This window comes from Shewanella sp. cp20 (genome assembly GCF_000832025.1).
In the GTDB taxonomy this organism is placed as follows: domain Bacteria; phylum Pseudomonadota; class Gammaproteobacteria; order Enterobacterales; family Shewanellaceae; genus Shewanella.
This window is the reverse complement of sequence record NZ_JPII01000007.1, coordinates 57,672-173,014: the sequence shown is the minus strand read 5'-3', so window position 1 is coordinate 173,014 and position 115,343 is coordinate 57,672. Positions and strand designations below refer to the sequence as shown.

The following is a 115,343-nucleotide window of genomic DNA, read 5'->3' as shown; positions in this document are numbered from 1 at the left end:
GATAGCCCAGCCCATGGGGCCTGTCTAGAGATAAGCACGCTCACGAAAAAGCAGCTTATCTTTCATAAGACAAGCCGCTGAAAATGATGATTTATTATGATGCTGCTGTCAGAAACGGGCTGACTAATACGACGCTAAATCTTCTTGGAAATCCAGGCCAATAGCCTGTGAACCACCTCGCCATCTGCGGCGTTAGAGGTAGGCCTCGATTATCTCCTGAATCGCATCTGGCATTACAGGCTTGGTGATGTAGTCATCGACGCCGAGCTTGAGGGCAAAATCTTTGTCCGACTGCTCCGCCAGCGAGCTTATCACCACCAGGGGGATCTTGGCAGTCTCTTCGCTGCCCTTAAGATGCTGGATCACCTGATAACCGTTGACGTGGGGCATGGTGATATCCAGCAGGATCAGATCCGGTACCAGGGATTTCATCACCTCGATGCCACCACTGCCCGAGTTCACCGCGGTGACCTCATAATCGTCCCCCAGCATGGCGAGTAACACCCCGGTACAGACGGGATCGTCGTCGATGATCAAAATTTTCGCTCTGGACATTTATCTCTCGCTCTCGCTGTTGATTTGATTACATTGTATCCAAGTCTGGCGGGAATACCAGCCTGTGACAGGTGGTTAACCTTAGGGTTTAGACCCCTTTTTTTCGCTTAAGTTTCAGCAACAAAAAGCGCGCCCATAAAAAAGCCCCGTCCGGAGACGGGGCCTTGAAACACGGCGGCAACTCAAAGGTTAGCGGGCGATTTTCACCTCGGGCTCGTTGAGCAGCGCCAGCATAGGATTATCATGCATCACCTTGGCCTTGAGGCTAATCCCTAGGATAAGGCCCATCACAAAACCGCCTATGTGCGCCCAGTAGGCCACGCCCTGGCCCGCCATCACCAGGCCAAAGATGTTGAATCCCAGCCAGATGGCGAAGAAGGCCATGGGACTGAGCTTCTTCTGATACACCACGAACATGAAGGTCAGGCTGGCATGACGGAACCACATAAGGTACATGCCGAACAGCCCGGCGATGGCGCCGCTGGCGCCCACCATGTAAATGCCAGAACCTGGGTCGGCGGCGATCTGCGCGGCCGCCGCGGCCAGGCCACACAGGAGATAGAGTCCGAGAAACTTGGCGCGGCCCAACACATCTTCCAGGTTATCCCCCACCACGTAGAGGAAATACATGTTACCCGCCAGATGCATGATATCGCCATGGAGAAACATATGGCTCAGCAATGTCCAGGGGTGGTGGCCCGCCAGCAGCTCGTTGGAGCGCATGGCAAAGTTTTCGAACACTGTCTCTGTACTGCTCAGGTTAAAGCCGTAGGCGACGAAGATCAGTATATTGAGCGCCAGCAGCATGTAGGTCACTAAGGGCGTCGATTTCGGCTTAAGGTTAAATTCCACCGGCATCTTGCAGAGGAACTGAAACAGCCAGGTCTTGACGCTGATGCTAGCGTTTAACTCCTCCAGCAGTTGTCTCACCTTGGGCGACTGCACCACCTTGGTACGCTCATGCTCATCGACCCAGACACCGCTACAGCTATGGCAGACATCCACCTCGATCTCATAGCCAGTCATCAGATGGTAGCGATGCAGGCTCAGGTCGCACTGATGACAGCTGCGGCTGGAGATCCCCAGCAGCTCCCCCAGTGTCTCTTCGACCCTGACATCATCATCGCCATTGTCGGCCTTCGAAAGGGCGGCATTTAGCTCGCCGTTTTTAAACCAGAGGCCACCGCACTGACGGCAGCAATCCACATGCTCGCCGTGAAAATTGTAGGCTCTTAGTCGCCCCTCGTGGCAACCTGGACAGATATGGGTCATGGGGAGCTCCTTTACTAATCTACTATGATGTCGTTGCGTCTCAGCTCATCGGCCAACGCAGTATAATTGGCCTTCAGTGCCGGCAGAGTGTTGTCGCTCATCTCTTTGGTCAGCCCCTTAAGCAGGTCGCCGCCATACTTGGCGCCATAGACTCGCCCCTCAATCTTGCCAATGATATCGGTCACCTGCAGATAGAAGCGCCGGGTCTGTGACAATAGCTGAGGCGGCGTCTCCAGGGTATAGGGCGAATAACGCATATTCTCCCACACAAAGCTAGCCAGGGCTGGCTTGTGATTCTTGATGTCGAAGGGCGCCTTACCGGCGATAAAGTCGGCGTACTCGTTGATGATGGTGATATTGTCCTGCACCTCATCATACAGGGCATGACGCAGGTAATAGTTGTTCTGCTTGTTGGTCAGGTTATCGAAGGTGATCGCCTGCGACAATCCCTCCTGCGCCGCCAGATAGACGCCGGCGACCGTGGCGATGATCATGAAGATCTGGCTGATCCAGAAACTGGTCTTCACCAGCTCCCGATTGTCTAAACGGGGAAAACGCTTGCCATCCTCTACCGCTGTGGCTGTGGCTGGGGCTGGGAAAGAGGCTTGGTCATTAACATCCATATTCTGATTCCTGTGACTAAAAATGCACTGTGCATAAAGCAGGGGCGGATACTAACACAAGCCGATGACAAATTTGTACCACAAGGTTTTATTTTAATAACAAAAACAATAGCTACCGAACATTTTTGTGATACAAGCCTCCCGTAATCCAATGCAAGAGGCGACTCACCTTAGCGTTAAACATCCTATTTTTTAGAAGCTATTAAGCGGTATTTAGCAATATTCGTTCGATTAAACCAGTGATAGGCTGATCCCATTCCCGCCAGCTACACTTAAGCAGCACTAAAGCAGCGCTAGGCGGTTCCCAATCATGAGGTACTTAAGATGAAAGTGATCAGCCAATTTACCGCCCGTCCCGCAATGGATGGTGACGGCGTCAACATCCGCCGTGTGGCCGACTTTATGAACACCCGCTTCGATCCCTTCCTGATGCTGGATGAGATCAAGTCGGACGATGCCAGCGACTATATCGGCGGCTTCCCGCCCCATCCTCACCGCGGCATAGAAACCTTTACCTATATCCGCAAGGGGGGCTTCGAGCACAGAGACCAGCTGGGGAACGTCAAGGCAATCAAGGCCGGTGACGTGCAGTGGATGAGCACAGGCAGCGGCGTGGTGCACTCAGAGATGCCCCTGGCCGACGCCCAGGATGGCCTGCACGGCTTTCAGATCTGGCTCAACATGCCCGCCAAGGAGAAGATGCGCCCGGCCATCTACCGCGATAGCACAGATGAGCCGCTACCCGAGACACAAAACGACAGCGGTGCCCGTCTGCGTGCCTTGGCCGGCAGCTGGCAGCTAAAAGGTGGTGAGCCGCTGCAGGCGCCCATTCAGGAACTGGCGGGCGATGGCAAGATAGCCGACCTGATGCTGGCGCCCAATGGTTCGGCCCAGCTGGATCTAAAGTCGCGCGAATATGTGGGTCTCTATCTCTATCAGGGTGAGCTGGTTAGCCAGGCGGCGCCGGAAAAGCGCTACGGCGCGGGGCAATACCTTGTCGTCGATAGCCAACAGCTCATCGAGCTCGAGGCGGGCGAACTGGGCGCTGGGGCGCTGGTGTTTGCCGGTCAGCCCATTCGCGAGAAGATAGTGCACATGGGCCCCTTCGTGATGAACACCGAGCAGGAGATCCAGCAGGCGATCGCCGACTATCAGGCGGGACGATTCGGCAGCATCAAGGCCTAATGGCTTAAACCCAACAGATGAAGAGGGCCAATGGGCCCTCTTTTTTTATGTAAATTCAGCAGCATCCTACTGCGCCAAAATCGTGATCCTGTGCTAACTTTCTAACAATGAAAATCTCGAAATCGTCACAAAAATCATGATAAGTTTATTACCACTTTGTAGGTAAATGTTTATTTTTCAAACATAATTTGATCAAATTTATGTGACTTAGCCGTAACTAATACACATAAACTTGAGGCGCATCAAAATTTACAGCAGGAAAGCTGTGGTAATTTTTAAGCTATTCCTAACACAGAGAATACTTAATGAGAAACCTTAAGCCCCCCTTTGGCAACCTTGCCAGTAGCTTAGCAAGCTTAGTTGTATGTTTGGCCGCACTGTTTAGCCCAGCTGTTTTTGCCAGTAGTGGCGAGGCCGGTGGGCAGCTGTTAGATCTCACCGCCACAGGGGCTGGTTATCTCGCCGTGGTCATCTTCGTCCTGGCCTACCTGCTGGTGATGGGCGAAGAGGTGCTGCACCTGAGGAAATCCAAGCCGGTGCTGGTCGCCGCCGGATTGATCTGGGGCATCATAGGTTACATCTATGTACAGCACGGCATGTCGGAACTCTCTGAGACCGCCTTTAAGCACAATCTGTTAGAGTATGCCGAGCTGCTGCTCTTCCTGCTGGTTGCCATGACCTATATCAACGCCATGGAGGAGCGTAATCTGTTTGACGCCCTGCGGGCCTGGATGGTAGGTAAGGGCTTTAGTCAGCGTACCGTCTTCTGGCTCACCGGCTTCATGGCCTTCTTCATCTCCCCCATCGCTGATAACCTGACGACGGCCCTGTTGATGTGCGCCGTGGTGATGAAGGTAGGCGGCGACAACAAGAAGTTTGTCGCCCTGGCCTGTATCAACATAGTGGTGGCGGCCAACGCCGGTGGCGCCTTCAGCCCCTTCGGCGATATCACCACCCTGATGGTCTGGCAGAAGGGCGTGGTGCATTTCGAGCAGTTCATCGACCTCTTCATCCCTTCTCTGGTCAACTTCCTGGTACCGGCGGCCATCATGAGCGCCTTCATCGTCAACCAAGTCCAGGAGGCGGATGAGGAGAAGGTGCTAATGAAGCGCGGCGCCAAGCGTATCGTCGCCCTGTTCCTGCTCACCATTGCCACCGCCGTCTGCACCCACAGCCTGCTGGGCCTACCACCTGTACTGGGCATGATGACAGGCCTTGGCTTCCTGCAGTTCTTCGGCTTCTACCTGCGTAAGAGTTTCCCCAAGGCGGTGATCAAGGCGAAGGAGCAGGCGGAGCGCGATAACAATATCAAGCGCCTGGAGCAGCTGGGTAACGTGGTGCCCTTCGATGTGTTTAGCCGCATCGCCCGCGCCGAGTGGGATACCCTGCTCTTCTTCTACGGCGTGGTGCTCTGCGTCGGTGGTCTGGGCTTCATGGGCTACCTGAGCCTGGTCTCCGAGGCCATGTATACCCACTGGGACGTGACCTATGCCAACATCGCCGTGGGCGTACTCTCCTCTATCGTGGATAACATCCCAGTGATGTTTGCCGTGCTGACCATGAACCCTGACATGGGGCTGGGCCAATGGCTGCTGGTGACCCTGACAGCGGGTGTGGGTGGTAGCCTGCTCTCTATCGGCAGCGCCGCCGGGGTCGCCCTGATGGGTCAGGCTCGCGGCATCTACACCTTTGCCAGCCACCTCAAGTGGACTCCAGTGATAGCCCTCGGCTACGCCGCCAGCATCCTGGTACACCTCTGGTTGAACAGCTCGCTGTTCTAAGTCCGTGTGTCGTGTGTAGCGTGAAGGAATGAAAAGGTTAGATTACCTATAGTCACCCTATGGGTTAATCAAAAGGGGCGTTGACTAGACTAGTCAACGCCCCTTTCTCCTTTATGTCTGCTTCCGACTTATCTTAGGCCAAGACGAGGAAAGCACTTAGGCCAAGACAAGGAAACCGATAAAGGTCAGTCCGGCCGCCAGCAAGGCATAAGGCAGCTGGGTCACCGCATGGCTCACCAGGTTACAGTCTGAGCCCTGGGCCGCCAGCACGGTAGAGTCTGAATAGAAACAGGCCTGACTGCCGAAGGAGGAGGCCGACAACAGGGCGCCGATCACCAGCGGAATATCGGCGTTAACCGCCTGGGCCAGAGGCATCACTATGGGGATAGATACCGCGAAGATCCCCCAGCTTGAACCTGTGGCAAAGGCCAGTATCGACATGGTTAGGAAGACCACGGCTGGCAGCCACTGAGAGGTCATGAAGGGACTCAGGTTGCCAATCACATATTGCGGCAGCATCAGTTTGTCGCACACATCCTTAAACACGAAGGCGGCGATAACCGTGCCGATAGCCGGCAACATGGACTTAAAACCGTCGAGCATCTGCTCCATCATCTCAGACAGTGGCATCAGGCGCTGCACCCCATAATAGGGCAGGGTCACCGCCAGGGTCGCGATCAGCCCCTTGAGCACGTCGATATCGAAATAGACGGTAAAGCCCACCAGCAAGAGGATAGGCACCATGAAGTTATGTAGCTTGCCCAGGTTATCGGCATGCTTAAACTCCTCTTCGATCGCCTTGAGGCTGTAATCATCCGAGGTCTGCACCTCATCAAAGGCATCGACCGCCTTGGCAGGTTTACCCGCCATCGCCGCCTGCTGCGCCTTCTTCATCGGCCCGAATGCAGGCACTATGCCCAAGATCACCAGCAGCACCATGGCCACCGCTAACCAGGCGTAGAGCATATAAGGGATGGCCGACATATAGACGCTGATCCCCTGGCCCTCGCCTGCCACGCCGTTATCCACCAACAGGCCGCCGAAGAAGACGGCCCAGGTCGACAATGGCACCAGCACACAGATGGGCGCGGCGGTAGAGTCCACCACATAGGCCAGCATCTCCCGCGACACCTTAAACTTGTCGGTCACCGACTTCATGGTCGAGCCCACGGTCAGGGCGTTGAGATAGTCGTCGATAAAGATCACTACGCCCAGAATAAAGGTCATCAGCAGGGATGACTTTGGCCCCTTGGCATACTTGAGCGCGTGGCGACCGAAGGCCATAGAACCACCCGTCTTCACCAGGAGGGCGATCAGGGCGCCAAAACCCCCACAGACCAAGATCAACCAACCTATGGTTTCATCGGCCATGACAGAGAGCGAGATATCGGAGAAATTATTCAGTACCTGATCGGGTTGGTATAACACCAGGCCCACTAAGGCACCTATGATTAACGAAAGGATTGGACGGCGTAGCCAAACCGCTAACACCAAGACCACCAAAGGTGGGATAAGACTTAAGACTGTCGCGTCAGACATGGCTTAAGGTCCTTCTAAAATAGAGCCGATACGGCAAACTCATTTTACTCGGCGTAAAACCCCAAAGTTTATACGCTTAATTGCTGCTTTATTATGGACATAACGACGTTCGCCCCTGGCGAACCATGCCTTTATTTTTGTACCCCAGCTAAAACATCGGGCGCAAAATAATCTGCATTGGAGACTGAGTCAATCAGAAATAGTTATCCGGCGACAAAAAATTTTTAAGCCACAAACACAAAACAGGCAAGTGGTTGATAAATAATAATATAAGTAAAACATGATGCGCTAATCCCGCCTGCCTTCTCAAAACAGCTTATGCAGCCAAAGCGCGTAATTAATAAGAGCGCATATGCTTATTTCCGCTCTATGATGAAGACGGCTAAGCCTTGGCCACTCACTTGCCTGATTAGTGCTTTGTCTGCTCAATCACAAATTTTCATCTCAGAGATGACACGCACCTAAAGCGTGTTACTCTGCCACAGGTGTCAATCAAAGGAGCTGTACCATGACTCAATCAAACGCTGCCCCACATTCTCACGCAGCACACGCTTCTCCCAAAGCCATCCGTCCACTCGCCTCGGCGACCCCTATCATTCTCGACTGTGACCCGGGCCACGACGATGCGATCTCCCTCATTCTGGCGCTCAGTAGCGAGCGTCTCAATCCGCTGGCGGTCACCACTAGCGCGGGTAACCAGACACCCGACAAGACCCTCAATAACGCCCTGCGGATCCTGACCCTGCTCAATCGCCCAGACATGCCGGTGGCCGGCGGCGCGGTTAAGCCCCTGGCCAGGGAGCTGATTATCGCCGATAACGTCCATGGCGAGAGCGGCCTGGACGGCCCAAAACTGCCAGACCCCGCCTTCGCCCCGTTAGCACAAAACGCCGTCGAGCTGATGGCCGAAAAGGTGCGCCACAGCCAGGTCCCTGTGACCTTAGTACCGTCGGGGCCACTGACCAATATCGCCCTGTTTATCGCCAACTATCCCGAGCTGCACAGCAAGGTCGAGCGCATCGTATTGATGGGCGGCGCTGCCGGAGTGGGTAACTGGACCCCAGCCGCCGAGTTCAACATCTTCGTCGACCCAGAGGCGGCCGACATGGTGTTCAAGTCGGGCATCCCAATCACTATGTGCGGCCTGGACGTGACCCATGAGGCGCAGATCATGGATGAGGATATCGAGCGGATCCGCGCCATCCCCAACCCTGTAGCCCAATGCGTCGCCGAGTTGCTGGACTTCTTCATGATCTACCACAGAGATCCTAAGTGGGGCTTTACCGGGGCGCCGCTGCACGATCCCTGCACCATCGCCTGGCTGCTCAAGCCCGAGCTGTTCACCGCCCAGGATTGCTGGGTCGGCGTCGAAACCAAGGGGGAATATACCCAGGGGATGACGCTAGTGGATCGCTATCAGCTCACAGACAAGGCTCCCAACGCCACCGTACTGTTCGGCTTAGATCGTCAAGGCTTCGTCGACCTGATTGTCGACTGCCTCAGCGCCTATAATCAGTAGACAGCCCAGGGAGGGTTCGCCCTCCCCCTAGGCGAGAGGAAACTATGACCAGACTGTTAATTCTCGGCAGTGCCAATGCCGATCATGTGATGAACCTGGAGCACCTGCCCAGCCCTGGACAGACCCTGATGGGCCAAGGCTACCGGCTGGAGCACGGCGGTAAGGGCGCCAACCAGGCGGTGGCCGCGGCGCGCCTGAGTCGGGAAGACACCCGGGTCGACTTCATCTGTCATCTGGGCCAAGATGCCATGGGTCAGGCGATGGCCCAGGCCTGGCAGCAAGACGGCATCACGCCGGATGGCATCACCTACACGGACCAGCAGCCAACGGGCACGGCGATGATCTTCGTCGCCGATACAGGCGAGAACATCATAGGCGTCTCGGCTGGCGCCAACGCCACCCTGACGCCCGAGGCGCTCGAGCCCCACCTCGAGCTGATCGCCAAGGCCGATTACCTGCTGCTGCAGCTGGAGACGCCTGCGGTAACTGTGCTCAATGCCCTGGAACATGCCAAGGCCAACGGGGTAACCACCATACTCAACCCGGCGCCAGCCATGGTAATAGGCAAAGACCTGTTCCGTCTGGTGGATGTGATCACCCCCAACGAGACCGAGGCCGAGGCCATTACCGGCATAGAGGTGATCGATGAACAGAGCGCCAAGTTGGCGGCGCAGATGCTGCATCAATTCGGGCCGAAAATCGTGATCATCACCCTGGGCAAGCGAGGCGCCCTGCTCAGCACTAAGAGCAATGCGCCCTAATACCAGGCGTTGAGGTGAAGGCCTTAGATACTGTGGCCGCCGGCGACACCTTTAACGGTGCCCTGATGGTGGCCCTGGGTGAAGGCAAATCGATAGAGCAGGCGGTAGCCTTTGCCCATCGCGCCGCCGCCATCTCGGTCACCCGCGCCGGCGCCCAGCGTTCTATCCCCTATCGCCACGAGCTGGCTGACAGCTGATCCTCCATAGGCTTGCCCTGTGTTCTCAAGCCATGGGCAAGCCTATTTAACCGAGGGAATTCAAAGGTAAACCACTGAGTTAAAAGCTAAAACATTTTTTGCTAATTTATGGTAAAATACTGTTTGCTTTTTAAGCAGCCTGGGCGTAATCTTGCGCCGCCTGAAAATAACTACCAGGTTAAATACTGAAATAAGAGGAAAACCATGAGCAAGAAATCGCGCCGCAAAGCGCACGCTCCCCACGAGAGCGGCCGAGGCGTCATCAAGGACAACGCCTTAAAGGCAATCATCACCAGCGAACTGTTTAAGATGCGTGTCGAGAAACCCAAGAAGGGCAAAGGGTCATACAGACGCCAACAACAAAAGGGGCATATGCTAAAGGGCAATGCCCCTTTTGACTTATTAAGCCCCGCCATTGCACGCTAAGCCGCCTGCTCACAGCTCATTCCATCCACTGTTATCCCCCATCAGTAATTTTTCTCAACAGCACATTTGGCCGTAGCTTTCCCGCGCAAACTGGGTCAAAATCGCCTCTATCACTCTTTGCTTATTTTCGTACCAGGGCCTCGCTAGCATGTCTTCCCATTCTCAAACCGACCCAGCACAACTGCCTCGGCTGGTTCCCGTTTCGTTTCTGGCCGTGGTACTCATCTGGTCGACGACTCCGCTGGGGATCGTCTGGAGCAGCGAAACTGTGCATCCCACCATGGCGGTACTCTCGCGCATGGTGATCGCCCTGTTCATTGGCAGCCTAATCATACTGTTTAGCAGCATACGTCTGCCCTGGCACCGCACCGCCTTCAGGCTCTACGCCTATTCTGCCATAGGCATAGTCGGTGGCATGTTGCTGAGCTATTTCGCGTCGCGCTACCTGGCCTCTGGCACCATGTCGCTGCTGTTCGGCCTGTCTCCCCTGGTGTCTGGCCTGCTGGCCCAAAAGCTGCTGAACGAAACTAAATTCAGCCCCATGCGGATCCTCGCGCTTATCCTGGCGTTCTGCGGCCTGGGGGTGGTCTGCTCGGCCAAGCTCGCCCTGGGCAGTGATACCTGGATAGGCCTGGTGTTGATCCTCTGCGCCGTGTTCCTCTTCAGCCTCAGCGGCGTGCTGATCAAGACGGTAGACCTGGCGATTCATCCCATCGCCAGCACAGTCGGTGCCCTGCTGTTTTCGACCCCCTTGTTTGCACTGGCCTGGTTAATCTTCGATGCCAGCCTACCGGTGGAGACCTGGTCGATGCGCTCCATCGCCGCCATCTTCTACCTGGGGATCTTCGGATCCTTGATAGGTTTCATCGGCTACTTCTATATCCTGCAGCACCTCAATGCCAGCACTGTGGCCCTGGTCACTCTCATCACCCCTGTCTTTGCCATGGCACTTGGCGCCCTGGTGAATAACGAGCAGCTCTCCCAAACTTTGATGATAGGGGCAGGCCTGGTTCTGGCGGGACTCGGCCTGTTTCAGTGGGGAGATACCCTGCTGGCCCGCAGGCGCGCCGGGCTATCTACGCCGCGCTAGCCCACAGAACATGGATCAGCCTAGCGGCCTAGCGACTTAATGAGTTAGCGGCTTAGCGGCCAAGCAGGCTGGCCTGACGCTCTCGCCGGGTGTGACCAACCTCAGCCTTATCCGGCCGCGGATGAGCCTGATGCTGAGCGCCGCCCGCGAGGCTGATTAACTTGCAGATGTAATCGATGCGCTGGCGGTAGGCCTCGCTGCTGGCATACAGGGCTCGGTTGACCACGAATCCCAGCAGGGGAGATTGACTATTTAACCTCATTGCCGACTCCTTATCCTCATACTCGAGGTACCTGGTTCGATAACCTAGCTGAGCATAAGGCGTACCAATCCATGAGAAAGCCACTCAAGTGGTTCAATCGGCAGGGGTTGTTAATATGATTTAGCGGTGCTTAGCAGAGGGGAAAGCCCAAGCGGCGTCAAGAAAATGCGCTTTGCAATGCAAAACGCCTCCTAATCCTCGGCCTTCACCAGATGCAGGCGGCTAAGGTCTTTGTTCCATAGCTTGATGATCTTGCGAGTCTTGTCTTTGTTCCAGAAACATTTACCGAAGAGGATGATACCTGCGCCCTCAAGATCCTCACGATCTTGGATATCGAATCTTTTACACAGCGCCTCCTTAACCTCCTCGATAGGAATGCCCACATCATTACAGTCAGCGGGATTGAGCCAGAACATCGCCTTGTCGGCATGGGAGATGGTGCCCCAATACATGCGCGGCGCATGGCGCTCGTTGGGCTCGGCATCGGCAAAGTTGACGAACAGGTTCTTGGCCCGCCAGCGATACTTGTCATCGGTATAGATCCAGAGATCTGAGTAGGCCAGATCGCTGCCCCGCTGCAGGCTATGGAGGAGTTTCTGTAGCCCCTGGGTCGCAATCTTAGGCTCAGCTGGCGACTCGGCGCTTGAGTCATCCTCAGGCTCGCCATTTCCCTCTGTCTTAGCGAGATAATTACCCTTGGGGCTCTCCACGCTGCTATCTTTCTCGGCGTCAGTTGGCTTTAGCTTTGTCTCAGCCTCTGTCTGTGCCTTAGCTTTAGTCGGCGGCGTCTTACGCCGCGCCGGCATGCTGAAATCTATCTTCAGGGCGTCGCTCTCCAGCAACTGCTGGTTCACCTCCAGGGCATCCTGCTCCTCCTGCTTACGGCTGGCGGAGGGATTAAACTCGGGGCAATCTGGTTGATGATAGCGCGAGCCGAAACAGGCCGCCTTACCGTCGCGTGAGGCCTTGCGAAAATAGGCCTTACCGTCACATACGGGGCAATAGAGCTGCTGGCGCAGCGCCTCTATCTCTTGCTCGCCGAGGCGCTGAAAGTTAAACACTGAATAGGTTTTCTCGGCTTGCCCCTCGACCCGGCAGACGGCATCTAACATAGGCTTACTCCGCCTTAAGGTCAGTCGATGAACTCGTTTCTTCTGACTGCTGCGCCAACACTGCCTCGGGCTCACCGCCGTTTAGCCAGGCGATAAAGAGTTCATACCAGATGGCCAGCACCACGGCGCCCAGGAAGAGGCCTATGATGCCGGTAAACAACATGCCGCCGATGGCGCCTATCAGTATCACGGGCATGGGCACATCTACGCCCCGGCCCATCAAGATGGGCTTAAGAATATTGTCCGAGATGCCACCGAGGAAGACCCAGACGCTGAAGATCGTTGCCGAGGTGCCCTCCATGGATGAGTAGGCATAGCCTATCAGGGGTAACACTATGATCAGTGCCGGCAGCTGGGCGATCCCCAGAAACAGGGCCACCAGCGTTAGCAGACCCGCGGCGGGCAAGCCGAACACAAACAGGGCCGAGCCGATCAGCATGGCCTGGATAAAGGCCACGCCGACCACCCCGAGCAGCACGCTACGGATGGTGGCGGCGGTCAGGCTGGCCCAGGCGTGAGCATTAGGGCCTACGGCCCTCACCGCCAGCTTACTCATGGCGGCGGCGCACTGTTCTGAGTTAGCCATAAAGCCGGCGGCGATCAGTAGCGAGATGATGAACATCACCAGAGTGGCCAGGCTGCTGCCGATCACCCCTGCCAGCGCCGCGAAGCCCGCCTTGATCTCGGGTAGAAAATGCAGGATCGCCTTCTCCAAATTGCTGGCAATACTGTGCCACGCCTCAAACAGGCGCTCGCCTATGATGGGGATCTCGGCCACCCTCTGGGTCGGCTCGGGTAGGTTGATCTCGCCGCTCTGCAGCACCTTAAGGGTATTGGACACTCCCTCGAAGATGGAGCCGGAAACCACCACGAAAGGCGTCACCAGCAGGGCGATCCCCACCAGGGCGATTAGGGTTGCGGCCAGGCCACGACGCCCCTTTAACAGACGCTCCAGTCTATGGGTTAATGGCATCAGCGCGACGGCGATGATGGCCCCCCACAGGGCTGGTACTATGAAGGGCCTGACTATGTCGTAGGTCCAGATCACTAAGATAGCGAGCAGGCCTATGCGTATCGCCGCCTCTGTCATATTACCGATAAAGGCCTTGCGCTGCTGCACATTGGCTTCATTGTCCATAACTTTCCCTTCCCAGCATGTGTAAGTGTCCAACTAAAGCGCTAATCCAATTCGTCGGGCGTTAGCACTGAGCAAAATATAGCCGACAGTCTCGATGAATCCCACAAGTAAAACAAGACTATAGCCCACATTCAGGTTGAGGTGCCTGCCCTTGTTCCCCTGAGCTTATTCCCTAACCTTATTCCCTAATCTTAAGGCTAATCATCACAGGAGCGTGATCTGTGCTGTGGCTGTCGCGCTCATATTGAGGGTTGATCAAATGGCTATCATAGGTGTGATACTGGCTCACCTCCGCCAGACACTGATCGTTATGGGGATCGAACTCGTTGGAGAGCAGGATATAGTCGATCACCTCCCCCTGGTTAAGATGATAATGTGTCGCCGGACGCGCCACTGAACCGGGACTGTACTGCGAGCGCTCGTGAAGCTGGTAGCCGTCCTGCAGGCGATAGGCCTGAAACGCGCCCTCTCCCAGCTCCCCAAGCAAACGGCTATCCTGACTCACCAGGGCCGACAGTACTCCGCCGGCTAAACTATCGTTAAAGTCGCCCATCAGGATCACAGGGTTGCCGGTTTCGATCCGGCGCCTGGCGATGGCGAACCGCAGCAGACTCGCCTCTGTGCCGCGCACTAGAGAAGACGCCCACTTAGCCGCCGCCTCGATGGCAAACAGGGCAGCCTTTTCACCGCCCTGGCTATCAGGCTCAGCAAGCGCTGCGGGCTCGCTCTGGGCGTTCTGCGCCGACGCGGGTTTTGAGGTCGATGCCGACACCAGTGCCAACTCGGGCTCAAACTGAGCACGCTTAGACTTAAAATGCACCACGTAACAATCGCAGGGGCCGAGGTGCGGCAGGGCTATGGTCGCCCTCAGGGGCAAGCGACTGTATTGAAACCCAGGGGCTATTCCCATCAGGCTGGCGACCGTCTGATCGATAGTGCAGGCCTCACAACTCAATACGGGATACTTGCTGGCGAGGGCCAGCACTGGGTGGCGATAGATGAAGTCATCGCTGACCTGAGGCGTATCGACGGTGACAAAATGGGGATAGCCCGCCTCGGCCAATAAAGCCTTTAAGGCCGCTATCGAAAACACCTCCTGAAAACCTATGACGCAAGGGTCATGGCTCGCCAGGTAGCGCCTTATCCAGTCGCATTTCTGCCGCCACTGGGCCTGGGTATAGATGTTATTAAAATCATAATAGGCATCGGGCGGCGCAATAAAGTTGTATAGGTTGAAACTGGCGATCCGTATCTGGCTCGCCGCGGTTGAGCTTTGGCTCACGTCTCCTCCTTTAGCATGCCAGCCCTTATTGAGCTCTAGGCCTCAGACAAGTCCCGACTCACCCCCAAGGCATATCGAAATAGATCCTCACGAAGAGATCTTTGCTCCAGGGCAGAATCGGCAGATAGTCGGGTGAGTCCACTGGCCCCCTGGCATAGGGGTCCAGATTATACTCGTTATATTTCACGCTGAAGACGAGCCGACTCTCGGACGACCAACTGTCGGCATCATATCCAAGGCTTGCTTCCAACTGATTCTCCAGCCAGTCGCTACCGTCGTGCCACTGCTGCGCCGCCAGGCTGAGATCAAACGCTTTGCCCAGGGCAAACTGAGTCGCCGCCGCCAGGGTGTAGGCGCCTGTCTTATTTTGAAAATCTTCCCTGTCATAACCGCGCATGCGGGGGACATCGTCGTCGATCTCGAGGAAGTAATAACCGCCCCCCAGCTTAACATCGGCCTCGAAGCCCTCTCGCTGATAGCCATAGCCCAGCGCCGGAAACAGCCGCACCTGTTTCTCCACCGAGCTGACGGTATTACGCTTGCCCCCCAGGCTCACATCCCAGAAGAGGCGAGAGTGCTGTGTGAGTGAGACAAGATCGCCACCGGCGCTGTAATAGGAGCCAAACCAGACGGGAATATGGTCCGGGTCGAGTTCATCGACATCGTTGTCCACGAAGACATTCAGCTCACCCGTGAGTTTGATGTCACCCTGGGTGAGATGGCTCAGGCCAATGCTCACTCCTGCGCCTAAGGTGTGCGAGTTGGCTTCATCCACATAGTAGTCGTGACCGCCGATGCCAAGACGCCAGTCCAGGGCCATGGCTGGTGCACTCAGCAAGGCGCCCGCCAGGGACCAGGCGATGATGGATGAATCTATCTTAAAAGCCATGTTTTCTTCTCCGCGCAGGAAAGCCGAGTTAATCCCTCGACTCAAGATGACAGTTTTGAAAGTTAAGCATAAATTACCTTTTTTGTCAGTTAATTACCGCCACTTCTGCGACAACTGTTATCTAAGCAATCGCCAGGGCTGTCGCCTGGACTATTCCCCTTGGGATTCCCCGATACATAGCCACCAATCCCCAGGTTGACGACGGCTTATTATCAATATTTTTTTGAAAGTATATGTGACTTTCCTCTGTTTTTATCGGTGAAAGAGTCACGTAGAATCAGCCTCACTCTCGACATAAAAAATCGACATAAAGAATCGACTCAACCGATATAAAGAATCGACTCAACCAGAGGATGCTTACCATGCAACAACTCAGTTTCTACACCAATAAGCGCTACACCACTAAGGCATTCGACCCTAGCCGTAAGATCGCTCAGGAGAAGGTCGAGGAGATCAAGCAACTGCTCCGCATGAGCCCCTCTTCGACCAACTCTCAGCCTTGGCATTTCGTGCTCGCCTCGACCGACGAAGGCAAGGCGCAGATTGCCGAGGCCACCAGCGACTTCGCCTTCAATACAGATAAGATCCTCAACGCCTCCCATGTGTTGGTGCTCTGCACTAAGACCAGCATGGATGAGGCCCACCTGCTAAAGGTGCTTGAACAGGAAGATGCCGACGGTCGTTTCGCCGATGAGGAGGCCAAACAGGGTCAGCACAATGGTCGCTCCTTCTTCGCCAACATGCACAGAATAGAGCTAAAAGACAGTCAGCACTGGATGGAGAAACAGGTCTATCTGGCACTGGGCAACCTGCTGCTGGGTGCTAGCCTGCTGGATATCGACGCCACCCCTATCGAGGGCTTCAACGCCACTAAGCTCAATCAGGTGCTGGATCTGCCGGCTAAAGGCTACGCCGCCTCTGTGGTGGTGGCCCTGGGCTATCACAGCGAGGAAGACTTTAACGCCAAGCTGCCTAAGTCGCGCCTGCCTATCGAGACACTCTTCACCGAGATCTAACCGGTTACGCAATTTATCCGGCCGATGGCGATGCATACCCCATGCATCGCCTTGCCCTCTTTCCCCCTTCCTCTTTCCCCTGCAACTCCTGGCCCGACAAGCCGATAAGACTTGCCTTCTATTTGCCCCCTTGTCATAGTAGAAATTATCGCCAGTCACGGATGAGACACTCAGTATGCTCCTTGCCAAATCGAGCCCGACAGCAGCCAGACTAGAGGACGCCTCATCGTCCACCCAATGCTTTGCCATCAAAGGCGATAATCCCCTGATCTGGCCACTACTCACCCTGTTGCAGCGAAGCAATCGTAGCTGGAAGGTACACCACCTGGCCGCCGCCCTGCAGGAGAAAGGCCTGATGCGTGAATTGGACGTCGACCCGCAGAAGGCCCTGTTTAAACAAAACTTCCTGCTGATGAACGCCCTGTTTGAGTTGCAGGCCATGCTGCTGCCCGGCAGCTACCTGCAGGTCAAGGCGATGGAGATACAGATATTTCGCATTCCTCCCAGTAACTTAGATTCCCAGCTGAGTCAGGACGATGCCCTGAGAAGCTATTATCTAGACTGGCAGCACTATGACACCTGCCCGGATATCATTCAGGAGATGCTGGAATCTTTCTGGCAACGCTATGAGGACTATATCGGCACCCGCCACAACGCCCTGCCCAAACGCCAGGCCCTGCAGGTGTTTGAGCTCGACCAAGACGCCACCGACAGAGAGATACGCAAGCAGTGGCGAAAACTGGCGCTGCAGTGGCATCCCGACCGCGACGGCGGCGACGCGGCTGAGTTTAAGCGTGTCTGCGAGGCCTGGCAGACCCTGCGGGAATCTCGCTAGCTAAACCTCATCATCTGCCCTGCCTCTTCTCGGGTAAGCAGATCCCAGAACTTCCGCTCAGGTCACACTCTGACCCCTTTTTCTCCTTGCCGCTTCAGTCATAATTAAGCTTTGGCATTTAGGCTAACCCTATTGTCGATTGACGTTAGCCATTGATTGCACAACGACGCTATCAATATAAGGATCATCATGATTAAACATATCGCACTCGCCCTAACACTCGCCGTGGCACCACTCACCAGTTTTGCCACCCAGTTTGTCGAGGGGCAACACTTCATGACAGTGTCTGACAAGGCCCCCAGCACCAGCCCTAAGCTGACCGAATTTTACTCCTTCTACTGCCACAACTGCTTCAACATGGAGACCCAGTTTCTAGGCGATATCAAGGCCAACTTGGACAAGCGAGTCAGCTTCGACAGCAAGCACGTAGACTTCATGAACTCTGATATCGGCACCGAGGTGATGCGTTCACTGGGCGTGATCCAGGAGCTGGGTGTACAGGACAAGATGGTCCACGCCATGTTTAGCGCCATTCAGGGCGAGCAAGGCGGCCATGGACACAGCCATGATCACGACCATAGTGCCCATGAGAAGCCAAGTATTAATACCCGCGACGACATCAAGAAGGTGTTTGCCGATCAGGGGATCGACATCAGTAAGTATGACGAAATCGCCGACAGCAAGGCGGTCAGCGATAAGCTAGACCTGTGGCGCGCCCAGCAGCGTGAGTTCCGCATCCAGAGCGTACCCACCTTTATCGTTAACGATAAGTATGCGGTCAACCTGAGCCAAATTCGCACCCTGGGCGAGCTGATCGACCTGATCAACTACCTGGCGGTCGAACACAAATAGACTTAGAAAAAAGACATAAAAAAGGCGCCCCAAGGCGCCTTTTTCTTTTCATATTTACCCTAGCCGATAACCACTTGCTGCGCGTCCTGATAGGTTTTCTGTTCGACCCTGGCAAAGGACTTGGTCTGCGCCCGATAGATATGACTAATCAGCTTCAGAGTGGCGAAGGCCAAAAGAATGCTGACCACCTCAGAGAGCTGAGACACCAAGTTAGCGTTGATAAAATCTTGCAACTCCTCGGCTTTATCCGCAAAACGATACACGGCTTGCCCAAGTATATTGCTGACGATCCACAGCAGCCACCACAGGCTCACGCTGGAGTTGAAGTCGTTCAAACTCCAGTTATCGGGATCATGACTCGCCTGCCAGATCTCGTTCATCGCCTGATAGGGCTTCCAGATGCACAAGATGGGAATGAAGTAATAACCAATAGACCAACCCGGTGTGAACCTCATCTCCTCGGCGCCCAGTTGGCGCGCATTGAAGTTGGCTCGATAGATCCACTTGAGGATCATGACCCCAGAAACGATAAAAACCGAAAGATAGAGCAGGCCAACCCCCAGCTGACGTTGATCGTTAGCCTCGCCATCGGCAACCGCCTGCTCCTCAGAGAGATAAGCCCCAGACTCATAATCCATCAGCAGCTGATACTCCAGATAATTGGAGCCGATAGCAATCAATGCAACTAAGATCTGGGCATAAAGCAGATAGCGCACCCATTGCGTTAACCGTCTTGCGTCTTTAAATTTAAAAATATTCCCTGACATTTTGATTTTCCTATTGTTATTAGCGCATCTTCTGGCTTGATAGAGCCGTTATTTGTGAGGTTAGCCCTTTAATTTTTATAGAGAAGCATTAGGTAATGTCGATAACTCTGGACTGCTGAAGGTGTGTAATTGCTAGGAGAGATCCCAGTTGCCTTCCATGAATTGACCCATTCCCTGCTCGCGCCGGCCAAGACAATGATCCCGTGACCAAAGCGATCCCTCCAAGCTATCACACTCATAGTTAGCTGCAAAGACGCCTCTGCTAAGCCTGCGCAACTAAAGCCTAACCTTGAACTGACCAACTCGTTTTCCCCATCTTTTTAGTTACCTAAGTCATATAAACACCACTTAAACGAGTCTTGTTACTTGCTGGTAACACAATCGAGGATTACCATAAAACAATCTCAATTCATCGAGGCGAAGGCATGTCTGCTGCGGAACAATCATCACGGAAAATGAGTTTTTACATCATAGGCTTAATCTTAGTCGTCTGGCTCTATAGCCTGTGGGCCGACAGGGTGACGCCCATGACCAGCGAGGCCAGGGTGCATGCCTACCTGGTGAGAGTCGCTTCCGAGGTCGCCGGTAATATCACAGAGGTAAACGTCAGAGATAACCAGATCGTCGAAGCGGGCGACCCCCTGTTTCAGATCGATCCGCGCAACTATCGCCTCGCCGTGCAGTCGGCTCAGGCAAATCTGTCACTCGCAGGACAGAATATCGGCGCCAGCACCGCGGCAGTCGAGGTGGCTCAGGCCAAGGTGGTCGATGCCATCGCGGCCCGCAACAACGCCAAGGAGCAGGCCGCCCGTGTGAGCGAGTTGGCCGGACAGGGCGTATTAAGCCAGGCGGAGCTGGACAATGCCATCGAGGCTAAAGACAGAACTCAGGCTAACCTGGAGGCGGCCGAGGCCTCTCTGGTGCAGGCCAGACAGGCTCTAGGCCCTAAGGGGCAAGACAATCCACAGATCTTATCGGCCATGGCAAGCCTTGAGCAGGCCCAGCTGGATCTGCAAAGGACTCAGGTCAAGGCCCCCTCTAAGGGCGTAGTGACCAACCTGCAACTCACCCTGGGGCAGCGCGCCAATGTCGGCTCTCCCATGTTGACCTTTATCGATCCTCGCGGCGTGTGGATCTCCGCCCTGGTCAGAGAAAACTCGCTGGAACACATTAAGGTGGGCAACAAGGTCGAGATCGTCCTCGACGCCCTACCGGGCAGGGTACTGGAAGGCAAGGTGGACAGCATAGGCTGGGGCACAGGCGGCAGCAACAATATCGATCAGAATACAGGTTTTCTCACCGCAGATACTAACGGCATCAAGGCTCAGCGCTATCCGGTCAATATCGTCTTCACCGGCACCAAGCCACCCGGCAATATTCGTTATGGCTCACAGGCGACTGTGGCCTTCTACACAGAGCAGAGCAGCATAGGCGAGTTTCTTGCTGGCATCTGGATGCAGATAGTGAGTATCTGGACCTATGTTTCTTAGTCCAGCCAACCCTATCATACGTCTGGTATTAGGCCCGCTGGCGCTGCTGTTTTACCTCTGGCATCAAGCCGCGCCCCTGCCCATACTGGCGCCCATCTTCATGGTGATCTTTCTCACCCTGATGCCCTCGCGTCCGCCCCTGAGCATGATGCTTAAGTTGCTGCTGATCGTCTTGTTTGTCAGCCTGGGACTGGTGTTTATCGGCGGGCTCTTACTGGACTCACCCACTGGCTACCTGCTGTTTTGCTGGTCCTTGCTGTTCTGGAGTTTCTACCGCAGCCACAAAGATGCAAAAGATCTGCTCTCGACCCTGATGTTGATCGTGGTGATCATCATGACCATCATGAGTAAGCAGTTGCAGGCGCCGATCGAGGTACTGCCCTGGCTACTGCTCAAATCGGCCGTGTTGGCACTTGTGCTGACCTATTTAAGTTTCCTGCTGTTTCCCGGCGATGAGCAAGACATACTGCCCGATGAGACCCAGGCAGACGACAGCAGTACCCATATGGGCAGCATATTATTTAAGACCACCGCCATGACCTTAGTGTTGGCGGCCTTGATCGGCATCGGCAGCTCTCAGAGCATGCTGATTGCCATCACGATCGGCAGCATGATTAAACTGGCGGATCCCAAGGATCACAAGAGCTTCAAGCAAAACAGGCTGATCACCACGGCCGTAGGTATTCTCTTCACCTTCCCCGTGATGCTGACCTTCACCTTCGGCCTGCCGACCTGGGTGGTGCTGGGGATGGCGATCTTCTGCGGCCTGCAGCTGGCCTGCTTTGCCATCAGGCGATCCTGCCCCCTCTCTATCTATCAGCTGCTGTTTACCAACTTCGTCGTGCTGGTATATCAGATCATCACTCATATAGGGTCAGATGCCCTCTATGCCCAGCTGGTGCGCCTGTTCTCCATCAGTATCGCCGTCATCATAGGTGGTCTGCTACTCAGCCTGCTGCACCATGAGCCCGTGCCCCTCGACTCATCAAAAGCGCGGACTGAAGGCGCCAAGTCCCCCCAGCCGGACGCCTAAATGACGCCCACAAAAAAAGCGCGGCCATGGCCGCGCTTTTCTATTTTAAATTCACATTAACGTACTCTGTTAAGCCTTAGCGAATTAGCCTACGCTAGCGGCGAATGAAGTCCAGCAGGTGGGAGATGGCAAACAGCGCGTGGATCACCATGAAGACGATGAAACCATGGGCCAGGCTGTGATGATAACTGCGCCAATTGAGCGCCTCACTGCTGCCCTGAGTGAGAAACCACATCAGTCCGGTCACGGACACCGCCACAAACAGCAGCATGCCTATGCCTTCGACCACGCTAAACAGACCGCGGCCACCGGCCAGGGGTAACTTACCGCGCATCAGGCCACACACATCGTTACTCAGCTGAGTAAAGTCGCCCACCAGATAGGGGAAATACTGCCGCCACTGGCCGCGCATCATATTAATAAGCAACATGGTTACGGAGAAGATCCCGGCAAGCAGCCCCAGGTAGACATGCAGAATATCCCAGACCGAGGCGTTGGCCCTCAGGGCGCGCCCCATCATGAGCCAGCCGCTGGTGCCCACCAGAAACAGGGTCAACAGGATGACAAACAGATGCTGATAGGTCTCCAGCACCTCGCGCAGCTTGGTCAGTGTCTTCATCTTGCTCTCCCCTCGAGATGGCTCACGCCATGAACCCCATGATCTGTCTTGTTCCTAAGCCTCGCTAGAGCGCGGCGACCTGCTGAGCATAGTCTTTCACCTTATCCCAATCGGTATACTCTACCTTGGTATCCGGCGCCGTCGGCCCCTTAGTGATCCACATGATGAAGCGTATGATGTTGCGATCCAGGGCATTGTAACCCTGATAATCCAGATTGCCGCCAAACACCGCCAGCAGCTTAGGCTGCCAGGGCGACTTGGCCAGAAACGCCTGCATGTAAGGGTTTGTCTCCGGGGTATTCTTGGCAGGCTTGCGCGCCACCAGGCTCACTGAGAAGAAAGTACTGGCCTTTTCCTGCAACAGTGCGAGGTTCTGGCTAATGAAGTCGTACACCCTGGGGTTATGCTTGCCGTGGCGAATGCTGGCGCCCAGGACTATCTTATCAAAGCCCTCTAGCGGGGGCGGGTTATCTATGCTGGCACAGGTGACGCTATGTTCCAGCGCCTCGAGCTCGCGCTGCATGAAATCGCACAGCTTACGGGTCTGCCCATGCACACTGGAATAGATGATTAATATTTTGCTCACGTAGGCCCCTAAATCGACTTATCTCTTGCTATAGCATCATGATAGGGGAAATCGGGCAATATTTAATTGAAACAGATCACGAGGACTAAGGGCAAAATCCGGCTTAAGTTTACCGACTTCACAAATTGCCCCCTGAATACATTTCATCATAAAAAAGCGCAGCCTAGGCCGCGCTTTTATCCTCATAACACTCCCTTAGAGGGACATGACGAACGCCAGCAGTTGTGCCCGCTCCGCCTGAGTCAGGGCCATGAACTTGTCGGTACTCGCCTGGGCCTCACCGCCGTGCCAGAGGATCGCCTCCTCGACACTCGCCGCACGGCCATCGTGGAGGAAGCCCGCCTGGGGATTGACCGTCTGGGTCAGGCCTATGCCCCATAACGGCCGGGTGCGCCACTCGCTGCCGCTGGCCAGGAAGTCCGGGCGACCGTCGCTCAGGCCTTCGCCCATGTCATGGAGCAACATGTCGCTGAAGGGATAGATAGTCTGCCCCTTCAGCGCCACTATCATAGGCAGGCCGCCGATCTCGCCGCTGCTCTTGGTCACAAACTTGGGCTGATGACAGCCGCTGCAGTTGACCTGCTCGAACAGACGCGCGCCCTCCCTCACCTTGGCGTCATCCACCTGACGCCTGGCCGGTACCGCCAGGGTCTCGGCGTAGAAGACCACATCGTCGCTGAACTCTGCGCTCGCCTCCGGCTCACCGTCGACGCCGCTGCCGGTATCGACGAACCCTGTGCGGGCAAGATAGCTATCATGCATGCTGGTGCCCGCTATGCTCTCCTCGGGAAATAGAGGATTAGTGATCCCTATGTCACCGCGCAGCGCCCCCAGAGACTGCACCCGCACGCTGGGGGTGTTGGCCTTCCAGCCGAAACGCCCCAGAGAGACAGGATGGCTGTCACCCCGCTGCGCCTTAACGGCGTCGAATACCAAGTTTGCCCGCCCCGAGATGCCATCGCCATCGGCATCGTTTTCATCCACCAGCGCCAGGATACTCGCCTCGGGGATCGCCTCCAGCAGCCCAAGCCCAAACACCGGCATGCCATTGCGCCAGCCCATCAGCACATCGCTCTGCAGCAGCTCCGAGGTCACATTGCTGCTGGTCAGGCTCTCACCCGGTGCATCGAAGGGGTTTTCCACCGTAAACAGCGGCTTCTTCAGCGTCACCTCTGTGCCGTCGGGATAGGTCACCTTCTTCTGCTCAAAGGAGAGGTAGACATCGGCCTGACCACCAAAGAGGTTCTGCTGCCAGTCTTCTCTGGCCTTGAGTACGCCGCGGTGAAACAGCTGAGTACCAAAGTTAGGCACGGGGATTGGCGCACAGTAGTTGTTCTCGGTGCTAGGCTCCAGGCAGGCCTGGTCTGGCGCCTTGCTGATACGCAGGAAGATCCCCGCCTCGGAGCCCAGTTTGATGCGCGCTTGCCCTGCAGGCACTATGGGCGTCGAGTTACGGCCGTCGCGCTGATGGCAGGAGTTACAGTCGGCGTTATTGAACACGGGTCCCAGGCCGTCGAGTTCGGGATGCTCCTCGTTTGGCGCCGTGGTAAAGGCGGTCTCAAAGTTCAGATCGCCACTGAGATGCTGGGCGAGCTGGGCCTCACTCAGGTTTACCGCCGGGGTGGAGTAACCATGGCCAGAACTCGAGGCATCGAAGGTGGTGGTGTCGCCGCCAAGGGCAGTCACCTGGGTATAATCTGGATAAACTTTCTCGGGCGCGGGCGCTTCTATCTCATCCCCCGAGCCACCGCAGCCACTTAGCGCCAGGATCTGAGCCAGGGTCAAGGCCGCCAGCAGGGCGGAGGGTTTGGTTAAGCTATTCATCATCTTTTCACACTTTATTAGGGTCGGGCTAAATCGCTCTCTTGCCATTAGCCTTGATTTTTATGGGGTTATATGGGCAATAAAAAGAGAGCCTTAGCTCTCTTTTATGCTGGCCCTATACCTTCCACTCCTTGAGTAGCGGTAGCACCTGATTTTCCAGGCTGGCCTGTAGGGTGGCCAGGGCGTCGACCGCCTTCTGGACACGCGCTCGGCCTGCCTCATCCTTTATCGCCTGACGGAACGGCATATTATCCGTGCCCTCGATGGCGCGGATCTGCAAGATGGCGCTGTCGATCTCTGCCGCGACACGGCTGGCCAGCTCGGCGTCGGCGGCGCGCACGAAATCGATGATTCCCTGCTTGTCGGCCTCGCCGGTGAACTCACCCTGATAGACGTTGCGCACCCCTATGATGTTGTCGCTAAAGTCGGTCAGCGAGTTCCAGGAATATTGCGATTCCACCTTAGAGGTGTCGGCATTGGCCAGTGAACTACCGAAGGGATCGGCGATCTTGCCGTTACCCACCTCATCGACGATACCTATCATCCCCTGGATCAGCTCCTCTAACACGCCGACTTGCGAGCTGTAGAAGGTGTTGCCATCGACGCCCGGTGACTTCAGCAGCTCGCCATAGGCCTTGCCACCCTGGCCGTCATGGCTCACCTGCCAGGCATCGGCCAGCTGCTTGGTGTAGTCACGAAACACCTCGGCCAGTCCCATGAGGTAGTCGCGCTCGCTGGCGGTCAGCTCGTCGATCTGCTTAAGATTGTCGTTAATGCCGTCACCGAAGAGCAGAAACTCCATGGTGTGGAAACCCTGCACGTCATCGTTCCAGCCCTTGATGGTCTCGGCGTCGAAGCCGCTGCTGTTAATCAGCACAGTCTTAAGATCTGTGGTATTCAGCGGCCAGCTATCTAGGTGGGGGTCGATGCCCAGAGAATCTACCGGACCGAAGATGTGTGACTCCCCCTGCTCCCAAGGCTGACGGGCGGCCTTCCAGGCAGACTGCGCCGCTTCAAGGTTTGCCTGAGTCGGCGTCGCCACCAGGGTCTGGGTCGCCTGTAGTAAGGCTTCGCCACGATCGGCTAAGGTGCTGTAACCCTTGACGATCACCTCGTCGCTCAGGTTGATGATCAGGGCGTTCGCATCGAAACTAAAGCCTGTCTCGGGCACCACTACCTTGCCCTCGTCGCTGCCTGAACCGCCACAGGCGGCCAAACCGGAAATGAGTGCCAATGCGATTGCGCCATATTTAAATTGTTTCATCTGTCTCTCCATAAAAATCAAAGTTGTCATCCGTTAGAGCGAGAATTGGTAACCCACGCCCAGGGCAAAGAAATGGGTATCCGGGATGGCGGCCACCGCCACCTGATGCAGGCCGCCCTCGGCCTTGATCACCAGCTCAGGGATGGGCGAGTAGTTGACGCCGACGCTGGTCCAGGTGTTTTCATAGCGCTTGGTGGCCGTGCCGGTTTCCACCTCACTGAGCGGATTGGCGTAATCCAGGTTGGCAAATACCGTCAGCGGCAGGGCGAAGAAGTGGTTGAGATCCAGCCCCGCCTCGACGAAGAAGGACTCGGCCTTGCTGCCCAGCTGGGCAAAGTTACCCGGCTTGAGGCCTGGAGTGGTCTTGTTGGCCTGAGTGATCGCATCGGCGTCATCCAGGGTGCCCTGCAGGTATTGCCCCCGCAAGATCCATGGGCCGTCGACATAGGCACCTGAGAGCGCCAGCAGGCTCACACTACCATCACCCGCCAGCTTGTTGCTCTTGTGGCGATTACCACTGGTATTGCCATAGTAATAGGCGGCGCCCAGCGCCAGCCCTGGCTGCTTGAAGCTGCCGTAATCCAGGTGCAGCACATAGGCCAGATCGTCGGCATTGATATGTTCGAAGCGCTTCTGATGGCCAGAGGCTATCCAGTCATAGGTGCGGAAATACTCTGAGTTGAGGCCACTAACCACCTGGGCCTGATAGTGGAAGTCCCCCAGCTCACCGAAGATGCCGATACCCGTCTCGTTCCACACCGCGGGTAGCAAGGCGGCCTCGCTGCGATGACGCAGCACGGTCAGATACTGGTTAGGCTTGTGCAACACGCTGGAGAGGCCCACCGGCAGATGAATGTTACCGAATTTGACGCCGAAGGCCTTACTCGGGCGATACCTGATCTGCGCCTTCTCGATCATCACTTCGCCGCCGGCCTCGACTTCAGATTCAAACTCGCCAAACTCGTCGAAGCCGTCGTATTCCAGCGCGGCACCTGTGCCGCCATGTTCATACTCTATCTCCACCTCCATGTCCCACTCGTCGTTGAACTGGTAGCCAAATTCGGTGACGATCCGCTCGAGATCCAGGCGGCCGCGACGCTCAGGCGAGGTATCCTGTACGTTATCGAAATACTCGTCGCTGGTGTAGTTCACGCTGCCATAGGATTCAAACTTGAAGCGGCGCCAGGGGCTGTTAGCGGCCTCCTGGCTCACCTGCTGCTGCACCGCCTGGTTCAAGGCTTGCTGGTCATACGGCTTCTCGGTCTGCTGCGCCTTAAGCTGAGCCAGCTCCTGTTTCAGCTGAATAAGCGCCTGCTCCTGGCTGGCGATCGACTCGGCTAAGGTCGCGGTATTGGTGGCGGTATTGGTTGTGTTATTTAGTTGAGTGTTGGCATAGGCATTACCCGCGAGCAAGCCGGCGATAGCCATCCATAAAGTAGTCAGTTTCAGTGTCATCTTCTCTCCATGCTGATTAATCAACATCCCCCATTAAATTGCGGGCACAATATTTCAAATGAGAATTATTTGCATTACAATTTACATTTGTTAATAACAAATCGATGACAAGGCGTGCTAGGGAAGCAAAGATTGAAACCAGTTTGTAGCATCCAGACGATGGGGTAGACTAGTTTCCCCACAGAGACAGGAATTCAATGGAATGTTAAAAAAGAACCCGCAGACCCTCTTACTACTCATGACCTTCGTGATGTCCTTGGTATTTTCTGTGTGGCAGGTGCTGCTGAATAACTTCGTCATCGAGCGGGCCAGCTTTACCGGCGCCGAGATTGGCATATTGCAGAGCTTGCGTGAGGTTCCCGGATTTCTGGCCTTTACCGCCATCTTCATTCTGCTCTTGCTCAGGGAACAGACCTTCGCCTTGGTTTCCTTAGCGCTGCTGACCATAGGGGTGGGCATCACAGGCTTCTTCCCCCAGGTACTGGGGCTCTATCTGACGACAGTATTGATGTCGGTGGGCTTTCACTACTATGAGACCATCAATCAGTCCCTCACCCTGCAATGGGTCGACAAGGGTGAGACCGCGGGATTCTTGGGCAAGGCGCTGGCCTGGCGCTCGGCGGCCGCCCTCACCGGCTACGGCAGCATCTGGATTGTGATGACCTATCTGCATCTGGATTATCAGTGGATGTACGCCATCATAGGCGGACTCGGGCTGCTGATGGTGCTCGCCCTGACCCTCTACTTCCCCCAGTTTCCCCATGGAGAGGTGCAGCACAAGAAGGTGATCCTCAGACGACGCTACTGGCTCTACTATCTGCTCACCTTCTTCTCCGGCGCGCGGCGGCAGATCTTCATGGTGTTTGCCGGCTTCATGATGGTGGAAAAGTTTGGCTATAGCGTCAGTCAGATCACCGCCCTGTTTCTGATCAACTATGTGGTCAACCTGCTGTTCGCCCCCGCCATCGGCCGCTTTATCGGCCGCATCGGCGAGCGCAACGCCCTGATGATAGAGTATGTAGGCCTGATAATGATCTTCACCAGCTACGCCTTCGTGCAGCAGGCCGAGATGGCGGCCGTGCTCTATGTGCTGGATCATCTGCTGTTTGCCATGGCCATCGCCATCAGGACCTATTTTCAGAAGATCGCCGAGCCTAAGGATATCGCCGCCACCATGTCGGTCAGCTTCACCATCAACCATATTGCGGCCGTGGTGATCCCGGCGCTGTTGGGAATGCTCTGGCTCTACTCCAACAAGTGGGTCTTCTTTATCGGTGCAGGCTTCGCCCTCTGCTCCCTGATGCTGGCCCTTAATATTCCGCGCCATCCGGCCCAGGATAAGCACGTCAACTGGCCGGCCAACGCCTGAAGCTAGGGGGTGGGGCTAGGGCCTAGGGCGAAATTCAGATAGAATCTGACAATAGGGCAACCTAAGATAAGACTATTCACAGAAAAGATTATGGCCGAGATCGTTAAGCTATCCAATTCAGGGTCGAACCAACCCGACGTATCTGCCCGCCGCAAGGCCCTGCAGCTTGGGCACCTGATCGGCCTGGGCAGCGACGAGAATTATCGCCCCTCCCAGGCCTCGGTAGCCGAGCGCTCCGACCATCGCCTGCGTAAGCTCGCCAGTCGCTATCAGGCTAACCTGGAAAACGTCTACGCCATCGCCCTCTCCCACACGCCGTCGGACGTCACCGGGGCGGATCTCGATCCCGACTGGATCCATCAGTTCTTTCAGCTGGCAGAACAGATCCACAACCGCAACATGCAGGCGCTGTGGGGACGCATTCTGGCCAATGAGATCACCAGTCCCGGCAGCTTTAGCCTCAGGAGTCTGGCCACACTTAAGCAGCTGACCCACAAAGAGGCGCAGATGTTCGAGAAGGCGCTGGGCATGGCGGTGACATTCAACAACGAATCTAAGCTCAAGCTGGTGATCGGCTTTCGCCACGCCGGCGGCATAGGTCAGCTGTTTCGCAAGACGGATACCACCCAGATCGCCCTGTCGCAATTTGGCCTGCCCTACTCCTCTGTGCTCACCCTGGTGGATGCAGGCCTGTTACACAGGAGCGAATTTGAGACGGGCCAGCTCAACGCCAAGAATCCCATCAGCTTTACCCTGTCGGGCAAGCGGATGACGCTGACGCCTAAGCACGGCCATCTGGTGTTTAGCTATTATCGACTGACACCGACCGGCGACGAGTTGGCGCAGCTGGTGCGCCCCAAGGCAGATGAAGAATACGCCCGCGCGCTGCAGGCACTATTCAAGAAAGACTTTAAAGTAGAATATTAGAAAGTAGATTACTAGAAAGTAGATTACTGACCCAGCGACTGCTTTACCGTCGCATCCAGGGTCTTAGGGCTGGTTTGCGGGTTAAACCAGTGCAGGCTATCGGCCAGGCCAACCACTTCGCCAATAATCATCAGGGCGGGCATCTCCAGCGCCGGGTCCGCCGCCAGTTCGGCCAGCTCACCTAAGGTACCGATGAAACGCTGCTGCGCCGCCGTGGTCGCCTTAGAGACGATGGCCACCGGCGTGTTGGGCGAGCGCCCGGCCGAGATCAGCCCATCTTGGATGCTGCCCGCATTGAGGATCCCCATATAGACCACCAGGGTATTGGCTCTGTTAGCATAGGCCTGCCAGTCCATGGGACGGCTCTCAAGCTTGCAGTGACCCGTGATGAAGGTGACCCCCTGGGCATGATCCCTATGGGTCAAAGGAATACCGGCATAGGCAGAGGTGCCGCTGGCCGCCGTGATGCCTGGCACCACCTCGAACTCAACCCCCGCCTCGACGAGCGTCTCCAGCTCTTCGCCGCCACGGCCAAAGATGAAGGGGTCGCCCCCCTTGAGGCGCACCACATGCTTGCGGGTATAGGCCTTGGTCACCAACAGCTGGTTGATCTCCTCCTGGGCTGCGCTGTGTTTACCGGCGCGCTTACCCACGGCGATCAGCTCGGCGTCCTTGGGCGCAAGCGCCAAGATCTCCTCACTCACCAAGGCATCGAACAAGACCACGTCGGCCTTCTTTAAGATGCGGTAGGCCTTGAGCGTTAATAGCTCAATGTCACCTGGGCCTGCGCCCACAAGCCAGACTTTGCCCTGCGCCTGCTGCCCGGGTAGAGTAATTAGTTCCATATCCGCATCTCATACAATAGTAATGAGGTTAATATAGCGTCATTCTTATTCCTTAAAAAATAGAAATTAATTAGGTTTTATTCCTTTTGGTTATTAACAAGGTTGACCCGTTTTTTAATTAAGCAAATCAAATAGACAGAATTAAAATAGGTGCACGCGGCGGACTCAAATGTTAAAACATAGGCTAGATTTGGAGACGACGCGCTAAGCTTGCGACATGAGAGGAAACAAGGATGCAAACCACCCAATACCTTAAATGGCTTACCCTATTCGGCCTATGCTCACTGCCTGTGACCTGCCTCGGCGCCGAGCCCACGGCAGAGGAGAAAACCAAAGCGGATGGTTCACTGCTCGACCAGCGTGTTGAGGATGAGCTGGCCACCTCTGAGAGGCCCTTCGTGATCACGCCTCACAAGGTCAACTATATTCTGCCCGTGACCTACAACAGCTCTCCAAATATGGCGCCCTTTGCCGACAAGCTAGACGAGCAGAATTCGGAAATCGATAACCTGGAAGCCAAGTTCCAGATAAGCTTTAAGTTTCCTCTGATGTATAACGTCTTCGGCGACAACGGCCACCTGTTTTTCGCCTACACCAACCAGTCCTATTGGCAGGTATACAACAAGGATATCTCGTCGCCGTTTCGCGAAACCAACCATGAACCTGAGATCTTCATGCTGTTCAACAACGACTGGCAGATAGGTCCCCTGACCAACTCCTTCTGGGGGGTGGGCGCCGTGCACCAATCCAACGGCAAGTCAGGTGATCTCTCCCGTAGCTGGAATCGTATCTATGGCACCATGGTGTTCGATAGTGGCCCCTTTGCCCTCGCGGGCAAGGTGTGGTGGCGCATTCCGGAAGATGAGAAAGAGACGCCCGATTCACCCAGAGGGGATGATAATCCGGACATCTTGGATTACATGGGCAACTTCGAACTCATCGGCGTCTATGGAGTTGACAAACATAGATTCTCACTGATGCTGCGCAACAACTTGGAGAGCCCGAATCGCGGCGCCGTCGAGTTTACCTGGAGCTATCCCATCATGGGCAACCTGCGTCTCTACACGCAGTATTTTAACGGCTATGGCGAGAGTCTCATCGACTATAATGCCCATACCCAGCGTATCGGCATCGGCTTCGCGATAAACGACATTCTCTAACGCCTTGGCCTTCGGTCGCCTTAGGGCCTGTTGACCTTTTGAGAACAATTTTTGTTCTAATTGAGCACGTTCAAATCGCGGCATGAGGCTTGAAGTATAGTTATTCTATATAAAAGCCGAGTAACAAAGAGTTGAACGTGCTCAAGACGAACCCTGCAAAATTAACGCGAAAGATAAACAGGCCCTAGGAAGTGGAATGAAATTCGGACACCAGAGCATCATCAATGGCTTCGGCCTCATCATGGCCCTGAGCTGTATTCAGCTGACGGTGATCGCTCTGCGCGAAGAGCCGCCCAAGCCACAGCTCTCGGCGCGGGAGATGCACTCGGATCTTAACTACCTGCAAGAGCATTTGGCGCAATACTCGGCCAGTGGGGCGGCCTCCCCCGAGCGTTTGCTGCAGCTGGAAAACCAGGTTAATCAGGCGAGGAGTCAGTTACCACTCGGCGGTGAACGCCAGCTGTTTGCCCAGCAACTGCTGAAGATACTGACGACGATCGACGATCCCAGCGCCAGGCTCGACGGCGTGACTACCCAGGCCTATCTGCCGATAAAGCTGCGCAAGCTAGAAGATAGATGGCTGGCGCTATCCACTGACAACCGCCCTCTGGACAGCGAAGCGCCCTTCGTCACCCATATCGATGGCCTGCCCATCGCGCTATGGATAGACGCCGCCCGACACTTTCTCCCCCCCAGCCTGGCCGATACCGCCAGTGAACAGGCGAGATACCTTTCGATGATCGCCATGCTCAGACGCGAGATAGGTCTAGTCGCCAGAAAGCACTGCCGCCTCACCCTCAGCGATGAACAGGGCAACGGCCGCCAGCTTAGCCTGACGCTGACCAGCAAGCCGCCCCAGACACTGAGCAACAGTGAATCGGGCGACCAGGCAAGTGTCGATATCCAGGGGGTATTCGACCTCTACGACCTGTCAGGCTTCTCCGCTGACAGCCCCCTGGGTCGACGCCTCAAGCGCTCGCTGACAAGCCCTATTACCATATTGGATCTACGCCGGGCCCATGGGACAGGCGATGCACTGCTGCACCTGCTGGCGCAGGTATTCAGCCCGGATATCAGGCCGCCGCTGCTGGCTGCCTGGCCAGACTCGCTACAGGCGGTGGCCCGCTACAAGAAGGGGCCGAACCTTCGCGGCGACTACCTAAAACCCTTAGGCTTCCTGCCGCCCGCCGACCTGAGTCAGGCAGAGCAATTGCAGCTGGATCTGCTGCGCTCGCAATTGCCCCAAGAAGAGCCGGGCTTCAGCCCCTGGCAGGCCAAGTTTTGGCATCAGGACAGCTTACCCTGGCCGCACCTGCCCCGCGCCAAACGGGGTAAGTTAATGCTACTCATCGGCCCCAACTGCCGCCAGCAGTGCCAGTGGATCGCCCACTTCGCCAAGTCCTGGCCCGACACCTTAGTGGTGGGCGAGCCGACACGGGGCGAGTATGGCAGACAGCAGCAGATCACCCTGCCCAACAGCGCCATTCGGGTAAGTTTCAGTAGCACTCAGGTATATGACGCCACGGGAAAAGCCCTGTCGGGCGTGCCGACCCAGCCCGATATCGAGCAGCCGCTGGATGAGGTCGTCTACTGGGAAAACCTTATCAACCTGTTTGCGCCCGGCGCGAGCGGGCAAACACAACCTATAAATAACCCTAGCAACGCAGAAAGGAACACTCATGAATAAGTTAGTTACCAGACTCCTGCTCGGCCTGAGCCTGATCATTGCCGCGCAGGCCAATGCCACCGACCTCAAGGTGGGCGACAAGGCCCCAGATTTCAGGCTTCAGGCCACCGATGGCCACTATTATCAGCTCAGCGACTACCTAGGCAAACAGACGCTGGTCTTAGCCTGGTATCCCATGGCCAACACCCGAGGCTGCACCTTGGAGTGCAAGTCACTGGTGGAGAAAGGCAGTCTTATCCGCCAATACAAGGCCGTCTACATGATGGCCAGTGTCGATGATCTGGAAGACAACCAGAAATTTGCCAAGGAGCAGAAAGCTGATTTCCCTATGCTCAGCGATCCCACCAAGGAGACCGCCAAGGCCTATGACGTACTCAACCTGGTACGGGTCGCCAGCCGGGTGACCTTCTACATAGGCGAGGATGGCACCATATTGAAAATCGATGAGGACATTCATCCTAAGACGGCCGCCGAAGATATTGCCGCCAACCTCGCTGAGTTAGGCATCGCCAAGGCCGAGTAAGTTAAAAGTTAGCAATAAAAAAGCCCCGTGCGCTCAGGCCTCGGGGCTTTTTATTTGCTATGCTTTTTTGCGACGATGAATGACCCTTAGTCGTTGCGGGTCTCTACCAGGCTGTCGATGACGATCCCCTTAGCATTGATATCCATCTCCACCTTCAGCTGAGTGCGATAGTCTTTCAGCGCCTCCAGCTCCTCAGGAATAGGCTCACCGCTCATGGCCATCAGGTTCATGGCTGGGGTGAACAGCTTGGCGTAATCGGCTGTCATAGAAAACAGACCATTCGCCGTAGGCTTCTCAGCGGTTAGCTTATCGGCGATCGCCTTGCTCTTCTCGCCCGTGTAGATGGTGAGGTGCTGTCCCTTCAGTGCCATCTGCGCCCGCACCCCGAGGGATGGCGGCAGGTGCAGCGCAGCGCCGAGATCGACCGTGCTACCGTCGCTAGGCAGATTGACATTGGCCAGCTCGGGGGCAAACGGCTTCACCATGTTAAACAGGGTGGCCGGGTCGTCCGCCGTCAGGGTCGTGATGGCATCGAGATCCTTAAGGGAGATCTGCTGCGTGTCTTGCTCCAGGGCATAATCGAGCAGCGAGAAGGAGACCCCTTTCACGCCGTTAGCCATACCGGTAAACATACCCAGCATCGCCGGGCTCTGCCCTTCCATCTCCCCCTGCAGCTGTGCCAGCGGCTCACACTGATAGCTTGGGGTGAGCAGATCGTCCCAGATCTTAGAGATGCTAGGCACAAACTGATTCACATCTAGGCCAAGGGCCATAGAGAACACACCCGTATCGATCGTCTTGGTATGGGCCGGAATAAAGCCGCGCATCTGGCTCAGGGCACCGAGGATCACCTGGTTGTTGCTCTCGATAACCGTGCTAAAGCCTATCTTGGCCCGCTTGTTCTTCACCTCAAAATCCGTATAACCGATGATAGTACGTGGCCAGTTGGCGGCGATGCCGGCAAGCTCACTCTGACAGGCCTGAGAGCGTAGCTCAACGAAGGGGTCGTCATGGATAAGCTTAAAGATCTGGGTCAGCTGACGCGCCATCTGGTTACCGTCCAGGGTGGTGATCGCCTTAACTAACTCCTGATGATTGATATAGCTGACGCTGTCCTTTTTAAAGCCGTGTTTCTTGATGATCTCATCGACCGTGCCGGCCTTGGCCAGCGAGTCTTGTACCGGCTTAAGCCCCAGTGCGGTTTCTAGCAATTCAGGCTCAAGAAAGCTGGTTTCCAGGGTCAAGGTCAGCATGCCCTTGTCGATGGCAAACACCAGATCCACTTGTTCGTTCTCGCCCTCGTCGGTGAGACGATAGGCACGGTACTTGACCTCGCCAAGCTGCTTAGCCGTATGCGTCAATCCGCTATCGGCCTCGGCCTTATCCAGCACCGCCCAGAAGTGTTGAGGATTAGCGATATCCAGCTTGATCACCGGCAACACGCCCAGGGTATAGAAATAACTGGTGATTTTCTCGGGCAGGCCAAAGGTATCGACTAGCTGCTGGCCATCTTTCGAGGCGTCGAAGTAACGCTCCAATACACGGAAGATAAACTGGGCCCTGGGATCGTCATCCTCAGACAGCAGTGCCTTCATCTCAGCAGGGTATTGCTTCTGCGCCTCGGGGAGGGCGTCGATATAATCCTTTATGGGAAAAGGCTCAAACTGTGCGGAAAACAGCGGTGTATCGGCTGGCACATAGGCCAATACCTGATTATCTACGGACTTAGGCGCCTGCTGCATCGCCCAGTAGCCCCCTGCGCCTACGGCAAGGATTGCCACCGCCACTAATGCCTTCTTCATTCAATAAACTCCCTGTTAAATCGCGCGGGCAGTCGGGCCTATCCCAAGCTGGCAGCACGTAAGAAAAGAATGGCGTCGATATTACTATATGGATGAATAAAAAGGGAAATAAGATTATCGGGGGGATCCCTGGATAGCCGCAGCGGACTATCCAGGGCCTATGGCTATTAATTAGCATGCGCCAGCAGACCAATCAAACATCTAGCTCTCGCCAAGCGAGTTGGGTTTCGATCTTGTCGGCGGCTCTGCCCGTCGCTTAAAAGAGGAAGAAAAGCGACTGGATCCAAATCGGCTCCGATACAGACAACAATCCAAAACCATCTACGGGAACTTACCACTATAGTTCAAATTTATGACCTGTGCATAACCGTGTGCAAAAGAAGTGCAAAAAAGTACACAAATCAGAAGAAAGTACTAATTAATCAGCACGCTAGAGGCTTTATATCTCATAAAGCCTCCTATTTCACCAATCCTTAGATCTCGTAGTGCAGGCCACACTCACGCTTGAGGCCGTTGAAGCGGGTCTCCTCTTCGGTCATCCCCAGTTCCAATGGGCGACTGGAATGGGTATCCCCCACCGACACGTAGCCCTGCTCCCATAGCGGGTGATAAGGCAGGTCGTGCTCAGTGAGATACTCGTGCACATCCTTGTTGCTCCACTCCAGGATAGGCAGCAGCTTGTAGCGATCGCCATGGATCGCCAAAATCGGCAGTTCCTCGCGAGTGCTGGACTGGGCGCGGCGCAGGCCCGCGAACCAGGTGCCTACCTCTAGCTCCTTGAGCGCCGTCTGCATGGGGACCACCTTGTTGAGACGATTGTATTGCTCCAGGCCATCCAGCCCCTGCTCCCACAGGCGACCGAAACGGGCCTCCTGCCAGGCGCTGGTCATGGGGGCGCGGTACACCTTGAGGTTAAGCTTCAGCCGCTCGGTCAGCTCGTCGATGAACTGATAGGTTTCGGGAAACAGGTAACCCGTGTCTGTGAGGATCACCGGAATGTCCTGCTGTACCTGGGTCACCAGGTGCAGCATCACGGCGCCCTGAATACCGAAACTTGACGAGAGCGCATGGGTGCCCGGCAGATAGGCCAGGCCCCAGATCACCCGCTCGGCGGGCGTGAGTCCGGCCAGGAAGGCGTTGACTCTGGCCAGCTCTGCATCTTGCTCAACCTTAGGCGCGCTCAGTAGAGCCTTTAGCGCCTGGGCAGAGATCACTGAATTATCCATGGAAATCCTTAGCGGCATCGATAACCGCCTTCACCACACCGACACGCACGGTGAAGTTACCAAAGGTTTCGCCAGCTTCTCGCTCTTTGACGTAGCGGGCAAACAGTTCATCCAGTGCCGCCAGTATCTCGGCTTCCTGAATGTTTTCACGGTAGAGTTTGTTCAGGCGTGTCCCCTCGAAACTCGCGCCCAGGTAGAGGTTGTAGCGTCCGGGCGCCTTACCCACCAGGCCAATTTCGGCGGCGAAGGGGCGCGCACACCCGTTAGGACAGCCCGTCATACGGATCACTATCGGCTGCTCCAGGAAGCCATGTTTCTCCTGCAGCGCCTCGACCTTGGTCATGAAGTCTGGGAAGTAACGCTCGGCCTCGGCCATCGCCAGGGCACAGGTTGGCAGCGCCACACAGGCAATGGAGTGACCACGAGTCGGGCTGATCAACTTACCCATGAGGCCATGACTGCGGGCGATCGCCTCGATCTGCGCCTTATCCTCTTCGGCCACACCAGCGATGATGATGTTCTGGTTGGCGGTCATGCGGAAATCACCCTTGTGTACTAGGGCTATCTCACGCAGGCCTGTCTGCAACGGTTGTCCCGGCAGATCCTTGATGCGGCCGCCCTCGATAAACAGGGTCAGGTGCCAGTGGTTATCCACGCCCTTGATCCAGCCATAACGATCGCCGCGATCGCCGATCACCACCTCTCGCTTGGGTTCGAATTTTACGCCGGCGCGCTGTTCCACTTCTGCCTTGAAGGCCTCAAAACCATGTTTGACTATGGTGTACTTAAGGCGCGACTGCTTACGATCTGAGCGGTTACCCCAATCGCGCTGCAGCTTGAGCACGGCCTCGGCAAACTTGAGGCAGTCTTCGGCCTTGATGAAGCCAAAGTCGTCGCCCAAACGCGGGAAGGTCGCGACCTCGCCATGGGTCGAGCCCATGCCACCACCGGCCACCATGTTAAAGCCAACCAGCTCACCGTCTTCGGCCACGGCGATGAAGCCGAGGTCATTGGTGTAGACATCCACGTCGTTGTCGGGCGGTACGGCCACGGCCATCTTAAACTTACGTGGCAGATAGGTCTTGCCATAGACAGGCTCCACCTCTTCGCTCTCGCTCACCGCCACCTTGTCATCGCCCAGCCAGATCTCGGCGTAGGCCTTGGTGCGTGGCAGGTAGTTGTCCGACAGCTTCTTGGCCCAATAGTAGGCCTGCTGATGCAGCTTGGACTCTACCGGGTTAGGGTTACACATGACGTTACGGTTCACGTCGCCACAGGCGGCGATAGAGTCCAGTGCCTCTCTGTCCAGATCCTGGATCAGCGTCTTGAGGTTACGCTTAGGGATGCCGTGATACTGAAAGGTCTGGCGGGTCGTCAGACGAATGCTGTTAGAGCTGGTCAGGGTTGAGGCAATCTTATCCACCCCCAGCCACTGCTTGGGGGTACAGACGCCACCGGCCACACGGGCACGCAGCATGAAGCTGTAGAGGGGCTCTAGCTTCTGCTCCTTACGCTCGTTGCGCAGATCGCGGTCGTCCTGCTGGTAGAAACCATGGAACTTGATCAACTGCTGATCCGCATCGTTAAAGGCACCGGTCAGCGAGGTATCTAACCCCTCTTCTATGGTGCCGCGCAGGTAGTTACTGTCGGTCTTAAGGTACTCGTTTACTGATAATTTCTGATCGCTCATGGCTACTGCCCTATCCTGTTTTTGCACCGGCGCTGCCCATGCAAGTTAATCTGTCGGCGACTGGCGCCCTGTCTCAATTAATAAACGTCTTTCTGATAACGCTTGTCGCTGCGCAGGCTTTCCAGCAAGGCCTCGGCCTGCTCCTCGCTCTTGCCGCCATGTTGCTTAATCACTGTCACCAGGGCCTGATGCACATCCTTGGCCATGCGCTCGGCGTCACCACAGATATAAAGATGCGCACCGCGCTCGATCCACTGCCATAGCGTCTCGCCGCGCTCCAGGATGCGGTGCTGCACATAGATCTTATGAGCCTGATCTCTCGAGAAGGCCGAATCCAGGCGCGTCAGGGTGCCGTCTTTAAGGTATTGCTGCCACTCGGTCTGATAGAGGAAATCCTGCTCGAAGTGCGGATTGCCGAAGAAGAGCCAGCTGTCACCCTGGGCGCCCTGGGCCGCGCGCTCCTGCATGAAGGCGCGAAACGGTGCCACACCTGTGCCTGGGCCAATCATGACCACAGGCGTATCCGGATTTTCCGGCAGGCGGAAGTGATTGTTCGGCTCCACATAAACCTTCACTTCGGCGCCTTCCTGGGCGTTTGCCAGGAAGTGCGACGCGCCGCCAAAGCGGGTGCCCGACTCGCGCTCGTCTTCCACCAGCGCCACGGTCAGGTGTACCTCGCTCTCCACCTCAGACTGGCTAGAGGCGATCGAGTAGAGTCTTGGGGTGATCGGACGCAGCAGCTCCACCAGCTGGAAGGCGCTGATGTCCACAGGATACTTGGCCACCAAGTCGGCCAGCTGATGCTTGAGAATAAATTGACGGGCCTGCTCCCTGTCTTCGCTGATCGCCTGCAGCTCACTATTGCCGCTGAGCTGCGCCCAGTTTTGTACCAGACCAGGATAGAGCTGGGTCAGCTCACGCTTCTCTTTAAGCGCCGCGCTCAGGGTCAGGCTCGCATCCCCTAGAGTGACCTCTGCCTCGCCGTCTAACTTGAGGCCCTCAAGGATCTCAGTGACTAAGGCATCGCTGTTGCTGAACCAGACGCCCAGAGCATCACCGACCTGATAGTTCAGGCCTGACTCGCCGAGATCTATCTCCACATGACGCACGTCGCGATCCGAGTCGCGTCCGGTCAGCTTCTGACTCGCCAAGAGCTCGGCGCTGTAAGGCTTCTGTTTAGTAAAGCTCGACCCCGTCGTCGTGGTGCTCGCGCTGCCGATAGAGACCACGCTCGCGCCTGTGCCCACCAATGGCTTGACCGCGCCCAGCACAGCCTCTTGCCACTGAGTCGCCGCCGACTCGTAATCCACGTCACACTCGGTGAGTGGCACGATAGCCTTGGCACCCAGTGCGCTCAGGCGTTGGTCGAAATCTTTACCCGTCTGGCAGAAGAACTCATAGCTGGAATCTCCCAGCGCCAGTACGGCATAGTTGAGGGTGTCTAGCTTAGGCGCACGCTTAGAGGCCAGGAACTTGTGCAGCTCGATGGCATCGTCCGGCGCCTCACCTTCTCCATGAGTGCTCACCACGGCCAACAGCAGAGTCTCCTGCTTCAGCTGACGCGTCTTGTAGTCGGCCATAGAGACCAGATTGACGCTGTATCCCTGGGCCTGCGCCTTCTCGGCCAGCTCATTGGCGATGCCACGGCCGTTGCCGGTCTGGCTGCCATAGAGAATGGTGATGGTCTGCTGGGGCGCTTGCTGCACCTCGCCGGCCACGCCGCTCAGTTCGGCCGTAGCCGCTAGGTAGCCGCCTACCCAGGCGAGTTGCACGGCATTGAGTTCAGAGGTGAGTTGCTTAAGCTTATCCACCTGTGTCGCAGACAGAGGAGAAGCCAGTGATGAAAGCTCTTTTAACAGCATGGAAGACGGCCCTATAACAGTGTAATTAGCCTAGCTTAGTGGCTTAATAGAAAAGCAAAAAAGAATAAAATCTAATTTTTAATTCATTTTTGGAATATGCAAAGGTTATAATTTGAGCTACAAAAGTGAGAGTGGTGAGCGATATTTGCTTAAGCTGTGCCCTTAACCACAGAATTTGAAATGAAATTTTGTGGACTGACGCAAACTTTTTGCTCCGACCAGTGCACGAGTGCTGATTATGAAAAATTCGCGCTTGTGTCTAAGTCCAGACTCGCCACAATAGCCACCCAATAATTCATAACGACGTCTGTCCCCAACTAAGAGGTTTCTCAGTGAAACTAGGTCTACCTAAAGAGAGCCATGCCGAAGAAAAACGCGTCGCGTTGATCCCGGCCAATGTGACTCGGTTAATCAAAAAAAACCTCCAAATTATCGTGGAGAGCGGAGCGGGTGTCGCTGCAGGCTTTAGCGATCAAGCCTATCAAGAGGCGGGAGCCGTCATTGCCGACAGAGACGAGGCACTCGGCGCCGATATCATCACCCTGGTCAACCTCAAGGGTGAGCAGTTTGAGGAGATCAAGGCCAAGGCCAAACCCCAGCAGCTGTTTATCGGCATGATGGATCCCCTGGCACAACCGGAAAATGCCGCCAGCCTGGCACAGACAGGCACCAGCGCCCTGGCACTGGAACTGGTCCCCAGGATCACCCGTGCCCAGAGCATGGATATCCTCTCCTCAATGGCCACCATCGCCGGTTACAAGGCCGTGCTACTGGCGGCCCACGAGGCGCCGCGCATGTTCCCTATGATGATGACGGCGGCTGGCACCCTCAAGCCGGCCCGCGCCTTCATCATGGGTGTCGGCGTCGCCGGTCTGCAGGCCTGTGCTACCGCCAAGCGTCTGGGCGCCGTGGTGGAAGCCTATGATATTCGCCCCGCCGCCAGGGAGCAGATCCTCTCGGTGGGCGCCAAGCCGGTCGAACTGGATCTTGAAACCGAAAATACCGAGACCAAGGGGGGCTACGCCGCCGAGCAGAGCGACGACTTTATCAAGCGTCAGCAACAGGCGATGGCCAACGTGCTGGCGCAGCAGGATATCGTCATCACCACCGCAGCCATCCCGGGCCGCAAGGCCCCCGTGCTGATCACCAAGGAGATGGTGGATGCCATGAAGCCGGGCACGGTTATCGTAGATCTCGCCGCCGAAACCGGTGGTAACTGCGAGCTGACCCAGCTGGACGAGACTGTGGTCCATAACGGCGTCACCATACTCGGGCCATCGAATGTGCCTGGCAGCGCGGCGACCCACGCCAGCCAGATGTATGGCACCAACATAGAAAACCTGCTCAAGCTAATCGTCGACGATGAGGGCCAGTTACAGCTGGACTTCGACGACGAGATTGTGCGCGACACAGTCGTCACCCATCAGGGTGAGGTGGTTAACGCCAGATTACGCGATCTGTTATCACTGCCGTCACTTGCGGCAACAGAGGAGGCTCAATAATGGAGATCTTATTCTACTGACCCTGTTCGTGGTGGCAGTATTCCTTGGGGTTGAGCTGATCACTAAGGTGCCGCCTACCCTGCATACCCCCCTGATGTCAGGCTCAAACGCCATCTCGGGGATCTCCCTGGTCGGCGCCCTGCTTGCGGCCGGTTCAGGCGCGGGACTCTGGGTCAATGTACTAGGCTTCATCGCCGTGGTACTGGCCACCATAAACGTTGTGGGTGGCTACATGGTCACCAACCGTATGCTTGCCATGTTTAAGAGGAAATAAGCCAACATGAGTATGACGATTATCTATCTCGCCTACCTTGTGGCTGCGAGTCTGTTTATTTTAGGGATCAAGGGGCTGACCAAGCCCCGCACCGCGGTGCGCGGTAACCAGTTATCGGCCCTGGGCATGTTCATCGCCGTGGTGGTAACCCTGCTGGACAAGAGCATCTTAAGCTATGAGTGGATCATTGCCGGTATCCTGCTCGGTGGTGCCATAGGCGCCGTGATGGCCACCAAGATCCAGGTGACCGCCATGCCACAGATGGTGGCGCTGCTCAACGGTTTCGGTGGCGGCGCCTCGCTGTTTATCGCCCTGGCAAGCTTCCTGGATCCCGATTCGGCGACTCATGTGGTCGCGCTTATCTCTATCGGCCTGACTGTGCTTATCGGCTCTGTGACCCTCTCGGGCTCCTTCGTGGCGTTTGCTAAGCTACAGGAGCTTATCTCCGGTAACCCTATCCGGGTGCCGGGTAACAAGTTCATCAACGCCAGCCTGTTGATCGCGGCCCTGATACTGACGGTTGCCGTGGTCACCACGCCGAGTAATCCAACCTTCATCTACGCCTTAGTCGCCGTGTCGCTGCTGCTGGGCCTCTTCCTAGTGGTTCCTATCGGCGGCGCCGATATGCCAGTGGTTATCGCCCTGTTGAACTCCTACTCGGGTATCGCCGCGGCAACCACAGGTTTCATCACGGGCAATACAGTCCTGATCGTCTCGGGTTCACTGGTCGGCGCCTCGGGGATCATCCTGACCCAGATCATGTGTAAGGCGATGAACCGCTCGCTGTTCAACGTGCTCTTTGGTGTGATGGCCGAAGGCGGTGAGACAGTCGATGCCGACGAGGTATACGCCGGCAAGGTAACCTCCTCTTCACCAGAAGAGGTCGCCATGCTACTGGAAACCGCCGAGCGCGTGGTGATTGTCCCGGGTTACGGTCTGGCGATGGCGCAGGCGCAACATGCGGTGCGTGAGTTGGCCTCGATACTGGAGGCGCGCGGCGCCCAGGTCCTCTACGCCATTCACCCTGTTGCAGGCCGTATGCCAGGCCACATGAACGTACTGCTGGCCGAGGCCGAGGTGCCCTACGAGCAGCTGATCGAGATGGATGAGATCAACCCTCAGTTCGAGCAGACGGATGTGGCCATCGTCATTGGTGCCAACGACGTGACCAACCCTATGGCCCGTGAGGACAAAGGCAGCCCTATCTACGGCATGCCTATCCTCAACGTCGACAAGGCGCGCACCGTGGTAGTCGTTAAGCGCTCCCTGAGCCCTGGCTTCGCCGGTCTGCCTAATCCGCTGTTTGCCAAAGATAACGCCCTGATGTTGTTTGGTGACGGTAAGAAGGCGATTGTCGATCTGACTCAGTCCCTGAAAGAAGCGGACTAAGCGTACAACATCTACAAAAAGGTCGTTTAACGGCCTTTTTTATTGCCTAGGGCCTGTTGACCTTTTGAGAACAATTTTTGTTCTAATTGAGCACGTTCAAATCGCGGCATGAGGCTTGAAGTATAGTTATTCTATATAAAAGCCGAGTAACAAAGAGTTGAACGTGCTCAAGACGAACCCTGCGGGCAGCGTCTGTATCATTTTTCTACTGCGTTATCGCTCATTGATGTAGCACACCACATTACAATCGCTCTGCCTTGTATAAAATCGATACAGAATGCTGCAAAAATGAACGCGAAAGATAAGCAGGCCCTAGCTAAAAATGAATTTAGATAAATCTTCTTGATAAATTTGCAGTTTATTTTTTATCTTCTCGACCTTGCTTTTTGGTGAAAAGTTATCCAAATATTTCGGCTATACTTAGCGTGAGAGGCCACACTTTGGCCGGGTGAATCGCTTGCATATTGACTTAACATCTGATTATATAATCATCATGCAACAATGTTAGCGTTTCCTAAAGAGGCTTTGAAAATGCAATCTCAAGTGCTAAATAATGGACTGCTCTCTTTCGAGGATAGGCGCGTTTCTCAGGCTCACACTAACGAACATTGGGACAGGTTGACGACGGCGCAGCGATTCGCCTTCTACACCTTAGCGAAACTTGGTTATCAGCTACTCTTTGTCAGACAAACGTCTACGACGAGTACGGCTATCGCCAAGCAGGAAGATCAACTCGCGACCATAGACGACGATGGTGATATCGACTTTAACCCAGATATCATCCTGCGCGAACGCCGTCCACCTCGAAAGCAATAAGTTAAAAAAGGAGCCTCTGGCTCCTTTTTTATTTTCCCAAACGTTCCGGTTATACCAATCACAGTAAATATGTGATCAGAAATAGCGCAGGAAAAACGCTTGAGAACAAAGCAGGATTTTTAGATAAGTAGTTATTCTACAATTAAAAATATTAATACAGTTATCGAGCGTTTTAACAAGCTAGCATGATCAATTATTTATTACGATTGGTATTACTCCCCCTGCATCGCCTGTTCGGTCAACCAGCGCTCGGCGGCCTGTTCCCCCATCAAGTGGTTCAGGGTTGGCCGGATGATGACGCCCATCTCGGGTCTGCGCCAGAACATGTAATGGGGCAGCTTAGCCTGAGTGGCCGCGCCGAATACTCTGTGGAGCAGGCTGGCAAACTCGTCCAAAGTCTCCTGATCATATTGGACAAGCACAGGATAGATGGCGTCAATAAGACTATCGAAATCCGCAAATGCCCCTAACGCCTGCCAGCTATATCGAGTGAACAGCTGAGAGAGCATGGGCGTCGACCAGTGAGAGATCGCCTTCACGTTCTCAAACACCTCTAGGTTGCGTCTGTGATACTGCTGCCAGGCCAAGGTTTCCGGCTGGCCCGCCTTGGCAAGCGACCAGAGCAGATAGAAATCTGCCAGCCACTCGTGTTGGTAAGGCGTTAACTTATCGGCTTGCAAGTAAGTGGAGCGCGAACGGCTCACCGCCAGGTGCCCCAGCTCGTGAGCCAGGGTCATCTGCTTGGCCTGCGCTATCGGCAGGGCATAGACCTGGCCGTTCCACAGCGCCGAATAAGATTTGGGAATGCGCGCCTCGGCCAGCAACACCAGGCCAGTAACACTTAAGTTGGTAACACCTGGATCGCCCAGGGGCCTGACCATGGCACCGCGGCGGCCCATCTGACTCACCAGCGTTTGAGAATTGAGGGGTAATTGCGCCCTGGCCTCAGGGGGTAACTGGGCCAGGCACTCTTGAATGTGAGACGTTTGACATACCAGCGCCTGACCTTGGGGCATGGGCGCCCAGAACCAGGCACTGGCGATCAGTAACGTCCCTGCGATCACTGCTTGGCCATAATATTTTCGATGATGGCCGTAGTAGAGACGCCATCTTCGAAGCCTAGCACCTCGACGCTGCCACCGGCGGCGATCACCTCTTTGCCACCGGCGATCTCTTCTACCTTGTAGTCACCGCCCTTCACCAGCTTGGTGGGTAGCAGCCTGGAGATGATGCGCTGCGGCGTATCTTCGCTGAAGGGCACCACCCAGTCTACCGAGGCAAGACCCGCCAGTACCGCCATACGACGTTCCAGCTTGTTGACCGGACGGCCGTCACCCTTGAGGCGCTTCACCGATTCGTCATCGTTGACCGCTACGATAAGCCTGTCACCCAACGCTCTCGCCTGCTGCAGGTAACTCACATGGCCGGCGTGCAGGATGTCGAAACAGCCATTGGTCATCACCACGCGCTCGCCCTTCAGCTTGGCCTGCTCCAGGGCATAGGCCAGCTGATCTTCACTCACCACCCCATAGCCGCTCTCGCCATGGCTCAGGTTAAGCGCCGCGATAAGTTCGATACGGCTCACGGTTGAGGTACCCAGTTTACCAACCACGATACCCGCCGCCGTGTTGGCCAGGGCGCAGGCCACAGGCAAGTCGCAACCTACCGCCAGCGAAGTCGCCAATGCCGAGATCACAGTGTCACCGGCGCCGGTAACGTCATAGACCTCACGGGCAACGGTTGGAATGTGCAGCTCAGGGCCATCTTGGGTGATAAGCGTCATCCCCTTCTCGGAGCGAGTCACCAATAATGCCTCGAAATTGAAATCGCGCATCAGCTGCTTGGCCTTGGCCACCAGATCCGCCTCATCGGCCACGGCACCGACCACCTGCTCAAACTCACTCATGTTAGGGGTAAGCAGGCTGGCACCGCGATAACGGGAAAAATCACTGCCCTTAGGATCCACCAGCACCTTGACCCCTTTGGCCTTGGCCTTGGCGATGAAATCCTGAGGCGTAGCTATGGCTCCCTTGGCATAATCTGACAAGACCACCACGGTCACCTTATCCAGTTCTTTCTCGGCACTTTCCAGCAAGGCCTGACTCTGCTCGGCCGGATAGGCCTCCTCGAAGTCGAGGCGAATCAACTGCTGGTTGCGGGATAAGACGCGCAACTTGGTAATGGTTGGCAGATGAGCCACTCTGTGCCACTTAGGCGCAACGCCCATGGCCTCAACCCCTTGAGTCAGGGCGGCGGCGGTTTCATCCTCACCCACTATGCCCGCCAGGCTCACCTGACCGCCCAAGGCGGCGATGTTCAGGGCAACGTTTGCCGCCCCGCCGGGTCTGTCTTCGATCTGATTCACTCTTACCACAGGCACAGGCGCCTCGGGCGAAATGCGCCCCGTAGGGCCGCTCCAGTATCTGTCTAACATCACATCACCGACGACCAGAACGTTTGCTTTTTCGAAAGCTGGCAGAGAAATCTTCATATGGCACTTATCTTTTTGCGAAAATTAATCCCTGATTATACCTAATTTTCCCAAAAAATTGAGTTAGAATAAGCAGTAATTTTTGTAAACCCCATAAGGTCAACCGTGGTCGAAAACGCTCAATTCTCCGCTCAATTTTTCCATCCCAAATACTGGCTCATCTGGTTAGGCGTCGGCTTGATGCGCCTGACCCAGCTGCTGCCGCTCAGGGCCCAGATGAAACTGGGCCAAGGCATAGGCCGCTTGGCCATGGCGATCGCCGGCAGCCGCGTCAACACTGCCAAACGCAACATCGAACTCTGCTTTCCCGAGATGAGCCCGGCCGAGCAGCAGGCCTTGTTGACCCAAAATTTCGAAGAGACAGGCAAGGCTATCTTCGACATCGCCAACGCCTGGTGGTGGAGCGATGAACGCATTCAGCGCCATATGACGATTAAAGGCCAAGAAAATGTGGAACAGACACTGGCGGCGGGTCAGGGAGTGATCCTCTTTGCGGTGCACTGCCTGCCACTGGAGATGGGCGCACGCATCTTTGGTCAGTTTCAGCCGGGTATAGGCGTCTACCGTCCCCACAATAATCCGCTGATGGAATACCTCCAGGTCAAGGGACGCCTGCGCTCCAACAAGGGACTGGTGCCTAAACGGGATCTCAGGCAGATGGTGCGCAGCCTGCGCAATCCAGATGTGATCTGGTATACCGCGGACCAGGATTTTGGCCGTTCAAGCGCCGTCTTTATCCCCTTCTTCGCCGTACAGGAAGCCGCAACCATCACGGGTGCCACCACCCTGGCCAAGCTGGGTAAGGCCAAGGTATTGCCCTTCGTGGTGGTACGTAACCAGGATGACAAGGGATACACCATAGAGATCCAGCCACCGCTGGAGGATTTCCCTGGGGAGAACGAGCTCGAAGATGCCAAGCGAGGCAACCGCATAGTAGAGTCCATCATCGGCCGCAGCCCGGCGCAGTATATGTGGCTGCATAGACGCTTCAAGACGCGTCCCAATAAGGATGACCCGTCGCTCTATCGCTAGAGGCCTGTAGACTTTCATCTCGCCACTGAAGGATTTCGTCATATCGCCTATGGCTTAAGCATTGCCGCTGAGGGCTCAGGCATTACCGCTGAAGGCTCAATCCCTAACGGTAAACGCCAGATAAAGCCAGCCATTGAGGCTGGCTTTTTTGTCACCAAGCATCACCCCACCAAGCAAACAAGTATCAAATCGACACAGACGAAACACACTCTGTCCTTTTGACACGCAGTGTCATTTTTACACTTTAGTGTAAGTGTCATTATGACAATTTAATAAGACACCAATATAAGGTTAATCGATAAGAATCAACAACTTAAAAAATTGGCACACTAGATGCTGTTACAGGGTACTCCACACCTACAATATATTGCGCTGAGAGGCTCTATGAACAAACAACGGCTAACGGCGATAGCACTCTTGATAGTACTTATCGCTTCATTCTCTGTCCTGCTAAGCATAGGCAGTGACATCTATCGCGAAAAACCTCCGATTCCCACTGCCTTTACCGATGTTCAGGGTCAGCCCCTGTTCACTCAAAATGATATCGAACGCGGCCAACTGGTTTGGCGTTCTATGGGCGGACACCAGCTGGGCTCCATCTGGGGTCACGGCTCCTACGTCGCCCCGGACTGGACCGCAGACTGGCTACACCGTGAGGCTCAGGCCTGGTTAGATATCACCGCCAAGGCGCAATATGGCAGAAGCTTTAACGAACTGGACTCTATCAAGAAAGCAGGGCTCGAGCAGTCTCTGCGTGACGATCTTCGCCACAACAGCCTGACCACCTCGGCCAATGGTGAGATTCACATCAGCCTATCTGACACCCGCGTCAAGGCGATTGAAGAAGTTTCGGATCACTATCTGTCTCTCTTCGGTGACGATCCTAAGCTTGCTACTCTGCGTGAACAATACGCGATGAAAGAAGGCACAGTACCCGACCTAGAGCGTCGCCAGCAGTTAAACGCCTTCCTATTCTGGGGTGCCTGGGCCGCCATCACCGAACGTGAAGGTCAAGAGTACACCTACACCAACAACTGGCCATTCGACCCTCAGCTGGGTAACACCCCAACCTCTGACAACATCGTCTGGTCTATCCTGAGTATCGTGACCCTGATCGCAGGTGTCGGAGCCCTGGTTTGGCACCATGCGGCTGGCAAGCATGAAGAGCTGCCAACACCCGCCAAAGAAGATCCTCTGTTCCTCAAGAAGCCAACGGCCTCACAGAAAGCCGTGGGTAAATACTTCGTTACTGCGGTCGGTCTCTTCCTGCTACAGGTCCTCCTGGGGGGCATCACGGCTCACTACGCGGTAGAAGGCCAGAACTTCTACGGTATTCCGTTATCCGAGATCCTGCCTTACTCAGTGACACGTACCTGGCACACCCAGCTAGCAGTATTCTGGATCGCCACCGCCTGGCTTGGCACAGGCCTCTATATCGCACCTGCACTATCGGGTTACGAGCCTAAGTTCCAACGCCTTGGCGTCAACGTCCTCTGGGTTGCCCTGGTAGTCGTAGTACTGGGCTCAATGGCCGGTGAATGGATAGGTGTACAACAGTACTTCGACCTGGACACTAACTTCCTCTTCGGTCATCAAGGATACGAATATATCGATCTCGGCCGCGTCTGGCAGGTACTGCTACTCGCTGGTCTATTAATCTGGCTAACCCTGGTCACCGCCGCCATCCGCCCAGCCCTTAAGGTACAAGGTGAGATGCGCCCTGTGATCTGGGTACTGTACGCCTCTTGTGTTGCCATCGGCCTCTTCTATGGTGCTGGCCTCTTCATGGGCAAGCACACCAACCTGGCTATCGCCGAATACTGGCGCTGGTGGGTAGTTCACCTATGGGTAGAAGGCTTCTTCGAGACCTTCGCGACCTCTGTTATCGCCCTGATGCTGGTACGTCTAGGCCTAATCCGTGCTCGTAGCGCCAACGGCGCCGTACTGTTCGCCACTGTTATCTTCCTCACCGGTGGCCTTATCGGTACCCTGCACCACCTCTACTTCACTGGTACACCTACGGGTGTTATCGCCTGGGGCGCCATCTTCTCAGCACTGGAAGTAGTACCGCTAGCACTGATCGGCTTCGAAGCTATCGAGAGCTACCGTATGCGTAACGCCAGCCCCTGGATGATTCGCTACAAGTGGGCCATCATGTTCTTCGTTGCAACAGCCTTCTGGAACTTAGTGGGTGCCGGCGTATTGGGCTTCCTGATCAACCCACCAATCTCGCTATACTTCATCCAGGGTCTTAACACTACTGCGACCCACGGCCACGCTGCCTTCATGGGGGTATACGGTATGCTGGGTGTTGGTCTGATGCTCTTCTGTCTGCGCGGTCTCACCGGTCAGATCCAATGGAGCGACAAGCTGCTTAAGGGTGCTTTCTGGAGCCTGAACATAGGTCTGGCGGCCATGGTCTTCATGTCACTGCTACCTGTCGGTCTGACTCAGTTCTTCGCCGTCATCGAAAATGGCTACTGGTTCGCCCGTTCACCAGAAGTGATCCACAGCCCATTGGTTGAGACACTGGTTTGGATGCGTGTCCCTGGTGACGTCATCTTCGGTGCAGGAGGTCTGTTCCTTGGTGCCTTCCTGTTCGACATCATCAAGAAGGCCATCGGTGCCAAGGGTACACAACCCGTTGCCGATTCAACACTATCGGCTAACGCATAAGGCCTGACATCACTCGACAAAGGGGTCATAGCGACCCCTTTTTACCCTCAAAGCAAGTGTAAAAATGACAATAAACATTAGTGTTAAATTGACATATACTAAGATCTAAAACCACCGCAGCATGCCAGTAGAGAAGGATACAGCCTGGCATAGGTGCTACATTTCGGAGACCCCATGGCACTAAGTCAAACCCAACTGACGCGGATGGCGTTAGATATCACCTCGGGATTGTCCAATCATGACAGGTTCTCGCGCCTGCTCGACACCATCAGGGAAAGTATGCAGTGCGACGCCGCGGCGCTGCTGGAATTTAAGGGTCAGCAGTTTACCCCATTAGCCATCAACGGCCTGAGTCCCGATGTACTTGGGCGCCGTTTCGTCCTCCACGAGCACCCCAGACTGGAGGCGATCGCCCGTGCCGGTGACGTGGTGCGCTTTCCCGCCGACAGCGATCTACCCGATCCCTACGACGGCCTGATCCCCAATCAGGGCGATAACCTCACGGTGCACGCCTGTATCGGCCTGCCGCTGCTGGCCGACGGCAGCCTGATCGGCGCCGTGACCATAGATGGCTTCGATCCCGATCAATTTAAGTCCTTCACCAATGAACAACTCAGAGGGATCAGCGCCATCGCTTCGGCCTCCCTCAACAACGCCCTTTTGATCGACAAGCTGGAGAAACAGGCGCTGCAGGCCCAGTGGGACAAGGACGACGGCACCACTCAGAATAAGGAAGGCACCAAAGAGATCATTGGTCAGTCCCAGGTGATGAACAACCTTAAGCAGGAGATCGCCGTGGTGGCACCGACGGATCTCAACGTGCTGATCATGGGCGAGACGGGCACGGGTAAAGAGTTGATCGCCCATGAGATCCATCAGGGGTCCATGCGCGCCGCCCAGCCCCTGGTCTACCTCAACTGCGCCGCCCTGCCAGAATCTGTGGCCGAGAGTGAGCTGTTTGGCCACGTCAAAGGGGCCTTTACCGGCGCCGTCAGCAACCGCAGCGGTAAGTTCGAGATGGCCGACAAGGGCTCGCTGTTTCTCGATGAGATAGGCGAACTGCCGCTGACATTGCAGGCCAAGCTGCTCAGGGTATTACAGTATGGCGATCTGCAACGCGTCGGTGACGATCGCAGCCTCAAGGTGGACGTGCGCATCATTGCCGCCACCAATAAAAACCTCAAAAACGAGGTGTTAGCCGGACGTTTTCGTGCCGACCTCTACCACAGACTCAGCGTCTTCCCCTTAGTCGCCCCGCCGCTGCGAGAAAGGGAACAGGACATCACCCTGCTGAGCGGCTTCTTCGTCGAGCGCTGTCGTCAGCAACTAGGACTGCAGACCTTAAGGCTCAGCCCAGCCAGTCTGGCGATGCTCGAGGGCTACCAATGGCCAGGCAACGTCAGGGAACTGGAACACAGCATCTACCGTGCGGCCATTCTTGCAAGGGCTCAGTCGTCCGGCAGTAACGGCCTTATCAATCCCGAGCATTTTGAGTTCGCCAACTCGGCGCCGCGCAGCGTCCAGAGCAGCGGCAAAACCGTTGCGCCACAATTTAGTGGCAGCCTCAAGCAGGCGACCGAAGCCTTTCAGGCCGACTACATACGCCAATCCCTCACTCAGCACGATAACAACTGGGCCGCAACCGCCAGAGAGCTCGAGGTCGATTCGGGGAATTTACACCGTCTGGCAAAACGGATAGGGTTAAAGTAAGTCAATTTCAGAAAATACAATAAGATGCCAAGCCAGACACGCCGCTATTCCCTGCTCGTTGCTCTGCTGAGCCTACTAGGCTTTAACGCCATCGCCAGTGAGCCAAGCCTGGAGACACTGGCGGCGCCTCTCTATCAATTGGAACAAAAGCTTAGCCGGCATGAGCTCGATAACGGCCTGAGCCTCTATCTGTTGCCGCTACCCAATAAGCAGAGTGTCGCCATCTCCAGCCAATTTGCGGTAGGCTCGCGCAACGAGTCCGAGGGCGAATCGGGTTACGCCCATCTGTTCGAACACATGCTGTTTAAGGGCAGCGAAAATGCTCCCGGCGACAGCTATGGCCAGACCATGAGCGCCCATAGCGGCTACTTCAACGCTAGTACCTTCTTCGATGCCACCAACTACTATGTCAATCTTCCCAGCCAGGCGTTAGCGCTGGCGCTCTGGCTCGAATCGGATCGCTTCATCCGCCCCAGACTCAGCGAAGAGACGGTGCGCAATCAGCAACAAACCGTGCTCGAAGAGATGGCTACCACCATAGACAACCAGCCCTATATTCGCCCGGCCATGACCTTTCTGCTCAACCAGGTAAAGGACAGCCCCTATGGCCACGCGGTGATCGGCTCAGTTGACGATGTATCGGCGGCCACACCCGCCAGCCTGAGCCGTTTCCACCATGACTTCTACCGCCCAGATGCCATGCAGCTGGCTATCGTCGGCGACCTGCCGTCACAAACCTTGAGCTGGGTGGAGCAGTACTTCGGGAGCTGGCAGAAACCCAGTCGTCCGTTGGCGCACTTCTCCCCCCTGGCCGTCGAGCGACAGCCGGTCCGAGGCGAGATAGTCGATAGCCGCGGCCCCTGGCCGGGGCTCTTGCTGGCCTGGCACACGGTCGGCACCTTAGCTCCCGACGCGGCGGCGATGACACTGGTCGAGGATTACCTGCTGCAAAACCGCACCAGCATGCTGGAGAAACTGCATCTCAAGACACCAGAAACCCTGCTGCACTACTCCGTTCCCCTGTCGATGCAACATCTCGGCGTCATGAACCTGGTTCTGGTCCCCAGAGCCAAGGTCTCTCTCGACGATCTCAGCCAGCGCATCACAGAGATGGTCGACCGACTCGCAACTCAGGGGGTCACATCGACTGAACTTGAACGGCTCAAGCGTCGCTGGCTGCTGGCCCAGCTGAGTAAACTCGACAACGACGTCAGCCTGGCTAACCTGCTCAGCGCCAGCCAACAGAGGGATAAGCTCAACCCCCTTACCGCCCCCTGGGAGCGAATTGCAGCCGTGACTCAGGAGGATATCAAGCGAGTCACCCAGCAATATCTCAGCCCGGGCTATGTTCGCCTGGATCTGCTTCCCCCCTGGTACATACGTTGGGGTAAGGCGATATTAGAGTGGCTCCCCGACGGCATGTCCGACTCATTGGAGGAGAAGGTACTATGAGACAGATGAGCCTACTCCTGATCCTCGGCTGCAGCCTCTTAAGCGGTGGCTGCCAGCAGACCCGGCTAAGCTTTACACAGGTAGAAGCCCCTAAGGTACCGAGTTTCAACGCACCGACCAATGCCCCAGCGCTGGCAAGGCGCGAGTTTACACCTTTGGCGCCCCCCGAGGCTATCTCGCTGTCAAACAAGGTGAGCCTGCATAGACTCCCCGGCATGCCCTCACAGTTGGTCGGCATACACCTGCTGGCCGTCAGCCCGGATGCGCCCTATGAAAACCTCGATATTCTGCATACGGCGCTGCAGCAGCATAGCGTCAAGCTGGCCAATCACCACGACATGCCCTGTCTCGAAAGCCTGACCATACACCCCAGCATCCATGGCCTAAGGCTCAGCCTCAAATGCCCGGCATCTGAGCTAGTGCAGGCGGTGGACATCCTGGTGCAGAGCTGGTCACCCGAGGCCTATGGCGAGCTGGATCTGGCCAAACTCAGACGCCAGCTGGCCCTGGATAAACATATCAGGGCCTTTAACGGCAGCGAGGTAGAACAGGTCTGGGCCGACAAGATCTTAGGTAGCGCACATCCCTATAATAAGGCCTTGAATAACAGGGCGCTGCAACAGAGCCTGGATGCGCCTCAGCTGCTCGCCCTGCTCAGGCAGACCAAGGCCCAGAGCCGCTGGCACCTGCTGCTGGAGGGAGGTCCCGACATAGATGGCAACCTAAGGCAGAAGCTTGCCGCCAGCCTGAGCCAACTGGGCCAGCAGCAAGCGGATGAGGCCAGCTTCGTCGATACTTTTAGCCCCTACGGCAAGCAGCTGTTTGTGATCGACGCCCCCGGTACCGTGCAGACTCAGGTACGGATCGGCTATCACCTGCCACTCACACAAGATGACCAGGCCGACTCGGCGTTTGCCTGTGAGGCCCTCAGTCGCTGGCTCGGCCGTAGCTTCTCGGGGCGTCTCTACTTCGATCTCAGGGAGCAAAGGGGCCTCACCTATGGTATCTATGGCCGCTGTTTCAACAATCCTATGGCAAGGATCCTCAAATACTTTGGCGCCACCCAACAGCAGCATACGGGCGCCTTCATTCGTGGCATCTTAGATCACCTGGCGCTGGCGGCCGATGCTCCGCCCTCGGCGGCCGAGCTCGCCGCACTGAAGACCTCTCAGTTCAGTCGACTCGCCCTGCGTCAGGATGATCCCGGCCAACGTATCGAGGACTACAGTCAGGCCATTGCGCGCCAAGCCAACGCCGACTCGCTATCCGATCGACTCTTGCGCTGGCAACAGATGACACCCGAATCGCTACAAGCCATGGCAAAGCAACACTTTGGCCAAGTACCTGTTATCGTCATCCGCGGAGACTTTGAACGCATCAGGCCTGATCTCGAGGAAAAGCTACCCGACTGGCAACTCAAGCTCACCTCGGTGGACTAATCTCACCGCAAAGATGGGGCGTAAGAATCACGCCCCATCGCTGTTCACTTCCCCCACCTAGCCACAATATCCTTTGGGGTTCCTGCCCAAAAGGATATAAACCCTAAGTCGTCGCCCCTTGATATTAATTCCTTCTTATATAGAATACGTAAAAATAAACGAGCGTTTAATAATTTAGTAATAATAAAGTCTTACGCTCAGACAAATAAACAAACCCTATTAGTAACAAAGTAGTACATTATAAATCTCATAAGGACGTGAAATGTATAATGGTGAAATATTTACCCTGAGTCAGTCGCCAAAAAATATTCAGCTGTTAAAGCATGTTTCTGGATTACTCAATTTAAAAGTTAATACCAGCGCAAACTCGCTCACGGCCTGGCACACCCCACAACAAATCCCCAAAATTCTATTTCATTTTCTTAAAGACGTTCACGGCGAGCTAGGTCAGATAGACTCGGGGCTCTTATCGGCGGGCAAGCATATTGCCATCTGCGAAAGCCTCTCGATGGAAGATGAATTAACACTAATAAAACATGGATTTAGCGGTGCAACCAAGGCGTGCAGCCCGGCGCACGCCATAGTGCAGATGCTCGACAATGTGCTGGAGGGTAACCTGTTTTTTAGCCTGAGCGCCCTGTCGCACTATATTCAGACCCAGCAGCAACCCGCTAAAGCCTCCGAGCGACATGCGCTGTTTCAGGGGATCACCAAGAAGGAAAAAGAGGTGCTCTCTTTTATTTGCAAGGGCCTAAGCAACTCGGAAGCCGCAAATAAAATGAACGTTTCAATCAATACCATCAAGATGCATTTACAAAACATTTACAAAAAAACCGATTGCAAGAGTCGAGGACAGCTCCTGGTTAAATATAACCAAATCTAATACGGAAAATAATAACAACGGGTAGGTTTGCCACAACAATATTATTCCTAGGGATAATTGAGACACTAGGGTATGACGATAAAATAGCCGAGTCTTAATTATATATTCTCAAGGAGAAAAGAGATGTTAAAGAAAAAGCAACGCGGTCAAGGCATGACCGAATATATCATCATTGTCGCACTGATCGCCGTATCTGCCATCGGGGTATACAGCTTCTTCGGCCAAACCATTCGTAATCAGGTTGCAGGCTTGTCGGCAGAGATGTCTGGACAGGATTCGGCAGCACAGATTACCAATGCAAAAGGTTCTGCTACCGACGCAAACAATGTGGCTAGCAAGGACTACAACCTAGGCAACTATAACGACGCTGCCAACAAGAGTGCTTCGGGTAACTAAGCCCTTTTCAATGCTAGCGGCCTCCAGCCGCTAGCATTGATGTCATTCATAAAAGGAATTTATGGTGAAGAGAACAAACATAAAAGGTCAGGGCATGACCGAATATATCATCATAGTCGCCTTAATCGCCGTCTCGGCAATTGGTGTCTACAGCTTCTTCGGACAGACGGTGCGCAACCAGGTTGCCGGTCTATCAGCCGAAATATCAGGACAAGACTCAGCCACTCAAATAGGGGCAGCCAAAGGCTCGGCATCGAGCGCCAATCAAGTCGCCGATAAAGATTACAACCTAGGTAATTACAACGACGGAGCCAATAAGGCCAGCGGCAGTACCGGCTCAGGCGGTGGCTCAGGTAGCGGCGTAGATTAACTCCTCCCTTTCCTCGAACACTAGCCAAGAGACTCCTATGCATCCGAATTCCATGCGCTCCAGACAGCGAGGACAGGCCATGGCATTGTCTTTAATGCTGATGTCGCTCGCACTCATGTCTGTGCTCTACAGTTTTAACACGGCCAAGGTCAACCTCAACGCGACCAAGCTGCAAAATACCGCCGACAACACGGCCTACAGCGTTGCCACCTTTGCCGCCAGGGACTTCAACTTCAAGGCCTATACCAACCGCGCCTCGGTCGCGAACCAGGTCGCCATCGCCCAGATGGTAGGGCTCTCCTCCTGGTTTAACATGACAGACAGATTCGCCCAGAATGCCTGTTACAGCCTCTGCTGGGTACCTTATGTCGGCGCCGTGGTTCGCGGCATAGAACAGGCGGTGGGCACCATCAATCAGGTGGCACAACCTGTGTTTGAAGGGTTGATCTACGCCGAAGACGCCATCCTCTGGACCCTGAGTAGCTCACAACAGGTGATCCACTACGCGGGCATGGCCTCCAGCATCGAATCGGCTGGCAAGGTGGTCAAGGCCAACGATAGCGAAGCCAGGCTGGATCTGGCGCAAAACCCGCTACTGTTTCTCGATGTGAAAGATACCTGGATATCATTCCAGAAGCGCCATAGTCGCGGCTCCAACAGAAAGGAAACCCAGTTTAAAGATTTTATCGGCGTAACCCTGGCCTCCAGAGATCCTTTCAGCGCAAAGCGAACCTACAAGTTGGGCGGCATCTGGTCGATGACCCTCTTTCCCATACGTTGGAAAACCCAAAAAACCGGTGGCAGCGATCTCATTAGCTACAAAAATGGTCAGGCGGAGTCCTGGACCTCGATGGATACCATCAGTTTTCACCTCTCTAAGTTTCGTTGTAGCTGGTCAGGATGCCGCTGGCGCGGATACAGGGAAACACCACTGGGCTGGGGCTCAACCAGCTCGGATGATCGCGCCAATATCGCCCGGGTCGGCAATCGTCACTCATGGGGCAGTAGTCGCAGCATCAATCGCACCGCATCCCGATACGCAGGTTACGCCCAGGAAACCCGTGGCGACTACAATGGGGTGCGCCCCTTCTTTGGCCTCTCAAGCAGCGCCAACAAGAAGAGTCAGACAGATAATATCGCCGTGGTGGTTTCTAAGGAGCGTAACAAGGTCGGCACATCGAGCAGCACCAAGCTGGTGGGTGATGGCCTCAATCCGGCAAAAGACTTGGAGATGCTCGGCAATCGCATGACGGCACTGGCAACGGCGCAGGCCTACTACTCTCGCCCCAGAGATCTGATGCAGATCACCTCCTCCTGGGCCAGACGAGATGGTCGCCACGAGTATGGCAACCTCTACAACCCCTTCTGGCAGACCCGTCTCACCGACTCCACCAATGGCGAGCGCAGCAGCGTGCTGGCCTTGACGAGGATGCTCTAATGGCCAAGAAACAACAGGGCCAGGCATTGGTCGAAAGTGTGGTCGGACTCAGCCTGGTGATTATCCCCCTGCTGGTCGTCTTCCCGCTACTGTCAAAGGTTTCTTCAGCCCAGCACAGGGCGGATCAGGCCGCGCACTATAACGCCTGGGAGCGCACCGTCTGGAAAGAGGGACGACCGGACAGAATGCCCAGCCGCAGTGGCCTCTATGTGGCCATCCGCTCGGATGACCAGCAGATGCAATACCTGCCCTGGCGCTTCTACCAGCAAGATGGTCGCAAGATAGCGAGCCGCCATCAGGAAAAGTGGAGCTGGGACAACAGGGTCCACCCACTGCTCAAGTATCCCCTAAAGCGCGACGGCACAAACACTCTGCTGCTCAAGAATCTGCAGGAGTCGGCCAAGGATGAGCAGGAACTGGCAAGGTTAACCGGCAGCCAACAGGGCACAGGCACGCCCGGCACCTACGGCAAGACCGTCGAGCAAGCCGTGGGCATGCTCTCTTTCACCGGCTTTAAACTGCCCAGAGATCAGTTCTATCGTACCCAGATCAGGACAGATCTGGAAAACCTCAACATGAGCCCTTTTGACGAGCTGGATCTGAGTGTTCACGGCCAAAGTGCCCTGCTCGCCTCGGGATGGAACGCCGCCGGCCCCTACCATGTGAGGAACCGGGTTAGACGCTTGGTGCTGACCAACTATATGGACGTTGGCGTGATCCGCACCGCCCAGAACCTCATCGGCATCATCCCCTTCGGCAAAGAGATCAAGTCCAACTCGCTGAAGCTGGGTTTCGTCGAGCCCGATGTGCTCCCCGCTAATCGCCTATGTACCTATGGCACCAAGAACTGTGGAGGCTGATCCCATGAAATCCCTTTTCCCCCTTATCCTCGTACTGTTCGCAGGCCTCTCACACGCAAGCGACTGGCCAGAAATAGATTTTCCCGACACCGCCAAGGTAGAGATAGTCGCCGACGAGATGCGCTACAACGGCTACCCCATGAAGACCTGGGTGGTCAAAGACACCCAGACCCAGGCTCAGCTGGCGGCCTTCTTTACTAAGGCCTGGCAGAAGGAGAGCGAACGCTTCGACTCGCGCCCCTTTAACGGCGACCTGGTGATCAACAGCCTGCAGCCTCCCTACCTGCTGACCGCCCGCATCAGCCAGCAGTTTGATGGCGTCACCGCCTTTGTCGGCATCACTAAGAACATGGAAGAAAATGAGCTGGCTAAGGTGAGACGCAACAGCTTCCCCCAGCCAAGTGGCGCGACCCTGCTGTCGGATATCGCCTCGACCGATCTCTACAAGCAGGGGCGCACTATCGTACTGAGCAGCTCTCGTAGCCTGGCCAGTAACTATCACTACTACCGCCGCCACTACCAGCAGCGAGGCTGGGTAGAAGAAACCGCCATACTCGATACCCAATCGGGTAAGGCCGCCCTGCAGATGAGCCAGGGAACCAATAGTGTCGACATCAGCTTCGACACCCGTAATTCGCAAGTTTACATAGTTGCCAATCAAGTGAAACAAGGATGATGAACCCATGCAGTTAAGCAACGCCCGCTGTCGGGGCCAGGCCAGCGTCGAATACCTGGTGGTATGCGGCGCCTTAGTCGCCGCTCTGCTCACCCCCGTCAGCAATGATAACAATGTGCTGGATCTGTGCGCCGATGCCCTCACCGAGTGGTATACGGCGTTTGCCTATACGAAATCGCTCTCGATACTCCCCAACTAACTTCAGGTTTGACGATGAAATTAAAATCAATTGACTTCAATTGGGTGCTGCTAGTTATTGCCTTGATATTAGGTGGTATTTCGGCGTGGGCGACCAAGAATTACTTTATAGCCAAAGAGCAGGAACTCAGAGATGAGTTAACCAAGGACAACATCGCCATGGCCGACGTGATCGTCGCCACCCAGCAATTGCAAAAGGGCGACATCATCTCCCAGGCCAACATGTCGGTACGTCAGATCCGCGCCGATACTCTGCCGCTGGATGCCATACACCCCAGCCGCTTCGGCGAGGTCTCAGGTCAGATGTTGCTGCAACCCATGGCTCCGGGCCGCCCCTTGATTGAGACCTATCTGCCCGGCATGCGGGTGGCACAGTTCTCCGACATTCTCAAAGAGGGTCAACGCGCCGTCACCATAGATATCGATGAACTTAACTCGAATGCCGGCATGCTGGTGCCCTCGGATCATGTCGACCTGCTGCTGGCCTTCAAAGAAGAGGGCCGCGATGGCGAGCGAAAGAGACTTCAGCTACTGCTGGAAGATGTCACCGTACTGGCCACCGGCAGACGCAGCATAGATGTCAATCCCGAGCTGGTCGACACCCTGTACGACAATCCTAACGCCTATAACACAGTGACCCTGGCGCTATCGGTCAACGACGCGGCCCGCGTCTCCCTGGCAAAAGAGAAAGGCAAGTTCGTCACCCTGCTGAGAAACCAGAAGGAGTCGAGCGCGCTGGAGTTTATCTCTATGCATGAAGGCCAGCTGTTTAACCGCGAAGAGAAAAACCACGAGCTTGCCGTCGAGGTGATCACCGGCGGTAACGGCATCAAGACCAGTACCCAAACCTACCCGCTTCCCAAAGAGATGCTAGAGCAACTCAGTCAACTGAAAGATAAAGCCGTACTATGAAAACATTGAAAATTGTCGCATTTTTTTGGATATGCCTGCTGCTGCCCGCCTCGAGCATGGCGCACAACAACCGCCCGATGAAGCTCTATGTCGGCGCCGTCGAACTCTACAAGGCCGCCAATGTCGAGCGCATCGTCGTGGGTAACGGCAAGGTGCTCAGCGCCAAGGTCGTCGACAATAAGGGGGTCTTGCTGATTGGCGAAGCCCCGGGCAATACCGACCTGCAGCTGTGGCAGAAAGATGGCAAGCTGATCAAGCTCAGCCTCACCGTCACCCCAGACAACAGCCTGCGTACCACCGCCATGGTCAAGAAGATGCTGAGCGCCTTCCCGTCGCTCACCGTATCGGAAAGCGATGGCCTGATCATAGTACAGGGCGAGGCCGACCTAGCGCAAAAGGAGCAGCTGGAGAAGATCCTCGAAGGTGGCCCTAACATCGTCTCTCTGGTGAAATACCTCAAGTTTGCCAAGACCATGTCCCCCATGGTGAAGATGCAGGTCAAGATCGTCGAGTTTAACAAGTCGACCCTCAACAACGTCGGCATCAAATGGGAGACCTCCATGGCCGGACCGGCCTATGGTGTGGCCAAGGGGTTCACCGCCAATCCTATCTTCAACGTCGCCTCCCCCGGGCAATATACCGAGGCCATCACAGAAGCCATAACCAGCAACATTGGCGTGCTGGATACCCGCGGCTGGAGCTCGCTGGGTATCGTCTCGGGCATCGGCAGCCAGATCCAGTTGCTGTCAGAAAAGGGCGACGCCCGCCTGCTGGCGCAGCCCAATCTGACCACCCGCAGCGGCGAGTCGGCCAGCTTCCTGGCCGGTGGCGAGTTCCCCATACGTAGCGTCAGCGGCCTGGGCGCCGTGGATGTCGAATACAAAGAATACGGTATCAAGCTGGATATCGAGCCTGTGGTCGATGATCAACAAAACATCGTCAGCCGGGTGATGGCCGAGGTCAGCTCCATCGACCCTTCGGTGGCCGTCGATGGTGTGCCTGGCATGCTCACCCGCCGCACCGAGTCGGTTATCAACGTGAAAAACAACGAAACCATAGTGATCTCGGGCCTGGTCAACAGCGAGATGTCTAAGATAGTCAACAAGTTCCCTCTGCTGGGCGATATCCCCATTCTGGGTGAGCTCTTTAAGTCGCGCGACTTTAAAGACGACAAGACAGAACTGGTTATCTTCGTCACGCCCGTGGTGGTCTATCCGGGGCAGCAAGAGCATGACACTCAGCTCAATCGTGGCCTGGAGATGGCAGAAGAAGCCACCAAGCTCGAAGCTTTCTACATCTTGGACTAGGAGCAGCGCATGTTTAATATCTTAGTCAGCACCACTAAGGGCACCAAGGTTGGCGAGTTTCAGTGTATCCATCGCGAATGTCGCGTGGGCAAAGATCCCGACCAACTCATCGTCCTTCGAGGCTTTAAGATCTCCAAGCATCACGCCACCTTACGGCAAAATGAGGATGGCATCTTCATCGTCGATAACAAGAGCCGCACCGGCGTACGCGTGAACGATGAGAAGCATCAGGAGTTCGGTCCCCTCAGTCTCAACGACAAGATCCAGGTGGGTGATTACCAGCTCAGGGTACAGAGCAGCGATCCACAATTTCAGGCCAGCGTCCCCGCTGAGACGCCACCGCCAGCGGCTCCCGTCGCAGCCGCCCCTGTAGCAAGCATGCCCGTGGCAGCATCGGTCGAGGCAACACCTCAGATAGTGTCGGAGCAGAGCGCCCAGATCCAAAGGCGCAACGAGTGGCGCCGCAAGGTTCATACCGAGCTACTCAAGCAGATGGACCTGCGCCGGGTCAATGTGAACGAGATGAGCGATACCGAGCTGCGCGCCCAGAGCGAGGTGCTACTCAAGCAGATCATCGACAACTTCAAGCTACCCGAAGATATCGAGATCTCGGCAATCACCAAAGAGGTACTGGACGAGACCATTGGTCTGGGGCCACTCGAAGGCTTGATTGCAGACCCGGATGTCACCGAGATCATGGTCAACAGCCATGATCAGATCTTCTATGAGAAGGCGGGTAACCTCTACCTGTCGGATATCGCCTTCTCCGACGATCAGGCGGTGCTGGGCGCCATCGAACGTATCGTGACCCCCATAGGCAGACGTATCGATGAAAGCTCGCCCATGGTGGATGCCCGCCTCAAGGATGGCTCCCGTGTCAATGCGGTGATCCCGCCCCTGGCGCTCAAGGGCCCCTGCATCACCATACGTAAATTTATGCAGCGACGCCTGAGCTGTGACGATCTGGTGGCCTTCGGCTCCATGAGCCCGGCCATGGCGGAGTTCCTCGAAATCGCCGTGAAACAGAAACGCAACGTGGTCATCTCGGGGGGCACAGGCTCGGGTAAGACCACCCTGTTGAACGTACTGTCTAACTTCATCCCAGATAACGAGCGTATCGTCACGGTGGAAGACGCCGCCGAACTTCAGCTCTATCAACCCAACCTGGTTTCCCTCGAGGCCCGTCCCCCCAATCAGGAGGGCAAGGGTGCCATCGAGATCCGCGATCTAGTGAAGAACTGTCTGCGGATGCGCCCCGATCGCGTGGTGATTGGTGAGTGTCGTGGCGGTGAGGCGCTGGACATGCTGCAGGCGATGAACACGGGTCACGACGGCTCGCTCACCACGGCACACTCCAACTCCCCCAGAGACTGTATCTCACGTTTGGAGGTGATGGTGATGATGGCGGGCATGGATCTGCCGGTAACGGCGATTCGCGAACAGATCACCTCGGCGGTCAACATCATAGTGCAGCAGTCGCGCTTCTGTGACGGCTCGCGCCGGGTCACCAGTATCTGTGAGGTGACAGGCATCGAGGGCGCCGTTGTGCAGCTCTCGGAGATCTTCAAGTTCCAGCAAACCGGCTTCGACGAGCAGGGTAAGGTACAGGGCTACTACACGGCTACCGGTACCCTGCCCGAGTTCTATGAACAGCTGCGCAAGCAAGGAATCGCCGTGCGTCTGGATATCTTCGACAAGGATAGCCGCTATGAGTAGTCCGTTAATCGCCGCCCTGCTGGCGTTTGCCTCGGTCACCATGCTGGTATGGGCGCTAAAGCACCTGTCGACACGATTCGCCAAGCGCTATCAGGAAACCTTTACCAGCTCGGCCCGCACCAACCTGTTCGATATGTTCCTGTTTATCGAGCCTAGGCAGCTGTTTGTCATCAACATGCTGACCCTGTTGGCGGTGCCTTTCGTGGTGCGGTTATTCTTCGGCTCTTGGGTGCTGGGGATATTGGTGAGTATCGTGCTGGCCCTGCTGCCGCGCTTTGCCTATCAGTTCCTGCATAAGCGCCGTCGCCGTAAGTTTGTCCACCAGCTGCCCGACGCACTCAACATGGTCGCCTCCTCGATGCAGTCTGGTGCCAACGTCAGCAACGCCATCGAATTTATGGCCGAGGAGATGGAGGCGCCGATCAAGCAGGAGTTTCAACTCTTCCTGCGTGAGCAGCGCCTGGGGGTGGAGTTCAACACCGCGCTGGACAACATGTTTAAACGCATCCCGGAAGAGGAGTTTCAGCTGGTAACCGCTGGCATGCAGATCTCTCGCGAGGTCGGCGGCAACCTGGCCGAGGTGCTGCTGCGACTCTCTGCCACCCTGCGTAAGAAGATAGAGATGGAAGGCAAGATCGATGCGTTGACCTCTCAGGGCAAGATGCAAGGGATAGTGATGACACTGCTACCCGTGTTTATCGGCGTGGTGCTCTACCACATGGAGCCTTCCGCCATGGGCCGTATTTTCACAGAACCCATGGGCTGGGCCCTGATCGCCCTGGTCATCATCATGCTCTCCAGTGGTTACCTGTCGATCCGTAAGATCGTCGCGATAGACGTATAGGAAAAATCATGGTCAATCTTATTGTCGCCTGCTTCGTGGTCTCCCTGGTTTTCCTGACCATCAGCTGCGCCCGTATCTACCTCAGGGTCCCTAAGGAAAACCGTGAGTTTATGGATCCCCTGTCGCCGGGTCTTAAGCTTATCTGGCCCTTGGTGCGCCTGCTGGCCTTCTATGTCAGTGAAAACCTGAGCGTAGACTATCTGGAGCGGGTCTCCAAGAAACTCCAGGTCTCGGGCCTGTCTTACATCATGACCGCGGAGCAATACTTTGCCATCCGTATCCTAAGCACCCTGTTTAGCCTGGGGCTGACGCTTATCTGTAGTGCCATGCTAGACACCTATGTGCCTCAGTACCTACTGCTGGCCGCCGTGCTGGGTTACTTTCTGCCTGTGATGACCCTTAACGATCTGCGGAAGAAACGCCAGGGATTGATCGTCAAGAGCCTGCCCGTGTACCTGGATTACCTCACCATGTCCATCGAGGCGGGCCTGAACATGACGGGTGCACTCAGCCAGGCGGTCGAGCGTGGCCCCGCCGGCCCGCTGCGTATCGAATTTGAGAAGGTGATCCGCGACATGCGCGCCGGCATGTCACGTGCCCAGGCGTTTCGTAACATGGCGGATCGTGTGCAGGTGACCGAGGTCAACAGCCTGGTCAGCGCCCTGGCGCAGGCGGAAAGAACCGGCGCCAGCCTGGGGCAGACGCTGAGGATCCAGTCGGATCAACGCCGAATCGAGCGTTTTCAACGCGCCGAGAAGAAGGCGTTGGAGGCGCCGGTCAAGTTGGTCTTCCCGCTGATCGTCTTCATCTTTCCCGTGACCTTTATGATCTTGGCCTTCCCGATTGCCATGAAGTTTATGTACGAGCTCTAACATGAAGAAAACCAAACTCAAAATTCCCAGCGGTCAGGCGATCAGCGAAGTGTTCGTGGCCGATACCCCCTGGCTCAGACTCAGGGGGCTCCTGGGCCGCAGGCCACTGTCGAATGAGCAGGGCATGCTGATCGCTCCCTGCAGTTCGGTACACACCATAGGCATGGGCTATTCGCTGGATATCGTCTACCTCAATAAACACAACAAGGTGCTCAAAGTCACCCGAGACCTCAAGCCCTGGCGCAGCAGCGCCTGTCGCGGCGCCACCCAGGTGCTGGAGCTGGCGGCAGGCAACTCTACCCACAAACAGATAAAACCCGGAGATATTTTGACATGGGCAAACTAATACGCCTCTCGCTAATCGTCGCCATCACGGCATTGCTCGGCGCCTGCTCATCGACGCCTAAGAAGCCGGAGCACAAGGGTAACGAGCAGATCATGGCGATTCAGTCTCAGGCGGAGCACGCCTACAAGCTGGCCATGCTGGATCAGGCAGAGAGCCTCTACCTGGAGGTGCTAAAGAGCGTGCCTAACTATGCGCCCGCCTGGTTTCGCCTGGGCAACATCTATACCCGCACCAACCGTCATGAGGCCGCCATCGCCGCCTATCGACGCTGCATTGAGTTAGAGCCGAATAACCAGAAGGCCTGGTATAACATGGGACTGGTACGTATCAAGCAGTCGACCAATGTACTCAACACCGCCAGCAGCCAGGGCGATGCCGACTCAGCCGTGGGCCGTCAGATCAGGGCGCTACTCGACGCCCTTAACCAGCTGCAGAGCCAGCCACAAAGCACGGCGCAGGCAGGCCTATGATAAAGGCACGCTCAAAGCAGCGAGGTCAGAGCATGTTTGAGTTCAGCCTCGCCCTGCCCTTTCTCATGCCCATCATACTGGTGGCCATGATGCTGATTGTGCAGTGGGCCTTTATCTATACCAGCAAGAGCACCCTGGATGCGGCCACGGTTTCCGCCGTCCGAGCCGGTACGCTACACCATGGCAGTATCGATGAGATCCGCAAAGGGCTGGCCCAGGGGATGATGCCGTTGTTTGCCCATGGCACAGGCATGACCGACACGGTTCAGGCCTATGCCAAGGCGAGAATCGCCACCCTGGTACAAAGTCAGATAAGAATACTCAGCCCAGACAGGGAAACCTTCGACCAGTTCAAGGTACGCAGTAAGTATGACACTGGCTATCGCTACGAGATCCCCAACAACAACCTGATGTTTCGTAATCCAGCCCCTAAGAATGTCGGCAATAACCGACAGCTGAATGTGCAGGACGCCAATCTGCTGCAGATAGAGGTGCGCTGGTGCCAAAAGCTGATCGTGCCCTTTGCCAATTACCTCATCAAGGAGATAGTCACCTCGCCGTTTTACAACCCGAGTCAAGACCAACTTGCTTGCAACCTATTGGGGCTGGCAACCGGAGATACCTATCTGGCGCTCACGGCACAGGGGCTGATGCGCATGCAGACTCCGTTTCGAATGTAAGCCCGACGAAATACCTAAACCGAATATTCAATACCAAACAGACAATCTGGACCTTGTAAAATCATAGGGATATATAAGATGAAATACACGTCTCGCCTGACCAAGCAACATTGGCTGGCACTCATGCTGACCTCAACCCTGGCAATAACGGGTTGTAACGGCGAACTCGAAGAGGGAGAAGGCCCAAACGCTGAGATACCGACGGATCCTGTCGATCCCGTCGACCCCACCAACCCCACAGAACCAACGGATCCCACAGACCCAACCGAGCCTCCTCAGGTAGGCACCTGGGAAAACAAGGATGAAGATGGCGACGGCGTGGTGGATGAATTGGATGATTATCCGTTTGATGCCAGCAAGCATGCTTATCCTCTGTTTGTAGAACAAGAGCCAAATGACAATCCTGCGGTAGCCACCCCAATCGAAATCGATCTCGGCGTCAGGGTACAAGGTGTCATTGACTCAGAGTTTGATAAAGGCGACCTGTTTAAATTCCATGTCGATAAGCCGCAATCTTACACAGCCTATTTCACTTCACCTTCGGCAAGGTTTAAACCTCAGGTTTATGTTTCAGATGCCAATGGTTTGGTTATTAATGACATTCAACTATATCGATACACTCGAGCAAATACCTATGTAGTGAACTTTCCCGTCTATACACCAGGTACTTATCAGCTCAGTATCATAGATGAGAACTATGCTGGCGGTAGCGACCTCACCTATCAAGTGACTATGTTTAACGATCAGGATATCGACGGATTCGACGATACGAAAGAGCCCGCCTTAGGCGCAGATATCAATGAAAATGATCAAGATAAAGACAAAATCATTGACGGTATCGAATTCAGTATGGCCTTGGAGAGTCTAGGACTAGATACAGACAGGGACGGCATTCCCAATTGGTTAGATACCGACTCAGACGGCGATAGTTTCAACGATTCCATCGAAGGCATGGAAGATTTGGACAATGACGGCGCCCCCAACTTCCTTGAGCGCGATGCCGACGGTAACGGTATTGATGATCAACTAGAAAGTGGCAATAGCAATGATCCCACTAACACGGATAACGATACATTCATTGATCACTTAGACAACGACGACGACAACGACGATATCTTCGACAAGAATGACGCTCAGCGTTTAATCCCGGCCAATATTGTCTCCTGGACCAAGCCAGGCGATCTCTTTATCGAATCTCTGCACACCCTCTTCCAGCAGAATAAGATCAAAAACTATCTCAGAGCCGGGGATGAATTCGAACTCACCGTCGAAGGAGTGTCTAGTGCGTCTGAAAACACGCTGTTAGTGGTGAACATAAATGGCAGAATTTACAACCTATTTCCAAAGCAGGTCGAACACACATCGCAAAGAAGCCACCTAAGGTTTTTACTTCCCCAGGATATGGGTAAGGGCGCGCTCTCGATTGTTATCGGCACAAATAAATCAGACCCATTTCCAATTGAAATTGGCGACGCTGAACTGCCACTACTCATGAGTTCTAACCCTAGAAGCCTCAAACCAGGCCAACAGATAACACTTAGTGGTGACAACTTTGATGAAGACACCAGCGTTTTCTTCAACAACCAACCTGTCAATGCCCAGTTCGTCGATGAAAACACTGTTCGAACCACATTGCCAGAGACATTGAGTGGTGGTAGCTACTCTGTCAGCAATGCTCACGGACAGAGTAACCCCATCACCTTCATCATCACACAAGAGATAGCCGTTAACGTCCTCGAACCTTCAGCCAAACCTTTGGCTGCGATAGGGGGGATCTATCCCGAGATGGCCAAGGCGCTTAATGGTAATAGCTTCGAATGGGAGAAAATGGGGAGTGAGGCGGAAGTCATCTTCTCTTATACCCAGGGTGCCGACGGCCAACTCGAAGCCTACCTGAGTACAGTCTATTCCATGAACCAAGACAGTATCTCATTGAGCTTCGAATCGACAGCCTTGGCAAGCTTGGTACTTCATATGAACTATTACTATGAGGCAAAAGGTGTCGGCACAGAGAAGTTCATGCAAATAGTGCAGACAACACAGGCATACCAAGCTTACCTGGCAGAGGCCAAAGCGGCACTAGCCAAAGATTCGAGCTTCTTCGGCTATAAGGCGAGAAAAGCTGAGACTTACGATCTACTCAACCGGTTTGAGTCCAAAATCAAGGCAGAGCTAACCTCAAAGCGTTTGCTGAAATCCTCGTTATCGCCATCCAAGGCTAGGTTTACCCCTCTAGATGACGGTGCCGCGGGCTCGAGTACCAACCAGGCACTATCGGCTATTGAACCCAGCATAGTCTCCTATCCAGAGACTAATGGCACTTGGCAAGCCTTCGACATGTCGATGGCGGCCACAACCTTCGCCGAAAACAGTACAGAGATAATGAATAACTGTGGCGAAGGGGTCGATCCCAAGTGGTACCAAGTATTGAATGCCGATGGCTGTGTTGAAATTAGAAATCGCAGTCAGCTCTACCTAAGCGCCAGAATCTATCCTATCGATTCCAAAACAGGAGAGATAAAAACAGATCTAGCCTCTCTCAACAAACCGATTGCCGACCATATCACTACCCCTTGGGATTCGGGCATGATGGGGCCGCAATCTGGTACCTGGTTAGGCATTTCGCTCTGGTCGAGTGATTCCCTTATCGACAAGTGCGTCTATACAGATTGCCTATACCAGATCATCACACCTGGCGTTGATGGCATTTTCGGCCCCAGCCCATTCAGCTTCAGGGGACAAGAGGCCTACGATAAGCGAGCTCAAGATGCCCGTAAGATGTTGGCGATCAGGACCATCATAGATAATGTCGTCATTCGGTTTTACTCCATATTATTCGATGCGGCGGGCATAGACCTCAACGACAGCAAATACAAGAAACAGGCAACAGCCCTGGCAATCGTCAAGGCCGTTTATCAATACCTGCCAGCCATCAGCACAGAGATCGACAAACTAATGGCCAAGGATAAGCCAAGTTTTGACGACTGGCAGACCCTTGCGGCTAATCTAGGGAAGGAGTTATACAGCAAAGAGATCAAGGCGGTGATCTCAGATCCAACCAATCGTGCCTCCTACGGCCCAGTCACCATGGCACTTCTGACTGCATTAGAGGTTGACGAGAAATACTTCATCAACAAAATGCTGCAAAAGGTCGCCCAAAAATTTATTCCCGGCTGGGGGACTATTACCTCGGTATATGAAGCCAGTAAGCTTGCGGACTCTATGGTCGATATGGCCAAAACCATAGACGATCTGGTCGATGTACCCACCAAGCTCGACTATATAGTTACCTGGGGACTAAAGGCCTCAGATATCACGCCAAGAGCCATTGAGAAGACCCAAGAAACTAAGCGATTTACCATAGTCGGAAGTGGCATGGCCGTCGTTAAAGGGGTATTTGGTGATACCAAACCAGAAGTGAAAGTCTTCGATCTGGGCAAGGGTGAGAAGCAGCTCGACACCAGTTTCGTAAGCGTCAATAAACTGGGCACTGAACTGACCTTTGACCTTAATGACATAAGCCAAATCGAGAATGCTGTAGGCCCCTTAAAGGTTGAGGTTCACCACAGAGATGAGGTGGCCGAGGTACCTTATGAAATTCTTATCGGCACAGATCTCACGATCACTAACATAACGCCTAACAAGGCTTCTCCCGGCACTGAGTTAGAGATAAGTGGCATTGGTTTTAGTAAACAACCAATGGGCAATATCGTCACCTTTAGCGGTGCGAATGGGGAACGTATTAGAGCTGCGGTAAAGTCTGCCACCACAGATACCCTAGTGATTATCGTGCCTAATGGTGCGGTGACTGGGTATATCACCGTGGAGGTCGCCAATATATTGAGTAATCAATACCCATTCGTTGGACCAAGCCAGCTACTGATCACCTTTGGTGACAATGGTAACTTTAACGACGATGTGTTTAAATTATCGGTCAATAACAAGGTGATGTATGACAACAACCAACCTCAACGCAAGGTGGGCCCACTAAACGTCTCACTTGAGGAAGGTGAACATACTGTCCAGTTGACGGGTATTCGCGCCGACGACGGCATTGCCACCTACTACATTGAATTTGCTGGTGATGTTGTCAATATCAGCGGTGATGCGTTAACGGGTAGAGACTTATGTCCAAATACACATAAGACCTATCAAGTCACCATCGCCAGCGGCGCTGACAGCTCAGGGCAATCGGCTTCGTTAAAAGCACAGATACAGCCAATGATATTGCAACCCGAGTATGCCAATATGGCAGCCGAGACACCAACAGAGTGTCCCAAGGCCAACCAATAAAGGACAAAATGGCCCCTAGGGGCCATTTTTTTATCCCTGATAAAATCATGTTAAAACCACTCGCGGTATTGATAACTTTGGTTAGCTACCGCGGCGCTCCACAAGGCGACAGTCACGACATGATTAATTTACTCAAATAGCAGCATTCACAGGCTCACTTGGCATAAAAGGAACCCGATAAGCATGGAAAAGCTAGCCCTTGACGACACCCCTTGGTTCGGCACCACTGATTTCAAGGGAAAAAATCATCTAAGCCGAGATAGCGACATACGCCTAAAATCATCCAGGCTGCTCTATCCGCTGCCCTTGCCGTTAGAAATACTCTTTTTCATTGGCCCACTGACATTGGCCATTCTGCCCTTTATCAATCCTAGCCTTATGCTTCCAGAGGCCTGGCTGATGCTAAATATCGGCGCCATCATAAGTTATCTGCTTCTCAAGAAACTGTTTATCAATGGTATTTATGGTCGGGCGACAGCCCATGTTTGCCAGATTAACGCTGAAAGGGTCTGTATTCCCGGCAGTCGCCTTATCGATATCAAAGCGGGCCCTGTGGAAATTCAGCGACGAGACATTAAGGAGATAGACGTGCGTTTTTGGCCCAGCACGCGCGACCTACGCACCACCTACGATGTCAGCGAACTCATCATCATGCTGCAATCGGGCCAATCAATCTGTTTGAAGAGCCTCTACTTCCCGATTAAGCCGCTACTCTACCTGCTAGTCTATTTCGACTACCCCATCGCAACGCAAAAACGTCGACACTCTTTGACCATCGTCGCTCGTAGCCTGTTTGTCGCCTTTCCCATCGCTGCGCTTGTGGCGGTAACTGGCTTGCTGTTTAAAGAGTATTTTCTGTAAGCCCATCAACTTAACAAGGAGCAAACCGGATGAACAAACCATGGACGGCAATAGCATTATTGGGAACCATAGCGGGAACATTAGCGGGAACGCTAATATCAACCGATCTCCAGGCCTCAACCGAGCAGGATTACAGTCATGACCCTTTGGCTCAGCGCTGCATTAAGATGCTGGATATCTACGCTGCTGAGGACTTCGACGCCTATATTGCCGAGTTTCCCGAGCCCTGGCTAGGCATCTTCGGTGAGAAGACCTTGAGAAAACAGCTCGCCGACAGACATGGTAAATATGTTAAAGAGTACCAAGCTAAGCCTGACACCATAAAAATCAAGGCAATAACGCCTGCCAAGGTTGCCAAGATAGAGCAAGAGAAGTTAGGGGCGCTAGAGGCCAAGGAGATCGACCTCTATATCGCCAGAGACAAAGGCATCAGTAGCTCGACGGCTTGCAAATACCTGCGCATAGGTGACAGCTGGTATTTCCGCTCGTTACGGCTATAGCCTCGAATTAACATCTATTATCTGAGACATTCCCAGCATCTTCTTGGGCAACTTGATTGTCCTTTTTGAGCTATTACGCGGCAATCTGAGCATTGATGCTCGACATAAATGGGAAGAAAAAGGACTTTCAAACGCGATGAACTCACTCGATCACCTGCTGGAAAATCTAAAATGGTTCGATACCGTCTTCTTGAGCCAATACCTTGGCCTCGACAAGCAGAGCGAGAAGAAGCTCTCCATCTCGTTTAACTTCTTTGCCCTGCCGCTTAAGAAAGAGTTCCTGCTCGCCACCAGTCTGCTCCCCTTCATCCTATTGGCACTGTTCATCCCCTCTGTCGACCCCAGGTTCGATTTTTTTACGCTTCCCGATATTGACCATAATAGGCCTGCTGGTTTACGCCATTATCCGTAAACGCCAAGTCAAGGCGCACCTGGGGATAGAAACCGATAGTCAGGCAAATCAGCAGATCATCATAAGCCAATCTGGCATCACCTTGCCCCCCTTTCTCAGCAGCAACTCTGGGTCGTCGCAAAGCATAGACCGAGAAGAGATAACCCAGCTGCGGTTCGACTGGCACAGCTACCACAACAGCAATCAAAAAGAACGTAAGCGCGCCCATAGCCTCGTCATCAGGCTGAAACAGGGGAAAAGCTACCGTTTATCCAGCATGGCCTATCCCCTCAGAAGCCTGCTCTATCTGGCCATCTTCTTCGATTACCCTATCGTCATGCAGGAAACTAAGCCCCCCAAGGAGCGACTGGTTAGCTTTCTCCTCGCCCTGGGGGCGAGTGTCTTGCTACTGAACCTATGGATGATTTTCATCAGCCCTTAACTTGACGCTGAAAGCGCTTAGGTGATGCATAACGATGATTTTTTTGCCGATTAAACCGCCAAAATACACCCGAAAGAATAATGTTTCCGGCCGATATTTTGCGATAGGATCGCTACGAATAGACCTAAAGGCTTATTTTAAGTGATTGTGAATACAGCATATTGGGACGACTTTCGCTCAAATTAGCATGCAATCACACAGGACGAATTTTCCATTCTTCTAAAGGACTAACTCGATGAAAATTGCTTCACTCTCAGCTCTATCCCTAGCCCTGTTGTTAACCGCCTGCGCCTCAGATCCCGGCCCACGCATGGCACTGGAGAAAACCGTCGAAGTCGATGGCACCATGCTTAAGTTTAACGGCAGCTACCACGACAAGAAGAACATCTTGATCCTCAGCGTCAACGGCGATCCTATCATGCAGGGTCGATTCGCTCCTTACACCCCAACCCAAAACCTTAAGGCTAACTACAAAGACTTTGCCGTACGAAGCCACTGCTACTTCGGCTCTGTACTGGGTAATCAGGGCGGTGCCTTCGGCGCCATCGCAGGCATAGTGCAATCTTCTAAGAGCAGCACAGCCGATAAGTGCGAGCTCTATGTCAACGAAAAGCTAGTAGACAACCTCTATTTCTAAAGCTGATCGCCCTGGCATAGGCAGGATTGTCTATGCCAAGGCGGCTCAATCGCAAGATTGACGCCCCTCAACGCTCGCCATCTGATAAGGCTAAGTCGTGTTATTTGATCAAGCCCTTAGGCTCCCCAAAAGCATCTCCAATTTCAGCAGCAAGGTACTGCGAGCACTGGCGCTGACCTCGGCGCTTAGCTTAGTTTCAATTAGCGGCGTCGCCGCTGCCGATACCGGCGCAGACACCGACAGAGATGCCATCAAACAGTTTCAACGGGGAACGATACCGCTGACCGAACGCGCCCATCAGTTGAGTCGCAGACACAGCCAGCAGATGGAGAGCTTCTCTAACAAGCTTGACCAATACCAGGACGCCAGGCCGCTGCTGCAAGATGCCTTAATCGGTGATAGGCGCTCACGGCGAGTAAGATGTTAACCCTGACCAACGAGTATCTGCCTCGCTATCGCGCCTTCCTCGCCCGAATCGATAAGCACTCCAGCTGTTATCAGCCCAAACGACTCGAACAATTCCAGCAGACACGAGATGAGGTACAAGACTATCTCAATCAACTGCAAGGCCTAATCAGCTCGCAGAATCAGGCTCAAGGTCAGGGAGAAGCCTACGCGGCCCTGATGGCGATAAATATCGGTCAAAGCAGAGCGGCCGTGCTGGTCAACCTGCTGGAGACCAGCAAACTCTGCTTTGTTATCCAGGCCATGCCGGAAGTTGCCCAGGATATCTTGAGGCTCGAAGGCCTCATGGCCGAGGGGCTACCCGAAATGCTAGAGGCGGCCAACCTATCGGCATCCGAGCCTGAAGGGCTAGCGCATTCAGAATCTAGCCTTAACGACATTAGCGCGGCTGAATCAAGTATTGACGCATCAGACCTTAACGGGACTGTTATTGAGAGCGCGGATGCGAGCCGCACCGATTATAATGCGGCAGGCCCAGCCACTTCTGGCTCAACATCTGCCAACAGTGACAAGCTTAACCAGCAAGACGAGGCGCTCGATGCCTGTATCGCACAGCAGGTCTCGCAACTGGGGCTAACATCGGCCCAGACGCTTACTGTGTTGAGCTGCCGCCTTTCCAGCACCTCCGTCAGCCTAAAGCGGCTGAGTAAGCTATCTAACCTGGAGCTCCTGAGCCTACAGGGCGGCGTGCTGGCCGACCTATCGGCGCTGGCAAGCCTTAACCATCTCAGCATGCTGAGCATAGAGCAGAGTCAAATCATCAGCTTTGGCGACCTCAAGTCGCTTAAGAGCAACCTTAGCTTCAGCGAAGTCGATAGCCAAGACTGGCAGGCTCTGGCAGACGCCCAGGCCGAGTCGATCGCCATCATGTCGCCGACCCGCTGCGAGGCCTTGAAGCCACTCGCAAATCAGCCAAATGTTGCCTTGCTCTACAAAGGCCTATCGCCACAGGCCATGGCCGACCTGATGCAGCGCCAGGCATCTATGCAGGGGCTCACCATAATGACAGATTGCCCCGCGCCTTAGGTGGGGAGCGTAATATGCACAGAATAGATATTGATAAAGCAGACTTTTCAAAAACTTAAAGGGAATTAAGATGAAACCCCAAACTCTCGCCTGCACACTCGCCCTATGCAGCGGTCTAGGCCTCAGCGGCCTGGCCCTGGCCAATGACCTCCCCTTTCAGCCACTGCCGGAAGGTAAACTTTATAAGCAAGAAGATCGCCACTACACTCCCTTCGACCTGGTGATTGGCGTCGACAAAAACACTTACCAGACGCAGACGGTTGCCGGTCAACTGAAACGAGTCAATTACAAGTTGCCAAGCAGCTATCTGCCCTCCCACGCCGTCAACAACTATAAGGCACAGATCGAAAAACTCGGCGGCACAATACTGTTCGAGTGCCAGGAGCAAGCCTGTGGCGATGATCTCAAACTCTCAAAACAGATAGCGCCGCTCAGCGACATTCCCAAGAAGACACCCGCGCTGCTCACCGCCAAGCTACCGCTTGCCAAGAAACAGCTATATCTTTCCGTCTATGGCGCTAATTGGCACAAGGGCGCCGGCCTGCAGCTGGATATCGTCGAGGTAATTGACGAGCCGCTGGATCTGCTTGCCACCAACCAGGCTTACCTGACAAGCGAGGTCACCCAGACCGAGTTTAAGGACAGAGGCAACAAGGATACCCAGGGCTCGAAGGATCATCCGATGATAGCCAGGCTTCCCGGTGCCTTCATCCAAAAATATCAGCAGCAGGGCTATGCCCAGACCTTGGTATTTGACGGTGTCGAACAGGGCCAGCACAAGCTCAAGACCCTAGAGGGCAAGGTCACCGACATCGGCTATAAACTCCCAAGGGGCTACTCGGAGTATGAGGTCGACGCTAACTATAAGGCGGCGCTGGAAAAGCTTGGCTTTGTGCGCGGCTATAACTGCCAGGGCTTAGCCTGTGGTAAGACAGATCTCATCAAACGTCGCATCAACACCCTGATCCATATCGGTTTCGATGAAAACCAATATTACAGCCTATATCGACTCGACCGCCCCGAGGGCGCTGTGCACGCCATGGTCTTTATCACGGGTTTTGGCAGCGGACTATGGAGCGAGATAAAGGTGGTAGAAGAAACCAAACTCGTCGACGACAGAGTAGTCATCGATCTCGAGGGGCTCAAGGATAAGATCGCCCAGCAGGGCCATGTGGCGCTGGACGGCCTGTTGTTCAAATTCGACAGCGATCAGATGCTGCCCGAGGCCGAGGAAGTGATCACCACCCTGGCCACCTATCTCAAGAGCCATCCTAAGCAGCGCTTCTATGTGGTGGGTCACACGGACGATCAGGGCAAGCAGGGTTACAACAAGGGGCTATCGGAGCAGCGCGCCAAGGCGGTAGTCGCCACCCTCACCCAATCCCAAGGCATAGACAAGGCCCAGCTTAGCCCCATGGGCGTGGGGGAATATGTGCCTGTGGCCAACAACCTGAACGAGGCTGGCAGAAAGCGCAATCGCCGTGTAGAACTGGTACTGCGATCAGACCTGCAATAGTCCATCAAACGGCGCCCCCTGTGGGCGCTGTTTAATTAATATCTTCTTGATATAATAACCACCCATTCACTTTCTGGGTCCTCTCATGTCGCGCTCTCCCCTCCATGGCTTCAAACAACAAATCGCCCAGGAGAAATTTGTCGACGATCCCGCTCAGCATAGCGCCATCATGGCGCTAGAAGCCCTATACCATGCCTTGCACAGCCAGCCCCCCAAAGCTCAGGAATCCATTCGCGGGCTCTATCTCTGGGGCGATGTCGGTCGTGGCAAGACCATGTTGATGGACCTCTTCTGTCAGAGCCTACCCCAGGGAATGGCTCTCAGGCTGCATTTTCACCGCTTCATGGCCAGGATCCACCGGGAGCTCAATGCCGAGAAAGGTCATCGAGATCCCCTCAAACGCATCGCCACCCGGCTACGCCAGGAGTGTCGCGTCATCTGCTTCGATGAGTTCTTCGTCAGCGACATCGGCGATGCCATGATACTGTCCGGCCTGTTTGAGGCCCTGTTTCAGCAGGGGCTCACCCTGGTCGCCACCTCCAACACTCCCATCGCCCGCCTGTATGAGAATGGACTGGCAAGAGACAGATTTCTGCCCTGTATCGCCCTGCTTGAGGCCCACACCCAGGCCCTGCATCTGGATGGCGGCATGGACCATCGTCTGCGCCATCTCGATAGGGTGCAGACCTATTTTGAGCCGGAACAGGGGGAGTTTGACAGGCGCTTCGATGAGCTGGAAGCCGGCGATGTGAGCACTTCGCCCCTGACCATATTAGGCCGTGAAATCACCGTTATTCGCCGCGGCACATCGACCCTATGGCTCGACTTCGACGCCATTTGCGGCGGCCCGCGATCACAGCTCGACTATATCGCCATCGCCAGCCAGTTCGATACCCTGCTACTGAGCGACGTGCCGCCACTGGGGGGCACGCCCCGCAGCTGGATCCGCGCCAGAGGTACAGAAGATGGCGCCGCGGCGGTGGCCGCAGGCGACCGCCAGCTCAACTACGCCCCAAATGACGATCCGGCCAGGCGCTTTATCGCCCTGGTGGATGAGCTGTACGATCAGGGCGTCAAACTCTACCTCGAGGCCAGCTTGCCGCTGGAGCAACTCTATACACCGGGCGCCCTGGCCTTCGAGTTCAAACGCACCATCAGTCGCCTCGTCGAGATGCAATCGCGCCAATATCTGACCGCAAGCCACTCTCCGGGCGGGGCCTAACCCATGGAGACTCAGATGCAGGCGAGTCTGGATATTGGCTGGCTGCCGCTGGCGCTCTTCATGCTGGTGCTGCTTGTGCCTCTGGGGATCTGCCTGCTGTTTCGTCTCAAGCTGGGTAAGACCATGCTGCTGGCCGCCGCCCGCATGACGCTGCAGCTCATCTTGGTGGGTATCTATCTCAAGTTTCTGTTCAACCTGGAGAGCCTGTGGATCAATCTGCTCTGGCTGTTTGTCATGTTGCTTGTGGGGGCCAGCGCCATCTTAGGCGGTGCCAAACTCCCAAAGACAAGATTACTACTGCCCCTGCTCTTTAGCCTCAGCATCAGCCTGCTTCCCCTGCTGGCGCTACTCCTGCTCGCCCTGCTACGGCCTACACCTGTCTACCAGGCACAATATCTTATCCCCCTGGCGGGCATGTTACTGGGTAACAGCCTGTCGGGTAACATATTGGCGCTACAACGGCTGTTTAATGCCTTCGACGAACAGCAGGAGACATATCAGGGGCGGCTCGCCCTAGGTGCAACGCCCTGGCAGGCGGCGCTCCCTTTCGTGCAGAGCGCCCTGCAACAAGCCATGGCCCCCAGCATAGCCGCCATGAGCACCATGGGACTGGTGACCCTGCCGGGTATGATGACGGGGCAGATCCTCGGCGGTAGCGATCCCTTGATAGCGGTGAAATATCAGGTGGTTATCATGCTGGCCATCTTGGTGATGTTAAGCCTGAGCGTAGCAATCGCCCTCAGTCTGGCGGTGCGCCAATGCCTGAACAAAAGCGGTAAGTTGCTGATAAAACGTAACTGTGTATCCAAAAACACGCGTTAATTCACCCTAACGATATTTAGCCAATATATTTTCGTACTGTGTCTTGCCATTGGCCTCTATGGTGGCCTTCACCTTGTCTATCCCCTGCTGCAGACGGTGGCGCATTTCGGGGTCACTGTCACGGCTAAAGGCATAGTAGAGTTCGCTCACCTTGAGGGTATAGACCACCTCAAACTCGTCGATATCCACGCCCTCGCCTTTCATCAGGTAGCGCCCCACCGCCTCCTCATAGGCCCAGAGATCTACCCTCTCCCGTCTGAGCATATGCACCAGAGAAGTTGCCTCATGGGCACGACGCAACTGCTCACGCGCTACACCGGCGGCCAGCAGGGCCTGCTCACCGATATCCTGGGCGATCACCCCTATGGTGTAGCCATTGAGCTGATCTTCGTCGGTAATATTGATGCCGCGATCGGTACGGGCAAAGATAACCACTCGGGTCGCCGAGATGGGGCCAACCCAGTCGAACAGCGGCTCGCGATAGGGGGTGCGGGTGGTGGAGAAGAGTACGGTATTTCTGCCGGTGCGGGTCAGCTTATAGCCCCTGGCCCAGGGCACCAACTGAATACGACGGAGATCGAACTGACCGTCGACCCGCTGAGCGGCTGCACTCAGCAGATCCACGGCGATCCCCTTGAGCTGATGGGACTCGCGGTAATTATAGGGCGGGTAAGACTCGGTGAAATAGCTAAGCTGTGACAGCTTATCTAAGGCCAATAGCGAACCATTGCAGCTAAAAAATGCCACAAGGGCAAAGATCAACGCCCGACATACTGCCACATGCCCACCTCATGAGTCTTAGACCTAATTTGAGTGTAGCAGAAAGGCTATTGGCCGCTATTGAGCACCTGTTCATAGATCGCCAGCACCCGCTGCACATGCAGATCCACGCTCTCCTGGGGCAGTTGCCCCGGCGCCTGTTGCAGCGTCAGCCTGTGGCTCTCGTCACGCAGATAGCAGTAGGCCTGGGTCAGGTGCTGGGCGCTCAGATGAGGCAGCAACTCAAGCTCAGACAACACCTCGAAGATACGTACATTATCGGACCAGATCGCCAGCTCGGGATGCTCATGGGTGTTGGCCAACACCAGATACTGGGCGATAAACTCGATATCGGCGATGCCGCCCGGGCTCTGTTTGAGATCGAAACAGCCCTGCTCAACCTTAAGCAGGTGATCGCGCATCTTCTGGCGCATCTCGCGCACCTCTTTCGCAAGCTGTTCTTTATCTCGCTCCATGGCGAGCACGTCGGCCCTCAGCTCGCTGAAACGCGCGGCCAGACGATTGTCGCCAAACAGGAAACGCGCCCGCACCAAGGCCTGATGCTCCCAGGTCCAGGCTTCTTCGCGCTGGTAACTGCCAAAATACTCTATCTCACTCACCAAGAGGCCGGAAGCGCCGGATGGGCGCAGGCGCATATCCACCTCGTACAGCTCGCCGGATGTGGTACGGGTCGAGAACAGGTGCAATATCCGCTGTGCCAGCTTGAGGTAGAAGTGACCTATGTCGATAGGACGATCGCCGTTGGTCTGCTGCACGTCGGGGAACTTGTCACGGGTATAGTTGTGCAGAAACACCAGGTCCAGATCCGAACCATATCCCAGCTCTAAGCCACCGGCCTTGCCATAGCCTATCACCGCAAAGCCCGTCTCCTCGGGGGCCAGATAGGGCGGCACGCCGTGTCGCTTGCTCACCTGTTGCCAGGCCTGAAGCACCACCTGTTCGATGATCGCCTCGGCGAGGAAGGTCAGATGGTCACTCACCTGCATCACAGGCAACACACCGGTGACATCGGCGGCGGCGATCTTAAGCTGCTGCGACAGCTTAAACTGGCGAAGCGCCTCCATCTGCTGTTCCATATCCTCCTCGGGCACCCGCAGCAGGTATTGACGCAGCTCGCTAGGGTAATCATCCAAGGATGTGGTGTCGTACAGCTGCGCAGGATCGATCAGCTCATCCAGCAGCATGGGAAACTTGGCCAGCTGCTCGCCAATCCAGGGACTGGCCAGACACAGGCTCACCAGCTGCTGGCGGGCACCTGGATTTTCAAACAAGAGTTCGAGATAGGTAGTGCGGGTCAAGATCTGATCCACCACCTTAGTCACTGGGATAAGGGCCTTGGTCGGCGTCGGCAGCTGCATGAATTCCTGCAACAGCCAGGGCATTAATTTATCTAGGGTTTCTCGCCCGCGCGGGCCTATGGTGCGCTTGGCGACGGTGTCACGCCAGCTCTTCAGGGCAGGCCAGAGCTCCTCATCCTCCACGCCGTGCTCTCTCAGCAGAGACTCGGCGTCTTCATCATCAATCAGGCTCCACAGCTGGGCGGTCCACTGCTCGGCCACCTCGTCGCTCTCCTGGCCGCCTACCGTCTCCTTGAAGTAGCGATGTATCTTGGCCATCGCCGACTCGATATGAGTGCGCAGCTCGGCCTCACCCGCCATGCCCAGGGCAAAGCAGAGACGTTGCCAGTCCAGCAGGTGTTGTGGCAGAGTCTGGGTCTGCTGATCGCCTATGGCCTGCAGCAGGTTTTCCACCCGGCGCAGCATGAGATAGCTCTGTTTAAGCTCGTCCACCGCCAGGTATTCCAGCTGCCCCAGCTTATAGAGGGTATCTATGGCGCCAAACAGGCTCTGCTGGCGTAGCGCCGGCTCGCGGCCGCCGCGGATCAGCTGAAAGCTCTGCACCACGAACTCCACCTCGCGAATGCCACCCGCCCCCAGCTTGATGTTATCGGTCAGGCGACGGCGTCTCACCTCCTGGGTGATCAGCTGCTTCATCTTACGCAGGGACTCGATGGCGGAAAAATCGATATAGCGGCGATAGACGAAGGGACGCAGCATGTCATGCAGCTCATCGCTGTAGGCGCTCCATGGGCCTAACGCGCGGGCCTTCACCATGGCGTAGCGTTCCCAGTCGCGCCCCTGCTCCTGATAATAGTCTTCCAGGCCGCTGTAGCTGACCACCAAGGGGCCGCTCTCGCCGTAGGGGCGCAGACGCATATCCACCCGGTAGACGAAACCATCCACAGTCACCTGATTAAGCAGGTTGACCAGGCGCTGCCCCATGCGGATGAAAAACTGCTGGTTGTCCTGACTGCGACGCCCGCCCTGGGTCTCGCCGTGTTCGGGGAAGGTGAAGATGAGGTCGATATCCGAGGAGAAGTTAAGCTCGCGGCCACCCAGCTTGCCCATGCCCAAGATCATCAGGGGCTGCGGGTTGCCCTCGCCGTCACAGGGCGTCCCATACTGCTGACACATCTGCTCGTAGAGCCAGTCGCGAGCGGCGATAATCAACGCCTCGGCCAGGGCCGAGAGGTCCAGCAGCGAGTCGTTGAGTTCGGCGTAGCCCAGAAAATCCCGCCAGGCGAGACGCACCATCTGCCGATTACGGTAGCGGCGCAGTATCGCCTTGACCTGCTCCTCATCCTTGGCGCCGGCCAGGATGGAGTGTAGCTCGCCGCTGAAACTGTCGCGGGCCAGGTTGGTGAGTTGCCCCTCGAACAGAGAGACTATCCAGTTGGGGTGTCGGCATAGCTGCTCGGCAACAAAGTCGCTGAGACCGAAGATGGCTTTCAGCTCCCGAGTCTGCTCCGGGCTGAGCTGCTCGGAGATATCTGGCCAGGCCTCGGCGAGGCGCTGCCAATGCTGCTCGGCAACCTGATTGACTTCATGGGGTAACGCTTGCTCGCTCATGTTTTCCATCGCCAGAAAAATCCTTCAGCCTTAAACGGTCGACATATTATGTCATCAATGCTATAGATAAGATGTTAATGCAACCAAGCGGTAATCATCTTGGCATAAAGTTGTCATCAATATTACTCACTAAGTAAAGATAACTTTTTATCCTGCACTACAGGTTACTATAACCCAGCTTATCGCTATATTATGCAAAGAAGTCGCAGACTGATCACTCATTTATCGGTCTCAATCTAACTAAATTTATGGAGAAAACATGGCAGTGATGCTAATGCGTGTTCTCGCACTGACCCTGGTGTTCGCCCTAGCGGGATGCGGCGACGACAGGCCAGAGAAGATCGCCAAGTTTCAACAGTTGGCTCAATCCAGGGTCGACACCCTAGGCCAGATGCTGGACAACGGTGAGGTGCGTAACGCCAACCTACTCAAGCAATATAGCGATATCCTCGCCTCAACCAAGCCAGACGTCGCCCCACTGTTGCAGGAGCTGGCTAAAGACGCCGGCAGCCAGGGCCCCATGTACACCTCGCTTAAGAGGCGTTTGCAGGAGCTGGGCAACGAAAACAACTTTGTCGATCTCGACCAGCAGCTTGCCGAGGCGGAAAACCTCTACCAGGCCGCCGACCCCAGTCTGTTTAACGACATGCTGTCGGATCCGGTCAACGTAGTGGCCGACATGTCAGACGGCGCCCTGAGTCGGGTGAATGCCATCAGCCGCGAGGCGGATATTCTCGCCAATGGCGGCGAAGACTTTGGTGCCGGCAGCCAACTTGTGGGTAACCCCGCCTACGGTAGCTGGCAGACGGGCAGCAACGGCATGTCGTTCTGGGCTTGGTACGGCATGTACTCCATGTTTTCCAACCTGGTACGCGGCCCTATCTACTACGACCGCTGGTCGAGCCGCCGTAACTACAGCTACTACAACGATGTGGGTCGCTATCGCTACACCTCGCCCAAGCAGGCCCGCGCCCAGAACCAGACCTTCGAGCGCACCAAGAAGCAGTTCAGCCGTCAGGGCAAGCGTTTCGACAGCCCCTACGCCAAGTCGCGTTCAGGCTCTACCAGCCTGTCGCGTCAGAGCGCCTCGACGCCTAAGACCAGCACCACGGGACGGGCAAGCGGCGGCAGCAAGTTCCGCTCTAACTACTCTAAGAACAGTAACTTCAGAAACTCTAGCAGTCGTACGACGCGCAGTGTTCGTCGGGGCAAATAAAGGATATTAAGATGACATTTTTTCAACACTACGGTCTGACCCAGGAACTGGCAATCATCTTGGCCATAGATCTGACTATCGCCATCATCTTGCTCACGGCCATGCGTTACCTGCAGGGCTGGACCGTCAAGGTCAACAGCACCCAGGAACTCTCAGAGCGGGATAACTTCGCCTTCGGCATCAGCACCGCCGGTGCCGTGGCAGGCCTGGGCATAGTGCTCACCGGCGCCATCACGGGCGAGGCGGCAGAGTCTTACCTGGTTGAGGCCATCGGCATGAGCGCCTACGGCATCTTCGGCCTTATTCTGATCAAACTCGGCCGCTTCCTGCACGACAAGGTGGCGCTGAACGAGATAGACAAGAACGCCATGATCTTAAAGGGCAACATCTCTGTGGCCATAGTGGATGCCACCGCCGCCATCGCGACCGCCATCATCATACGCTCTGTGCTGCTGTGGGCCGAAGATCTGACCCTGGACACCTTTATCGCCATCTTCAGCGCATTTGCCATCTCACAGCTGATGCTAGTGCTGCTGACCCGTCTGCGCGAGCGCAGCTATGCCAAGCGCCACGACGACAGCTCGATGCAGGATGCCTTAGCCAAGGGCCATATCGCCGTGGCGATTCGTCACAGTGGCTATATGCTGGCCATGGCGCTGAGCTTTAACGCCGCCAGCCACTTCATCGTCTTCATGCCGACCGCCTATGTGACTAACATTTTCGGCTGGCTGATCTTCTCGGTGATCATGCTGATCGCCCTCTCCCTGCTATTGGCGCTGGTGAAGAAGCTGGTGCTGGCCAAGATCAACCTGAAGGAAGAGGTCGAGCAGCAACACAACATAGGCATAGCCACAGTCGAGCTGGCCATCAGCGTGGCCATCGCCCTGATCCTCACTAGCCTGATGGCCTAAGACGCTCACCCTAAATGCAATCGACACACACCACAACGCCTGCCCCCGCGGGCGTTAAATCCTTAAGCTGGCTCGACGATCTCCTGCTACTGGGGATCATGGCGGTACTGGCCGCCTGCGGCCTCATCTACGAATACCTGCTGTCCCATTATGCCGGGCGTATCCTGGGGGCTCTGGAAGCCGCCATCTACACAATGATCGGCCTGATGATCGTCTCCATGGGCATAGGCGCCTTCGCGGCGCGCAAGATCCGCTGCGCCTTTACCGGCTTTGCCATGCTGGAACTCTGCGTCGCCCTGTGCGGTGCCCTGGCGATTCTGATCACCGCCGCCGTCATCGGCTTCGGCCAGCAGCTGCCCCTCATCATCGCCAGCACCATAGGGCTGCCGCCGGATCAGCTCCCCCAGGGCGGCTTTATCGGCACCTTGCAGAAGCTGAGCGAATACCTGCCCTACGCCTGGGGCGTGTTACTCGGCCTGATGATCGGCATGGAGATCCCCCTGATTGCCAGGGTGCGTCAGTCTCTGTGCGATGAGCACCTGATGCATAACGCCGGCACCATCTATGGCGCCGACTACATAGGTGCCGGTGTGGGCGCCGCCATCTGGGTGATATTTATGTTGGCCCTGGATATCCAGCTGGCCGCGGCGCTGACCGCCAGCTTCAACCTGCTGGCAGGCTTCCTGTTTATCTGGCGTTTCTGGTCGAAGATCCGTTTCAACCGCCTGCTGTTGCTTGGTCACCTCATCGCCACGGGTGTACTGCTGGTGCTGGCCATTCATGGCCCCAAATGGGATCAGGCCTTCAATAATTTGCTCTACAAGGACAAGGTGGTCTACGCCAAGGCGACCCGTTTTCAGCAGCTCACCTTCACCGAGCGGCTACGGGGAAATCACCTGGCGCCCGTGTACTCTCTGTATATCAACGGCCGATTACAGTTCTCCAGCCAGGATGAGCATATCTACCACGCCTTTCTGGTACACCCAACCCTGGCCGCCAGTGCCCGCCACGACAAGGTGTTAATCATAGGCGGTGGCGACGGGCTGGGCTTAAGACAGGTGCTCAAGTGGCAACCCAAGCAGGTGACCCTGATGGATCTCGATGCGGATCTGGTGAGGCTCTTCAAGGAGGGCTACCCAGAGATGCCCGAGCGTCTGGCGCGCGCCTTACTCAAGCTCAATGGTGATGCCTTTAACGACGAGCGGGTCGAGCTCTTGATAGACGATGCCTTCAACGGCGCCGACAGGCTGATAAGACGGGGCGAGCGGTATGATGCCATCATAGTGGATCTACCCGACCCCAGTCATCCGGATCTCAACAAGCTCTATTCGGATCTCTTCTATCGCAAGCTCAAGGAGCTACTGAGCAGCGACGGGGCGATCTCTGTGCAGTCGACCTCCCCCTACCACGCCGCCAAGGCCTTCATCTCGGTCGGCAAGACGCTGCAGGCTGCGGGCTTTCAGGTTGAGCAGTATCACCATAACGTGCCCAGTTTCGGCGAATGGGGCTGGAGCATAGGCACCCTTAGGGGGCAAGATGCCAGGCAGCGACTGTCGAACCTGGATCAACTGCCGGTCGACGACCCCTGGCTCACGCCTGGGCTTATCAGGGCGGCATTTGAATTTCCTAAAAATTATTATGAACATGCAGACCAGGTGAAGGTCAACGATATAGGCTCAATGCATCTGTATCACTACCATCAACGCGCCTGGTCAGAGGATGAAAACCTGACGCTCGACTGAAGGTAAAATGGAACACAAAAATAGCGCTTGACATATTATGTCGCAGTGCTATCTTTAATCGCAGACATAATATGTCAAAGAGGATAAATATGAACATTCACAACATTGCCAACCACCTCAATGCACTTGGCGACAACAGCCACACCGGCTTTCAGTTCGACTGCTATCCCATAGATGGCGACGTCGAAGTACTACAAGTCAACGTTGTGGGGCGCGAAGAGATCCCTGTGTTTGTATCGGTAACGGACAACCAAATCCTGTGCATCAGCTACCTGTGGGGCGAAGACGAAGTTAAGCAAGAACGTCGCAGCGAGATGTTTGAAACCATGCTCGAACTCAACATCCCTATGCCACTGTCCTCCTTTGCTAAGGTCGACGACAAGTATGTGGTCTATGGTGCCCTGTCTGTGCAATCGAGCATGTTAGAGATAGAGCAAGAGCTGTCAGTACTGTCAGACAACTGTCTGGAAGTGATCGACGAGCTGGCCGATTTCTTAAAGTAACCGCTAACCAATTTAGTCATGTAATGGTCCACGCAGAAGGCGGCGCCATTACCCCAAGAGGAGTCATATTATGGGCATACTGAACAAGATCCTCACCGCCTTTCGCGGTGGTGCCACCGAAGTTGGCCAGAGCATAGTCGACGCCAACTCGACACGCATCTTCGAACAAGAGATCCGTGACGCAGAGAAACACCTGACCAAGGCCAAGCGCGAGCTGACCGACGTCATGGCCAAAGAGATGCAAGCCAGCCGCGAGGTGGATCGCCTCAAGCGCGCCATCGCCGAGCACGAAGGCTATGCGACCCAGGCGCTGGAGAAGGAAAACGAAGCCCTGGCCCTGGAAGTGGCCGAGAAGATCGCCCAGCTTGAGCAGGAGCTTGCCGAGCACCAGAGCGCCAACGACAACTTTAGCGCCCACGCCGCCCGTCTGAAAGACCTGGTACGCAAGACAGAGCGTCAGCTAGCCGACTATCAGCGTCAGCTCAGCATGGTCAAGACCACGGAAAGCGTGCAGAAGGCCACGGCGACCATTACCGATTCCTTCGCCAGCAGCAACTCTAAACTGCTGAACGCCAAGGACTCTTTGGAACGCATCAAGGCGCGTCAGCAGCAGTTCGACGACCGCCTCAAGGCCGCCGAAACTCTGGCCGACGAGAACAGCGACAAGTCGCTACAGGCCAAACTGGCCGAGGCCGGTATCGGCGAGCAGAAGTCCAATGCCAACGCGGTACTGGATCGCCTCAAGGCACGTAAGTAAGTCATAGGCGACTAGCGAAATCAAAGCACCTTGCGGCCCAGCCCAAGGTGCTTTTATGCCAATCACGGTAAGCGTTCTTCAATGGCGCAGGAAAACGCTTGCTAACAAGGCAGGGTTTTTCGATAAGCGGTTATCGAAGGTTTTAACAAGCCAGCATGAGCAGTGATTTACTAGCCATTATTCTTCTCGAGGGTAGTTCATGGGATTCTTAAAAGGATTGTTTGGTAAGAAAGAGGCGCCCAAGCGCCAACTCAACCATCCTAATCATCTACAAAAAGGCGACATCATCAGCCTGGATGACAGCTTCGCCCTGCCCGAGCAACTGCGCGGTCAGCAGCTGAGAGTCGAGGGGATCAACACCTACGAATATCAACGCAAACAGCAGTGTGAGTGGGTACTCAAGGGCCACGGCAACGACAGCCTCTGCCTGTCTCTGGATGAAGACGACGAAACCTATCTGGCCTTCTCCATCAAGATCCCCCGCAGTCAGGTGGAGCAGCTGTTCGATCTGGACGCCTTTAGCGAGATCTTCGAAGAGGATAGCCACGCCGAACTCGAGGTTAAAGAGACCCCTGCCGCCCTCATGGGATGGCTGGGTGAGCGCTATCATCAGGTCAATTTCGCCCAGTTTGGCTATTTCCACCGCGCCGATTATCGCGGCATGCGTCCGCCCCAAGACGAAGGGATGACCTCGGGCGAGCCGTTCGAGAGCTATCTGCTAGTGGATGAAGAGGAAAACCGCGCCGTCGAGGTCGAGGTGTATGAAGGAGGCGACACTGATGTCAGCCTCACCCTCTACCGTCCCCTGAGCGATATTCGCCAATATTGGCCGGGACAGCTATAAACAACACAGGGCGGTGTTGCCGCCCACTTTGTGAGATCCACAGCACCTTAAGGCAAGCTAATGAGCAAGAATAAGAAGCTGCTTCCCGAACAGTGGCAGCAGAATCAGAAAGCCGCCAAGGCCACCCAGGTCGCCTTCGACCTGGACGAGAAGTTTCAATACTCCATCCGCAAGGCGGCGTTAGATGCCGGGGTGAGCCCCTCGGATCAGATCCGCAGCATACTTGGGCTGGCCACCACCAAGCGTCCTAAGCGCCCGCGCCTCACCGTCTCCCTCAGCCCGGAAGATTATCAGCAACTGGCCGAAAAATATGGCCTGTCCGCCGATGAGCAGCTGGAAATAAAACGCCGCGTGTTGGATGACCTGGTTCATTTTGTCGACGAAAACGAATAAGATCATGGGCTGTATACTATTTTAGGGCGACTCACAGGGAAATTCGGCTTGAGCGCCGCAGCCAAAAAGGAATCGATATCATGATCGATAGAAAGCGCTGGCTTCTGCCCATCAACCAAAACCCCACTCCCTTCGAGCTGGCAATGATGCTGCTCTCCCTGCTGTCGGTCATCGTGGTACTCATGTTGACCTTCGCCAAGCTGGATGACGAGACCCGCCGGCTGCTCTTCTTCGTCGACACCAGCATCTGCATCATCTTCATCAGCTACTTCTTTGTTAACCTATTTCGCGCCGAAGACAAGCGCGACTACTTCAGGCATCACTGGATCGATCTGGTGGCCAGCATCCCCGCCATCGAGGCATTGAGGCTAGCCCGTTTCTTCCAGATCCTGCGGGTGATCCGCCTGATCCGCATGACACGTTCTATCCTGATCCCCCTGATGCGCCAGCGTCAGGAGACCACGCTGGCCAGCCTGTTAGTGGCCATGGTGACCATACTCACCCTGGCCTCAGTAATGATCCTCCTGGTAGAGAGCGGCGAACCCAACGCCAATATCAACACAGCCGAAAACGCTATCTGGTGGGCGCTGGTGACTATCTCCACCGTGGGCTATGGCGACTATTATCCTGTCACCACAGTGGGGCACTTCATCGGCGGCCTGGTGATCATCTGTGGCGTAAGCTTCTTCGGGGTGATCTCGGGTTACATGGCGTCCATCTTCATCGCCCCCGACAGCAAGCAGCGACAGGAGGCCCAGAGCCAACAGATGCGTGATGAGTTAGAGATGGTACTGCAGCGAATGGAGAAGAATCAGGAGACACTGCTGTCAGAAATTGCGACGCTAAAGCAGCAGTTAAATGAGAAAAATAAGTAACGTATGACTCAGGGCTATTGCGCCGAGTCATACGTTGAGTGATGTCCCTGTTGGAGTAATGTCCCTGCTGGACAGTTATCGCCAGTAGGGCTGTACCTTAAGCGCCGAGCGGCGCGAATGCTCCATGGCAAACAGCAGGCTCTGCTCCTTGCTATCCAGCCAGTCGGCTATCTCCAGCCCCTGGGTAGTCGCGGTTTCCCTCAGGCAACGATAGGCCCCCAGGGTACGTATGCCTAACACAAGATCTTGCCAGGGCGCGCGAAACTGATCCCGCGACTTGTGCTTGTACAGCTCCCCATAGGCCACCCCGACCAGTATGCTCTCATCCAGTGCCTTGGCAAAAGACTGATAATCTTCGCTGCTCAGCTCGGCATTGGAAGGCATGAGATCGACGATTCGCTGCCAGGAGGCTTCCTGTAATTGATCCGCGAAGGCCTGCAGACTCTGCTGCTCACCGATATACACCTGTCCGGCATTGACCGCCATCAGCAGACTCACCAGACGCACCTGCAACTGACCATAGGTCACATCCGCCAGCATGGCATCTATCTGCCGCGCCATATCGAGCCCTGCCAGCTGCTGGCGCACCGCCGCCAGCAGAGGCTCTGACTCACTCAGATTACCCAACAGGGCGCCATCGCCATCCAGTAGCTCACACAGGCTCAGCCCCTTGTCGACGAAGCTTAGCTGAGACTCTATGACAGCGAAGGCCTCGAGCAGGGGCTCATCCAACAGGGCAAACTGCGCCAGCGTGCAGCGCAGCAGGCGAATACAGGCGCGCAGACGGTAGCCCAGTAGGGGAAGCTGGCGCGCCGCCTGACGGGATTCCAGTAACATCTCCTCCAGCAGCTGCCAGCGATCTAGGCCGGTTTCCAGCAGGGTCACCAGGGCCTGTTTCGGAGTGCCCTTCTGTGGCAAGGCGATAAAGGCCAGGGTATCTAGCTGCAGGGGGCTGGCCATAGCCGCCAGACGATAGCCCCGCTGCGCCTTGCTGGCTCGCCCGAGCCGCGCCGGGATCTGCTCTGTCACCCGCTCGGCCAATGCCAACAGAGCCTGGGCATCGCCCGCCAGCAACTCAAACTCCAGCTCGCAGATGGGCTCGCACTGGCCGTTGGCGCTTATGCTGCCGATATCCAGCGCCACCTCGACCAGGCTCTCGTCGAGATAGATATGCCAGCTCATGCGGGTAAAGTCGGTATCGAACAGCGACACCAACTCGGCCTGCACCGCGCCGATATCGGCGCCTGCTGGCCAGATATCACTCGGGAAAAGCGACAAATTAACCTTTGCTTGATCGATATCAATATTGTACTCGGGACGGGAGTGCACCCCGCCCACCACGGTGCCAGCCGTCTTGATGGTCTGCTCAAATTGACCGTCGCGGCCACGAATACGCAGCCCCATGTCCCAGCGTCTGAGCTGCAGATCTTGAGTATCGTAGTAACTGTTGCTTAGATGAACCGCGCCTTTTGCATCGCTATGGGGTAGACTGTTAAGCAGTGATACCAAGGCTTCGCGTTTGTTTTCGGGGAAAAATAGTTTTAGCTCTATCTCGGCTTCCATTCGCCAGCTGCTCACTTTTTTAATCTAGAATTCGGAACTGTAATGAAGGTGTCATTATACTTTAATGAAAATTTCACAATGTCATATTAATGTCATAATCGGCCATTAGTATCTCGCATTGCAGTTTATATATAACTCGTTAGAATAAAAACTGTCAGTTTTTATATAAAAACGCAGTTTCAATACGTGGACGCTTGGGTTAACATGCGCCCGCATTTTCCAACAGTGGAATAACCTAAATAGGTACACGGCAATGCCAGTAAACTCTATTTTGGGCGTGTTTGCAAAATCGCCAATTAAACCATTACAAGATCATATCGATAAGGTGCACGATTGTGCCTCGATTCTTGTACCATTTTTTGACGCTACTGTCGCAGGTGACTGGGACAAAGCGGTTCAACTCCGTAAGCAAATCAGCCAAGCAGAACGTGAAGCAGACGAACTCAAGCGTGAAATCCGCTTAACGCTTCCCGGCGGCCTGTTTATGCCAGTTGAAAGAACTGACTTACTGGAGCTACTTACCCAGCAAGATAAGATCGCCAACAAGGCGAAAGACATTTCGGGTCGTATCATCGGCCGTCAACTACTTGTCCCAGAAGCAATTCAAGATACCTTCAGTGCCTACCTGACCCGCTGCCTAGATGCAGTAGCACAGGCTAAGCAAGCCATCAACGAACTCGATGACCTGCTCGAAACAGGTTTCAGAGGCCGTGAAGTCGATCTTGTCGCTAAAATGATCGTTGAACTCGACAAAATTGAAGAGGACACAGACGATCTTCAAATCAAAATCCGTCGTCAGCTGTTTAGCATCGAAAATGATCTAAACCCTGTGGATGTGATGTTCCTCTATAAGATAATTGAGTGGGTTGGAGACTTGGCAGATCTTGCCGAGCGTGTCGGTTCCCGCCTAGAGCTAATGTTAGCTCGCGTCTAAAAACAAAGTTATCAAGGTATCAACATGGTTGATGTATTAATCACCAATGGCCCGTGGCTGATCGCCATTGCGGCTGCATTTGGATTTTTAATGGCGTGGGGTATTGGCGCAAACGATGTCGCTAATGCTATGGGAACCTCAGTAGGTTCAAACGCGATCACCATTAAACAAGCGATCATCATCGCGATGATCTTCGAATTTGCCGGCGCGTACCTCGCAGGCGGGGAAGTGACCAGCACGATCCGTAAGGGGATCATAGATTCGGCCTATTTCGTCGACTCACCTGAGCTGCTGGTATACGGCATGATCTCGGCACTACTGGCTGCCGGTATCTGGCTGGTTGTGGCGTCAGCACTGGGCTGGCCGGTATCGACCACTCACTCTATCGTTGGCGCCATCGTAGGTTTCGCTGCCGTAGGTGTGAGCGCCGATTCTGTCGCCTGGAGCAAGGTATTGGGTATCGTGGGCTCATGGGTCATCACCCCGGCGATCTCAGGCTTTATCGCCTTTACCATCTTCCAAAGCGTGCAGAAGTTGATCTTCAACACTGACAACCCGCTGGAAAACGCCAAGCGTTATGTGCCTTTCTACATGGCACTGGCAGGTTTCGTCATGTCGCTGGTGACCATCAAGAAGGGTCTGAAGCACGTGGGTCTGCACTTTAGCAACGTCGAAGCCTACTCACTGGCTATCTTCATCGCTATCCTGGTTGGCATAGGCGGCATGATTGCCATCAAACGTCTAAAGATGAGCCAGAGCGCCGATCGTCAAACGCAGTTTGGCAACGTGGAAAAGGTATTCGCTATTCTGATGGTTGTGACCGCTTGTTGTATGGCGTTCGCCCACGGTTCTAACGATGTCGCTAACGCTATTGGCCCGCTAGCCGCCGTGGTCTCTGTGGTAAATAGCGGTGGCGAGATCGCCAGCAAGGCTGAACTGGTTTGGTGGATCCTACCTCTGGGTGCCTTCGGTATCGTCATGGGTCTGGCTATCTTCGGTAAGCGCGTAATGCAGACTATCGGTAAGAACATCACTCACCTGACACCGAGCCGTGGTTTTGCCGCCGAGCTGGCTGCCGCCTCTACCGTGGTTATCGCCTCGGGTACTGGCCTGCCAATCTCGACCACGCAGACACTGGTCGGTGCCGTGCTAGGTGTGGGTATGGCCCGTGGTATCGCCGCCATCAACATCGGCGTGGTCCGCAACATCGTGGTCTCTTGGGTCGTAACCCTGCCTGCGGGCGCGGGTCTGTCGATCATCTTCTTCTTCATGATCAAGGGTATCTTTAGCTAAGCTAAGCCCTATGGATGAGAAAAGTAAAAGGAAGCCTCAGGGCTTCCTTTTTTGTTTCCATTTACGCTGACTTTTAACCGCTCCATTTTGGCTTATCTTTTCTGTGCAACTTGTCTGCCACACTTACCCACTACAAAGATTAATTCCTGGTAACACTTCCCATGTTGCACTTGCAAATAGGTGGCTAAATCCCTAGCATGTGCCAATATTTCGCTGAAGAGAACTCAAAGTGTTAAGACTCCTATCTATTCTCGCCATGATGCTAGTGTCATCGACCCTGATGGCGGCAGAGCAGACACGTTATATCTCAGATAACGTCTACACCTTCATTCACGGGGGCCCGGGCACCCAATACCGTATTCTGGGCAGCGTCGAAGCCGGTCAGCCGGTGACCTACCTGGGTGAGATGCAAAACGACTACGCCAAGGTAGTCGACCACAAGGGCCGCGAAGGCTGGGTCGACAGCAAGATGCTGGACTCAGGCAAGAGCTTCCGCGTACAGCTACCCGAAGTGCAGGCCGAACTCGCCAAGGTAAAGGCCGATCTTGAGAGCATCACCAACGAGAGCGACAGCAGCGCTCAGTTGATCCGTCAGCTACGCTCACAGCTGGCCAACGCCGAAGAGTCCCTGGCCAAGGCCTCGAGCGAGCGCGACAGTGCCACCCGCGAACTGACTCGTCTGAAAAATGATGAGCGCTTCGAGCTGATGAAACAGGGCGGCATGATCGCCGGTATCGGTGTGCTGATCGGGGTTATCCTGGTCTATCTGCCGCGTCCACGTCGTCGCCAGAAGAACCGCTGGTAATTCCCGCGACACAAGCGCGAGCGAATAGCATGAGCCAGGGCCGAGTCCCTGGCTTTTTTATGCCTGAAACGCCGATAAAGTCCCCATTATATTGACCAAGGTCTCAGGCCCGCAGGCCCGATAAACAGTGGCGTTGCGCGCCTTCTGGCCGGACGAGATCAAACAAAGGTCACATTCACCCACACAAGAGTGTCCCTCATCACATTTTGGATGTATAATCGGCGCGCGAAAGGCGCCAGATTGTATACAAAAATAATACTAAACGCCTGAAAACTTACCTTTTGTTCAAGCCAAAACTGTCCCTATTTAGGTCCAGGTGGAAGTGATTACTATGTTCAAAGCAAGTGAAGTTCTGACTGGTCGTTACGACTCAGCTACCCTAGATGAGCTATTTACAGCGATCACCAACAACTATATTGTCGACGAAGAGCAATACCTCTCTGAACTGATTAAGCTTGTTCCCTCGAGCGACGAAGAGATTCAACGTATTACCAAGCGTGCCCATGACCTGGTACACAAGGTGCGTCAATACGACAAGAAGGGACTCATGGTCGGTATCGACGCCTTCCTGCAACAGTACAGCCTGGAGACCCAAGAGGGGATCATCCTCATGTGTCTGGCCGAAGCCCTGCTGCGTATCCCTGACGCCGCCACCGCCGATGCACTGATCGACGATAAGCTCTCCGGCGCCAAGTGGGACGAGCACCTGAGCAAGAGTGACTCGACCCTGGTCAATGCCTCTACCTGGGGCCTGATGCTTACGGGTAAGATCATCTCCCTGGACAAGAACATAGATGGCAAGCCAAGCAGCCTGCTGAACCGTCTGGTCAACCGCCTGGGTGAGCCAGTGATCCGTCAGGCCATGCTCGCCGCGATGAAGATCATGGGTAAGCAGTTCGTCCTTGGCCGCACTGTGCAAGAGGCGCTGAAGAACAGTACCGACAAGCGCAAGCTGGGCTACACCCACAGCTACGACATGCTGGGCGAAGCGGCCCTGACCATGAAAGACGCGCAGAAATACTACCAGGATTACTCCAATGCCATCGCGGCACTGGGCGCTCAGCAGTACGATGAGAGCGAGGCGCCACGCCCAACCATCTCTATCAAGCTGTCTGCGCTACACCCTCGCTATGAGGTGGCCAACGAAGACAGAACCATGACCGAGCTGTATGACACCCTGGTCAAGCTGGTCTCTCAAGCCCGCAGCCTCAACGTGGGCGTCTCTATCGATGCCGAAGAGGTTGACCGTCTCGAGCTGTCACTCAAGCTGTTCCAGAAGTTGTATAACTCTGACGCCGCCAAGGGCTGGGGCCTGCTAGGCATAGTGGTTCAGGCCTACTCTAAGCGTGCCCTGCCTGTGCTGTGCTGGATCACCCGCCTGGCCAAAGATCAGGGCGATGAGATCCCTGTGCGTCTGGTAAAGGGGGCCTACTGGGACAGCGAGCTCAAATGGGCTCAGGTCGCCGGCGAAGGCGGCTACCCGCTATTTACCCGCAAGGCGGGCACAGACGTGTCTTACCTGGCCTGTGCACGCTACCTGCTGTCTGATGCCACCCGCGGCGCCATCTACCCGCAGTTTGCCAGCCACAACGCCCAGACCGTTGCCGCCATCACCGACATGGCAGGCGACCGCCTGTATGAGTTCCAGCGCCTGCACGGCATGGGCGAAGAGCTGTACGACACCCTGCTGGCCGAGAGCGGCGTCAGCACGGTTCGTATCTACGCCCCTGTGGGTGCCCATAAAGATCTGCTACCTTACCTGGTGCGTCGCCTGCTGGAAAACGGCGCCAACACCTCGTTCGTGCACAAGCTGGTCGACCCTAAGACACCGATCGAATCTTTGGTTGTCCACCCATTGACGACCCTACAAAGCTATAAAACCCTAGCCAACAATAAAATCGTTCAGCCGATCGACATCTTCGGCGCCGAGCGTAAAAACTCCAAGGGAATCAACATGAACATCATCTCAGAATCTGAGCCTTTCTTCGCCGCGCTGGACAAGTTTAAAGACCAGCAGTGGTCTGCCGGCCCTATCGTCGATGGCGAAACCCTCAGCGGTGACACCATTGAGGTCAAGAGCCCATACGACACCACACAGATTGTCGGCAAGGTTGCCTTCGCCAACAACCAGGCGATCGAACAGGCCCTGGCCAGTGCCCACAACGCCTTCGGCAGCTGGTGCTCGACTCCGGTAGAAGTGCGTGCCAACGCGCTGCAGAAGCTGGCGGATCTGCTGGAAGAGAACCGCGAAGAGCTGATCGCTCTGTGTACCCGAGAAGCGGGCAAGAGCATTCAAGACGGCATCGACGAGGTGCGCGAGGCGGTCGACTTCTGTCGTTACTACGCGGTGCAAGCCAAGAAGATGATGGGCAAGCCAGAGCTACTGCCTGGCCCAACGGGTGAGCTGAACGAGCTGTTCCTGCAGGGACGTGGCGTATTCGTCTGTATCAGCCCATGGAACTTCCCGCTGGCAATCTTCCTCGGTCAGGTCACTGCGGCGCTGGCGGCGGGTAACACTGTCGTTGCCAAGCCTGCCGAGCAGACCTCTATCGTGGGTTACCGCGCGGTGCAGCTGGCCCATGAAGCCGGTATTCCTAAGGAAGCCCTGCAGTTCCTGCCTGGCACGGGTGCGACTGTTGGCGCGACCATCACGGCCGATGAGCGTATCGGCGGCGTCTGCTTTACCGGCTCTACCGTGACCGCTAAGCGCATCAACCTGACCCTGGCCCAGCGCGACGGCGCCATCATCCCGCTGATCGCCGAGACGGGTGGTCAGAACGCCATGGTGGTGGACTCAACCTCACAGCCTGAGCAGGTGGTTAACGACGTAGTGTCTTCTTCGTTCACCAGTGCAGGTCAACGCTGTTCGGCGCTGCGCGTGCTCTACCTACAGGAAGATATCGCCGATCGCGTGATCGACGTGATGAAGGGCGCCATGGACGAGCTGACCATAGGCAACCCAGGTTCGGTGAAGACGGATGTCGGCCCGGTTATCGACGCCACCGCCAAGGCGAACCTGAACGCCCACATCGACCATATCAAGCAGGTGGGTCGTCTGATCAACCAGCTAGAGTTGCCGGCAGGCACCGAAAATGGTCACTTCGTGGCACCGACCGCGGTAGAGATAGACTCTATCAAGGTACTGGAGAAGGAACACTTCGGTCCTATCCTGCACGTTATCCGCTACAAGGCGGCCGATCTGCCTAAGGTGATCGACGACATCAACTCTACCGGTTTCGGTCTGACCCTGGGGATCCACAGCCGTAACGAAGGTCACGCGCTAGAAGTGGCCGACAAGGTGAACGTAGGTAACGTCTACATCAACCGTAACCAGATCGGCGCCGTGGTTGGCGTGCAGCCGTTCGGCGGCCAGGGCCTGTCGGGCACGGGTCCTAAGGCCGGTGGTCCACACTACCTGACCCGTTTCGTGACCGAGAAGACACGTACCAACAACATCACCGCCATCGGCGGTAACGCTACCCTACTCTCTCTGGGAGACAGCGACGAATAATCTCGTCAGTCTGAGCGTTCGACAAAAAAAGCCAGTGGATCTCCACTGGCTTTTTTATTATCCGTCACAAGGGCTAAAAGAACTAAGGACTAAGAATTAAGAGACAACTAGCTCAATACCCGGTTCAGGCTGGCATAGTGAGCATCCTGGGCCAGCAGATTTTGGTGTGTACCACTGGTGCGGATCTTACCCGCCTCCATCAGGTGGATGCTGTCCATCTTATCCATGGCCGTCAGACGGTGGCTGATCATCACCATGGTCTTATCCCTGGCAAAGTCCAGCAGCAGCGCCATGATCTCCCGCTCGGTGCGTTGATCCAGCCCCTCGGTAGGCTCGTCGAGCAGCAGTAGGGGCGCATCGCGCAGCAACGCCCTGGCCACGCCGATACGGCGGCGCTCACCGCCGGAGAGCTGCCTGCCCCCCTCGCCTATCCAGTTATCCAGCGGCTTGTCGCCCTGAGTTAAAGCCCCCAGCCCGACGCGCTCCAGCACGGCGATAAGCTTGGCATCATTAGCCTCACGCCATGCCTTGCGTTCGCTGCGGCTCCCCTGTGACGGCGCCTGCTCAAATTGCGCCAGGGTCAGGTTGTCGCGCAATGTGCCGGCAAACAGATAGATGCGCTGGCTCACGACCGTCATGGCCTGGCGCAGCGCCTGTTCGCTGTAATCTTCGATTGGGCGGCCATCGAGCAAGAGAGCCCCCGCATCGGGCGTCCACTCCCGGGTAATGAGCGACAGCAGGCTCGACTTGCCGCAGCCCGTCTGCCCCAGCAGCGCCAGCTTCTCGCCCGGCTTCAGCGTCAGGCTCAGGCCATCGAGCACCTTCTGACCTGGCTGATAACCAAAGCTCACATCCGTGATGACCAGCTCGCCGCGACTCACCGCCAGCTGACTATCGTCACCAAAGGTGATGCTCGGGCGACGCTCGGTAATATCGCTCACCCGCTCGGCCGCCTGCACGCAGGCCGACAGGTGCTGAAAGGCGCCTGCCAGCGGCATCAGCATCTCAATACAGGCCAGCGTCATAAACACCACCAGCGCCAGCAGCGGCCCGGGCGGCACGCTATCGCCCACTCCATCGGCGGCGAGGTAACAGAGCAGTACCAAGGCCAGGCCATGGCTCAGAATCAATAGCGCCTGGCTCAGGGCCGTCACCGCCGTCATGGTGGCCTGACTGGCAAACAGCCGTGCCTGGGCATTGTCTAGCTCGGCCCTAAAGGCCTTCTCGGCGCTAAACAGGGTCAGCTCCGCCTGCCCCTGCAGATATTCCAGCAGCAGCACCCGATACTGACGTCGGCTCTCCAGCTGGGCGATGCCCGGTCTGTGTCCCAGGCGATAAAACACCAGGGGCAGCACAAACCAGAGGCTCAAGAGCACGCCGCACAGGGTCAGCGCCAGCTCGCTATCGAACCAGGCGAGGAAGCCATACAGGGCGGCAATCATCAACAGCGAGGCGAGCAGCGGCGTTATCAGCCTCAGATAGAGATGGTCCAGAGTGTCTATGTCGCTCACCAGACGATTGAGCAGATCGCCACCGCGCAGATGGCTCAGATCCTTGGCGCTCAATGGCATCAGCTTGCCCCAGGCCCAGGTGCGCAGCTGCGTCAGCAGGCGGAAGGTGGCCTCGTGGGTGGCCAAACGCTCGCCATAACGGCTGGCGGTGCGGGCGATAGAGAGGAAACGCACCCCACCGGCCGGGGTAAAATAGTTAAAGGCCTGGGCGGTCACCACGCTCAGGCCGGCGACCGCTGTGGCAGACAGGAACCAGCCCGACAGCGACAGCAGGCCTATTCCCGCCGCCAGGGTGGTCAGGCTCAGCACCAGCCCCACCAGCATCATCAGCCACTGGCGTCTAAACAGCTTGATAAAGGGCAGCAGATGTTTCATTACGCCTCCTCCCGCCGATGACACAGGTCGCGAAACAGTCCGGGCTGGTCCATCAGGGTGCGATAATCCCCCTGCTGCACCAGCCTGCCGCCGTCCAGCACCCAGATCTTATCCACGTCCTCGAGGGCATCCAGACGATGGGTCACCAGCACACTGGTGGCCCCCTGACGCGCATCCTTCAGCGCCTGCATCACGGCTGCCTCGCTGTGGCTGTCCAGGCTGGCGGTCGGCTCGTCGAGCACGAACAATTTAGCCGATTGCCCCAAGGCCCTCGCCAGGCAGAGACGCTGGGCCTGACCCACGGAGACACCGCTGCTCTGCTCGCCGATGGGATGCGCCAGCCCTAGAGGCTGTGTCCTGACAAACTCGCCTATGTGCGCCCTGTCCAGCAGGCTAAAGATATGCTCATCGCTCAATGGCTTACCCATGGCGACGTTGTCGCGTATGCTGCCGTGAAACAGCTGTGGCTCCTGCCCAAGCCAGGCCAGATGAGTACGATAGCTGCCCCGCTCCAGGCTGCTTAACTCCTGGCCATTGACCAGCACGCTGCCGCGATAATCAAGGAAGCCCAGTAACATGTTGAGCAGGCTGGTCTTGCCCGCACCGCTCGGCCCGACGATGGCGAGCTGCTCGCCACTGGTCAGCTCGGCCGTTAACGGCCCCAGTAGCACCTGACCGTCCGGGCTTAATACCTCCACCTCTTGTAACTTGATGCTAAGTGGCGCCTCGCTGCTAAAGGGCACGCGACTCGCCTCAACGGGCTTATCCTCTTGATGGTTCAATAGCGCCATCAAGGCCTCGGCAGCGCCTATGGCCTGCGCCTTGGCATGATAGTGAGTGCCCATGTCCCGCAGGGGCTGATAGAACTCGGGCGCCAGGATCAGCACAAACAGACCGATAAATAACGTCATGCCGGCGCCGTAGTGACCGAAGTCGAGGTGATCGAGAAAGCTGAATCCGAAATAGACCGCCAGCACGGCGATAGACACGGCGGCGAAGAACTCAAGCACCGCCGAGCTTAAAAACGCCATGCGCAGCACCGCCATGGTGCGGCTGCGAAACTCCTCCGAGGCGGTCTCGATCGCGCTTTGTTCCCGCTCACCCACGTTAAACAGCCGCAGGGTGCTCATGCCCCTCAGCCTGTCCATGAAGTGACCGCTCAGGCGCGACAGGGCGCCGAAGTTCTTACGGTTGGCATCGGCGGCGCCCATGCCCACCAGGATCATAAACAGGGGGATCAGCGGCGCGGTGCCCAGCAAGATGATGCCCGCCGCCCAGTTTATGGGAAACACCACGGCCAATATCGTCAGGGGAATAAAGCCCGCCAGCATCATCTGCGGCAGGTATTTAGCATAGAAATCGTGAAGGTCTTCCACCTGTTCTAGCACTATGCTGGCCCAGCTCCCCGCCGGACGCCCCTTGATAAAGACAGGTCCCAGCTCCACCAGCTTGTCGAGCACACTCTGGCGAATATGGCTGCGCAGCAACATCCCCGCCCTGAAGCTGATCCGCTCGCGGCCATAGGCCAACAGTGCGCGCAGCACGATCACCGCCACCAAGGCGATAAACTCATTTGTAAACGCCGCTCGCGGCAGATTTTCGATGATCAGACCATGGAGCATGCTCGCCAGCAGATAGGCCTGAGCCACCAGGGCGAAGCCGGTCAGCACACCAAATAACACGGTCAGGTTCAGGTAGACGCCACAGGCCGATTTCTGGCTCTTGAGCCAGCGTCCCAGGGCTTTTTCGAGAGTCTTGTCCATTGAGCTCCGCACAATTTAAGGCAAGGGATACGAGTCGATGGCCTGAGTATCGCAGGCTCTCCCCCAGGAATAAACCAATGGGTGGGGATTTGTTAGTAGGCTCACAAAAATTGAGCTAGATCAAAAAAACCGGGAACTCAGTTTTTATCGAGTTTTGATTTTGGGGTGGGATTCATGGAGATGTTGCCTTTTCTAGGCGAGGATTATCGACCCATTTCAAGTAACCCAATAATATGTGTAAATTTAACAGCAAAGAACTTTGGTACTTGTAGACCTCTTTGAAGGTCGCACCTTCATGGCAACCTATCACCTGCGGTGGGCTCATGTGCAAACATGTTTTTGGCACGCCGCAAGCACGTCCCTGTGGGCTCTACGAAATCATCCCTGATTTCGAAGGCCAAAAACGTGTTTACACCAGTATCTATCGTCTCTTCGATTTAGCGTTACTGGACAGCCTAGCTCTAAAACATTTTTGGACAGAAACGCGTTAGAGTATTTAATCAGTAACGCCTTTGTAACCGGCTAATAATAGTTGGCTAAAATTTTGTGAGGTACGAACAAAGCCAACTGTTATTTGTCCGCGTTTACAACCTTGTTAGCTTTCGAGTAGTACTCACTAAAAACTCTTTTGCCATTTTTACTTTTAAAAAAATAGTAAGATGAGAACGGTATCAATAGAAAATGAAACAAGGCCGACCACCACACTAAATCACTATTATCTGGAATGAGAAAGATCCTAATCAGTATGGATGCCAAGAATAAACTCGATATCGTGATTAGACTAGTTCTAGCCCAATCATCATTCCAGATATGAGTAATTAACTTAATGTTTTTATAACTAAAAGCTGCCGTTATCCCCAAAAGAAGAAGTAAGGTTTCATACCTTCCATTTACAGCATGGATAGCGGCAAAAAAAGGGATAAAAAAGTAAATAAACAATGAATTCGAGTATTGCTCTTTTGCTTTCCTTTTCTTAAAGCCCTCAGGACTCGTGTGTTTTTCAATGTCTTCACTCCCTGCATTCGCAGGACAGCCGCAAAATTCACACTTATCCAAATTTGGCTCATTGCCTGCCTCACAGGCCTGACATGTCCATCTGTATCCTACCATCGTTCTCCATACTCGAAAGAAAGCTAACGCCTATCAGCGATAATGTACCTATATGATTCACCACCGAATATACATTGCGTCATTTTTTGTAACCAGCTGAAACTTATAGCAATGACAAACTTGCATTACAAGGAGAAAGTGAGCCGTTCCAAAGCGAGAAAGCTTGTTCTTAGAACCTTAAAAATACCGTTAAATCGAAGAGACGTTAGATACCCAGTGTAGATACGACTGTGACCTTCGGTTTCAGGGATGAAACCGTAGAGCGGCCAGGGACGGCGCACAGCGTGTCACAGGCGTATCTGCACATCCCCCGCCGGGCAGGCGTTAGGTAGCGATGAAGGTACGACCTTCAACTCACTTAATAATTGAGCATGTCGCCAGATGCCAACCAAGCAAACTATAGAAATGCCAAACCTTCATTCTAAGGGCAGCACACTTTAGAGCAAAGATAACCCGGCCTTTAGATTCGCTGCTCGCACCAAATGCAGCCAAATCGAAGAGACCTTGGATACGAGTGTAAGCACGCTTTTGGCTCTCGGCGGCATGGCCAAAAATGTTCCCTACATTTTTTGGCATTCCTTACATCCATGTAGGTCAGTACCGCCGTGAAGCCCACATGGAAGTGCTCAAACAACATCCCTGTTTAACAGCCAGTTCGGCATCCATGCCTCTCCTTCGTGAGCTAGAAGCTGCGCTTCACTCACCGTGCCAAAAGAGTGCTTGCACATCCCCCGCCGGGCAGGCGTTAGTAGCCATGAAGGGTCGACCTTCAAACTCACTCAACAGGTAAACATGCCACCAAACGCTACTCGTGCCAAATAGAAGAGATGAAATAACCGGGTGCAGATGTATCTGCACGAAAGCCCACGGCAGGTGATAAATAACAATAGTGGCTAACGCTACGACAAAGTAGCTAAATCCCGATGCAGCCAGCAACAAGGTTAATTTGCCGATGCTGCCAGCAACAAGGCTAATTTGCCGATTAGCCCCAACCCGCTAACTTCCCCTCTCACAACCCCCAACCACTTTGGGTAAAGTGATCCTCACCACGCATCCTTCCTGCCAGGGCATATCGGCACTGTCACAGCAGTTGCCTATGCTAAACTCCCCCTTGTGCTGGCGCATCACGTCGCAGCAGATGGCGAGCCCGAGTCCCAGGCCGTCGTCCTTGGTGGAGTAGAAAGAGGCCATCAGATCCTGGGCCTTGCCCTTGAGACCGGGGCCATTATCCACCAGGCTGATACTCGCCTGGCGCTCACCATATTCTAGGGTGAGCAGCAGACGCTTGTCCCGCTCGGGCGGCATCTCGCTCATGGCATCCAGGCTGTTCTTGATAAGATTAACCAGCACCTGACTCAGCCCGACCTCGTCCCCAAGCAGCGAATAGGGTTCGCCCCGCACCTCCCGGGTGAGCACTATGCCCTGCTGCTGAAACTCGCGGCGAAACAGCGCGAGGGTGTTGGCGACTACCTCGTCGAGCGCCAGCTCCTCATATTGGGATTTGCGCCGCTTGAGCAGGCCGCGGATACGATGCACCACGGCGCCGGCCCGAGCCGACTGGGCGTTGATCTTGGCCAGCAGCTCATACAGATCTGAGTCGGCATCGCCGTGGCGGTTGAGCTGCATCATGCCACCCTCGCTGTACTGGGTGATGGCGGCGATGGGCTGGTTTAGCTCATGGGCCAGCCCCGAGCCTATCTCGCCGAGGATCGCCGCACTCTTCATCCGCTCCACCTGCAGCGCCTTGTCTTTGAGCTGCCGCTCGGTATCTATTAGAAAGTCGCTCTTCTGCCTGAACTTATACTCCAGCCAGAGATGATAGACGGTGGACACCAGAAACAGCATTAGCAGCGTCAGGCCCCACTCCTTATTCTTCTCCATCCATTTCAGCACCGTATAGTGCAGCGGCGGCGCCGGCGCCTTGAGTTGCAGCTCCTTAAACAGCTTGATCACCTTGAGCTGGCTGATGGGCGCGGTCCAGCCGAGGGTCTTGGCCTGAATGGCGGCGGGATGATCCGGCTCCAGGGCATAGAGCGCCTGGGTGATCTTCTGGGTAATAGTGGGCGGCACTATGTCGGCGGCGGCAAAGGACCAGTTGGGATAGAGCTGAGTGCTCACCAGGCAGTCGTATCCGGGTGGCAAGGTGGGATGGATCACCCTGAAATCTTCCTTCTTCACCAGGCCGTCCTGCACCATCTCCTCCAGGGTGCAGAAGGGGGTGATGGCCGCATCGACCGTGCCGTCACGCACCTGATAGACGATGGGCTCCAGCGGAAAGCCCAGGAACCGCAGCGAGCCAAAGTAGTTTTCCGGGTTATAGCCCATCTTATGCAGCAGGCCGATAGCAGCCTGATAGCCCCCCAAGGCCTGGGGATCGCTGGCGACTAAGTGTTTACCCTCGAGATCTTTGAGGGTATAGATCTCACTGTCGGCGCGCACAATAATGGTGGAGCCGATGGCGAAGGTCGCCCCGCCATGCATATGGCTCTTCATGGTCGCCAACCAGGAAAGCGGAAAGTTGCTGCTGAGGTTAAGGTATTGTCCTGGGTTGGTGACGATAAACTGGATCTCATGGGCCAGCAGCTGACGGCTCATCTCGTCGAAATCTACCGGCACCACCTCGAAGTGGGTGCCGGGCACCTGCTCCGACAGATAATCCATCATGGGTTGCCAGCGCTCTATTCCCTTCTGTACCCCGTGGTTGGCCAGCACCCCGACCCTGAGATAGATAAGATCCGTGCGATCTTGCTTAACCTCTTCGGCGCTGGCACTCAGGCTAAGTAACAGCCAGGGCACAAACAGGCTCAGCCATGCTGTGCGCAGACAAGATAGTAACCATTTACCTAAGTGCCTTTTCATCGATCGCCCAATCACCAAATCCAAGCCCTACTCTAGGCAAGAAGGGGGCGATTTGATGTGAGGCGGTGCAAACTCCCCGTCTGCCCTCCATCAGATAATTATCATTTAGTGATCTGCCTCAAAGGCCCGGGCGCCTGCTTTGCCTGCCCAGGTTGCAAGGGGTAGGCTAACCATAATTGACTCCGGAGGCTCCATGTCGCAAAACTTGCCCCTCTATCTGGTGGACGATGACGAAGCCGTCCTCGACTCCCTCAGCTTTATGCTGCAACAGTTTGGCTACCGGCTCACCACCTTCGTCTCGGGCATGCGCTTCTTAGCTGAGGTGGATCTGAGCCAGCCGGGCTGCGTCATCCTCGACAGCCGTATGCCGGCCATCAGCGGCCAGGCGCTGCAACAGGAGTTATTGGCCCAGCAGAGCCCACTGGGGATCATCTTTCTCACCGGCCACGGCGACCTGCCCATGGCGGTCAACGCCTTTCGTCTGGGCGCCTGCGACTTCTTTCAAAAGCCGGTATCGGGCCAGGCGCTGGCGACGGCCATCGACAAGAGCATGGCTCACAGCCAGAAAGCCTTCGAGGCGTTGCAGCTCAGCCAGAATCTGGCGACCCTGAGCGAGCGCGAGCATCAGGTGCTGGAGCTGCTTATCCAGGGCAAGACCAATAAACAGCTCTCCGAGGCGCTGTTTCTGTCGCTGCGTACCATAGAGGTGCACAGATCCAACGTGATGAAGAAGCTCAAGGTGCATAACCTGGCCGAGCTGGCCAAATACAGCCAGATTTAACAACAAACCTGCAATAAAAACAGATAACTAGAGCGAATTAAGACCTGCCTTTGTTGCGGGGCCACCCCGTCCCACCAGGCCTAAACCTAGAGCCTTAGCCCCTAAAATCCTTCACGATCCCCTGTGAATCGAGGTCACATTTTTTTCACATCTTAGACCAAAAAAACTGCGCCAGATCACGCCTGCCCCGCCTATGTGGTTTACCACAATACCCCTGATTTCTATGGGGGTTAACAATGGACTCAGACCTCCTGCGGGAGGGAACAAAAACCAATAACAGTGTGTGATTTCATCTGCCGATGCAGATGAAGGAGGAAACCATGATAGAGCTTGATAGACGAACGTTTATTAAGGGAGCCGGTGCAGGGGGAGCAAGCTGTGCACTGGCAACATTATTGCCCGGCTCGCTGGCAGCGCTGGAGCAGAAGCCCCTGCAGGGAGTGGGCAAGGAAGTCGCCAGCATATGTGAGATGTGCTCGACACGTTGCCCCATCTCGGCGCGAGTGGTCGATGGCAAGAATGTGTTTATCCAAGGCAACAGCGCCGCCAAGTCCTTCGGCGGCAAGGTCTGCGCCCGCGGCGGCGCCGGCCACAGCCTGCTGTACGATCCCCAGCGTATCGTGAAACCGCTACGCCGGGTGGGCGAGCGCGGCGAAGGCAAGTGGGAAGAGATCGCTGGCAAGAGGCCTACAAGACCATCGCCAACAAGCTCAACACCATCAAGCAACAACATGGCCCCGAGGCCGTGGCCTTCTCCTCCAAGTCCGGCTCATTGTCGGGACACCTGTTCCATCTGGGTAAGGCCTTTGGCTCACCCAACACCTTCACCCACGCCTCCACCTGCCCCGGCGGCTATGTGATCGCCGCCAAGGCGATGTTTGGCACTAAGGTGAAGCGCGACTTAGGCAACTCCAAGTACATCATCAACTTCGGTCACAATCTCTATGAAGGGATCAACATGTCCGAGACCCGTGGCCTGATGAAGGCGCAGATGAGCAAGGGCGCCAAGTTGGTGGTGTTCGAGCCGCGCTTCTCAGTAGTCGCCGACAAGGCCGACGAGTGGTTTGCCATACGTCCGGGCACGGATGTCACCGTCGCCCTGGCCCTGTGTCACGTACTGATCTACGACAACCTCTACGATCAGGCCTTCATCGAGCGTCACGTAGAGGGCTTCGAAGCCTTCGCCAAGGAAGTCAAAGCCTATACCCCAGAATGGGCCGAGGGGATCAGCGACGTACCCGCCAAGGACATCCGCCGCATCGCCCATGAGTTCGCCGCCAAGGCGCCCCATGCCGTAGTGGATTTTGGTCACCGCGCCACCTTCACCCCGGAAGAGTTCGAGATGCGCCGCGCCCTGTTTGCCGCCAACGTGTTGATCGGCAACATAGAGCGCAAGGGCGGCCTCTACCTGGGTAAGAAGGCCAAGACCTACAACAAGTTTGCCGGTGACAAGGTCGCCCCAGGCCTGGGCAAGCCAGGCGTCGAAGGCATGCCTAAGCCCCAGGCCAAACGTATCGACCAGGTGGATGAGCAGTACGCCATGATGTGGTCATCCGGCGGTATCTATCAAACCATTCTCGATGCCACCCTAGACGCCAAGCCTTACCAGCTGCACGCCTGGGTGATGAGCCGCACCAACCCGATGCAGACCATGACCGACAGGGCCAAGGTCGTCGAGACCCTGAAGAAACTGGACTTTGTGGTCAGCTGCGACGTCTACATCAGCGAAACCGCCGCCTATGCCGACATCATACTGCCCGAGTCCACCTATCTGGAGCGGGATGAAGAGATCGCCGACAAGTCGGGTAAGAGCCCGGCCTACTATGTGCGCCAACGTGTGGTGGAGACCATAGGCGACACCAAGCCAAGCTGGCAGATCTTCAAGGAGCTGGGCCACGAGATGGGGCTGGAGCAATACTTCCCATGGGAAAACATGGAGAGCCTGCAACTACTACAGCTGGATCGCGACATGGCGCGCTATGACGAGATCAAGCAGAAGGGCTATGTCAGCTACGGCAAGCCACTGATGCTGCGCGAACCGGCCATGGTGGCGGCATTCGTCAAACAATACCCTAACGCCAAGCCCACCGACGAAGATGGCACCTACGCCAGCGCCATGAGCTTCAAGACTCCGAGCGGCAAGATAGAACTCAGCTCTGACAAGGTCGAGAAGATGGCCGCCGGTCGCGGGGTGATCAAGTACCGCGAGGTCAAGCTCAAGCAAGATAACGAGCTCTACTTTATCCAGGGCAAGGTCGCGGTGCACACCAATGGTGCCACCCACAACGTGCCTATGCTGGCCAACCTGATGTCTGACAACGGCGTATGGATCCACCCAGTTACCGCAGGACGCCTCGGCATCAATAGCGGCGATAAGATCCGCCTCACCAGCAGCGTAGGTAGCGAAGAGGGTACCGCACTGGTCACCCCGGGGATTCGCCAGGATACAGTGTTCGCCTACATGGGCTTTGGCTCGAAAAACAAAGAGCTCGCCAGAGCGACCGGCAAGGGCGTTCACTGCGGCAACCTGCTGCCCAACGCGACCGCACCCGTCTGCGGCATGAATATCCACACTACTGGCATCACGCTAGCGAAGATCTAATAGGAGTCCAGTATGAGTAAAAGATATGTAATGGTGCACGACGAGAATCGCTGCATCGGCTGTCAGGCCTGTAGCGTCGCCTGTCGCAGCGAAAACGGTACTCCCGAGGGAGTTACCCGTCTGCAAGTGCGGGTCGAAGGCCCGTTCGGCGATGCCCCGCACCTGCACTTTAAATATAACCGTGTCTCCTGTCAGCAGTGTGAAAACGCGCCCTGCGTTACCGTGTGCCCCACCGGTGCTGCCTATGTGGGCGAGGACGGCCTGGTCTCCATCAAGGAAGACAAGTGCGTCGGCTGTATGTACTGTGTGGCAGCCTGCCCCTACAAGGTGCGCTTCATCAACCCGGAAACCAAGGCGGCCGACAAGTGTAACTTCTGTAAGGACACCCGTCTGGCGCGGGGCGAACTGCCCGCCTGTGTCACTGTGTGCCCAACCGATGCGCTGACCTTTGGCGATGCCAACGATCCGAGCAGCGAGGTGGCCAAACTCATCAACACCAAAGCGACCTATCAGGAGAAGACCCACCTGGGGACTAAGCCCAGGGTCTATCGCATTCCAACTAAACGCGGGGGGATACAGTCATGAACAATACCTGGGGCGATATGGCGCAATATGATCCAGTCACCTGGAACTGGGTAATCGCAGTCTATCTGTTTATGGCCGGCCTCTCGGCAGGCTCGATTCTTATCGGCATAGGACTGCGCTGGTACAGCAAGGAGAAGGCGCTAGAGAGCGCCATTCTCAAGGCGGCGGCGATCATCAGTCCGCTGGCGATCATCATAGGCCTGGCCTGTCTGGTGTTTGACTTAACCAAGCCGTTTGATTTCTGGCTGATCCTGGTCAACTACAACTTCAGCTCTGTCATGTCTATCGGTGTGCTGGCGCTGCTGCTCTACTCACCAATCGGCATCGCCTATTCACTGATAGTGCTGAGAGACGAGCTGAGCCAGTGGAATCTGGGCTTCCTGGTGCCATTGGCCGATGCCCTGGTGCCGATGAGAAAGGCGATCGAGGTCGTGCTATTTGTATTGGCGATAGGTGTGGGCGCTTACACCGGCTTCCTCATCTCGGCGATGAACGCCTACCCAATGCTGAACACGGCGGTACTGCCTGCGCTCTTCCTGGTGTCTGGCCTGTCAGCCGGGGCGGCGGCCAACGCCATCGGCGCGCTGCTGATGTTTAACACCCATCCCCATGACGCCAACCTGAGCAAGATGCATGGCCTGGAGCTGCCGGTGATGCTGAGCGAGCTGATGTTCCTCTTCATGCTGTTCTGCGCGCTTTACTTCAAGGGCGGTGCGGCCGCGGCGGCACTGGTATCGATCACCACGGGTGTCTGGGCCAGTGTATTCTGGGTCGGCGTTGTCGGTATCGGCTTTGCCATCCCGCTGCTGACCATGCTGATGCCATCACAGACCCGCCACAGCAAGGGCGTGATGATCGCCGTGGCCTGCTGTAGCCTCACCGGGGTGTTGGCCCTGAGGCACTTTGTGATCTACGCGGGTCAGAGCTACATCAGCTAATCCCTCTCCACCTAACGCAAAAAGCCCAGCAGATGCTGGGCTTTTTTATCAGATGAATTCGCGATGACTCGTCGTCTTCGTCCCGTTACTCGTCGTCTTCGTCGAAGTCGTCGTCATCGAAATCGCTGTCGCCTGCGGCGTCACGCTCGGCGCGCCATTTCTCGGCGGCGGCTTCTTTAGCCGCTGCGGCCTCGTTGCGCTCGGTGCGTTGCTTGGCGCGGCGCTCGTTACGCACCATCAGGTTGTCGACTATGCCTTTAAGGGTCTCTTCGCCCCAGGCGGTCGCCTCGGCTTCGCTGGCAAAACCGGATTTTGCCTTGGTAACGCCTATCTTACGCGCCGTCATACGACGGGTGACTTCAGCAGTCCAGCTGCCTTCGGCTTCGCTCACGCGAAGACCGTATTTCTTGTTTTGTGCCATGTTAATTTCCTAATTCGATCTTCGAGTGCAAACTTGCCGCTCATTGAGGGAAACAGCGGTCCAATATACCGCTGTCGTCAGAAAGGCGGCTATTGTAGTCTCCTCTGGATAAAACTCAATCATTAGCGCGCACAATTTGCGAAAAAGTTGCCCCTTTCAGCTAAGCATAACTGGCGAATTCGATAGCACTTTGCTATCGCTTAATGTAAGCTGCACGCCCGCCAGCCCGCTGGCACCCAATTATGCGCCATCGTCGCCCAAGAGATCCCTCTATGAGTTTTTCCTCCCTAGGTTTATCCGCCCCCATTTTAACGGCCGTCACAGATAAAGGTTATCAGACCCCTTCGCCCATTCAGGCTCAGGCTATCCCTGCGGTATTGTCTGGCAAAGACGTGATGGCGGCGGCGCAAACCGGGACGGGCAAGACGGCGGGCTTCACCCTGCCGCTGCTGGAGCTGCTCAGCCAGGGCCCTCGCGCCCGCAACAAGCAGGTACGCGCTCTGGTGCTGACCCCAACCCGCGAGCTGGCCGCTCAGGTCGCCGAGAGTGTCACCACCTATGGTAAGCACCTGCCGCTGCGCAGCGCCGTGGTCTTCGGTGGTGTCGGCATAGGACCTCAGATCAGCCGTCTTCAGCGTGGTGTCGATATTCTGGTGGCGACCCCGGGTCGATTACTGGATCTCTATCAGCAACAGGCACTCAGCTTCAGCCAGCTGGAGATCCTGGTACTGGATGAGGCCGATCGCATGCTGGATATGGGCTTCATTCACGACATCAAGAAGATCCTTGCCATCTTACCGCCCAAGCGGCAGAACCTGATGTTCTCCGCCACCTTCTCCGATGAGATCCGCACCCTGGCCAAGGGGCTGGTACACAACCCGGTAGAGGTCTCGGTCACTCCGCGCAACAGCACGGCCAACACAGTCGCCCAGCTGATCTGTCCGGTAGACAAGAGCAAGAAGTCGGCGGCGCTGGTAAAACTCATCCAGCAGGGTGACTGGCAGCAGGTGCTGGTATTTAGCCGTACCAAGCATGGTGCCAACCGCTTGGCCAAGGCCCTGGACGCCAAGGGGATCACCGCCGCGGCCATCCACGGCAACAAGAGTCAAGGGGCCCGCACTAAGGCACTGGCCAACTTCAAGTCGGGCGAGGTACGAGTACTGGTGGCAACCGACATCGCCGCCCGCGGCCTGGATATCGACCAGCTGCCTCAAGTCGTCAATTTCGACCTGCCAAACGTGCCCGAAGATTATGTGCACAGAATCGGTCGCACCGGCCGCGCTGGTGCCGATGGTAAGGCAATCTCCCTGGTGAGCGACGAAGAAGCCAAGCTGCTGGCCGATATCGAGCGCCTGATCGGCAAGAACCTACCGCGCACCCTGGTAGAGGGCCTAGAGCCGAGCCACACGCTACCCGAGACAGATCTGACGCCAAAGCGCCATGGTCAGCACAAGGGGCCACGTAATCCTAAGCCTAAAAGCAACAGCCAACGCAATGGCCAACGCAGCGGCAATCGCTCAGGCAACGGCCAAGGGGCAGACAAGGCAGGTCAGCCTCGCCGCGGTGAGCAAGCTCAGGGCAACAAAGAGGGTCAGGGCCGTCGCCGAACAGGCGCAGGTACTGGTACGAGCAAGCCTGCTAGCGAAGGTCAACAAGCGCAAAATCAAGCGCAAAACCAAGGCAAGCAGGAGCACAGGGACGGTAACGCCCCAGCACGCCGCCGCAGACGCCGCAGACCGAGCCAGGGCACGCCTGCAAATCACTAGTTAAAGAGTCATCTGGGGGCAGAAACAGCTGCGCCCCAGTTTTATTTAGACCCGTCTCAACTTAAGCATCTAGTCTCAATCGAAAGTCCACACCTAACATTTACATCTTAGGTTAAATCGCTGTATTGTAATTCTTTATCGGGATTATTAACTCATTGGTCTACTCATCAATGAGTGAAGAACACAATTGCGTTCCGCTTTTTTAAATGGACTTTTACTATGAAATACATCGCCTTCGCACTCTTGTATCTTCTGCCTCTTTTCACGCTGGCCAACTCTGGCCTTCCCGACCACCGACATATTGTTGCTCATGGTTCAGGGAAAATTGTCACTAAACCTGATATGGCAAGAATCACCTTTGAAGTGAAGAGCATCCAAAAAAATGCCCTCACCGCGAAGAAAGAAGTTGATCAACGGGTCAACGCACTGCTTAAAGGCTTAGACGATTTCAATGTTAGCGAGGATAAGATCTCAGCCTCTAATCTACTCACAGAGCCCCATGTGAACTATACCGACGAAGGTTCAGAGGTTATCGCAGGCTATGTAGCGACTCGAACATTAAAAGTTACCCTTAATGATCTGCAACAGATGAACGGATTTATCGACTTCGCTCTCGGCGTCGGTATCAATGAAATCGAAGATATAGAACTCTTATCTATGCGATCACAAGAATACAAAAAACAAGCAACTGTAATAGCCGTTGAAGATGCAAAAACTAAGGCGACCTCATTAGCCAACGCCTTCGGCGCTGAGTTAGGAAAAATTTACAGCATCAATTCAAGCAGCGACTCTAGCCGATACGGATATAGTGCATACAGTAACGTCGAACGTATCTCGGTAACAGGTTCCAGAATTGATCCCGACGATTTAACTCCAGGGCGATATTTACAAGTCACCATTAGCTTCTCCGCCTCCATAACGGTTGTCTTCGATCTCGAGGTTAAATAACACAATATTCCTAAAACGACTGAATCAAAGAAGCCAATAACAGAGGACACTATGTTGAAATTCATTATGCTCACAATCGGCCTATTAAGTTCAGGCATGGCAATGGCGGTCGACGATGTGTTAACCGTCGATCGCAGCGTATCCGGTAGCTTCCAATCCTCATTTCCCAACGAAAATAATATTCAACCTGATATCAGTGATTTTAAGGTACTCAATAGCGTGCTAATGAGTAATGAAGCAGGTGAACGCTGGGCGGTAATAACCGTTGAAAACTTAGCATCCGGCCAACGTACGTTAAACCAGAACCAGCTAATGGCACTGTTTGCTAATGGTGAGAGACTAGCGCCTCACATCTTTAAAACAAGATTTTTAGCCAACGAGATACTCTCGATTACCTTAGCTTTTGGAGAGCACAAGTTTCCCATTCTTGAGATCTACCCAAGAAACTAAAGACTCACAGATAGCGTTAAGGTATCAATCTTAAGGATAGATTCTAAAGTTAGGCGGCAATTTAGATGAAAACAGCAGAACAATCACAAGGCGGTTGCCTGTGCGGCGCGCTGCGTTACAAGGTATCGGCCGCGCCCTTCGACAGCGACTACTGCCATTGCAGCCAATGCCAGAAGAGTACTGGCGCCATGGCCGTCTGCTGGATGGATTTTAAGGCCGACCAAGTCACTTGGCTCAAGGGGTCGCCCAAGGAATATGCCTCGTCAGACACCATACGCCGCGGCTTTTGCGAGCATTGTGGCACCAGCATCAGCTACCGCAGCACAGATTACCCCGATTACTACAGCCTGAGCATCGCTACCCTAGACGATGCAAACGCCGTGGCGCCCAGATACCACATCTACACAGACAATCAGCCCGACTGGCTAGAGATTGCCGATGACCTGCCTAAGTATCGACGCAGTCGAAGCGAAGGCTAATCCTGGGCTGTCGGTTTTACCGTTTGTAAATTAAGGAACGACCTTTTGTGCAAACACGTTTTTGGCACGGTGAGTGAAGCACAGCTTCATGCTAACGAACGAGAGGCATGGATGCCGAACTGGCCTTTAAACAGGGAGGTTGTTCGAGCACTTCCCTGTGGGCTCTACCAAATAATCTGACCTACATGGATGTAGGGAATGCCGAAAAATGTGGGGAACATTTTCGGCCCTGATTTCGAAGGCCAAAAACGTGTTTACACCGATATTTATCGTCTCTTCGATCGAACGTTAATTGTGTGACTAGCACAAGCTAAAATATTTTGGGACAGAAA

General features: G+C 55.4%; 99 protein-coding genes and 2 pseudogenes. 71 read left to right on the top strand and 30 right to left on the bottom strand.

Going from position 1 to position 115,343, the window contains the following annotated elements:
* Positions 1–192: 192 nt before the first annotated feature.
* From DB48_RS01095 to DB48_RS01085, 3 genes are all read right to left on the bottom strand, one after another.
* Positions 193–555: a response regulator gene (locus tag DB48_RS01095; RefSeq protein WP_041508485.1), complete on the bottom strand. Its 363-nt coding sequence runs from the start codon at positions 553–555 to the stop codon at positions 193–195.
* Between the two features lie 189 nt (positions 556–744).
* Complete coding sequence (locus tag DB48_RS01090) at positions 745–1,827, bottom strand: rhomboid family intramembrane serine protease (RefSeq protein ID WP_041508484.1); 1,083 nt, start codon at positions 1,825–1,827, stop codon at positions 745–747.
* Positions 1,828–1,841: 14 nt separating this feature from the next.
* Complete coding sequence (locus tag DB48_RS01085) at positions 1,842–2,450, bottom strand: hypothetical protein (protein WP_041508483.1); 609 nt, start codon at positions 2,448–2,450, stop codon at positions 1,842–1,844.
* Positions 2,451–2,774: 324 nt separating this feature from the next.
* Between DB48_RS01085 and DB48_RS01080 the strand changes: the two genes are divergently transcribed.
* Entirely contained in the window at positions 2,775–3,635 is an 861-nt protein-coding gene (locus tag DB48_RS01080; protein WP_041508482.1) for a pirin family protein, read from the top strand.
* A 305-nt stretch (positions 3,636–3,940) separates the two neighbouring features.
* Positions 3,941–5,416: a sodium:proton antiporter NhaD gene (nhaD, locus tag DB48_RS01075; protein ID WP_041508481.1), complete on the top strand. Its 1,476-nt coding sequence runs from the start codon at positions 3,941–3,943 to the stop codon at positions 5,414–5,416.
* A gap of 156 nt (positions 5,417–5,572) precedes the next feature.
* Here nhaD and DB48_RS01070 read toward each other — a convergent pair whose 3' ends face one another.
* Positions 5,573–6,955: a Na+/H+ antiporter NhaC family protein gene (locus tag DB48_RS01070; RefSeq protein ID WP_041508480.1), complete on the bottom strand. Its 1,383-nt coding sequence runs from the start codon at positions 6,953–6,955 to the stop codon at positions 5,573–5,575.
* Positions 6,956–7,463: 508 nt separating this feature from the next.
* On the opposite strand from DB48_RS01070, the gene rihA reads away from it, so the two are divergent.
* The 4 genes and pseudogenes from rihA to DB48_RS01050 all read left to right on the top strand — a co-directional run bounded on the left by rihA (position 7,464) and on the right by DB48_RS01050 (position 10,948).
* Complete coding sequence (gene rihA, locus DB48_RS01065) at positions 7,464–8,474, top strand: pyrimidine-specific ribonucleoside hydrolase RihA (protein WP_235375308.1); 1,011 nt, start codon at positions 7,464–7,466, stop codon at positions 8,472–8,474.
* 44 nt (positions 8,475–8,518) lie between these two features.
* Positions 8,519–9,432: pseudogene (rbsK, locus tag DB48_RS01060) on the top strand (ribokinase).
* A 204-nt stretch (positions 9,433–9,636) separates the two neighbouring features.
* Complete coding sequence (locus DB48_RS01055) at positions 9,637–9,858, top strand: ribosome alternative rescue factor ArfA (protein WP_041508479.1); 222 nt, start codon at positions 9,637–9,639, stop codon at positions 9,856–9,858.
* Between the two features lie 148 nt (positions 9,859–10,006).
* Positions 10,007–10,948, top strand: coding sequence for a DMT family transporter (locus DB48_RS01050; protein WP_041508478.1), 942 nt, complete (start codon positions 10,007–10,009; stop codon positions 10,946–10,948).
* Between the two features lie 52 nt (positions 10,949–11,000).
* Here DB48_RS01050 and DB48_RS01045 read toward each other — a convergent pair whose 3' ends face one another.
* The 5 genes from DB48_RS01045 to DB48_RS01025 all read right to left on the bottom strand — a co-directional run bounded on the left by DB48_RS01045 (position 11,001) and on the right by DB48_RS01025 (position 15,631).
* Entirely contained in the window at positions 11,001–11,210 is a 210-nt protein-coding gene (locus tag DB48_RS01045) for a hypothetical protein (protein WP_041508477.1), read from the bottom strand.
* A 191-nt stretch (positions 11,211–11,401) separates the two neighbouring features.
* Positions 11,402–12,322, bottom strand: coding sequence for a hypothetical protein (locus DB48_RS01040; protein WP_041508476.1), 921 nt, complete (start codon positions 12,320–12,322; stop codon positions 11,402–11,404).
* Between the two features lie 4 nt (positions 12,323–12,326).
* Entirely contained in the window at positions 12,327–13,460 is a 1,134-nt protein-coding gene (locus tag DB48_RS01035) for an AI-2E family transporter (protein ID WP_041508475.1), read from the bottom strand.
* Positions 13,461–13,638: 178 nt separating this feature from the next.
* Positions 13,639–14,742, bottom strand: a complete 1,104-nt coding sequence (locus tag DB48_RS01030; protein ID WP_041508474.1) for an endonuclease/exonuclease/phosphatase family protein — start codon at positions 14,740–14,742, stop codon at positions 13,639–13,641.
* Between the two features lie 58 nt (positions 14,743–14,800).
* Positions 14,801–15,631 carry a hypothetical protein gene (locus DB48_RS01025; protein WP_041508473.1) on the bottom strand — a complete coding sequence of 277 codons (831 nt, stop codon included), beginning with the start codon at positions 15,629–15,631 and terminating at the stop codon, positions 14,801–14,803.
* Positions 15,632–15,993: 362 nt separating this feature from the next.
* On the opposite strand from DB48_RS01025, the gene DB48_RS01020 reads away from it, so the two are divergent.
* The 3 genes from DB48_RS01020 to DB48_RS01010 all read left to right on the top strand — a co-directional run bounded on the left by DB48_RS01020 (position 15,994) and on the right by DB48_RS01010 (position 18,334).
* Positions 15,994–16,647 carry an oxygen-insensitive NAD(P)H-dependent nitroreductase NfsB gene (locus DB48_RS01020; protein WP_041508654.1) on the top strand — a complete coding sequence of 218 codons (654 nt, stop codon included), beginning with the start codon at positions 15,994–15,996 and terminating at the stop codon, positions 16,645–16,647.
* Between the two features lie 175 nt (positions 16,648–16,822).
* Positions 16,823–17,482, top strand: a complete 660-nt coding sequence (locus DB48_RS01015) for a DNA-J related domain-containing protein (protein WP_041508472.1) — start codon at positions 16,823–16,825, stop codon at positions 17,480–17,482.
* Between the two features lie 189 nt (positions 17,483–17,671).
* Positions 17,672–18,334, top strand: coding sequence for a thiol:disulfide interchange protein DsbA/DsbL (locus DB48_RS01010; protein ID WP_041508471.1), 663 nt, complete (start codon positions 17,672–17,674; stop codon positions 18,332–18,334).
* A 59-nt stretch (positions 18,335–18,393) separates the two neighbouring features.
* Here DB48_RS01010 and DB48_RS01005 read toward each other — a convergent pair whose 3' ends face one another.
* A complete protein-coding gene (locus DB48_RS01005) occupies positions 18,394–19,101 on the bottom strand; it encodes a DUF4328 domain-containing protein (RefSeq protein WP_052813595.1) in 708 nt (235 codons plus the stop codon).
* Between the two features lie 455 nt (positions 19,102–19,556).
* On the opposite strand from DB48_RS01005, the gene DB48_RS01000 reads away from it, so the two are divergent.
* On the top strand, positions 19,557–20,591 hold the full coding sequence (locus tag DB48_RS01000; protein ID WP_235375305.1) for an HlyD family secretion protein: 1,035 nt from the start codon (positions 19,557–19,559) through the stop codon (positions 20,589–20,591).
* Positions 20,581–21,624 carry a DUF2955 domain-containing protein gene (locus DB48_RS00995; protein ID WP_041508469.1) on the top strand — a complete coding sequence of 348 codons (1,044 nt, stop codon included), beginning with the start codon at positions 20,581–20,583 and terminating at the stop codon, positions 21,622–21,624. The genes DB48_RS01000 and DB48_RS00995 overlap by 11 nt, the downstream gene beginning before the upstream one ends.
* Before the next feature lie 94 nt (positions 21,625–21,718).
* Here the strand turns inward: DB48_RS00995 and DB48_RS00990 are convergent, their stop codons facing one another.
* The 5 genes from DB48_RS00990 to DB48_RS00970 all read right to left on the bottom strand — a co-directional run bounded on the left by DB48_RS00990 (position 21,719) and on the right by DB48_RS00970 (position 27,372).
* Positions 21,719–22,243, bottom strand: coding sequence for a cytochrome b/b6 domain-containing protein (locus tag DB48_RS00990; protein ID WP_041508468.1), 525 nt, complete (start codon positions 22,241–22,243; stop codon positions 21,719–21,721).
* A gap of 64 nt (positions 22,244–22,307) precedes the next feature.
* Positions 22,308–22,829, bottom strand: coding sequence for a menaquinone-dependent protoporphyrinogen IX dehydrogenase (gene hemG / locus DB48_RS00985; RefSeq protein WP_041508467.1), 522 nt, complete (start codon positions 22,827–22,829; stop codon positions 22,308–22,310).
* A 195-nt stretch (positions 22,830–23,024) separates the two neighbouring features.
* Positions 23,025–24,656 carry a di-heme oxidoredictase family protein gene (locus DB48_RS00980; protein WP_082035558.1) on the bottom strand — a complete coding sequence of 544 codons (1,632 nt, stop codon included), beginning with the start codon at positions 24,654–24,656 and terminating at the stop codon, positions 23,025–23,027.
* Between the two features lie 112 nt (positions 24,657–24,768).
* On the bottom strand, positions 24,769–25,917 hold the full coding sequence (locus DB48_RS00975; RefSeq protein ID WP_041508465.1) for an imelysin family protein: 1,149 nt from the start codon (positions 25,915–25,917) through the stop codon (positions 24,769–24,771).
* Positions 25,918–25,950: 33 nt separating this feature from the next.
* Complete coding sequence (locus tag DB48_RS00970) at positions 25,951–27,372, bottom strand: FlxA-like family protein (RefSeq protein ID WP_041508464.1); 1,422 nt, start codon at positions 27,370–27,372, stop codon at positions 25,951–25,953.
* A gap of 202 nt (positions 27,373–27,574) precedes the next feature.
* Here DB48_RS00970 and DB48_RS00965 point away from each other — a divergent pair, with 202 nt between their 5' ends.
* Both DB48_RS00965 and DB48_RS00960 read left to right on the top strand, forming a co-directional pair.
* Positions 27,575–28,741 (top strand): MFS transporter, encoded by a 1,167-nt coding sequence (locus DB48_RS00965; protein WP_041508463.1) that lies wholly within the window; start codon positions 27,575–27,577, stop codon positions 28,739–28,741.
* Between the two features lie 90 nt (positions 28,742–28,831).
* The gene (locus DB48_RS00960; protein ID WP_041508462.1) at positions 28,832–29,668 is read left to right on the top strand and encodes a TIGR03899 family protein; all 837 of its coding nucleotides are present in this window, start codon (positions 28,832–28,834) and stop codon (positions 29,666–29,668) included.
* A 23-nt stretch (positions 29,669–29,691) separates the two neighbouring features.
* Here DB48_RS00960 and cobA read toward each other — a convergent pair whose 3' ends face one another.
* A complete protein-coding gene (gene cobA / locus DB48_RS00955) occupies positions 29,692–30,513 on the bottom strand; it encodes a uroporphyrinogen-III C-methyltransferase (RefSeq protein ID WP_041508461.1) in 822 nt (273 codons plus the stop codon).
* A gap of 233 nt (positions 30,514–30,746) precedes the next feature.
* Between cobA and DB48_RS00950 the strand changes: the two genes are divergently transcribed.
* From DB48_RS00950 to DB48_RS00940, 3 genes are all read left to right on the top strand, one after another.
* Positions 30,747–31,673 (top strand): phospholipase A, encoded by a 927-nt coding sequence (locus DB48_RS00950; RefSeq protein WP_041508460.1) that lies wholly within the window; start codon positions 30,747–30,749, stop codon positions 31,671–31,673.
* Positions 31,674–31,869: 196 nt separating this feature from the next.
* Positions 31,870–33,360: a S41 family peptidase gene (locus tag DB48_RS00945; RefSeq protein ID WP_041508459.1), complete on the top strand. Its 1,491-nt coding sequence runs from the start codon at positions 31,870–31,872 to the stop codon at positions 33,358–33,360.
* Complete coding sequence (locus DB48_RS00940; RefSeq protein WP_041508458.1) at positions 33,353–33,883, top strand: peroxiredoxin family protein; 531 nt, start codon at positions 33,353–33,355, stop codon at positions 33,881–33,883. The genes DB48_RS00945 and DB48_RS00940 overlap by 8 nt, the downstream gene beginning before the upstream one ends.
* 86 nt (positions 33,884–33,969) lie before the next feature.
* Here the strand turns inward: DB48_RS00940 and DB48_RS00935 are convergent, their stop codons facing one another.
* The 4 genes from DB48_RS00935 to DB48_RS00920 all read right to left on the bottom strand — a co-directional run bounded on the left by DB48_RS00935 (position 33,970) and on the right by DB48_RS00920 (position 40,463).
* Positions 33,970–35,685, bottom strand: coding sequence for a hypothetical protein (locus tag DB48_RS00935; RefSeq protein ID WP_041508457.1), 1,716 nt, complete (start codon positions 35,683–35,685; stop codon positions 33,970–33,972).
* Positions 35,686–36,158: 473 nt separating this feature from the next.
* A complete protein-coding gene (locus tag DB48_RS00930; RefSeq protein WP_235375303.1) occupies positions 36,159–36,911 on the bottom strand; it encodes a phosphoadenylyl-sulfate reductase in 753 nt (250 codons plus the stop codon).
* The gene (gene cysI, locus DB48_RS00925) at positions 36,904–38,601 is read right to left on the bottom strand and encodes an assimilatory sulfite reductase (NADPH) hemoprotein subunit (protein WP_041508455.1); all 1,698 of its coding nucleotides are present in this window, start codon (positions 38,599–38,601) and stop codon (positions 36,904–36,906) included. Before cysI ends, DB48_RS00930 begins: the two co-directional genes overlap by 8 nt.
* A gap of 77 nt (positions 38,602–38,678) precedes the next feature.
* Entirely contained in the window at positions 38,679–40,463 is a 1,785-nt protein-coding gene (locus tag DB48_RS00920; protein WP_041508454.1) for an assimilatory sulfite reductase (NADPH) flavoprotein subunit, read from the bottom strand.
* Positions 40,464–40,795: 332 nt separating this feature from the next.
* Between DB48_RS00920 and DB48_RS00915 the strand changes: the two genes are divergently transcribed.
* The 4 genes from DB48_RS00915 to DB48_RS00900 all read left to right on the top strand — a co-directional run bounded on the left by DB48_RS00915 (position 40,796) and on the right by DB48_RS00900 (position 44,444).
* Entirely contained in the window at positions 40,796–41,965 is a 1,170-nt protein-coding gene (locus tag DB48_RS00915) for a Re/Si-specific NAD(P)(+) transhydrogenase subunit alpha (RefSeq protein WP_041508453.1), read from the top strand.
* Positions 41,966–41,993: 28 nt separating this feature from the next.
* On the top strand, positions 41,994–42,239 hold the full coding sequence (locus DB48_RS00910; protein WP_235375301.1) for an NAD(P) transhydrogenase subunit alpha: 246 nt from the start codon (positions 41,994–41,996) through the stop codon (positions 42,237–42,239).
* Positions 42,240–42,245: 6 nt separating this feature from the next.
* Entirely contained in the window at positions 42,246–43,628 is a 1,383-nt protein-coding gene (locus tag DB48_RS00905) for an NAD(P)(+) transhydrogenase (Re/Si-specific) subunit beta (RefSeq protein ID WP_041508451.1), read from the top strand.
* Between the two features lie 531 nt (positions 43,629–44,159).
* Positions 44,160–44,444, top strand: a complete 285-nt coding sequence (locus tag DB48_RS00900; RefSeq protein WP_041508450.1) for a hypothetical protein — start codon at positions 44,160–44,162, stop codon at positions 44,442–44,444.
* A gap of 212 nt (positions 44,445–44,656) precedes the next feature.
* Here the strand turns inward: DB48_RS00900 and DB48_RS00895 are convergent, their stop codons facing one another.
* Positions 44,657–45,508: a hypothetical protein gene (locus DB48_RS00895; protein WP_041508449.1), complete on the bottom strand. Its 852-nt coding sequence runs from the start codon at positions 45,506–45,508 to the stop codon at positions 44,657–44,659.
* Positions 45,505–46,935 carry a bifunctional D-glycero-beta-D-manno-heptose-7-phosphate kinase/D-glycero-beta-D-manno-heptose 1-phosphate adenylyltransferase HldE gene (hldE, locus tag DB48_RS00890; RefSeq protein WP_041508448.1) on the bottom strand — a complete coding sequence of 477 codons (1,431 nt, stop codon included), beginning with the start codon at positions 46,933–46,935 and terminating at the stop codon, positions 45,505–45,507. The genes DB48_RS00895 and hldE overlap by 4 nt, the downstream gene beginning before the upstream one ends.
* A 105-nt stretch (positions 46,936–47,040) precedes the next feature.
* Between hldE and DB48_RS00885 the strand changes: the two genes are divergently transcribed.
* From DB48_RS00885 to DB48_RS00735, 31 genes are all read left to right on the top strand, one after another.
* On the top strand, positions 47,041–47,967 hold the full coding sequence (locus tag DB48_RS00885) for an LpxL/LpxP family Kdo(2)-lipid IV(A) lauroyl/palmitoleoyl acyltransferase (RefSeq protein WP_041508447.1): 927 nt from the start codon (positions 47,041–47,043) through the stop codon (positions 47,965–47,967).
* Between the two features lie 384 nt (positions 47,968–48,351).
* Positions 48,352–50,643 (top strand): nitric-oxide reductase large subunit, encoded by a 2,292-nt coding sequence (locus DB48_RS00880; RefSeq protein ID WP_041508652.1) that lies wholly within the window; start codon positions 48,352–48,354, stop codon positions 50,641–50,643.
* 174 nt (positions 50,644–50,817) lie between these two features.
* Positions 50,818–52,353 carry a nitric oxide reductase transcriptional regulator NorR gene (gene norR / locus DB48_RS00875; protein ID WP_041508446.1) on the top strand — a complete coding sequence of 512 codons (1,536 nt, stop codon included), beginning with the start codon at positions 50,818–50,820 and terminating at the stop codon, positions 52,351–52,353.
* 24 nt (positions 52,354–52,377) lie between these two features.
* A complete protein-coding gene (locus tag DB48_RS00870; RefSeq protein ID WP_041508445.1) occupies positions 52,378–53,805 on the top strand; it encodes a M16 family metallopeptidase in 1,428 nt (475 codons plus the stop codon).
* On the top strand, positions 53,802–55,244 hold the full coding sequence (locus DB48_RS00865) for a M16 family metallopeptidase (protein WP_041508444.1): 1,443 nt from the start codon (positions 53,802–53,804) through the stop codon (positions 55,242–55,244). Before DB48_RS00870 ends, DB48_RS00865 begins: the two co-directional genes overlap by 4 nt.
* Positions 55,245–55,506: 262 nt before the next feature.
* Entirely contained in the window at positions 55,507–56,127 is a 621-nt protein-coding gene (locus DB48_RS00860) for a helix-turn-helix transcriptional regulator (protein ID WP_041508443.1), read from the top strand.
* Positions 56,128–56,250: 123 nt separating this feature from the next.
* Positions 56,251–56,523 (top strand): Flp family type IVb pilin, encoded by a 273-nt coding sequence (locus DB48_RS00855; protein ID WP_041508442.1) that lies wholly within the window; start codon positions 56,251–56,253, stop codon positions 56,521–56,523.
* A 61-nt stretch (positions 56,524–56,584) separates the two neighbouring features.
* Positions 56,585–56,893, top strand: a complete 309-nt coding sequence (locus DB48_RS00850; protein WP_041508441.1) for a Flp family type IVb pilin — start codon at positions 56,585–56,587, stop codon at positions 56,891–56,893.
* A gap of 79 nt (positions 56,894–56,972) precedes the next feature.
* Complete coding sequence (locus DB48_RS00845; protein ID WP_041508651.1) at positions 56,973–58,331, top strand: hypothetical protein; 1,359 nt, start codon at positions 56,973–56,975, stop codon at positions 58,329–58,331.
* Positions 58,331–59,191 (top strand): hypothetical protein, encoded by an 861-nt coding sequence (locus tag DB48_RS00840; protein ID WP_041508440.1) that lies wholly within the window; start codon positions 58,331–58,333, stop codon positions 59,189–59,191. Before DB48_RS00845 ends, DB48_RS00840 begins: the two co-directional genes overlap by 1 nt.
* Before the next feature lie 4 nt (positions 59,192–59,195).
* Positions 59,196–59,867 (top strand): hypothetical protein, encoded by a 672-nt coding sequence (locus tag DB48_RS00835; RefSeq protein WP_041508650.1) that lies wholly within the window; start codon positions 59,196–59,198, stop codon positions 59,865–59,867.
* Positions 59,868–59,874: 7 nt separating this feature from the next.
* On the top strand, positions 59,875–60,066 hold the full coding sequence (locus tag DB48_RS00830) for a hypothetical protein (protein WP_041508439.1): 192 nt from the start codon (positions 59,875–59,877) through the stop codon (positions 60,064–60,066).
* Positions 60,067–60,080: 14 nt separating this feature from the next.
* Positions 60,081–60,977: a Flp pilus assembly protein CpaB gene (gene cpaB, locus DB48_RS00825; protein ID WP_041508438.1), complete on the top strand. Its 897-nt coding sequence runs from the start codon at positions 60,081–60,083 to the stop codon at positions 60,975–60,977.
* On the top strand, positions 60,974–62,284 hold the full coding sequence (locus DB48_RS00820; RefSeq protein ID WP_041508437.1) for a type II and III secretion system protein family protein: 1,311 nt from the start codon (positions 60,974–60,976) through the stop codon (positions 62,282–62,284). Before cpaB ends, DB48_RS00820 begins: the two co-directional genes overlap by 4 nt.
* A gap of 9 nt (positions 62,285–62,293) precedes the next feature.
* Positions 62,294–64,000, top strand: a complete 1,707-nt coding sequence (locus DB48_RS00815) for an ATPase, T2SS/T4P/T4SS family (protein WP_041508436.1) — start codon at positions 62,294–62,296, stop codon at positions 63,998–64,000.
* Positions 63,993–64,844: a type II secretion system F family protein gene (locus tag DB48_RS00810; RefSeq protein WP_041508435.1), complete on the top strand. Its 852-nt coding sequence runs from the start codon at positions 63,993–63,995 to the stop codon at positions 64,842–64,844. The genes DB48_RS00815 and DB48_RS00810 overlap by 8 nt, the downstream gene beginning before the upstream one ends.
* 8 nt (positions 64,845–64,852) lie before the next feature.
* A complete protein-coding gene (locus DB48_RS00805; protein WP_041508434.1) occupies positions 64,853–65,716 on the top strand; it encodes a type II secretion system F family protein in 864 nt (287 codons plus the stop codon).
* Between the two features lies 1 nt (position 65,717).
* Positions 65,718–66,062, top strand: a complete 345-nt coding sequence (locus DB48_RS00800; RefSeq protein WP_041508433.1) for a DUF192 domain-containing protein — start codon at positions 65,718–65,720, stop codon at positions 66,060–66,062.
* Positions 66,050–66,532, top strand: coding sequence for a tetratricopeptide repeat protein (locus tag DB48_RS00795; RefSeq protein WP_041508432.1), 483 nt, complete (start codon positions 66,050–66,052; stop codon positions 66,530–66,532). Before DB48_RS00800 ends, DB48_RS00795 begins: the two co-directional genes overlap by 13 nt.
* Positions 66,533–66,564: 32 nt before the next feature.
* Positions 66,565–67,212, top strand: coding sequence for a pilus assembly protein (locus DB48_RS00790; protein WP_041508649.1), 648 nt, complete (start codon positions 66,565–66,567; stop codon positions 67,210–67,212).
* A gap of 78 nt (positions 67,213–67,290) precedes the next feature.
* Positions 67,291–71,505, top strand: coding sequence for an IPT/TIG domain-containing protein (locus DB48_RS00785; RefSeq protein ID WP_041508431.1), 4,215 nt, complete (start codon positions 67,291–67,293; stop codon positions 71,503–71,505).
* Between the two features lie 183 nt (positions 71,506–71,688).
* Positions 71,689–72,366: a hypothetical protein gene (locus tag DB48_RS00780; protein WP_041508430.1), complete on the top strand. Its 678-nt coding sequence runs from the start codon at positions 71,689–71,691 to the stop codon at positions 72,364–72,366.
* A gap of 29 nt (positions 72,367–72,395) precedes the next feature.
* Entirely contained in the window at positions 72,396–72,866 is a 471-nt protein-coding gene (locus DB48_RS00775) for a hypothetical protein (RefSeq protein ID WP_041508429.1), read from the top strand.
* Positions 72,867–73,002: 136 nt separating this feature from the next.
* Entirely contained in the window at positions 73,003–73,278 is a 276-nt protein-coding gene (locus DB48_RS00770; protein WP_041508428.1) for a hypothetical protein, read from the top strand.
* Positions 73,238–73,699 carry a hypothetical protein gene (locus DB48_RS00765; protein WP_041508427.1) on the top strand — a complete coding sequence of 154 codons (462 nt, stop codon included), beginning with the start codon at positions 73,238–73,240 and terminating at the stop codon, positions 73,697–73,699. The genes DB48_RS00770 and DB48_RS00765 overlap by 41 nt, the downstream gene beginning before the upstream one ends.
* Positions 73,700–73,934: 235 nt before the next feature.
* On the top strand, positions 73,935–74,336 hold the full coding sequence (locus DB48_RS00760; protein WP_041508426.1) for a hypothetical protein: 402 nt from the start codon (positions 73,935–73,937) through the stop codon (positions 74,334–74,336).
* Between the two features lie 97 nt (positions 74,337–74,433).
* A complete protein-coding gene (locus tag DB48_RS00755) occupies positions 74,434–74,763 on the top strand; it encodes a hypothetical protein (protein ID WP_041508425.1) in 330 nt (109 codons plus the stop codon).
* Positions 74,757–75,827 (top strand): hypothetical protein, encoded by a 1,071-nt coding sequence (locus DB48_RS00750; protein ID WP_041508424.1) that lies wholly within the window; start codon positions 74,757–74,759, stop codon positions 75,825–75,827. Before DB48_RS00755 ends, DB48_RS00750 begins: the two co-directional genes overlap by 7 nt.
* Positions 75,828–75,897: 70 nt before the next feature.
* Positions 75,898–77,343 (top strand): OmpA family protein, encoded by a 1,446-nt coding sequence (locus tag DB48_RS00745; RefSeq protein WP_041508423.1) that lies wholly within the window; start codon positions 75,898–75,900, stop codon positions 77,341–77,343.
* Between the two features lie 85 nt (positions 77,344–77,428).
* Entirely contained in the window at positions 77,429–78,565 is a 1,137-nt protein-coding gene (gene zapE / locus DB48_RS00740) for a cell division protein ZapE (protein WP_041508422.1), read from the top strand.
* 3 nt (positions 78,566–78,568) lie between these two features.
* Entirely contained in the window at positions 78,569–79,387 is an 819-nt protein-coding gene (locus DB48_RS00735) for an ABC transporter permease (protein ID WP_235375299.1), read from the top strand.
* Between the two features lie 6 nt (positions 79,388–79,393).
* Here DB48_RS00735 and DB48_RS00730 read toward each other — a convergent pair whose 3' ends face one another.
* Complete coding sequence (locus DB48_RS00730) at positions 79,394–80,104, bottom strand: substrate-binding periplasmic protein (RefSeq protein WP_235375298.1); 711 nt, start codon at positions 80,102–80,104, stop codon at positions 79,394–79,396.
* 110 nt (positions 80,105–80,214) lie between these two features.
* The gene (glnE, locus tag DB48_RS00725; protein ID WP_443018600.1) at positions 80,215–83,085 is read right to left on the bottom strand and encodes a bifunctional [glutamate--ammonia ligase]-adenylyl-L-tyrosine phosphorylase/[glutamate--ammonia-ligase] adenylyltransferase; all 2,871 of its coding nucleotides are present in this window, start codon (positions 83,083–83,085) and stop codon (positions 80,215–80,217) included.
* A 250-nt stretch (positions 83,086–83,335) separates the two neighbouring features.
* Here glnE and DB48_RS00720 point away from each other — a divergent pair, with 250 nt between their 5' ends.
* The 8 genes from DB48_RS00720 to DB48_RS00685 all read left to right on the top strand — a co-directional run bounded on the left by DB48_RS00720 (position 83,336) and on the right by DB48_RS00685 (position 90,317).
* Positions 83,336–84,292: a hypothetical protein gene (locus DB48_RS00720; RefSeq protein ID WP_041508418.1), complete on the top strand. Its 957-nt coding sequence runs from the start codon at positions 83,336–83,338 to the stop codon at positions 84,290–84,292.
* A gap of 11 nt (positions 84,293–84,303) precedes the next feature.
* Positions 84,304–85,203 carry a DUF350 domain-containing protein gene (locus DB48_RS00715; RefSeq protein ID WP_041508417.1) on the top strand — a complete coding sequence of 300 codons (900 nt, stop codon included), beginning with the start codon at positions 84,304–84,306 and terminating at the stop codon, positions 85,201–85,203.
* A 14-nt stretch (positions 85,204–85,217) separates the two neighbouring features.
* The gene (locus DB48_RS00710; protein ID WP_041508416.1) at positions 85,218–86,945 is read left to right on the top strand and encodes a polyamine aminopropyltransferase; all 1,728 of its coding nucleotides are present in this window, start codon (positions 85,218–85,220) and stop codon (positions 86,943–86,945) included.
* Positions 86,946–87,034: 89 nt separating this feature from the next.
* Positions 87,035–87,448 (top strand): YjfI family protein, encoded by a 414-nt coding sequence (locus tag DB48_RS00705; RefSeq protein ID WP_041508415.1) that lies wholly within the window; start codon positions 87,035–87,037, stop codon positions 87,446–87,448.
* A gap of 70 nt (positions 87,449–87,518) precedes the next feature.
* The gene (locus DB48_RS00700) at positions 87,519–88,205 is read left to right on the top strand and encodes a PspA/IM30 family protein (RefSeq protein WP_041508414.1); all 687 of its coding nucleotides are present in this window, start codon (positions 87,519–87,521) and stop codon (positions 88,203–88,205) included.
* A 199-nt stretch (positions 88,206–88,404) separates the two neighbouring features.
* Positions 88,405–89,049 carry a DUF4178 domain-containing protein gene (locus DB48_RS00695; RefSeq protein WP_041508413.1) on the top strand — a complete coding sequence of 215 codons (645 nt, stop codon included), beginning with the start codon at positions 88,405–88,407 and terminating at the stop codon, positions 89,047–89,049.
* A 60-nt stretch (positions 89,050–89,109) separates the two neighbouring features.
* Entirely contained in the window at positions 89,110–89,442 is a 333-nt protein-coding gene (locus DB48_RS00690) for a hypothetical protein (RefSeq protein WP_041508412.1), read from the top strand.
* An 80-nt stretch (positions 89,443–89,522) separates the two neighbouring features.
* Positions 89,523–90,317, top strand: a complete 795-nt coding sequence (locus DB48_RS00685) for a potassium channel family protein (RefSeq protein ID WP_041508411.1) — start codon at positions 89,523–89,525, stop codon at positions 90,315–90,317.
* A gap of 75 nt (positions 90,318–90,392) precedes the next feature.
* Here the strand turns inward: DB48_RS00685 and DB48_RS00680 are convergent, their stop codons facing one another.
* Complete coding sequence (locus DB48_RS00680; protein WP_041508410.1) at positions 90,393–91,880, bottom strand: CYTH domain-containing protein; 1,488 nt, start codon at positions 91,878–91,880, stop codon at positions 90,393–90,395.
* Positions 91,881–92,133: 253 nt separating this feature from the next.
* Between DB48_RS00680 and DB48_RS00675 the strand changes: the two genes are divergently transcribed.
* The 4 genes from DB48_RS00675 (at position 92,134) to putA (ending at position 98,423) form a co-directional block, all read left to right on the top strand.
* Positions 92,134–92,814 carry a TIGR00153 family protein gene (locus DB48_RS00675; protein ID WP_041508409.1) on the top strand — a complete coding sequence of 227 codons (681 nt, stop codon included), beginning with the start codon at positions 92,134–92,136 and terminating at the stop codon, positions 92,812–92,814.
* A 24-nt stretch (positions 92,815–92,838) separates the two neighbouring features.
* Entirely contained in the window at positions 92,839–94,107 is a 1,269-nt protein-coding gene (locus tag DB48_RS00670; protein ID WP_041508408.1) for an inorganic phosphate transporter, read from the top strand.
* 256 nt (positions 94,108–94,363) lie between these two features.
* Entirely contained in the window at positions 94,364–94,912 is a 549-nt protein-coding gene (locus DB48_RS00665) for a TIGR04211 family SH3 domain-containing protein (RefSeq protein WP_041508407.1), read from the top strand.
* A gap of 331 nt (positions 94,913–95,243) precedes the next feature.
* Positions 95,244–98,423: a bifunctional proline dehydrogenase/L-glutamate gamma-semialdehyde dehydrogenase PutA gene (putA, locus tag DB48_RS00660; protein ID WP_041508406.1), complete on the top strand. Its 3,180-nt coding sequence runs from the start codon at positions 95,244–95,246 to the stop codon at positions 98,421–98,423.
* A gap of 107 nt (positions 98,424–98,530) precedes the next feature.
* Here the strand turns inward: putA and cydC are convergent, their stop codons facing one another.
* The 4 genes from cydC to DB48_RS00635 form a co-directional block, all read right to left on the bottom strand.
* Positions 98,531–100,309: a heme ABC transporter ATP-binding protein/permease CydC gene (gene cydC / locus DB48_RS00655; RefSeq protein ID WP_041508405.1), complete on the bottom strand. Its 1,779-nt coding sequence runs from the start codon at positions 100,307–100,309 to the stop codon at positions 98,531–98,533.
* On the bottom strand, positions 100,309–102,072 hold the full coding sequence (gene cydD / locus DB48_RS00650; RefSeq protein WP_041508404.1) for a heme ABC transporter permease/ATP-binding protein CydD: 1,764 nt from the start codon (positions 102,070–102,072) through the stop codon (positions 100,309–100,311). Before cydD ends, cydC begins: the two co-directional genes overlap by 1 nt.
* A gap of 570 nt (positions 102,073–102,642) precedes the next feature.
* A complete protein-coding gene (locus DB48_RS00645) occupies positions 102,643–103,182 on the bottom strand; it encodes a hypothetical protein (protein ID WP_041508403.1) in 540 nt (179 codons plus the stop codon).
* A 996-nt stretch (positions 103,183–104,178) separates the two neighbouring features.
* The gene (locus DB48_RS00635; protein ID WP_082035556.1) at positions 104,179–106,041 is read right to left on the bottom strand and encodes a sensor histidine kinase; all 1,863 of its coding nucleotides are present in this window, start codon (positions 106,039–106,041) and stop codon (positions 104,179–104,181) included.
* Between the two features lie 193 nt (positions 106,042–106,234).
* On the opposite strand from DB48_RS00635, the gene DB48_RS00630 reads away from it, so the two are divergent.
* The 4 genes and pseudogenes from DB48_RS00630 (at position 106,235) to nrfD (ending at position 110,947) form a co-directional block, all read left to right on the top strand.
* Positions 106,235–106,822: a response regulator transcription factor gene (locus tag DB48_RS00630; RefSeq protein ID WP_041508401.1), complete on the top strand. Its 588-nt coding sequence runs from the start codon at positions 106,235–106,237 to the stop codon at positions 106,820–106,822.
* 320 nt (positions 106,823–107,142) lie between these two features.
* A pseudogene (gene phsA / locus DB48_RS00625) lies at positions 107,143–109,424 on the top strand (thiosulfate reductase PhsA).
* 12 nt (positions 109,425–109,436) lie between these two features.
* On the top strand, positions 109,437–110,009 hold the full coding sequence (locus DB48_RS00620) for a 4Fe-4S dicluster domain-containing protein (RefSeq protein ID WP_041508400.1): 573 nt from the start codon (positions 109,437–109,439) through the stop codon (positions 110,007–110,009).
* A complete protein-coding gene (nrfD, locus tag DB48_RS00615) occupies positions 110,006–110,947 on the top strand; it encodes an NrfD/PsrC family molybdoenzyme membrane anchor subunit (RefSeq protein WP_041508399.1) in 942 nt (313 codons plus the stop codon). The genes DB48_RS00620 and nrfD overlap by 4 nt, the downstream gene beginning before the upstream one ends.
* 85 nt (positions 110,948–111,032) lie before the next feature.
* Here nrfD and DB48_RS00610 read toward each other — a convergent pair whose 3' ends face one another.
* Positions 111,033–111,368 carry a DUF3622 domain-containing protein gene (locus tag DB48_RS00610; protein ID WP_041508398.1) on the bottom strand — a complete coding sequence of 112 codons (336 nt, stop codon included), beginning with the start codon at positions 111,366–111,368 and terminating at the stop codon, positions 111,033–111,035.
* Positions 111,369–111,640: 272 nt separating this feature from the next.
* On the opposite strand from DB48_RS00610, the gene DB48_RS00605 reads away from it, so the two are divergent.
* From DB48_RS00605 to DB48_RS00590, 4 genes are all read left to right on the top strand, one after another.
* Entirely contained in the window at positions 111,641–113,134 is a 1,494-nt protein-coding gene (locus DB48_RS00605) for a DEAD/DEAH box helicase (RefSeq protein ID WP_041508397.1), read from the top strand.
* Between the two features lie 219 nt (positions 113,135–113,353).
* On the top strand, positions 113,354–114,082 hold the full coding sequence (locus tag DB48_RS00600; RefSeq protein ID WP_082035555.1) for an SIMPL domain-containing protein: 729 nt from the start codon (positions 113,354–113,356) through the stop codon (positions 114,080–114,082).
* A gap of 51 nt (positions 114,083–114,133) precedes the next feature.
* The gene (locus tag DB48_RS00595; protein ID WP_041508396.1) at positions 114,134–114,532 is read left to right on the top strand and encodes a hypothetical protein; all 399 of its coding nucleotides are present in this window, start codon (positions 114,134–114,136) and stop codon (positions 114,530–114,532) included.
* Positions 114,533–114,597: 65 nt separating this feature from the next.
* On the top strand, positions 114,598–115,011 hold the full coding sequence (locus DB48_RS00590; protein WP_041508395.1) for a GFA family protein: 414 nt from the start codon (positions 114,598–114,600) through the stop codon (positions 115,009–115,011).
* Positions 115,012–115,343 lie beyond the last annotated feature (332 nt).

Coding starts and splice junctions, on each gene's coding strand:
- DB48_RS00680 (WP_041508410.1), bottom strand. CDS start 91,880: ATGGAAGCCGAGATAGAGCTAAAACTATTTTTCCCCGAAAACAAACGC.
- DB48_RS00820 (WP_041508437.1), top strand. CDS start 60,974: ATGAAAACATTGAAAATTGTCGCATTTTTTTGGATATGCCTGCTGCTG.
- DB48_RS00720 (WP_041508418.1), top strand. CDS start 83,336: ATGGCAGTGATGCTAATGCGTGTTCTCGCACTGACCCTGGTGTTCGCC.
- DB48_RS00845 (WP_041508651.1), top strand. CDS start 56,973: ATGGCATTGTCTTTAATGCTGATGTCGCTCGCACTCATGTCTGTGCTC.
- DB48_RS00800 (WP_041508433.1), top strand. CDS start 65,718: ATGAAGAAAACCAAACTCAAAATTCCCAGCGGTCAGGCGATCAGCGAA.
- DB48_RS00815 (WP_041508436.1), top strand. CDS start 62,294: ATGTTTAATATCTTAGTCAGCACCACTAAGGGCACCAAGGTTGGCGAG.
- DB48_RS00700 (WP_041508414.1), top strand. CDS start 87,519: ATGGGCATACTGAACAAGATCCTCACCGCCTTTCGCGGTGGTGCCACC.
- DB48_RS00995 (WP_041508469.1), top strand. CDS start 20,581: ATGTTTCTTAGTCCAGCCAACCCTATCATACGTCTGGTATTAGGCCCG.
- zapE (WP_041508422.1), top strand. CDS start 77,429: ATGTCGCGCTCTCCCCTCCATGGCTTCAAACAACAAATCGCCCAGGAG.
- DB48_RS00945 (WP_041508459.1), top strand. CDS start 31,870: ATGAAATTCGGACACCAGAGCATCATCAATGGCTTCGGCCTCATCATG.
- DB48_RS00785 (WP_041508431.1), top strand. CDS start 67,291: ATGAAATACACGTCTCGCCTGACCAAGCAACATTGGCTGGCACTCATG.
- DB48_RS00805 (WP_041508434.1), top strand. CDS start 64,853: ATGGTCAATCTTATTGTCGCCTGCTTCGTGGTCTCCCTGGTTTTCCTG.
- DB48_RS01085 (WP_041508483.1), bottom strand. CDS start 2,450: ATGGATGTTAATGACCAAGCCTCTTTCCCAGCCCCAGCCACAGCCACA.
- DB48_RS01090 (WP_041508484.1), bottom strand. CDS start 1,827: ATGACCCATATCTGTCCAGGTTGCCACGAGGGGCGACTAAGAGCCTAC.
- DB48_RS00795 (WP_041508432.1), top strand. CDS start 66,050: ATGGGCAAACTAATACGCCTCTCGCTAATCGTCGCCATCACGGCATTG.
- rihA (WP_235375308.1), top strand. CDS start 7,464: ATGACTCAATCAAACGCTGCCCCACATTCTCACGCAGCACACGCTTCT.
- DB48_RS00950 (WP_041508460.1), top strand. CDS start 30,747: ATGCAAACCACCCAATACCTTAAATGGCTTACCCTATTCGGCCTATGC.
- DB48_RS01070 (WP_041508480.1), bottom strand. CDS start 6,955: ATGTCTGACGCGACAGTCTTAAGTCTTATCCCACCTTTGGTGGTCTTG.
- putA (WP_041508406.1), top strand. CDS start 95,244: ATGTTCAAAGCAAGTGAAGTTCTGACTGGTCGTTACGACTCAGCTACC.
- DB48_RS00965 (WP_041508463.1), top strand. CDS start 27,575: ATGTTAAAAAAGAACCCGCAGACCCTCTTACTACTCATGACCTTCGTG.
- DB48_RS00870 (WP_041508445.1), top strand. CDS start 52,378: ATGCCAAGCCAGACACGCCGCTATTCCCTGCTCGTTGCTCTGCTGAGC.
- DB48_RS00810 (WP_041508435.1), top strand. CDS start 63,993: ATGAGTAGTCCGTTAATCGCCGCCCTGCTGGCGTTTGCCTCGGTCACC.
- DB48_RS00970 (WP_041508464.1), bottom strand. CDS start 27,372: ATGACACTGAAACTGACTACTTTATGGATGGCTATCGCCGGCTTGCTC.
- DB48_RS00630 (WP_041508401.1), top strand. CDS start 106,235: ATGTCGCAAAACTTGCCCCTCTATCTGGTGGACGATGACGAAGCCGTC.
- DB48_RS00840 (WP_041508440.1), top strand. CDS start 58,331: ATGGCCAAGAAACAACAGGGCCAGGCATTGGTCGAAAGTGTGGTCGGA.
- DB48_RS00745 (WP_041508423.1), top strand. CDS start 75,898: ATGAAACCCCAAACTCTCGCCTGCACACTCGCCCTATGCAGCGGTCTA.
- DB48_RS01020 (WP_041508654.1), top strand. CDS start 15,994: ATGCAACAACTCAGTTTCTACACCAATAAGCGCTACACCACTAAGGCA.
- DB48_RS00930 (WP_235375303.1), bottom strand. CDS start 36,911: ATGGATAATTCAGTGATCTCTGCCCAGGCGCTAAAGGCTCTACTGAGC.
- DB48_RS00920 (WP_041508454.1), bottom strand. CDS start 40,463: ATGCTGTTAAAAGAGCTTTCATCACTGGCTTCTCCTCTGTCTGCGACA.
- DB48_RS01025 (WP_041508473.1), bottom strand. CDS start 15,631: ATGGCTTTTAAGATAGATTCATCCATCATCGCCTGGTCCCTGGCGGGC.
- DB48_RS00705 (WP_041508415.1), top strand. CDS start 87,035: ATGAACATTCACAACATTGCCAACCACCTCAATGCACTTGGCGACAAC.
- DB48_RS00620 (WP_041508400.1), top strand. CDS start 109,437: ATGAGTAAAAGATATGTAATGGTGCACGACGAGAATCGCTGCATCGGC.
- nhaD (WP_041508481.1), top strand. CDS start 3,941: ATGAGAAACCTTAAGCCCCCCTTTGGCAACCTTGCCAGTAGCTTAGCA.
- DB48_RS00880 (WP_041508652.1), top strand. CDS start 48,352: ATGAACAAACAACGGCTAACGGCGATAGCACTCTTGATAGTACTTATC.
- cysI (WP_041508455.1), bottom strand. CDS start 38,601: ATGAGCGATCAGAAATTATCAGTAAACGAGTACCTTAAGACCGACAGT.
- DB48_RS01015 (WP_041508472.1), top strand. CDS start 16,823: ATGCTCCTTGCCAAATCGAGCCCGACAGCAGCCAGACTAGAGGACGCC.
- DB48_RS00675 (WP_041508409.1), top strand. CDS start 92,134: ATGCCAGTAAACTCTATTTTGGGCGTGTTTGCAAAATCGCCAATTAAA.
- DB48_RS00980 (WP_082035558.1), bottom strand. CDS start 24,656: ATGATGAATAGCTTAACCAAACCCTCCGCCCTGCTGGCGGCCTTGACC.
- DB48_RS01040 (WP_041508476.1), bottom strand. CDS start 12,322: ATGTTAGATGCCGTCTGCCGGGTCGAGGGGCAAGCCGAGAAAACCTAT.
- DB48_RS01055 (WP_041508479.1), top strand. CDS start 9,637: ATGAGCAAGAAATCGCGCCGCAAAGCGCACGCTCCCCACGAGAGCGGC.
- DB48_RS01050 (WP_041508478.1), top strand. CDS start 10,007: ATGTCTTCCCATTCTCAAACCGACCCAGCACAACTGCCTCGGCTGGTT.
- hldE (WP_041508448.1), bottom strand. CDS start 46,935: ATGAAGATTTCTCTGCCAGCTTTCGAAAAAGCAAACGTTCTGGTCGTC.
- DB48_RS01010 (WP_041508471.1), top strand. CDS start 17,672: ATGATTAAACATATCGCACTCGCCCTAACACTCGCCGTGGCACCACTC.
- DB48_RS00905 (WP_041508451.1), top strand. CDS start 42,246: ATGAGTATGACGATTATCTATCTCGCCTACCTTGTGGCTGCGAGTCTG.
- DB48_RS00610 (WP_041508398.1), bottom strand. CDS start 111,368: ATGGCACAAAACAAGAAATACGGTCTTCGCGTGAGCGAAGCCGAAGGC.
- DB48_RS00600 (WP_082035555.1), top strand. CDS start 113,354: ATGAAATACATCGCCTTCGCACTCTTGTATCTTCTGCCTCTTTTCACG.
- DB48_RS00690 (WP_041508412.1), top strand. CDS start 89,110: ATGAGCAAGAATAAGAAGCTGCTTCCCGAACAGTGGCAGCAGAATCAG.
- DB48_RS00780 (WP_041508430.1), top strand. CDS start 71,689: ATGGAAAAGCTAGCCCTTGACGACACCCCTTGGTTCGGCACCACTGAT.
- DB48_RS00900 (WP_041508450.1), top strand. CDS start 44,160: ATGCAATCTCAAGTGCTAAATAATGGACTGCTCTCTTTCGAGGATAGG.
- DB48_RS00850 (WP_041508441.1), top strand. CDS start 56,585: ATGGTGAAGAGAACAAACATAAAAGGTCAGGGCATGACCGAATATATC.
- DB48_RS00685 (WP_041508411.1), top strand. CDS start 89,523: ATGATCGATAGAAAGCGCTGGCTTCTGCCCATCAACCAAAACCCCACT.
- DB48_RS00835 (WP_041508650.1), top strand. CDS start 59,196: ATGAAATCCCTTTTCCCCCTTATCCTCGTACTGTTCGCAGGCCTCTCA.
- glnE (WP_443018600.1), bottom strand. CDS start 83,085: ATGGAAAACATGAGCGAGCAAGCGTTACCCCATGAAGTCAATCAGGTT.
- DB48_RS00750 (WP_041508424.1), top strand. CDS start 74,757: ATGTTAACCCTGACCAACGAGTATCTGCCTCGCTATCGCGCCTTCCTC.
- DB48_RS00990 (WP_041508468.1), bottom strand. CDS start 22,243: ATGAAGACACTGACCAAGCTGCGCGAGGTGCTGGAGACCTATCAGCAT.
- nrfD (WP_041508399.1), top strand. CDS start 110,006: ATGAACAATACCTGGGGCGATATGGCGCAATATGATCCAGTCACCTGG.
- DB48_RS01045 (WP_041508477.1), bottom strand. CDS start 11,210: ATGAGGTTAAATAGTCAATCTCCCCTGCTGGGATTCGTGGTCAACCGA.
- DB48_RS00605 (WP_041508397.1), top strand. CDS start 111,641: ATGAGTTTTTCCTCCCTAGGTTTATCCGCCCCCATTTTAACGGCCGTC.
- DB48_RS00855 (WP_041508442.1), top strand. CDS start 56,251: ATGTTAAAGAAAAAGCAACGCGGTCAAGGCATGACCGAATATATCATC.
- DB48_RS00775 (WP_041508429.1), top strand. CDS start 72,396: ATGAACAAACCATGGACGGCAATAGCATTATTGGGAACCATAGCGGGA.
- DB48_RS00715 (WP_041508417.1), top strand. CDS start 84,304: ATGACATTTTTTCAACACTACGGTCTGACCCAGGAACTGGCAATCATC.
- cydC (WP_041508405.1), bottom strand. CDS start 100,309: ATGAAACATCTGCTGCCCTTTATCAAGCTGTTTAGACGCCAGTGGCTG.
- cobA (WP_041508461.1), bottom strand. CDS start 30,513: ATGGAACTAATTACTCTACCCGGGCAGCAGGCGCAGGGCAAAGTCTGG.
- DB48_RS00975 (WP_041508465.1), bottom strand. CDS start 25,917: ATGAAACAATTTAAATATGGCGCAATCGCATTGGCACTCATTTCCGGT.
- DB48_RS01080 (WP_041508482.1), top strand. CDS start 2,775: ATGAAAGTGATCAGCCAATTTACCGCCCGTCCCGCAATGGATGGTGAC.
- DB48_RS00940 (WP_041508458.1), top strand. CDS start 33,353: ATGAATAAGTTAGTTACCAGACTCCTGCTCGGCCTGAGCCTGATCATT.
- DB48_RS00670 (WP_041508408.1), top strand. CDS start 92,839: ATGGTTGATGTATTAATCACCAATGGCCCGTGGCTGATCGCCATTGCG.
- cpaB (WP_041508438.1), top strand. CDS start 60,081: ATGAAATTAAAATCAATTGACTTCAATTGGGTGCTGCTAGTTATTGCC.
- DB48_RS00760 (WP_041508426.1), top strand. CDS start 73,935: ATGAAAATTGCTTCACTCTCAGCTCTATCCCTAGCCCTGTTGTTAACC.
- DB48_RS00645 (WP_041508403.1), bottom strand. CDS start 103,182: ATGGTAGGATACAGATGGACATGTCAGGCCTGTGAGGCAGGCAATGAG.
- DB48_RS00665 (WP_041508407.1), top strand. CDS start 94,364: ATGATGCTAGTGTCATCGACCCTGATGGCGGCAGAGCAGACACGTTAT.
- cydD (WP_041508404.1), bottom strand. CDS start 102,072: ATGGACAAGACTCTCGAAAAAGCCCTGGGACGCTGGCTCAAGAGCCAG.
- DB48_RS00865 (WP_041508444.1), top strand. CDS start 53,802: ATGAGACAGATGAGCCTACTCCTGATCCTCGGCTGCAGCCTCTTAAGC.
- DB48_RS00935 (WP_041508457.1), bottom strand. CDS start 35,685: ATGAAGAAGGCATTAGTGGCGGTGGCAATCCTTGCCGTAGGCGCAGGG.
- DB48_RS01000 (WP_235375305.1), top strand. CDS start 19,557: ATGAGTTTTTACATCATAGGCTTAATCTTAGTCGTCTGGCTCTATAGC.
- DB48_RS00735 (WP_235375299.1), top strand. CDS start 78,569: ATGGAGACTCAGATGCAGGCGAGTCTGGATATTGGCTGGCTGCCGCTG.
- DB48_RS00790 (WP_041508649.1), top strand. CDS start 66,565: ATGTTTGAGTTCAGCCTCGCCCTGCCCTTTCTCATGCCCATCATACTG.
- DB48_RS00590 (WP_041508395.1), top strand. CDS start 114,598: ATGAAAACAGCAGAACAATCACAAGGCGGTTGCCTGTGCGGCGCGCTG.
- DB48_RS01005 (WP_052813595.1), bottom strand. CDS start 19,101: ATGTCAGGGAATATTTTTAAATTTAAAGACGCAAGACGGTTAACGCAA.
- DB48_RS00770 (WP_041508428.1), top strand. CDS start 73,003: ATGAACTCACTCGATCACCTGCTGGAAAATCTAAAATGGTTCGATACC.
- DB48_RS00595 (WP_041508396.1), top strand. CDS start 114,134: ATGTTGAAATTCATTATGCTCACAATCGGCCTATTAAGTTCAGGCATG.
- DB48_RS00860 (WP_041508443.1), top strand. CDS start 55,507: ATGTATAATGGTGAAATATTTACCCTGAGTCAGTCGCCAAAAAATATT.
- DB48_RS00695 (WP_041508413.1), top strand. CDS start 88,405: ATGGGATTCTTAAAAGGATTGTTTGGTAAGAAAGAGGCGCCCAAGCGC.
- DB48_RS00830 (WP_041508439.1), top strand. CDS start 59,875: ATGCAGTTAAGCAACGCCCGCTGTCGGGGCCAGGCCAGCGTCGAATAC.
- DB48_RS00635 (WP_082035556.1), bottom strand. CDS start 106,041: ATGAAAAGGCACTTAGGTAAATGGTTACTATCTTGTCTGCGCACAGCA.
- DB48_RS01095 (WP_041508485.1), bottom strand. CDS start 555: ATGTCCAGAGCGAAAATTTTGATCATCGACGACGATCCCGTCTGTACC.
- DB48_RS00960 (WP_041508462.1), top strand. CDS start 28,832: ATGGCCGAGATCGTTAAGCTATCCAATTCAGGGTCGAACCAACCCGAC.
- norR (WP_041508446.1), top strand. CDS start 50,818: ATGGCACTAAGTCAAACCCAACTGACGCGGATGGCGTTAGATATCACC.
- DB48_RS01035 (WP_041508475.1), bottom strand. CDS start 13,460: ATGGACAATGAAGCCAATGTGCAGCAGCGCAAGGCCTTTATCGGTAAT.
- DB48_RS00710 (WP_041508416.1), top strand. CDS start 85,218: ATGCAATCGACACACACCACAACGCCTGCCCCCGCGGGCGTTAAATCC.